General features: G+C 70.1%; 92 protein-coding genes and 18 pseudogenes (1 of these 110 only partly in view). 45 read left to right on the forward strand and 65 right to left on the reverse strand.

The features are described from left to right. Nucleotides 1-119: pseudogene (locus ACZ6KF_RS26540) on the forward strand (IS5/IS1182 family transposase); the annotation flags it as partial. Between the two features lie 627 nt (nt 120-746). Here the strand turns inward: ACZ6KF_RS26540 and ACZ6KF_RS26545 are convergent. Genes ACZ6KF_RS26545 through ACZ6KF_RS26575 form a run of 7 tightly spaced genes read right to left on the reverse strand, consistent with a single transcriptional unit; the run spans nt 747 to nt 6,464 of the window. After that, complete coding sequence (locus ACZ6KF_RS26545) at nt 747-1,775, reverse strand: NAD(P)/FAD-dependent oxidoreductase (protein WP_469240636.1); 1,029 nt, start codon at nt 1,773-1,775, stop codon at nt 747-749. A gap of 10 nt (nt 1,776-1,785) precedes the next feature. Next, nucleotides 1,786-2,304, reverse strand: coding sequence for an isoprenylcysteine carboxyl methyltransferase family protein (locus ACZ6KF_RS26550; protein ID WP_469240638.1), 519 nt, complete (start codon nt 2,302-2,304; stop codon nt 1,786-1,788). A 3-nt stretch (nt 2,305-2,307) separates the two neighbouring features. Continuing rightward, nucleotides 2,308-3,390 carry a type III polyketide synthase gene (locus ACZ6KF_RS26555; protein ID WP_469240639.1) on the reverse strand — a complete coding sequence of 361 codons (1,083 nt, stop codon included), beginning with the start codon at nt 3,388-3,390 and terminating at the stop codon, nt 2,308-2,310. Then, on the reverse strand, nt 3,387-4,568 hold the full coding sequence (locus tag ACZ6KF_RS26560; RefSeq protein ID WP_469240641.1) for an NAD(P)/FAD-dependent oxidoreductase: 1,182 nt from the start codon (nt 4,566-4,568) through the stop codon (nt 3,387-3,389). The genes ACZ6KF_RS26555 and ACZ6KF_RS26560 overlap by 4 nt, the downstream gene beginning before the upstream one ends. Continuing rightward, nucleotides 4,568-5,404 carry a UbiA family prenyltransferase gene (locus ACZ6KF_RS26565; RefSeq protein ID WP_469240642.1) on the reverse strand — a complete coding sequence of 279 codons (837 nt, stop codon included), beginning with the start codon at nt 5,402-5,404 and terminating at the stop codon, nt 4,568-4,570. The genes ACZ6KF_RS26560 and ACZ6KF_RS26565 overlap by 1 nt, the downstream gene beginning before the upstream one ends. Continuing rightward, the gene (locus ACZ6KF_RS26570; protein WP_469240644.1) at nt 5,401-5,835 is read right to left on the reverse strand and encodes a hypothetical protein; all 435 of its coding nucleotides are present in this window, start codon (nt 5,833-5,835) and stop codon (nt 5,401-5,403) included. Before ACZ6KF_RS26570 ends, ACZ6KF_RS26565 begins: the two co-directional genes overlap by 4 nt. A gap of 8 nt (nt 5,836-5,843) precedes the next feature. Further along, nucleotides 5,844-6,464 carry an NAD-dependent epimerase/dehydratase family protein gene (locus tag ACZ6KF_RS26575; RefSeq protein WP_469240647.1) on the reverse strand — a complete coding sequence of 207 codons (621 nt, stop codon included), beginning with the start codon at nt 6,462-6,464 and terminating at the stop codon, nt 5,844-5,846. A 696-nt stretch (nt 6,465-7,160) separates the two neighbouring features. On the opposite strand from ACZ6KF_RS26575, the gene ACZ6KF_RS26580 reads away from it, so the two are divergent. From ACZ6KF_RS26580 to ACZ6KF_RS26590, 3 genes are all read left to right on the forward strand, one after another. Beyond that, entirely contained in the window at nt 7,161-7,538 is a 378-nt protein-coding gene (locus tag ACZ6KF_RS26580; protein ID WP_469240649.1) for a nuclear transport factor 2 family protein, read from the forward strand. Nucleotides 7,539-7,894: 356 nt separating this feature from the next. Next, nucleotides 7,895-8,251 carry a PRC-barrel domain-containing protein gene (locus tag ACZ6KF_RS26585; RefSeq protein WP_356634778.1) on the forward strand — a complete coding sequence of 119 codons (357 nt, stop codon included), beginning with the start codon at nt 7,895-7,897 and terminating at the stop codon, nt 8,249-8,251. A gap of 26 nt (nt 8,252-8,277) precedes the next feature. Then, nucleotides 8,278-8,451 carry a hypothetical protein gene (locus ACZ6KF_RS26590; protein ID WP_469160716.1) on the forward strand — a complete coding sequence of 58 codons (174 nt, stop codon included), beginning with the start codon at nt 8,278-8,280 and terminating at the stop codon, nt 8,449-8,451. Between the two features lie 387 nt (nt 8,452-8,838). Here ACZ6KF_RS26590 and ACZ6KF_RS26595 read toward each other — a convergent pair whose 3' ends face one another. From ACZ6KF_RS26595 to ACZ6KF_RS26610, 4 genes are all read right to left on the reverse strand, one after another. Continuing rightward, nucleotides 8,839-9,870, reverse strand: a complete 1,032-nt coding sequence (locus tag ACZ6KF_RS26595; RefSeq protein WP_469178565.1) for a cytochrome P450 — start codon at nt 9,868-9,870, stop codon at nt 8,839-8,841. Between the two features lie 1,037 nt (nt 9,871-10,907). Then, on the reverse strand, nt 10,908-11,219 hold the full coding sequence (locus ACZ6KF_RS26600; RefSeq protein WP_469160718.1) for an SCO4225 family membrane protein: 312 nt from the start codon (nt 11,217-11,219) through the stop codon (nt 10,908-10,910). A 44-nt stretch (nt 11,220-11,263) separates the two neighbouring features. Further along, nucleotides 11,264-11,947: a response regulator transcription factor gene (locus ACZ6KF_RS26605; protein WP_356634748.1), complete on the reverse strand. Its 684-nt coding sequence runs from the start codon at nt 11,945-11,947 to the stop codon at nt 11,264-11,266. Continuing rightward, the gene (locus ACZ6KF_RS26610) at nt 11,944-14,289 is read right to left on the reverse strand and encodes a sensor histidine kinase (protein WP_469240651.1); all 2,346 of its coding nucleotides are present in this window, start codon (nt 14,287-14,289) and stop codon (nt 11,944-11,946) included. The genes ACZ6KF_RS26605 and ACZ6KF_RS26610 overlap by 4 nt, the downstream gene beginning before the upstream one ends. A gap of 242 nt (nt 14,290-14,531) precedes the next feature. Between ACZ6KF_RS26610 and ACZ6KF_RS26615 the strand changes: the two genes are divergently transcribed. The 4 genes from ACZ6KF_RS26615 to ACZ6KF_RS26630 all read left to right on the forward strand — a co-directional run bounded on the left by ACZ6KF_RS26615 (nt 14,532) and on the right by ACZ6KF_RS26630 (nt 18,147). Continuing rightward, nucleotides 14,532-14,981, forward strand: coding sequence for a DUF5707 domain-containing protein (locus ACZ6KF_RS26615; RefSeq protein ID WP_469178561.1), 450 nt, complete (start codon nt 14,532-14,534; stop codon nt 14,979-14,981). An 801-nt stretch (nt 14,982-15,782) separates the two neighbouring features. Further along, the gene (locus ACZ6KF_RS26620; RefSeq protein WP_469240653.1) at nt 15,783-16,622 is read left to right on the forward strand and encodes an alpha/beta fold hydrolase; all 840 of its coding nucleotides are present in this window, start codon (nt 15,783-15,785) and stop codon (nt 16,620-16,622) included. Between the two features lie 71 nt (nt 16,623-16,693). Continuing rightward, nucleotides 16,694-17,527, forward strand: coding sequence for an alpha/beta fold hydrolase (locus tag ACZ6KF_RS26625; RefSeq protein WP_469240655.1), 834 nt, complete (start codon nt 16,694-16,696; stop codon nt 17,525-17,527). Between the two features lie 206 nt (nt 17,528-17,733). Continuing rightward, entirely contained in the window at nt 17,734-18,147 is a 414-nt protein-coding gene (locus ACZ6KF_RS26630; protein WP_469240803.1) for a hypothetical protein, read from the forward strand. A gap of 42 nt (nt 18,148-18,189) precedes the next feature. Here the strand turns inward: ACZ6KF_RS26630 and ACZ6KF_RS26635 are convergent. Next, nucleotides 18,190-18,527: pseudogene (locus ACZ6KF_RS26635) on the reverse strand (DEAD/DEAH box helicase); the annotation flags it as partial. A 629-nt stretch (nt 18,528-19,156) separates the two neighbouring features. Here ACZ6KF_RS26635 and ACZ6KF_RS26640 point away from each other — a divergent pair. Further along, on the forward strand, nt 19,157-19,495 hold the full coding sequence (locus ACZ6KF_RS26640) for a helix-turn-helix domain-containing protein (protein WP_356634737.1): 339 nt from the start codon (nt 19,157-19,159) through the stop codon (nt 19,493-19,495). Nucleotides 19,496-19,956: 461 nt separating this feature from the next. Here the strand turns inward: ACZ6KF_RS26640 and ACZ6KF_RS26645 are convergent, their stop codons facing one another. After that, nucleotides 19,957-20,661: a DUF4386 domain-containing protein gene (locus ACZ6KF_RS26645; RefSeq protein WP_469240657.1), complete on the reverse strand. Its 705-nt coding sequence runs from the start codon at nt 20,659-20,661 to the stop codon at nt 19,957-19,959. A 119-nt stretch (nt 20,662-20,780) separates the two neighbouring features. On the opposite strand from ACZ6KF_RS26645, the gene ACZ6KF_RS26650 reads away from it, so the two are divergent. Next, a complete protein-coding gene (locus tag ACZ6KF_RS26650; RefSeq protein ID WP_469160724.1) occupies nt 20,781-21,464 on the forward strand; it encodes a TetR/AcrR family transcriptional regulator C-terminal domain-containing protein in 684 nt (227 codons plus the stop codon). Between the two features lie 46 nt (nt 21,465-21,510). On the opposite strand, the pseudogene ACZ6KF_RS26655 reads toward ACZ6KF_RS26650, so the two are convergent. Beyond that, a pseudogene (locus ACZ6KF_RS26655) lies at nt 21,511-21,716 on the reverse strand (IS5/IS1182 family transposase); the annotation flags it as partial. A 193-nt stretch (nt 21,717-21,909) separates the two neighbouring features. After that, entirely contained in the window at nt 21,910-22,815 is a 906-nt protein-coding gene (locus tag ACZ6KF_RS26660) for a helix-turn-helix transcriptional regulator (protein WP_469178553.1), read from the reverse strand. Nucleotides 22,816-22,974: 159 nt separating this feature from the next. Between ACZ6KF_RS26660 and ACZ6KF_RS26665 the strand changes: the two genes are divergently transcribed. From ACZ6KF_RS26665 to ACZ6KF_RS26675, 3 genes and pseudogenes are all read left to right on the forward strand, one after another. Next, nucleotides 22,975-23,757 (forward strand): SDR family oxidoreductase, encoded by a 783-nt coding sequence (locus ACZ6KF_RS26665; RefSeq protein WP_469240659.1) that lies wholly within the window; start codon nt 22,975-22,977, stop codon nt 23,755-23,757. A 43-nt stretch (nt 23,758-23,800) separates the two neighbouring features. Then, nucleotides 23,801-24,711 (forward strand): annotated as a pseudogene (locus tag ACZ6KF_RS26670) (SDR family NAD(P)-dependent oxidoreductase). Between the two features lie 29 nt (nt 24,712-24,740). Continuing rightward, nucleotides 24,741-24,971, forward strand: a complete 231-nt coding sequence (locus tag ACZ6KF_RS26675) for a 4-oxalocrotonate tautomerase family protein (RefSeq protein WP_356634727.1) — start codon at nt 24,741-24,743, stop codon at nt 24,969-24,971. A 2,773-nt stretch (nt 24,972-27,744) separates the two neighbouring features. On the opposite strand, the gene ACZ6KF_RS26680 is transcribed toward ACZ6KF_RS26675, so the two are convergent. From ACZ6KF_RS26680 to ACZ6KF_RS26695, 4 genes are all read right to left on the reverse strand, one after another. Next, complete coding sequence (locus tag ACZ6KF_RS26680) at nt 27,745-27,999, reverse strand: PIN domain-containing protein (protein ID WP_469240661.1); 255 nt, start codon at nt 27,997-27,999, stop codon at nt 27,745-27,747. 121 nt (nt 28,000-28,120) lie between these two features. Beyond that, the gene (locus ACZ6KF_RS26685; protein WP_469240663.1) at nt 28,121-29,341 is read right to left on the reverse strand and encodes a glycosyltransferase; all 1,221 of its coding nucleotides are present in this window, start codon (nt 29,339-29,341) and stop codon (nt 28,121-28,123) included. Nucleotides 29,342-30,030: 689 nt separating this feature from the next. Further along, entirely contained in the window at nt 30,031-30,513 is a 483-nt protein-coding gene (locus ACZ6KF_RS26690) for a hypothetical protein (protein ID WP_469240665.1), read from the reverse strand. An 842-nt stretch (nt 30,514-31,355) separates the two neighbouring features. Continuing rightward, on the reverse strand, nt 31,356-32,759 hold the full coding sequence (locus ACZ6KF_RS26695; protein WP_469240667.1) for an FG-GAP and VCBS repeat-containing protein: 1,404 nt from the start codon (nt 32,757-32,759) through the stop codon (nt 31,356-31,358). A 614-nt stretch (nt 32,760-33,373) separates the two neighbouring features. Here ACZ6KF_RS26695 and ACZ6KF_RS26700 point away from each other — a divergent pair. Then, a pseudogene (locus ACZ6KF_RS26700) lies at nt 33,374-33,620 on the forward strand (helix-turn-helix domain-containing protein); the annotation flags it as partial. Here the strand turns inward: ACZ6KF_RS26700 and ACZ6KF_RS26705 are convergent. The 5 genes from ACZ6KF_RS26705 to ACZ6KF_RS26725 all read right to left on the reverse strand — a co-directional run bounded on the left by ACZ6KF_RS26705 (nt 33,562) and on the right by ACZ6KF_RS26725 (nt 37,505). Further along, entirely contained in the window at nt 33,562-33,939 is a 378-nt protein-coding gene (locus ACZ6KF_RS26705; protein WP_469240807.1) for a hypothetical protein, read from the reverse strand. The pseudogene ACZ6KF_RS26700 and the gene ACZ6KF_RS26705 sit on opposite strands and share 59 nt — an antisense overlap. Nucleotides 33,940-34,227: 288 nt before the next feature. Continuing rightward, a complete protein-coding gene (locus ACZ6KF_RS26710; protein ID WP_469240669.1) occupies nt 34,228-35,655 on the reverse strand; it encodes a hypothetical protein in 1,428 nt (475 codons plus the stop codon). Further along, entirely contained in the window at nt 35,652-36,200 is a 549-nt protein-coding gene (locus tag ACZ6KF_RS26715) for an IS3 family transposase (protein WP_469240671.1), read from the reverse strand. The genes ACZ6KF_RS26710 and ACZ6KF_RS26715 overlap by 4 nt, the downstream gene beginning before the upstream one ends. A gap of 9 nt (nt 36,201-36,209) precedes the next feature. Beyond that, nucleotides 36,210-36,518 (reverse strand): transposase, encoded by a 309-nt coding sequence (locus ACZ6KF_RS26720; RefSeq protein ID WP_469240795.1) that lies wholly within the window; start codon nt 36,516-36,518, stop codon nt 36,210-36,212. A gap of 393 nt (nt 36,519-36,911) precedes the next feature. Next, nucleotides 36,912-37,505 carry an RHS repeat-associated core domain-containing protein gene (locus tag ACZ6KF_RS26725; protein ID WP_469240673.1) on the reverse strand — a complete coding sequence of 198 codons (594 nt, stop codon included), beginning with the start codon at nt 37,503-37,505 and terminating at the stop codon, nt 36,912-36,914. Nucleotides 37,506-37,663: 158 nt separating this feature from the next. Between ACZ6KF_RS26725 and ACZ6KF_RS26730 the strand changes: the two genes are divergently transcribed. Both ACZ6KF_RS26730 and ACZ6KF_RS26735 read left to right on the forward strand, forming a co-directional pair. Then, nucleotides 37,664-37,876 (forward strand): hypothetical protein, encoded by a 213-nt coding sequence (locus ACZ6KF_RS26730; RefSeq protein WP_469240675.1) that lies wholly within the window; start codon nt 37,664-37,666, stop codon nt 37,874-37,876. Between the two features lie 17 nt (nt 37,877-37,893). Next, complete coding sequence (locus tag ACZ6KF_RS26735; RefSeq protein WP_469240677.1) at nt 37,894-38,244, forward strand: hypothetical protein; 351 nt, start codon at nt 37,894-37,896, stop codon at nt 38,242-38,244. A gap of 200 nt (nt 38,245-38,444) precedes the next feature. Here the strand turns inward: ACZ6KF_RS26735 and ACZ6KF_RS26740 are convergent, their stop codons facing one another. Continuing rightward, nucleotides 38,445-38,984, reverse strand: coding sequence for a GNAT family N-acetyltransferase (locus ACZ6KF_RS26740; protein WP_469240679.1), 540 nt, complete (start codon nt 38,982-38,984; stop codon nt 38,445-38,447). 236 nt (nt 38,985-39,220) lie between these two features. Between ACZ6KF_RS26740 and ACZ6KF_RS26745 the strand changes: the two are divergent. Further along, a pseudogene (locus ACZ6KF_RS26745) lies at nt 39,221-39,421 on the forward strand (IS982 family transposase); the annotation flags it as partial. Nucleotides 39,422-39,440: 19 nt separating this feature from the next. On the opposite strand, the gene ACZ6KF_RS26750 reads toward ACZ6KF_RS26745, so the two are convergent. Next, entirely contained in the window at nt 39,441-39,944 is a 504-nt protein-coding gene (locus ACZ6KF_RS26750) for a MarR family winged helix-turn-helix transcriptional regulator (protein ID WP_356634704.1), read from the reverse strand. 140 nt (nt 39,945-40,084) lie between these two features. On the opposite strand from ACZ6KF_RS26750, the gene ACZ6KF_RS26755 reads away from it, so the two are divergent. Together ACZ6KF_RS26755 and ACZ6KF_RS26760 are read left to right on the forward strand one after the other, a co-directional pair. Continuing rightward, entirely contained in the window at nt 40,085-40,672 is a 588-nt protein-coding gene (locus ACZ6KF_RS26755) for an NADPH-dependent F420 reductase (RefSeq protein ID WP_469240681.1), read from the forward strand. Nucleotides 40,673-40,897: 225 nt separating this feature from the next. Beyond that, nucleotides 40,898-41,123: pseudogene (locus tag ACZ6KF_RS26760) on the forward strand (transposase); the annotation flags it as partial. 127 nt (nt 41,124-41,250) lie between these two features. On the opposite strand, the gene ACZ6KF_RS26765 reads toward ACZ6KF_RS26760, so the two are convergent. Beyond that, entirely contained in the window at nt 41,251-43,893 is a 2,643-nt protein-coding gene (locus ACZ6KF_RS26765) for a cellulosome protein (protein ID WP_469240683.1), read from the reverse strand. Nucleotides 43,894-44,371: 478 nt separating this feature from the next. Here ACZ6KF_RS26765 and ACZ6KF_RS26770 point away from each other — a divergent pair, with 478 nt between their 5' ends. The 5 genes from ACZ6KF_RS26770 (at nt 44,372) to ACZ6KF_RS26790 (ending at nt 50,450) form a co-directional block, all read left to right on the forward strand. Next, the gene (locus ACZ6KF_RS26770; RefSeq protein ID WP_356634698.1) at nt 44,372-45,406 is read left to right on the forward strand and encodes a LacI family DNA-binding transcriptional regulator; all 1,035 of its coding nucleotides are present in this window, start codon (nt 44,372-44,374) and stop codon (nt 45,404-45,406) included. A 142-nt stretch (nt 45,407-45,548) separates the two neighbouring features. After that, nucleotides 45,549-46,790 carry a sugar ABC transporter substrate-binding protein gene (locus ACZ6KF_RS26775; protein WP_469240685.1) on the forward strand — a complete coding sequence of 414 codons (1,242 nt, stop codon included), beginning with the start codon at nt 45,549-45,551 and terminating at the stop codon, nt 46,788-46,790. A gap of 21 nt (nt 46,791-46,811) precedes the next feature. Beyond that, nucleotides 46,812-47,795, forward strand: a complete 984-nt coding sequence (locus tag ACZ6KF_RS26780) for a carbohydrate ABC transporter permease (protein WP_469160818.1) — start codon at nt 46,812-46,814, stop codon at nt 47,793-47,795. Then, the gene (locus ACZ6KF_RS26785; protein WP_469160819.1) at nt 47,792-48,631 is read left to right on the forward strand and encodes a carbohydrate ABC transporter permease; all 840 of its coding nucleotides are present in this window, start codon (nt 47,792-47,794) and stop codon (nt 48,629-48,631) included. The genes ACZ6KF_RS26780 and ACZ6KF_RS26785 overlap by 4 nt, the downstream gene beginning before the upstream one ends. Nucleotides 48,632-48,692: 61 nt before the next feature. Then, nucleotides 48,693-50,450: an amylo-alpha-1,6-glucosidase gene (locus tag ACZ6KF_RS26790; RefSeq protein ID WP_469160820.1), complete on the forward strand. Its 1,758-nt coding sequence runs from the start codon at nt 48,693-48,695 to the stop codon at nt 50,448-50,450. 203 nt (nt 50,451-50,653) lie between these two features. Here the strand turns inward: ACZ6KF_RS26790 and ACZ6KF_RS26795 are convergent, their stop codons facing one another. From ACZ6KF_RS26795 to ACZ6KF_RS26810, 4 genes are all read right to left on the reverse strand, one after another. Next, entirely contained in the window at nt 50,654-51,163 is a 510-nt protein-coding gene (locus tag ACZ6KF_RS26795) for a hypothetical protein (RefSeq protein WP_469240687.1), read from the reverse strand. A 1,252-nt stretch (nt 51,164-52,415) separates the two neighbouring features. Beyond that, complete coding sequence (locus ACZ6KF_RS26800) at nt 52,416-53,453, reverse strand: SPFH domain-containing protein (protein WP_469240689.1); 1,038 nt, start codon at nt 53,451-53,453, stop codon at nt 52,416-52,418. A gap of 4 nt (nt 53,454-53,457) precedes the next feature. Beyond that, nucleotides 53,458-53,889, reverse strand: a complete 432-nt coding sequence (locus ACZ6KF_RS26805) for an NfeD family protein (protein WP_469240691.1) — start codon at nt 53,887-53,889, stop codon at nt 53,458-53,460. Nucleotides 53,890-54,135: 246 nt separating this feature from the next. Beyond that, nucleotides 54,136-54,636, reverse strand: a complete 501-nt coding sequence (locus tag ACZ6KF_RS26810; RefSeq protein WP_469240692.1) for an ISL3 family transposase — start codon at nt 54,634-54,636, stop codon at nt 54,136-54,138. Between the two features lie 331 nt (nt 54,637-54,967). Here ACZ6KF_RS26810 and ACZ6KF_RS26815 point away from each other — a divergent pair. Continuing rightward, a pseudogene (locus ACZ6KF_RS26815) lies at nt 54,968-55,309 on the forward strand (SNF2-related protein); the annotation flags it as partial. A 163-nt stretch (nt 55,310-55,472) separates the two neighbouring features. Here the strand turns inward: ACZ6KF_RS26815 and ACZ6KF_RS26820 are convergent. After that, entirely contained in the window at nt 55,473-56,054 is a 582-nt protein-coding gene (locus ACZ6KF_RS26820) for a DUF488 domain-containing protein (protein ID WP_469240694.1), read from the reverse strand. Nucleotides 56,055-57,841: 1,787 nt separating this feature from the next. Here ACZ6KF_RS26820 and yddG point away from each other — a divergent pair. Continuing rightward, entirely contained in the window at nt 57,842-58,792 is a 951-nt protein-coding gene (yddG, locus tag ACZ6KF_RS26825; RefSeq protein WP_469160824.1) for an aromatic amino acid exporter YddG, read from the forward strand. 89 nt (nt 58,793-58,881) lie between these two features. On the opposite strand, the gene ACZ6KF_RS26830 is transcribed toward yddG, so the two are convergent. Then, entirely contained in the window at nt 58,882-60,660 is a 1,779-nt protein-coding gene (locus tag ACZ6KF_RS26830; RefSeq protein WP_469240696.1) for a B12-binding domain-containing radical SAM protein, read from the reverse strand. Nucleotides 60,661-61,679: 1,019 nt separating this feature from the next. Next, nucleotides 61,680-62,429 (reverse strand): SDR family NAD(P)-dependent oxidoreductase, encoded by a 750-nt coding sequence (locus ACZ6KF_RS26835; protein ID WP_469240698.1) that lies wholly within the window; start codon nt 62,427-62,429, stop codon nt 61,680-61,682. A 124-nt stretch (nt 62,430-62,553) separates the two neighbouring features. Between ACZ6KF_RS26835 and ACZ6KF_RS26840 the strand changes: the two genes are divergently transcribed. Next, nucleotides 62,554-62,988, forward strand: a complete 435-nt coding sequence (locus tag ACZ6KF_RS26840; protein WP_356634671.1) for an Rrf2 family transcriptional regulator — start codon at nt 62,554-62,556, stop codon at nt 62,986-62,988. A 115-nt stretch (nt 62,989-63,103) separates the two neighbouring features. Then, nucleotides 63,104-63,923 (forward strand): annotated as a pseudogene (locus ACZ6KF_RS26845) (IS5 family transposase); the annotation flags it as partial. A 70-nt stretch (nt 63,924-63,993) separates the two neighbouring features. On the opposite strand, the gene ACZ6KF_RS26850 reads toward ACZ6KF_RS26845, so the two are convergent. The 3 genes and pseudogenes from ACZ6KF_RS26850 to ACZ6KF_RS26860 form a co-directional block, all read right to left on the reverse strand. Further along, the gene (locus ACZ6KF_RS26850; RefSeq protein WP_469240700.1) at nt 63,994-64,485 is read right to left on the reverse strand and encodes a GNAT family N-acetyltransferase; all 492 of its coding nucleotides are present in this window, start codon (nt 64,483-64,485) and stop codon (nt 63,994-63,996) included. Between the two features lie 221 nt (nt 64,486-64,706). Continuing rightward, nucleotides 64,707-65,072 carry an NUDIX hydrolase gene (locus ACZ6KF_RS26855; protein ID WP_356634667.1) on the reverse strand — a complete coding sequence of 122 codons (366 nt, stop codon included), beginning with the start codon at nt 65,070-65,072 and terminating at the stop codon, nt 64,707-64,709. 281 nt (nt 65,073-65,353) lie between these two features. Beyond that, a pseudogene (locus ACZ6KF_RS26860) lies at nt 65,354-66,200 on the reverse strand (IS5 family transposase); the annotation flags it as partial. 28 nt (nt 66,201-66,228) lie between these two features. Between ACZ6KF_RS26860 and ACZ6KF_RS26865 the strand changes: the two are divergent. Beyond that, on the forward strand, nt 66,229-66,672 hold the full coding sequence (locus ACZ6KF_RS26865) for a DUF6193 family natural product biosynthesis protein (RefSeq protein WP_469240702.1): 444 nt from the start codon (nt 66,229-66,231) through the stop codon (nt 66,670-66,672). 5 nt (nt 66,673-66,677) lie between these two features. Continuing rightward, the gene (locus tag ACZ6KF_RS26870; RefSeq protein WP_469240704.1) at nt 66,678-66,869 is read left to right on the forward strand and encodes a transposase; all 192 of its coding nucleotides are present in this window, start codon (nt 66,678-66,680) and stop codon (nt 66,867-66,869) included. A gap of 9 nt (nt 66,870-66,878) precedes the next feature. Here ACZ6KF_RS26870 and ACZ6KF_RS26875 read toward each other — a convergent pair whose 3' ends face one another. Continuing rightward, entirely contained in the window at nt 66,879-67,727 is an 849-nt protein-coding gene (locus tag ACZ6KF_RS26875; RefSeq protein ID WP_469160948.1) for a helix-turn-helix transcriptional regulator, read from the reverse strand. A 100-nt stretch (nt 67,728-67,827) separates the two neighbouring features. On the opposite strand from ACZ6KF_RS26875, the gene ACZ6KF_RS26880 reads away from it, so the two are divergent. Next, nucleotides 67,828-68,607: an SDR family oxidoreductase gene (locus ACZ6KF_RS26880; protein WP_469240706.1), complete on the forward strand. Its 780-nt coding sequence runs from the start codon at nt 67,828-67,830 to the stop codon at nt 68,605-68,607. Nucleotides 68,608-68,868: 261 nt separating this feature from the next. On the opposite strand, the gene ACZ6KF_RS26885 is transcribed toward ACZ6KF_RS26880, so the two are convergent. Together ACZ6KF_RS26885 and ACZ6KF_RS26890 are read right to left on the reverse strand one after the other, a co-directional pair. Next, nucleotides 68,869-69,426: a hypothetical protein gene (locus ACZ6KF_RS26885; protein WP_469240708.1), complete on the reverse strand. Its 558-nt coding sequence runs from the start codon at nt 69,424-69,426 to the stop codon at nt 68,869-68,871. A gap of 110 nt (nt 69,427-69,536) precedes the next feature. Beyond that, nucleotides 69,537-69,653: pseudogene (locus ACZ6KF_RS26890) on the reverse strand (IS5/IS1182 family transposase); the annotation flags it as partial. On the opposite strand from ACZ6KF_RS26890, the pseudogene ACZ6KF_RS26895 reads away from it, so the two are divergent. Together ACZ6KF_RS26895 and ACZ6KF_RS26900 are read left to right on the forward strand one after the other, a co-directional pair. Then, nucleotides 69,654-69,941, forward strand: a pseudogene (locus tag ACZ6KF_RS26895) (MmyB family transcriptional regulator); the annotation flags it as partial. Nucleotides 69,942-70,011: 70 nt separating this feature from the next. Next, nucleotides 70,012-70,107 (forward strand): annotated as a pseudogene (locus ACZ6KF_RS26900) (IS21-like element helper ATPase IstB); the annotation flags it as partial. Nucleotides 70,108-70,210: 103 nt separating this feature from the next. On the opposite strand, the gene ACZ6KF_RS26905 reads toward ACZ6KF_RS26900, so the two are convergent. The 6 genes from ACZ6KF_RS26905 to ACZ6KF_RS26930 form a co-directional block, all read right to left on the reverse strand. After that, complete coding sequence (locus tag ACZ6KF_RS26905) at nt 70,211-71,431, reverse strand: FAD-dependent monooxygenase (protein ID WP_469240710.1); 1,221 nt, start codon at nt 71,429-71,431, stop codon at nt 70,211-70,213. Beyond that, nucleotides 71,428-72,825 (reverse strand): MFS transporter, encoded by a 1,398-nt coding sequence (locus tag ACZ6KF_RS26910; RefSeq protein ID WP_469240712.1) that lies wholly within the window; start codon nt 72,823-72,825, stop codon nt 71,428-71,430. Before ACZ6KF_RS26910 ends, ACZ6KF_RS26905 begins: the two co-directional genes overlap by 4 nt. A 79-nt stretch (nt 72,826-72,904) precedes the next feature. Next, the gene (locus ACZ6KF_RS26915) at nt 72,905-75,436 is read right to left on the reverse strand and encodes an ABC transporter permease (protein ID WP_469240714.1); all 2,532 of its coding nucleotides are present in this window, start codon (nt 75,434-75,436) and stop codon (nt 72,905-72,907) included. Further along, nucleotides 75,433-76,260 (reverse strand): ABC transporter ATP-binding protein, encoded by an 828-nt coding sequence (locus ACZ6KF_RS26920; protein ID WP_469240716.1) that lies wholly within the window; start codon nt 76,258-76,260, stop codon nt 75,433-75,435. The genes ACZ6KF_RS26915 and ACZ6KF_RS26920 overlap by 4 nt, the downstream gene beginning before the upstream one ends. Before the next feature lie 131 nt (nt 76,261-76,391). Further along, on the reverse strand, nt 76,392-77,066 hold the full coding sequence (locus ACZ6KF_RS26925) for a response regulator transcription factor (RefSeq protein WP_356634907.1): 675 nt from the start codon (nt 77,064-77,066) through the stop codon (nt 76,392-76,394). Nucleotides 77,067-77,078: 12 nt separating this feature from the next. Next, nucleotides 77,079-78,311 (reverse strand): sensor histidine kinase, encoded by a 1,233-nt coding sequence (locus ACZ6KF_RS26930; protein ID WP_469240718.1) that lies wholly within the window; start codon nt 78,309-78,311, stop codon nt 77,079-77,081. Between the two features lie 245 nt (nt 78,312-78,556). On the opposite strand from ACZ6KF_RS26930, the gene ACZ6KF_RS26935 reads away from it, so the two are divergent. Continuing rightward, a complete protein-coding gene (locus ACZ6KF_RS26935) occupies nt 78,557-79,462 on the forward strand; it encodes a Rieske (2Fe-2S) protein (protein ID WP_469160356.1) in 906 nt (301 codons plus the stop codon). Between the two features lie 362 nt (nt 79,463-79,824). Further along, nucleotides 79,825-80,000 (forward strand): annotated as a pseudogene (locus ACZ6KF_RS26940) (IS5/IS1182 family transposase); the annotation flags it as partial. 54 nt (nt 80,001-80,054) lie between these two features. On the opposite strand, the pseudogene ACZ6KF_RS26945 reads toward ACZ6KF_RS26940, so the two are convergent. Then, a pseudogene (locus ACZ6KF_RS26945) lies at nt 80,055-80,348 on the reverse strand (site-specific integrase); the annotation flags it as partial. A 354-nt stretch (nt 80,349-80,702) separates the two neighbouring features. On the opposite strand from ACZ6KF_RS26945, the gene tgmA reads away from it, so the two are divergent. The 6 genes and pseudogenes from tgmA to ACZ6KF_RS26975 all read left to right on the forward strand — a co-directional run bounded on the left by tgmA (nt 80,703) and on the right by ACZ6KF_RS26975 (nt 85,367). Then, complete coding sequence (gene tgmA / locus ACZ6KF_RS26950; protein ID WP_469160357.1) at nt 80,703-80,996, forward strand: putative ATP-grasp-modified RiPP; 294 nt, start codon at nt 80,703-80,705, stop codon at nt 80,994-80,996. Further along, entirely contained in the window at nt 80,993-81,940 is a 948-nt protein-coding gene (gene tgmB / locus ACZ6KF_RS26955) for an ATP-grasp ribosomal peptide maturase (protein WP_469240720.1), read from the forward strand. Before tgmA ends, tgmB begins: the two co-directional genes overlap by 4 nt. Beyond that, on the forward strand, nt 81,937-83,058 hold the full coding sequence (gene tgmC, locus ACZ6KF_RS26960) for an ATP-grasp peptide maturase system methyltransferase (protein ID WP_469240722.1): 1,122 nt from the start codon (nt 81,937-81,939) through the stop codon (nt 83,056-83,058). The genes tgmB and tgmC overlap by 4 nt, the downstream gene beginning before the upstream one ends. An 871-nt stretch (nt 83,059-83,929) precedes the next feature. Beyond that, nucleotides 83,930-84,333: pseudogene (locus ACZ6KF_RS26965) on the forward strand (eCIS core domain-containing protein). Nucleotides 84,334-84,361: 28 nt separating this feature from the next. Next, complete coding sequence (locus ACZ6KF_RS26970; RefSeq protein WP_469240724.1) at nt 84,362-84,925, forward strand: hypothetical protein; 564 nt, start codon at nt 84,362-84,364, stop codon at nt 84,923-84,925. A 70-nt stretch (nt 84,926-84,995) separates the two neighbouring features. Beyond that, complete coding sequence (locus ACZ6KF_RS26975; RefSeq protein WP_469240725.1) at nt 84,996-85,367, forward strand: hypothetical protein; 372 nt, start codon at nt 84,996-84,998, stop codon at nt 85,365-85,367. 42 nt (nt 85,368-85,409) lie between these two features. Here the strand turns inward: ACZ6KF_RS26975 and ACZ6KF_RS26980 are convergent, their stop codons facing one another. Then, complete coding sequence (locus ACZ6KF_RS26980; RefSeq protein WP_469240727.1) at nt 85,410-85,880, reverse strand: DUF6415 family natural product biosynthesis protein; 471 nt, start codon at nt 85,878-85,880, stop codon at nt 85,410-85,412. 694 nt (nt 85,881-86,574) lie between these two features. Between ACZ6KF_RS26980 and ACZ6KF_RS26985 the strand changes: the two genes are divergently transcribed. Beyond that, on the forward strand, nt 86,575-89,058 hold the full coding sequence (locus ACZ6KF_RS26985; RefSeq protein ID WP_469240729.1) for a SpoIIE family protein phosphatase: 2,484 nt from the start codon (nt 86,575-86,577) through the stop codon (nt 89,056-89,058). A 282-nt stretch (nt 89,059-89,340) separates the two neighbouring features. Here ACZ6KF_RS26985 and ACZ6KF_RS26990 read toward each other — a convergent pair whose 3' ends face one another. The 3 genes and pseudogenes from ACZ6KF_RS26990 to ACZ6KF_RS27000 all read right to left on the reverse strand — a co-directional run. Continuing rightward, nucleotides 89,341-90,732: a serine hydrolase domain-containing protein gene (locus tag ACZ6KF_RS26990; RefSeq protein ID WP_469240732.1), complete on the reverse strand. Its 1,392-nt coding sequence runs from the start codon at nt 90,730-90,732 to the stop codon at nt 89,341-89,343. A 174-nt stretch (nt 90,733-90,906) separates the two neighbouring features. Further along, complete coding sequence (locus tag ACZ6KF_RS26995) at nt 90,907-91,134, reverse strand: helix-turn-helix domain-containing protein (RefSeq protein WP_469160324.1); 228 nt, start codon at nt 91,132-91,134, stop codon at nt 90,907-90,909. A 100-nt stretch (nt 91,135-91,234) separates the two neighbouring features. Then, nucleotides 91,235-91,345, reverse strand: a pseudogene (locus ACZ6KF_RS27000) (IS5/IS1182 family transposase); the annotation flags it as partial. Nucleotides 91,346-91,434: 89 nt separating this feature from the next. Between ACZ6KF_RS27000 and fabG the strand changes: the two are divergent. Beyond that, nucleotides 91,435-92,229, forward strand: a complete 795-nt coding sequence (gene fabG / locus ACZ6KF_RS27005) for a 3-oxoacyl-ACP reductase FabG (RefSeq protein ID WP_469160325.1) — start codon at nt 91,435-91,437, stop codon at nt 92,227-92,229. A 623-nt stretch (nt 92,230-92,852) separates the two neighbouring features. Here the strand turns inward: fabG and ACZ6KF_RS27010 are convergent. Both ACZ6KF_RS27010 and ACZ6KF_RS27015 read right to left on the reverse strand, forming a co-directional pair. Beyond that, entirely contained in the window at nt 92,853-93,116 is a 264-nt protein-coding gene (locus ACZ6KF_RS27010; RefSeq protein WP_469240733.1) for a WGxxGxxG family protein, read from the reverse strand. Between the two features lie 66 nt (nt 93,117-93,182). Next, nucleotides 93,183-93,626 (reverse strand): STAS domain-containing protein, encoded by a 444-nt coding sequence (locus tag ACZ6KF_RS27015; RefSeq protein WP_469240735.1) that lies wholly within the window; start codon nt 93,624-93,626, stop codon nt 93,183-93,185. A 91-nt stretch (nt 93,627-93,717) separates the two neighbouring features. On the opposite strand from ACZ6KF_RS27015, the gene ACZ6KF_RS27020 reads away from it, so the two are divergent. Together ACZ6KF_RS27020 and ACZ6KF_RS27025 are read left to right on the forward strand one after the other, a co-directional pair. Continuing rightward, nucleotides 93,718-94,185, forward strand: a complete 468-nt coding sequence (locus tag ACZ6KF_RS27020; protein WP_469240737.1) for an ATP-binding protein — start codon at nt 93,718-93,720, stop codon at nt 94,183-94,185. 727 nt (nt 94,186-94,912) lie between these two features. Then, nucleotides 94,913-95,128 (forward strand): annotated as a pseudogene (locus ACZ6KF_RS27025) (hypothetical protein); the annotation flags it as partial. 67 nt (nt 95,129-95,195) lie between these two features. Here the strand turns inward: ACZ6KF_RS27025 and ACZ6KF_RS27030 are convergent. The 12 genes from ACZ6KF_RS27030 to ACZ6KF_RS27085 all read right to left on the reverse strand — a co-directional run. Continuing rightward, a complete protein-coding gene (locus ACZ6KF_RS27030) occupies nt 95,196-96,410 on the reverse strand; it encodes a class-II aminoacyl-tRNA synthetase family protein (RefSeq protein ID WP_469240739.1) in 1,215 nt (404 codons plus the stop codon). Further along, nucleotides 96,403-96,660, reverse strand: coding sequence for an acyl carrier protein (locus tag ACZ6KF_RS27035; RefSeq protein WP_356634877.1), 258 nt, complete (start codon nt 96,658-96,660; stop codon nt 96,403-96,405). The genes ACZ6KF_RS27030 and ACZ6KF_RS27035 overlap by 8 nt, the downstream gene beginning before the upstream one ends. 31 nt (nt 96,661-96,691) lie before the next feature. Beyond that, nucleotides 96,692-97,573, reverse strand: a complete 882-nt coding sequence (locus tag ACZ6KF_RS27040) for a 3-hydroxyacyl-CoA dehydrogenase family protein (RefSeq protein WP_469240741.1) — start codon at nt 97,571-97,573, stop codon at nt 96,692-96,694. Between the two features lie 28 nt (nt 97,574-97,601). Then, nucleotides 97,602-98,738 carry an acyl-CoA dehydrogenase family protein gene (locus tag ACZ6KF_RS27045; protein ID WP_356634873.1) on the reverse strand — a complete coding sequence of 379 codons (1,137 nt, stop codon included), beginning with the start codon at nt 98,736-98,738 and terminating at the stop codon, nt 97,602-97,604. Between the two features lie 73 nt (nt 98,739-98,811). After that, nucleotides 98,812-103,287 carry an amino acid adenylation domain-containing protein gene (locus ACZ6KF_RS27050; protein WP_469240743.1) on the reverse strand — a complete coding sequence of 1,492 codons (4,476 nt, stop codon included), beginning with the start codon at nt 103,285-103,287 and terminating at the stop codon, nt 98,812-98,814. A gap of 36 nt (nt 103,288-103,323) precedes the next feature. Continuing rightward, nucleotides 103,324-104,670, reverse strand: coding sequence for a cytochrome P450 (locus ACZ6KF_RS27055; protein WP_469240745.1), 1,347 nt, complete (start codon nt 104,668-104,670; stop codon nt 103,324-103,326). Continuing rightward, nucleotides 104,667-104,900 (reverse strand): MbtH family protein, encoded by a 234-nt coding sequence (locus ACZ6KF_RS27060; RefSeq protein ID WP_356634867.1) that lies wholly within the window; start codon nt 104,898-104,900, stop codon nt 104,667-104,669. The genes ACZ6KF_RS27055 and ACZ6KF_RS27060 overlap by 4 nt, the downstream gene beginning before the upstream one ends. Continuing rightward, nucleotides 104,893-105,693, reverse strand: a complete 801-nt coding sequence (locus ACZ6KF_RS27065; RefSeq protein ID WP_469240747.1) for a thioesterase II family protein — start codon at nt 105,691-105,693, stop codon at nt 104,893-104,895. The genes ACZ6KF_RS27060 and ACZ6KF_RS27065 overlap by 8 nt, the downstream gene beginning before the upstream one ends. 4 nt (nt 105,694-105,697) lie before the next feature. After that, a complete protein-coding gene (locus ACZ6KF_RS27070; RefSeq protein ID WP_469240749.1) occupies nt 105,698-107,005 on the reverse strand; it encodes an MFS transporter in 1,308 nt (435 codons plus the stop codon). 52 nt (nt 107,006-107,057) lie between these two features. Continuing rightward, nucleotides 107,058-108,023 carry a beta-ketoacyl-[acyl-carrier-protein] synthase family protein gene (locus ACZ6KF_RS27075; RefSeq protein ID WP_356634861.1) on the reverse strand — a complete coding sequence of 322 codons (966 nt, stop codon included), beginning with the start codon at nt 108,021-108,023 and terminating at the stop codon, nt 107,058-107,060. Next, entirely contained in the window at nt 108,023-111,580 is a 3,558-nt protein-coding gene (locus tag ACZ6KF_RS27080) for a beta-ketoacyl synthase N-terminal-like domain-containing protein (RefSeq protein ID WP_469240751.1), read from the reverse strand. The genes ACZ6KF_RS27075 and ACZ6KF_RS27080 overlap by 1 nt, the downstream gene beginning before the upstream one ends. Further along, nucleotides 111,577-112,155 carry the final stretch of an amino acid adenylation domain-containing protein gene (locus tag ACZ6KF_RS27085; RefSeq protein WP_469240753.1) on the reverse strand. The gene runs 4,524 nt beyond the window's last position, so the window shows 579 of its 5,103 coding nt (coding positions 4,525-5,103); its start codon lies off the right edge, out of view; the stop codon is at nt 111,577-111,579. Before ACZ6KF_RS27085 ends, ACZ6KF_RS27080 begins: the two co-directional genes overlap by 4 nt.

The following is a 112,155-nucleotide window of genomic DNA, read 5'->3' on the forward strand; positions in this document are numbered from 1 at the left end:
TGGCCTGGCTCGCCGGCTGCCGACGTCTCCACCGCCGCTACGAACGCAAAGCCAGCCACTTCCTGGCCTTTACCAGCATCGCCTGCACCCTCATCTGCTACCGACGACTGACCAATTGAGATGACTTGTAAGGCGGAGACGCTGAGTGCCGCAGCGCCTAGGAGCGCGGTGGTGCGCATGTCCTTCTCCTCTGGATTTCGGTGACAAGTGTTGAAACTGTCTTCGCGTCCGGCTTCGTGTGCAAGGCGTGTGCGCTGGCTCATGCGAGTGCGCGCCCACGCACGGGTGTGAATGGCGGTGGTCATATCCGGCCAGGCCGCAACGACTTCGTCCCCGACGGGCTCGTCACCGCTCCCATCGCCAACGCCGCCGCCCCTTCTCCGCCCCAGCGCTCGACACCCCGGGCCTGGCGTCCGAGTGCCCGGCCGCGCTCTGAGGTCCCACGTGACAACAGCACCCCACGGGAAGGCCACGGCGGTGCCCTTGACGGGATCGTGGAAGTGGTTGATCTGGACGCTGCGGCTTCCGTCCTGCACCGCGGCGGGGCCGTGGAACCGGTTCGGGACCATCGGTCTCGTCCGGCCGGCGTTGCTGCCGTCCGCACCGAGACGCACTGCCTCGACGAGGCGCCACCCGCCCACGGACGTCTGCACGTCGGAGGGGTCAACGGCCGGGCCGTCATCGTCCCCACGAATGGCACCGGAGCCTTCCGCCCGCACACGGAGAGGGGGACCAAATCCGCGGGATCACGTCCCCGCCGGACGCGCCAGCGCATCGACGGCTGCGGAGAACAACCCCGGCAGCCGCTGTGCCGCGGGCACCAGCGCCGAGCGGACCGGGGGGATCCTCGTCGCGCCGAGCAGCGCCTGGGTCAGCCAGCGGTGGCGCCGGGTGAGCCGTCGCCACTCCCGCTCGTATGCTGCCGGGTCGTTGTCGACGACTGCTCGCACCGCCGCCGAGGCCTGCGCGAGCGCCAGCGCGATGCCCTCACCGGTCAGCGCGTCGACATAACCGGCCGCATCGCCCACGAGCAGCACCCGGCCGGCGGTGCGTGCGTGCGTGTCCTGGCGGAGCGGTCCCGCCCCGCGCACCGGTCCGCTGGACCCGGCGTCGGCCAGCCGTTCTCGCAACTCGGGGAATACGGCGAGGTGGTCGTCGTACGGTCCGTGGCCGGCGGTGAGCAGCGCGACGCCGACGAGGTCGTCGCTCACCGGGGTCACGTAGGCCTCCGCGTCACGGGCCCAGTGCACCTCGACGCGATCGCTCCAGGGGGCCGACACGTAGTGGCGGCGCAGCCCGTGTCGCCGGTGTGCCCGACGCGGCCGGTGCAGACCCAGGGACCGGCGGATCGGCGAGTGCAGGCCGTCTGCAGCGGCGAGGTGCCCGGCACGGGTGCCGTCGACCACCACACCGCCCTCGTCCTGCTCGACACGGCGCACCGTGCGCTGCTCGACCCGTACGCCGGCGGCCAGCACCGCCTCCCGCAGCGCCGCGTGCAGGACGGTGCGACGCACCCCGCGGCCCGGCCCTGCCCGGAAGTCGGCGCCGATGCGACGCGGCCCGGAGACGTACGCGATACCCCGCAGGTCGTGTCCCGGCGGGTGCACACCGAGCGCTGCCAGGGCGGCGACGGCACCCGGCATGAGACCTTCGCCGCACGCCTTGTCGACGGTACCGGCGCGCTGCTCCCAGACGGCGACCTCAAGGCCTGCCCGAGCCGCGTGCAGTGCCGTGGCGAGACCCGCCGGTCCGCCACCGGCGACGAGAAGATCCATGCGCCCCTCCTCAGACCAGCCGTGCCAGGGCGGCGTTCTCGACGCGGACGCGGGTGGCGAGCAGGAATCCGTTCAGCACGGTGAAGACGATGGCCGTGACCCAGGCCGAGTGCACCAGCGGGAGCGCGAGCCCTTCGACGACGACGGCAAGGTAGTTCGGGTGGGGCAGCCGGCGGTAGGGGCCGCAGGTCACGCGGGCAGCGCCGGGTACGACGATCACCCTGGTGTTCCATCGCCGGCCCAAGGTGGCGATGCACCACCAGCGCAGCGCCTGCGAGGCCGCGACGAGGGCGAGCATGGCCCAGGCGAGACCCGGTACGAGGTCCGGCCGCCGCACCCATACCTCCACGAGCGCGCCGACCAGCAGGCCCGTGTGCAGCACCACCATGAACGGGTAGTGACCCCGCCCGGCCTCCACGCCGCCCTGTGCGAGGCTGCGGACGGCGTTGCGATGGGACACGAACAGTTCGGCGACCCGTTCCAGGCCGACGGCCAGGACCAGGACGGTGAACAAGGCTTCGCCGCTCACCTCTCATCCTCCCGGGACGCGCAGCAGCACGAGTTCGGAGCAGAAGCCCGGACCCAGGGCGAGCATGAGCCCGTGGGAGCCGGGCCGTGGAGGGCGGTCGGCGAGCGTGTCCGCCAGGACGTGCAGCACCGAGGAGGAGGACAGGTTGCCGATCCGGCGCAGTGAGTCCCACGTCACCCCCAGGGCGTCACGCTCGATCCGGAGCACTTCCTGCAGTGCTTCCAACACCTTGGGGCCACCGGGGTGCGCGACGTACCAGCCGATGTCGTCGTCGGTGAGGGCGTGGTCGGCGAGGAAGCCGCGAACGTCGTCGCCGACGTACCGGCGCACCAGGTCGGGGACCGAGGAGTCGAGCACGATCTTGAGTCCGCCGGACCCGACGTCCCAGCCCATCATGCGTTCCGAGTCGGGGTAGAGGCGACTGCGCGAGGCGAGGACCTCGGGGCGGGCGGGGTCGTCGGACCGGGCGAGCGGATGCTGGGAACCGACGGCGACCACCGCCGCGGCGCCGTCCCCGAACAGGCCGCTCGCCACGAGATTGGCGAGCGAGGTGTCCTCGCGCTGGAACGTGAGCGAGCACAACTCGACCGACACCAGCACCGCGACCCCGTCGGGGCGGCCGCGCAGCAGGTCGTTCAGGCGTGCGATGCCGGCCGCGCCGGCGACACAGCCGAGGCCGACCAGGGGCATGCGCACCACGTCGGGGCGCAGCCCGATCTCCGCCGCGATGCGGGCTTCGAGCGGGGGGACGGCCAGGCCGGTCACCGTGCACGACACGATGAAGTCGACGTCGGTCGGCGTGAGGCCGGCCTCCTTGAGCGCGTTGACGACCGCGCGGCCGCCCAGTTCGACGCCTGTCCGGATGAAGGCATCGTTCGACTGGCCGAAGTCCCCGAGGCGGGTGTACTCCTCCAGCGCCAGCACGGTGTGCCGGGTTTCGACGCACGTGTTGCGGTGGAACCGTTCGACGACGCCGCGGTCGACCGTGTCCTCAGCCAGTATGTGGGCGAAGAACTCGGTGATCTCTTCCTGTCGGTAGCGGTGCTCGGGCAGGACACCGCAGACACCGAGGACGCGCATGGTCATGCTGGCTCCTGAGGACGGCCGGTCGGACGGACGGGTGTGAGGAGCGCCCGGCCGAGACCGAACGCGACGGTGGGGGTGAGCCGGCCCCCGGCGAGCCCGAGTTCGACGAGGTCGTCGAAGACGCGCTGGTCGGCGGCTGAGGCCCGCAGCCCGGCCTCGAGGACATCGGCGGTGCGGGCGAGCCGGGCGGCCAGCGCGGTGTGGCGCAGATGGGGCAGCAGGATCGGGCGGGTGACGCGGGCATACCGCTCTCCCGCCCGCTCGGGCCGTCCGTCGCGCAGGGCTGCGGCGGCGGCGCGACCGGCCGCGATACCGGTGGCCACGGCGTAGTGAATGCCCTCGCCGGTCAAGGGGTTCACCAGGCAGGCGGCGTCGCCCGCGAGCAGTACGCGGCCGGCCGGAGGACGCCAGCGTGCCGTCGAGAGCGGAAGGAGGTGCCCGGCCCAGTTCCGTCCCTCCTCGGTTGCACCGGGCAGGAGCGCTTCCAGCCGCTCGAACAGCTGGGCGCGGGTCGGCGCCGGCCGGCCTTCATGGAGGACCTCGCCGTACCCGACGTTCGCATGTCCGTCACCGCGGTCGAAGGACCAGGCGTACGACGGCTGATGGCGGGTGCCAAACTCGATGACCTGTACGCCTCGCCGCCCGGGTGAGACCGGGGCGTAGCCGCGCAGCGCCAGGGCCACCGGACCGCGGGAGCGGCCGAGCGCGCGTCGGACGACGGAGTGGTCGCCGTCGGCGCCGACCACGACCGCGGCGCGGACCTTCCCGTCAAGGACCACCGCATCGGTGTCCTGCCGCAGATCGCGGACCCGGTGCCGCAGGAGGTGGGCGCCCGCGGCGACGGCCGCGTCGACCAGCCGGGCATCGAAGATGCGGCGCGGCACCACCCACGCCGGGCGGGCCGTCCGCCGCTCGACGACCAGGCCGCCCCGGCCGAGGCGGAGGCGCTCGACCGGGACCCGGTCGTCGACGAGACCGGTGACGCGGACCTCGGCGAGGTGGTCGAGGACGTGCGGGGCCACCCCGTCGCCGCAAACTTTGTCCCGCGGGAAGCCCGCCCGGTCCAGCAGGGCGACGCGCAGACTCGCGTCGGCGTGCAGCGCGCCAAGGGCGGCGGCGGCACCGGCCGGCCCGGCGCCGACCACCACGAGGTCCCAGCGACTGGAGGTGGGCGCCATCAGCCGGCCGCCACGAGCAGCACGGCATCGAGCAGGGCGACGGCCACCGCGGCCCGGAAGGGAGCACGGCCGTGAGCGACCGCCGTGAGGACCATGAGGAACGCCATCGGGGCGAGGACCGCCGACGCCCATGCCGGAGGGGACCCGGCGGGACCGAGCACGGCCAGCAGCGAGGCGGCGGCCAGCAGCACGGCGGCCACGGTGCGCGAAGGGCGCTCGCCGATCCGGTGCGGCAGTCCGCGGACATCGGTGCGTTCGTCGTCGGCGAGGTCGGGCAGCGTGTTGAGCAGATGTGCCGCGACACCGAGCGCGGCTCCGGCACCGGTCATCCACAGCGGCGCCCAGGCCGGGGCCGGACCGGCGAGGGTGACGACCGAGGGCAGCGTCCCGAACGCGCTGGCGTACGGCAACCACGACCACCAGGTCGATTTGAGCCCCAGGTTGTAGGCGTGGCCCGCGCCGGCGCCGAGGACGACGTTGACCAGCCCGCTGCGCCAGCCGGCGAGCGCGGACAGCACGATGCAGGCGAGTGCGGCCACGGCCAGGGCGCGCACCACCGCGCCGACGGGGAGGGCTCCGGCGACCAACGGTTTCCCGGTCCGGCAGACGGCACGGTCGCGAGGCAGGTCCCGCAGGTCGTTGCCCCAACCGATCGTGAACTGCCCGGCGAGTACCGCAGCGGTGACGACGGCGGTATCAAGCGGGCCCAGGTCGTTGCGGAGCGCGAGCAGGCCTGCTACGGCGGCGACCGCCAGGGCCGGTCCGCCGTGGGCGGCGGCGAGCAGCGCGACCACGCGCGGCGGTTTGGGAGGCGCCGGTGCTGTGCCGGTGGTCACGGGCGTCGCCGCACAGCGACCGGCCCACGACGGACCGCGTCACCGAGCGCCCCGAGGACGGTGCGTGGGCGCAGCACGGGGGTCCGGCCGGACGCGGCCCCCCTCATGCCCTCGATCACCTCGGCGAGCACCTGCGGGCCGTCCTTGGCCGGGGCCCAGCCGAGCTCCGTGCGCGCACGGGTCGTATCCAGCACCGGCAGCGCGAAGCCCATGTCGAGCCACCCTGTGTCGACCGGTTGCAGGCGCGCGTGCCAGGCGGCCGACATGGCGGCGCGGACCACGGGGGAGGGCACGTGCACCAGCCGGGCGCCGAGCGCGTTGGCGATGACCGCCGCGGTCACGGGCGTGTCGGCGGCGAGGTTGAACGGACCTGCCGCGCGCCGGTGCAGCACCGTGACGATCGCCTCGGCGACGTCGTCGGTGTGAACCATCGGGATGGTCAGCCTCCGGTCCATCGGCAGGACCGGCAGCAGCCCCAGCACCTTGGAGGGGACGAGGGCCGGAACGCCGTACCGCGAAAGAGCGCTGCCGGCGGCGCGCTGCCCACGATTCCCGGCCGAAGGCGGGTGACGAGCGTGCCGGCGTCGGAGGCCTCATACCGGTCGAGGAGACGTTCGGCCGCCGCCTTGTGCCGGCTGTACCGCGAACTGCGCACGCCCCCGGTGGGCCAGGACTCGTTCACCGGACGATCGTCCTTCTTCGGTGAATAGGCGCCGACCGAGGACATGTGGAGCAGGTGCGGGACACCGGTGTCGGCGACGGCCCGGAGCACGCGGCGGGTGCCGCCGACGCCGAGTTCCCTGAGATAGTCGAGATCGTGGGACGGCTGGAAGCCCCACGCCAGGTGGACGACCGCGTCCGCGCCGGTGAACGCCTCGACGAGTGTGCCGTGACAGGCATCGGTGCTGAGGTCCGCCGGGCGCCAGTCGACCCCCCGGCTGTCAGGGCCCTCGGGCAGCCGCCGGGCCAGACCCACGAGGTCGTGCCCGCCCTCGGCACGCAAGCGCCGCACGACGACGGAACCGATGTTCCCGGTCGCCCCGGTGACCACGATGCGCATGCAGGATGCGTTGCCAGTCGTCCCTTCTCTCACACGGGGCACTCCGGCATACGGCGGACATGGGCGTCACCCGGCCGCTGCACTGCGCGTGAGCCTCCTTCGGAGGTGAAGCGACATCGGAGACGACAGCGGCCTCGCCACCGTCGGCCCTTCGCCGCCTACGCCGGTCTGGCACTCGTGACGGGGGTCTCCGGCTCCTCCTTCCGCGGCGAGCACCCCTCGGGGCGCGGCGACAAGCAGCTCGCACGGCCTTCTACCCGCCGCGTTCACCGACCCGTCCGGCAGCGCTCACGTCAGCCCGCTCCTTTCCCGCCCTGGAGCCATGGTTCTGCGGGTTGCCGCGCGGTCTCATCCGTGGGCGATCCCTGACATCCCTCCCTGCACTCTCCTCGCGACCGGACCAGGGAGGGAAGCCGGATGATCGGGCCAGGCGGGTAGGGGTGTCGTCGGGGGACCGGGGCGGGCAGGTGTGGTGCTCGCGCGTCGGCGCTGTGTCGGTCTTGGCGACACCGCACCGGAGGGAGCGGGGAGCGGACGTCGGCCGTCGATGCCGCGGCGGCCGCTGCGCTCAGTCGTCGGTTGCCGGTTGTGAGGTCCCTGGTGAAGGGGTATTCGACCGGGAAGAACCGTCTCCGCCGGTGAGCGGAAGGCGGCTCGCGGGACGAACGCACGCGAAACGGCTGGTATTACTGGGGCATGCAGGAAGAGACCGCACGCTCCGCGATCGACACGTTCATCTCCGCGTTCAACGCCTCCGACGACGGCTATGTGACTGCTCTGCTTGCCCAGGCCCTGACCTCGGACGTGGTTCTCTGGGGGCCGCTGGGCCGCAGCGAAGGGATCGCGGCGGTCGAGCGGTTCGTGCTGGACATCCGGCACCACCCAGCGGGGACCGGCACGATGGTGCGCTGCTCAGCGGTGGACATGCCTGATGAGTGGGCCCGATACCAGTGGGTCTTCACCACGCCCAATGGAGGCCCCCGCCTGGCGGGAACGGACGTCGTCCATCTGCGGCGGAGCCTCATCGACCAGATTATCGTCTTTGCTGGGGAGATCAAGGCGTCCGCATCCTGAGTCACCCTTCTGTTGCTGTCCTCCCGCACTCGCCCCGCTCCGGCGCTCGGACGCCACCGCACATCCAACCGTCGCGACCACCAACACGGTCGCACGCCCAGTCGAGTTCACCGACGTGCACATCCAGCTCGACCTGCAGAGCATGGGCTCAGCAGTGCAGCAGCGTGGGGCTCTGTGACCGGGAGTCGAACTAGCCAGCGGCGCCCGAGTCGACCGGTTGAACGTTCCACGGCACCAGTCTGAGCCGTCCTGGGGCTATCTGAGCCGTCCTGCGGCTAAAGGTGTCACCAGGGCTGGTGCGGGCACTCCGCAAATGCCCTCTTCGGGTACACCGCCGCGCGAAGGGAAACCCAAGGATGATCCAGAGTGCGGATATCCGTGAGTGGCGCACTCACGACGTCCTCGACGCGGCCGGCCACAAGATCGGCACGCTGGAGGCCGTCTACGTGGACACCAGCACTGACGAGCCCGCTATGGCCACCGTCCAGATCGGGCTGCCCACCCGCCGCCGCCTGGTCTTCGTCCCGTTGAACGGCGCGATCGTGGGGCCGGCCTACGTCAGAGTCGACTACGACCGCTCCCTGGTGAAGAAGTGCCCGGCGATCGGCACCGACGATGTGCTGCCCGCCGAGGACGAGGGGGCGGTGTTCACGCACTACGGCCTGCCCTACCAACCCGGCGCGAACGGTGAGCGGCAGCTCGCCCGCCGCTGACCCCTGATGAGGAGGTGCCTTACGGCATGACGTTTTTCCTGACCCTCGTCATCGCGGCAATCGTGCTGGGCATCATCGGCGTCGTCGCCGAAGGACTGTTCTACCTGCTCATCATCGGAATCGTGGTGCTCGTCGCGGCCGTGGTGCACTTGGGCATGCACATTCGGCGCTCCGGCCGGCATCAGCGTAGGGTTCGCTGAGGCTGGACGACGCCCAACCTGTGACCGGGCGGTGCCGACAGCCCGGGCGGCCGGACAGGCTGCCGGCAGGATGGCGTGGCGCGTGTCCCGGGGAAGGCAGTGCCCCCACGCCGGTATATCGAGTGGGCGGCTTGCCGGCATCGTCCACTCCGGTCCGCCCGTGGCCGGGCAGGACACACCCGGCCGCCTTCCAGTGGACTTCCAGCGTGGAGTGGATCAGCGCGTCCAAGTAAAAGCCGGACGGCCTCACGGCGCTGTCGGCCGGGTCGATCCCGGGCACCGGGCACCGGCGATACGGGCATCGCGGGCATGGCCATACCAACGCGCTGGCCCCCGCTTCGGTCACCTTGCGGTATCGCGCCGCTGGGCGCGGTATGACGGAGTGCTTCAGTCGGCCAACAGGCGGGTCCAGCCGGCCGGTGGGGCCAGGAGCGTACGGACGTGAGGCTTGCGGGCGTGCAGCCGCACGTGCCCCCGGTGGCCGTGAAGAATGAGGTGGCCGAGGTGTTCGAGTGCCTTGGCGGCGAAGCCGTTCGCCGGGCACATGCCGTCGCCTTTGCCGAAGGGGAGGTAGGAGCGCCGCTGGTCGTCGGTCGGCTGCTCCCAGCGCGAGGGACGGAAGTCCAGTGGACTGTCCCATACGGCCGCCGACCGGTGGATCGCGTGCGTGCCGATCAGGAGGTGCTCGCCCTCGCGGACCTGGACGCCGGCAACCTCATGGTCGGTGGCGGCCACCCGGACCAGGCGCCACGCGGTCGGGTACAGGCGCAGCGCCTCCCTGACCAGCCGATGGACCTGTTCCTGCCGCACCGCCGGAGTGTCGTAGCCGTGCTGGATGCCGAGCATCACCACCCATTCGAGAGTCACACCGGTGAAGCCGACCGTGGACAGGACGAGACGTTGCAGCAGTTGTGCGCGATCCAGGGGTGACAGTTCGCCGGGCAGGCCGAGTACCAGATCGACCAGGTCCTGCACGCCGCCTTCCGGCGCCGGCAGCCGGCCAAGTTGTTCGGCGAGCCCGGCCCGGACGGCGGGCACCGTGCGGTGCGAGCGTCTCAGCACGTGGCCGACGATGTCGTCGGCGACGACGCTCGACGTCACGTAGGTGTCGACGAGCGCGTTGATCTCGGTATGACGCTGGTGCGCGATGACGGGGGCGAAGTACCGCCGGACCAGCTCGACACCCCAGCGCTGGTGCCGCAGACGGCCGCGGCCCTCACTCACCTCACCGAGGGCGGTGCCGAGGTCGAAGGACGACGCGAGATCGTGCCGGGCCAAAACCCTGAGCAACTCGCGGGAGGCTTCGCTCCGGACCGCCTGGGGGAGGGGTTTTGGTCCCAAGCGGTAGAAGCCGGACTGGGACAGGTAATTGCCGGCCGAGTCGACCAGGACGTCGCGGGCCGCGTCAGCATCGGCCACAAGGAGGGTTCCGAAGCGGAGCCTGAACGGACCGTCGTGGTCCGCGGCCTGTTCCTCCCACCGTCGCAGGTGCGGCCACAGACTCTTCCTGTCCAGGAACATGGGTCAAACACCCATCTGACGAGGGACAGGACGCGCGATGGCTCGGCCGCTCGTCCCATCCCTTGACGGAGGGCACATCAGGCGTTGCGCCCGTACCTGTCGCCGTACTGGTTGCGACGCGTACGCGCCTCACCGCTGAGCCACCGAAGGCTTCTGGTGATCCATGACATCGTGGCTGCCCTCCCTTGCCGGTCGGAGTCTCCGGCTGCCGAGCGTCAGTCCTGCTGCCCGTAGCCGACGAAGTACCCGTGCCACCGTGCACGCATCTCACCGCTGAGCGCCCGAAGGCTGCTGGTCACCCACGACATCGTCATCCTCCTTACCCGTCGACGCTTCAGGGTCCTACGACCCGGTACGGCATTTCGCCGTCTGCTGCCACTCTCGCCGTGCGCGGCCGATTCACGGTGAACCGGCCGATCTCGAGGGCTCGATCAGTCCGTGACGCTACTCCCATGCAGAACCGGATGAACCGCCGGAACCGGCCAAAGACGGTGGTGCGGCCGAGCGGCACAGTGCGCTACGACAGGCCCTCTGCCAGGTCAGCCCCGACCACACGCACAGCGCGAACACTCGCGCCACCGCATGCGTGCCGTCCCTGCAGCGAGTGCCAGAGCCCGGACGTCTGCGCCGGCCCCGCCGCGCCTGAGCCGTATGCACCGTAGTACTCGGGCCCTCGCACTCCTCACTGTGACCTTTTCCGGGCAGGAGGCGCTCATCTGCGCCACCGCGCTCCGGGAGCGACGAGCAACAGCTCGCGAACGACTGAACTCGGCGCCCGCCGCCGCGGAGGCTGCCGCGCAGCCGACGCCGAGTCCTGCGCAACGCCAGCGCATCCGCTTCGCACCACCAGCCACGGCTGCACACTGTGCAGCCGTGGCTGCGACGCTGGCGGGGCCGCTGCCCGGTTCCGGGGCCGCCCCGTGCGGTGTCTGCCGTCAGGTGGCGGAGTCCGGGGTCTTCCCGCGGCGCAGGGCGCGGGCACACCAGCCGATGACCATGGCGTTGATCAGCGCTCCGGCAACGATGGAGAGCAGGAACATCGCGTCGCCCTCGGGCAGGAGCAACAGCAGTACGAGGCTGGACGGGATGGTGGCGAACATCGGGATGACGACTGCCATGGACCCGTCGGAGGCGGCCACCAGCGCCCATCCGAGCAGCAGGGCACAGCCCGTCAGGTAGATGCGGGCGGCGGCAGTACCGAGGACTCGGCGCACATCGCGTAGGACGGGCAGACCTGGGCCGGTCATGGTGAGGGACTCCTGGAGGGTGGTGGCCCTTGGCCGGTGGGCTGTCAGGCGGGGGAGTGGGGCGGGTTGGGGTGGGCCAGGCCGAGGTCGTAGGCGAGGATCGTCGCCTGGACCCGGTCGCGCAGTTCGAGTTTGCGGAGCAATGCGTTGACGTGGGACTTCACTGTGCCGACGGTGATGCCGAGGTGCTGGGCGATTTCGGTGTTGGTGAGCCCCGCGGCGATCAGTCCGAGGACGCCGCGCTCACGGCCGGTCAGGCTGTTCAGTTCGCGTGGGGTGCTGCTGTCCGGCATCCCGGTAGGGGTTCTGGACGCGTAGTGGCCGATGAGTCGGCGGGTGGCGGACGGGGCGAGGACGCTCTCGCCCGCGGCCACCACCCGGATGCCGTGCAGCAGTTCGCCGGGGTGCACGTCCTTGAGGAGGAATCCGGAGGCGCCTGCGCGTAGCGCGTCGAACACGTACGCGTCGAGGTCGAAGGTGGTCAGCACCAGGACACGGGGTGCGTCGGGACGGCCGGTGATGATCCGGGTGGCGGCGATGCCGTCGAGTTCGGGCATGCGGACGTCCATGAGGACCACGTCGGGGGCCAGTTCCCCGGCGAGCCGTACCGCTTCGGCGCCGTCGGCGGCCTCACCGACGACCGTCATGTCCTCCTCGGCGTCGATCACGGCGGCGAACCCCGCTCGTACGATGCCCTGGTCGTCGACGACCAGCACCCTGAGGCTCATCGTTGCCCCTCCTCGTCATCCTGCTGCACAGTCGGCGCCGCGGTCAGCGGCAGCAGGACGCGGACCGGACCCGTCGGGTCGGCGGTGACCGTCCCGCCCGCCACCGCCGCCCGCGTCGACAGCCGTCGGCACAGGACGGAACGCACGGTGTCCGGGACTCCGATCGCCGTGATCGTCAATGCGGTGTCGTCCGCGTCCAGTTCCACGGTCATCGGCTCCTCGCCGCCGGCCGCGAGTACCGTTTCGCAGGCATGGTAGGCAGCCAGGTCCACGACGGTGGGCAGCCGTCTCGGTATCCGGTCGGCCAGGCGTATCTCGACGTCGCGGCCGGTGGCCCGGATCTGACGGCCCAGGAGGTCGAGGGCCTGCAGGGTGGGCCGCGGCCGCAGCGCCGACGTGGTCTCGGCGTCCCGGACCGTGTCGAGCAGGGTGCGCATCGCGGCGAGGGCCTCGCGGGCACGTTCGACGGTTTGGTCGAGCCTGCCCGACTCGGCCTGCGCGACCATGTCGGCGGTCCGCGCCAGCACGGTGGTCTCCAGCCCGGTGGCGATCCGGCGGCGCTCGGCCCAGGCGTCCCGCACCGCCTCCTCGGTCCAGGCCGCGAGCTCTCCGGCCTGCGCACTGCGCGCGGCCCGGCGGTGACGCCCGCGCAGGGTCCCGCCCCACCAGGCCGCGCCGACCAGCAGGGCCGCCAGCCCCGTCGACCCCGCGACGAGCGCCCAGAGAGGGAAGGAGGTGCCCCGGTGCACCAGTGCGGCGGTCGTGGCCGCCGCGTGCACCAGCACGGCCACGACCGGGCCGGCCCCCACGGGCGACAGGAGCGGGCGGCCTTCGGCGACGGGCGGTCCGGTGGCGGCCGTGCGCGCCGCGGCAGAGGCGATCACCGCGCAGGTGGCGGCCGTGCTCAGCAGGGACGGCAGGAGCACCCACCCGGTGTACGCACCCACGGCCGTCGCCATCGGCCAGAGCAGGGCCAGACCCAGGACGACGCCCTGGGCGGCGCGTGGCGCCCGGCGTCGCCACAGCAGTGCGAGCGCCTGTCCTGCGGCCAGCAGCGCGAAGAGCGCGCCTGCCGACGCCCCCGGACCGCTCGACGCGGATGCCGCCCGGACGATCAGTGAGGGCAGCAGCGGTTGCACGGCGAGGCCGACGGCGGCCGTCACCTGTGCCAGGCGGTACTGCCACGGCACCGACCGCTTCACCGAGGCGGCGGCGAGCCGGCCGGGCAGGACCGCGTTCACCTCCCAGCCGCCCTCCGCCGTCGGGCCGCTGGTCAGGGTGCCGCCGGCCTCCCGGGCTCGCGACCGCAGAAAGCTCTGGCCGCGCCCCGAGCCGAGGCCGGCGCCGTGCGCCGGCGAACCGGCCGGCGGTGCGGCGCTGATGACGACGACCTCCGTGCGGGCGTCGCCGTAGCGGCAGGTCACGGTGGTGCGTGCACCGGGTGCGTGCCGTGCCACGTTGGTCAGCGCCTCGCGCACGATGCCGTACGCCGCGTCCCCGAGGGCACCGTCCGGCAGTGCGTCGATCTCGCACTCCACGTGCTGGCCGAGCTGGGAGAAGCCGGCGACCAGAGCCAGCATCCGCTCCCTGGGTGCTGGCTGCTGCTGGTCCGGTGAGGGTGCCGGCGCCCGCACGGCGCCGAGCGCACGGGTGACCTCACGGCCGGTCTCGGCGGCGAACCGGAGAGCCTCGTCGGCCAGTTCGGGGCGGCGGTCGCGCAGCCCGAGTGCCGCACCCGCCGTGACGACCACGGCCGTCAGATGGTGTGCGCTGACGTCGTGCAACTCCCGTTCCATCCGCCTGCGTTCGACCGCCGGGAGCCGGTGACGCTCGATCTCGGCCCGCTTCAACCGCTGTTCGGCGGCCTGCCGCGCGAGCCGGCTGCGCCGTGCCAGCATTCCGGCGGCGGACGCGGCGGTGTACAGCACGGCCGTCAGGACGAGGTCGAGCCCGTCGCGGTCGCTGAGCCCGTGCAGGCTGATGCCGTACAGGGACTGCCAGGAGACGAGCGTCATCACGCACAACAGGGCGGTGAAGGTGTCACGTTCGTCGGCCGCGGTGAACAGGGCCAGAGCCACACCCGCCGTCCCCAGCACCGCCATGGCGCCGACGGGCAGGGGACCGGCGCCCAGCGCACAGGCGGCGACGACCAGGACGAGGGTGGTCACCGGTCTCGAACGGCGCAGCGAGAGCGTGGCCGTCACCAGCCCGGCGACGAGGGCCGCCACGAAAAGGGCGGACCCCGCCGGGACGGTCCCGCGGATCACATCCGTTCCCGGCCACACCACGGCCTGGACGCCGAGCAGCACAGGGGGCAGAAGCCGGTCGTCGGTGTTCTTCATAAGGGATCAAGATTAGGACCGCAGGTGAGCGGCTGTCCTCGGGCTCGGGGCGGACGGTTCTCTCTACCCTGGGGTGCAGACCCTGCACCTGCGGTTCGACGCGGTGATCATCCCGCAGCGTGAGGATCCGGCCGGGCACCCGGCCATAGTCTCGATCACGTCGGGAAAGCAGCCGACCGAACACCGGTCCTTCCACGCTCTCCCGCCCGTCGACACTCCACTCACCAACAGAAGGATCCATCGTGTTCAAGCGCGTTCTGGTCCCGTCCGTCATCGGCGTCGTCGCCCTCGGCGCCATCGCCGCCGGCGGCTACGCCATGGCCTCCACCACCACGCAGCCGACCGTGAAGAACGGCTCCGCCAGCTACACCGCTCCGTCCCAGCAGGGCGAGGGCAAGCTCACGTACACCGCGGACGTGAGCGACGACTCGGGTGTCCGCGAGCTCAGGGTCATCGCGTGGCCGGCCAGTTCCGAACTCGCGCCGACGAAGGCGGAGCTGCGGTACGTGGACAAGGCCACGTGCCACAGCACCTCGGACGAGACCTCCCGCTGCACCTACACGCTGAAGGTGACGCAGCAGGACGCGGCCGATCTCGCGGAAGGCGCATGGCATGTGTCGGTTCTGGCGACGGCGAAGGACGGCGACACCAAGTTCGTGTCCCGCGCGGCCACGCTCGACGTCACCCGCTGACCCGTCACCGGAGCCGGACACCCCGGGGGACCGGCCCTGGTGACGCCCGTCCCCGCTGCCGCGTCGGCTCCGCATCCGAGGGTCGCTGCCACGAGCAGCCCGCCACCCCTTTCCTTCCCGCCGGGCGCCGTCCCCGTCCGTGTGCCGGCACCCCCGCCGCAGTGTCGGGCATCGGGCGGCCTGTCCGTCGGCACCTCGGTACGGGTGCCGCGCGTGGTCCGGTGAGAGGTCCGCGCCCGGCCGGCGGCGCTGTCGCCCGACGCCCGGCGCGTCGCGGAGACAGCGGCCCTGTTCGGCCCGGTCGAGGCGTGGTTCCTGGCTCGCCTGCGAGTTGCCCCTCACCACCGTACCGGTGGGGCTGGAGGACGCCGGCGACAGCGGCTGATGGTGACCCGGCTGCGGGCCGACGGCCCGTCGCCGCCTGCCGCGTACGCCTTTTCCTGCAAACTCGTCCGCGGCACGCTGCTCGCCGACATACCACCCTCCCGTCCTTACGCCGCCCGGACGGCGGTGGCTCGGGTGAAGAGCGGTCGGCGGAGCGGAGGGCCGACCGGGCCCCTTGCCGGTTGCCGCCGCATCACCCAGCAGGGCTGACGTCCGGTAAGGGCTTTCACGTACTCGAGCATCACTTTCTTGCGAGGAGTCCCGCGCGCCGGTTCAGGGGTGGTGGCATCCCAAAAAAGGGTAAAGGCAAGTGATTGCCCACAATTCAGTCGAACTATGTTTTTCCCTCGGAGTCGGGCCCGCCTTGCCGGCCCGACCCGATCAGGGCGACAGCCCGCACACAGAAGGACGTTGAAGATGCGAACCACCCGATCGGCCCAGTCCGCTCGGCTGTTCACCCTGCTCGGTGTCGCGGCCGTGGGCCTGTCCGTCACGGCCGTGACCCTGCCCGGCGATGCCGACGCGGCACCCCGCCACCACCAGAGCCGGCCGACGATCGTGCTGGAGCACGGCGCGTTCGCCGACGCCTCCAGCTGGGACGGTGTCGTCCAGCGCCTGGAGCGCGCCGGTTACCCGGTGGTGGCCGCCGCCAATCCGCTGCGCGGCCCGGCGAACGACGCCGCCTACCTTCGCAGCGTCGTCCAGCACATCGACGGGCCCGTGGTCCTGGTCGGCCACTCCTACGGCGGCACCGTCATCAGCCAGGCCGCCGCAGGACTGGAGGACAAGGTCAAGGCCCTCGTCTACATCGCCGCGTTCCTGCCCGACACCGGCGAGAGCTCGCTCGGACTGACGAACAAGTTTCCCGGCAGCACCCTCGGCAACGTGATCGACCCGGTGAACTACACACTGCCGGACGGCAGCCAGGGCGCCGACGTCTACATCGAGCCGGACAAGTTCCACCGGCAGTTCGCCGCGGACGTGTCGGCCGGCCAGGCCCGGCTCATGGCCGCCGGCCAGCGTCCGATCGCCGCCGCCGCACTCGAGGAGAAGTCCACGAAGGCCGCCTGGAAGACCATCCCCTCCTGGTCCCTGGTCACCACCGAGGACCTCAACATCCCCGTGGCCGCCCAGCGCTTCATGTCGCACCGCGCCCACTCCCGCACCACCGAGATCGACGCATCACACGCGGTGTCCGTCTCCCATCCCGACGCCGTGACCCGCATCGTCGAGACGGCCGCCCGCACGGTCCGCTGACCCCGGACCGCACCCGGCCTCACCTCCCACACCACAACCCGCACAACCCGCACCGAAAGGCAGCCACCACCATGGCGTTCATCACCGTCGGCCAGGAGAACACCACCCCCATCGACCTCTACTACGAGGACCACGGCAGCGGGCAGCCGGTCGTGCTGATCCACGGCTATCCGCTCGACGGCCAGTCCTGGGAGAAGCAGGCCGCAGCCCTGCTGAAGGCCGGCTACCGCGTCATCACCTACGACCGGCGCGGCTTCGGCCGCTCCAGCCGGCCCACCACCGGCTACGACTACGACACCTTCGCAGCCGACTTGAACACCGTCCTGGAGACCCTCGACCTGAACGACGCCGTCCTCGTCGGCTTCTCCATGGGCACCGGCGAAGTCGGCCGCTACCTGGGCACCTACGGCGCGGCCCGGATCGCCAAGGCCGCCTTCCTCGCCTCCCTGGAGCCCTTCCTGCTCAAGACCGACGACAACCCCACGGGCGTCGACGCCGACGTCTTCGAGGGCATCGAGCAGGCCGTCACCACCGACCGCTATGCCTACTTCACCGCCTTCTACCAGGACTTCTACAACCTCGACGAGAACCTCGGCACCCGCATCAGCGAGGAGGCCCTGCGCAACAGCTGGAACGTCGCCGCCGGCGCCTCCTGGTACGCCTCGCTGGCCTGCGTGGCCACCTGGACCACCGACTTCCGCGCCGACATCGCCAAGATCGACGTGCCGGCGCTGATCCTGCACGGCACCGCCGACCGGATCCTGCCGATCGGAGCCACCGGGGAGCTGTTCCACCGGGCGCTCCCGCAGGCCGAGTACGTAGTCGTCGAGGGCGCCCCGCACGGCCTGCTGTGGACCCACGCCCAGGAGGTCACCGACGCCCTGCTCGCCTTCCTGGCCAAGTGACCGGCGCCCGGCGGGCTTTGCTGCCGGGGGGTGAACCACCCTGATCCTCGGAGCCGCCAGGCAGAGCAGCTCTTCGAGACGTGTCAACGACGTCGACAATCACGGAGAGTAGGCACACCACAGTAGTCGGCCAGTACCCCGGTGCTGACAGCGCTGGGGTACTGGCCAGGACAGCATCGGGGTGTTCCTGGTGAAAGGTCCTGGTCATGCCGCAGATGTCCAAGGTCGAGTCGTACGCGGCGATCCGGCGTGGTCACCGTGCCGACATGAAGATGCGCGAGCTTGAGCGCAAGTACAACGGCGTGTCGTGGCGGACGGTGAAGAAGGTTGTGGACTCGGTCTGGCCGATGCCGCAGAAGAAGCTTCCGCCGCGGCCGACTGCGCTGGATCCTGCCAAACCGGTGATCGACGAGATGCTGCGGACGGACCTCGACGCGCCACGCAAGCAGCGCCATACGAGCACGCGGATCTTCCATCGGCTCATCCAGGAGCACGACGCCGTGTGTCCTACCAGATGGTCCGGTGCTACGTCTTCGACCGGGAAGCCGGAGATCCTCGCGACCTCGGGCAAGGCCCCGGTCGAAAGCCTTCGTGCCGCAGACCCGCCTGCCCGGCCATGAGGCGGAGGTCGACTTCAGCGACGTGCCCGTGCGCCTGGCCGGCGAGCCGTCCCGGTTCGGGTGGAGCGCGCGGCCGATGTTCTGCACGATCTCGACCTGCGAGCCGCGGGTGTCGGCGAAGCGGACGGCCTCCTCACCCCGCTCGCCGCAGATGTCGACCCCTTCCCCAGAACGCGGCAGCTGGCCAGGAACGCCCGGTGCACCCGCCGGCCGTCGGCGGCGCCTGCGAACTGCCGCAGCACCTCACGCCGCTTGGCGACGAGGTGGTCGCCGCACAGCCACGCCGACCACACCCGCTCCGGCGGCACCTGCCGCCCGGCCTCCAGCTCGTAGAACCGGGCGCCGATCGACGACGCCGACAACCGGTCCGCGGCCGCCAGAGGGCAAGCCGGGCGATGCGAACGGCCCGTACCGGCGAGCTGCGGACGTCTCAATCGCACGGCACCCCTGAGGGGGGACGCTCTTCTCTGCACCGCTCGAAATCTACTCTCGCCACGATAGACATTCGCTGCTCGGATGGTTATGGTTTCTCTCATCGCCGAGATCGAAGAAAGGCCCGGCAGACACGAACTGCCGGGCCGCAGTACCCGCATGACGGTGCGGTGGTGGAATCCCGAAGCCGGAGTCGCACGGTGGCGACGGGATTGGCTACCGGACCGGGCGGCCCGAAGTGATGAGGGGCCGCCGCGAAGAGGACCGCAGTGACGTGGCCGCAGGACAGATCGGGCGGTCACGTCCCGGCAAGTGATCGGTTCAGGAAGAACGGAGGAGTCGAGCGCCATCAGGATCGCCCGGGCGGCGGAAGCGAGCCCGGGTACCGCAGGACATCGATAGGCAGGTGGTCTCCGGTCACGCATCCGCGATCCCCGCACCCCCGTCGGAGTACCGGGCGGTCGTGCGGAAACAGAAGGCCGGCGCAGCACTAGGGCCGGCAGATGGTTGCAGTTCCTTCGGGGCCTTGGTGCCGTACGGCGCCAAGGCCCCTCCATACGTTCTCCAGAGAGGTGAGATGACAGCAGACGAGGCGCTGAGCCGTCTCGACGACGACGACTACCCCGCCTACACGATGGGCCGGGCCGCAGAACTGCTCGGCACCACTCCCGGCTTCCTGCGCGCCATCGGCGAAGCGCGACTGATCACGCCCTTGCGCTCCAAGGGCGGACACCGCCGCTACTCCCGCTACCAGCTGCGCATCGCGGCCCGCGCACGTGAGCTCGTCGACCAGGGCATGCCGATCGAAGCCGCATGCCGCATCGTCATCCTCGAAGACCAGCTCGAAGAAGCCAAGCGTCTCAACGCCGCATACCGCCGCACCGGCTCCCCGCTCCACCCGCCAACCGCGGCCTGAGACTGCGTCGTGAGCACGAGGCGGCCTGCCGCGGCACGGTGCGCGGCCGGGCGGGACAACGTTCTCGTCCAGATGTTCACGTGGGAGCCAGACGTTCATGTGGGAGTCCCACCGCAGCGCGCACAGCACCTGAACCGTAACCGCGGTTTTCCGGGCCGGGGAGGAGCGACCGTCCCCGGCCCGGTCCACGACGGTGGCCGCCTCAGCGGTACGTAGGGACCCAGCCAACGGAGCCCGGCTCACGGGTTTCCACAGGCGCCGCCGACCGGTCGACCGGCAACTGCCGGACTGGACCACCAGCTGACCCCGTGCGGGGCTCCTCGTACTCCAGCAAGAACGGGGCACGGGAGAGCGGCCGCTGATGCCGTTCGAGCGCGCGCGTCGTTGCTTCTCGCAGATGACGGTTCGCGCCGGACTGGCGCGTTCCCCCGGACGGCTCTGTCGTCAAGCTCGGGCCGACCTCACCGACGGACACCTGCCGGCTCAGCCACCTCTCTGTCCGCCCGCGGCGCGGCGCCTGAGCCGGGCCCGAACCCCTTGACGATCAGCCACCCGGCCAGCCCCAGCTCCCACGCGAACACCGGGAGTGCGGCGGCCGCTCCCGCCACGGAGAGCTGCGCGTAGGTCCCGAACATCACGGCGACGGCCGAGGCGCAGATCAGCGGCCCGCCGACCAGGCCGAGCAGGGCGATGAAGCGCGGCACGAGCCGTGTGCGGTACGCAAGGTAGGCAAGCAGGACGCTGTTCAGGCCGAGGGCGATGTTGGGCCCGAGCAGGAACGTCCAGTCGTGTACGGCCACCAGCGCGATGTCGGCGCCTGCCGCCGCCTCCGTGTCCCGCCGCAGGGTGACGAGCGCCAGGACGGCGACGATCCCGAGAGCGATGACGGCGGCTTCCAGCAGCCGCCCGAAGGCGTAGCCGAGCGCGAGCCCTTCGCCGTGGCGCCGCAGGACGGGGAACAGTGCCGCCCCGGTACCGGCCACCGCCACCACCAGCACCACCTCGCAGAGCACCCCGAGCAGCGCCCGCGTGTCGGCGCCCTGCGCGAGCCGGCCGTCCGCCGCTTCGAGCAGGGGGCGGTACAAAACGGCCCCGACTATCGCGGCGGCTTCGGTCAACAGGAACAGCGACCCGGTGGCCACCGCGGTTCTCCGGTCCGGACTCATCTTCTCGGTACCTCTCGCTCGGTGGCGGTGTACGCCGTACACCTGGCGGTGAGCATAGGTGTACGGCGTACACTCGTCAAGGAGAGGGCGCCGTCAAGGAGGGAAGGGGCCTAACCGGAATGACCCGGCAGAAAGCCACGCACACGCATCGGACCCCCCTGAACAGGGACCGCGTCCTGCGCGCCGCCGTCGCGCTCGCCGACGCCACCGGCATCGACGCGCTCAGCATGCGCAGGCTCGCGCAGGAGCTGGACGTCGTACCGATGGCCCTCTACAAGCACGTGGCCAACAAGGAGGAGCTGCTCGACGGCATGGTCGACACAGTGGTCGGCGAGATCGACCCGCCGGCTGCAGGCCCCGACTGGCAGAGCGCGGTCCGCGGGCGGATCCTCTCGGCCCGGCGGGTCCTGCTGCGCCACCCCTGGGCGGCCCGGGTCATCGAGTCGCGGACCGGCCCCACCCCGGCCGTGCTGGCGTATCTGGACTCCATGGCCGGGAGCTTCCGGGACGGCGGCCTCTCCGCCGATCTCACGCACCACGTCATGCACGCGATGGGCAGCCGCCTGCTCGGCTTCAGCCAGGAACTGTTCGACACCTCGGGCCCCTCCGGCCCGCCGAACCCCGAACTGGCGGCACGCTACCCGCACATCGCGGAGCTGGCCGCGACGGCCGCACACGACGAGGGCTCCTCGGTCGGGGGCGGCTGTGACGACCAGTTCGAGTTCGAATTCGCCCTCGACCTCCTCCTGGACGGCTTCGAAAGCCTCCGCCGCCAAGGCTGGACGTCCGCACGGAAGGCGTAGCGGTGCAGAGGGCTCATCCGGCGTCGAAGGGGACAGGGACGCCCAGGCGGCGGTACTTGTCGAAGTCGTGCCCCGGTCGGCGTACAGACGCCGGGGCTTGCGGCGGGGGCGTCCACGCAGGTCCCGGATCGGCGGGACGGCGTCCAGCAGTAGCAGGAGCCGGGTGACGTTGTAGCGGTTGCCGCCGGTGAGTGTGACGGCGAACGGGGTTCCGTGGCGGTCGACGATCAGGTGGTGCCCGCCCCGGCTCCGTTGAGGGCATCCCGTGCGTTCGTGCCGTCGGCGCAGGAGGGCGAGCGGCTGCGTCAGCCCCTGGGGCTGATGAGGAGGACGTGGCTGCCCACGGAAGGTGCGCCGGACAACGGAGTCGGGCTGGGAGTCGGTGAAGAAGACGGTCGAGCCGCCACGCCTTGCTGGGAAGGCGGTCCTCCCTCTGCGGTGCGGGTCAGCGCTGCGATTCGGATTCCGCTGCGGACAACCTCTCCGGTGCCACGCCCTCCGCGACGTTCAGCTCCTGGGTCCCTACGACGGACAGCAGTTCCAGCTGCTCGGCTCCCGGGCTTCCGGGCGGGGCGGTGAACCACAGCAGGCGTTGCCGTCCGTCCTCGCTTAGGAGGTTGTAGCAGTCGAGTTCGATGACGCCGAGCATGGGGTGGATGATCTTCTTGTGGTCCATGCGGCGCACCGCGACGTCGTGGGTGTCCCAGAGGGCTGCGAACTCATGGCTGCGGCGGCGTAGCACGGCGACCATCTTCGTGACCTCCTCGTCCCGGCCGCGTCGGGCGGCCGCTGCTTGGAGGTCGGCCACGAATACCCGGGAGTGCTGGGGGTGGTCCTCGGGCGGGTAGATCTCGCGCGCCTGCGGGTCGGTGAACCAGCGGTACACGAAGCTCGCCGCCGGGCCGCGGCGTGCCGGGGACTTGCCGAGCAGGGTCAGGGCCAGGTCGTTTTCCACCAAGGTTTCGTGCAGGTCGGTGATGACGCGTGCGGGAGTGTTGGACAGCCGGTCCAGGAGTCCGAGGAGGGCGGGCTGCACGTGCGCCGATGGTCCGCGGACGGACGGAGGGATCGGCCGTTCGGCCAGGTGAAACAGGTGGTCGCGCTCGTCGCCGTTCAGGCGCAGGGCTCGGGCGAGGGCGGACAGGGTCTGGGCCGACGGCTGCACCCTGTTCTTCGTGCTGCCGCGTTCCAGCTCGGTGTAGTAGTCGGCTGACAACCCCGCCAGCTGCGCGACTTCCTCGCGGCGCAGCCCGGGGACGCGCCGGCGCGGGCCGTGGGGGAGACCGACCTCGGCGGGACGGATGCGGTCGCGGCGTGTCCTGAGGAAGGCACCGAGTTCTGAAAGGTTCACCCCTCCATGGTTGCTCGTACACCAGTGCACAGCCAGGGGGTGGCATCCCCTGGGTGGACGCAGCCCTGGCTGGGGAGGGGGAGGGCGGCCGATCGTGGAGGACGCAGCAGGGCGACGGCAAGGCCGCGGCCCGACCCCCATCCACCACAGGAGTCAGCCATGCCCATCCCTACTCCCCTCGACGGGACCGTTGCCTCGGCCCAGCCCTCCGCCTCACCCCGTGTCGCGATCGTCACCGGCGGCTCGCGCGGCATCGGCCGCCGGACCGTCGGTCGACTGGCCGCCGACGGGTACGCCGTCGTGGTCGGCTACGCCGGCAACCGGGACGAGGCCGAAGCCGCCGTGAAGGAGGCCGTCACCAGCGGTGGCCGGGCGATCGCAGTGCGCGCAGACGTCGCCGACGAACACGCAGTCGCAGCCCTGTTCGACGCGGCCGAAGCTGAGTTCGGCGGTGTCGACGTCGTTGTGCACGCGGCCGGGCGGATGCACCTGGCACCGATCGCCGAGCTGGACCTGGCCGTCCTGGACGACCTGCACCGCACCAACATCCGCGGCACGTTCGTCGTCGTCCAGCAGGCCGCCCGTCGGGTGCGCCCCGGCGGCGCGATCGTGACGTTCTCCACGTCCGTGGTGGAGCTGGCTTTTCCGGGCTACGGCGCGTACGCCGCAAGCAAGGGCGCGGTCGAGGCGCTGACGCTGATCCTGGCTCGGGAGCTGCGGGGCCGGGACGTCACCGCCAACACCGTCGCGCCCGGCCCCACGGCCACCGACCTGTTCCTGGACGGCAAGGACGAGGAGACCATCGCCCGCCTGGCCGCCCAACCCCCGCTGGAGCGCCTCGGTACCCCGGACGACATCGCCGAGGTCGTCGCGTTCCTAGCCGCACCGGCCGGCCACTGGGTCAACGGACAGGTCATCCACGCCAACGGCGGAATCATCTGAGCCGCCCGCAGCCTTCCCCAATCGATCAACGAACGGCCTTGTCATGACGAACGACGAAACAGGGAAGGTCATTCTCGTCACTGGGGCCTCCAGCGACATCGGGGCGCTGTCCGTGCGTGCTCTGGCCCTCGCCGGTCACACCGTGTACGCGGGCATCCGCCAGACCACGACCCGCAACGCGACCACGGTGGCCGACCTGACGCGCTACGGCACCGACCACCGGGTCGACGTGCACGCCGTCAAGCTGGACATCACCTCCCAGGACTCCGCCGACGTTGCAGTCGACCGGATCCTCGCCGAGCGCGGCCGGCTGGACGTGGTCGTGCACAACGCCGGGCACATGGCCCTGGGCGCCGCCGAGGCGTTCACCTCCGAGCAGTTCGCGGACCTGTACGACGTGAACGTCCTGGGCACCCAGCGCGTCAAACGCGCCGCCCTCCCGAAGCTGCGGGAGCAGGGCTCGGGGCTGCTGATCTGGATCGGCAGCTCCAGTACCCGCGGCGGCTGCCCCCCATTCCTGGCCCCCTACTTCGCGGCAAAAGCCGCAATGGACGCTCTGGCCGTCAGCTACGCCGCCGAGGTACTCCCGTTCGGCATCGACACCGCGATCGTAGTGCCCGGCGCGTTCACCACCGGCACCCACCACTTCGCCAACGCAGGCGCCCCCGCCGACACCGACCGTGCGGAACTCTACGATCAGCGTCACCGACCCCTGACGGACGATCCGGGCAAGCGCCTGGCCGCGCTCGCCCCTTCGGACGCCGATGTGGCCGAGGTCGCTGAAGCCGTCGCGCGCCTGGTCGCGATGGAGCAAGGAACCCGGCCCTGCGCACCCACATAGACCCCAGCCGGGACGGCAGCGAAGTCGTCTCCGCGGTCGCCGACCGCGTCCGTGCCGACTTCTTCCGCCGCATCGGACTGGACAGCCTGCTCACCGCAGGCAGTTCCCTGTAACGCCCCACTGAGAAAAGGAACGACCCGCCATGCCTTTCGCGAACTTCAAGGTCCCCGAGAAGACCCTCACCCCGAAGCAGAAGGAGGAGATCGTCACCCGCACCACCGAGTTGTACGTCGAGCTCTACGGTGAGCGCGCCCGCAGCAACACCATGGTGCTGATCGAGGAGGTCGCCGACGGCGGCTGGGGCATCTCCGGCAACGTGCTGACCCTCGCCATGCTCGGCGAGGCGACACCGACGGACACCAGCGACGCCTGACCGCACCCACCGGCCGTCATTCGGCCGAGACAGCACCTTGAACCGAGGGCCGCCGGGTCGAGCGTCCGCCAACACGGCTCGTTGATCCGGGGGCCTGTGAGATCAGCGAAGCCCTTCATTGCGTCCCCGTACTCGATCGGTCCGCGGTGTCCGCCGGGTGCGGGGACGGGGCACGGCAGCTGTCAGCCCCAAGTCGAGCCGCTCAGAGGGCTGCCCTCTTCCACTGAACCCGTGACGTGTATCACCTGAACATGGACAACGCGGCGGTGCCGGTGCTGCCTGTCCGGCGGCGGGGTCGCGGTAGGCGTTGAGGGTTCGGTGAAGGGGGTGCCGCGATGGTCGATGTCGCTGCCGGGGCTCGGCCGGTCAGGTAGGCGTCGCCGGCGGCGTCAGCCAGGTGGCCAAGGCATGCGGCGTAGCCGGGAACGTGGATCCCGCGGCAGCCGACGGGGTCGGCAGCAGGGTTGGCGCCCGTGCGCGTAGTGCGGCCAGGCTAGCAATGCGGCGGTCGTGCTCATGGCGCGGCGGCTTTAGGGTGCCAGGCGCTTGTATGGGCGGCTGGACCGGCTCCGCGTACGCGGCGTCCGGTGACGTGGCGTGGTGCGGCCTCGGCGGCCGGGAGCGGGCAGGCGTTCGGCGGCGAGTTGGGGGCGTGGCACCGGGCTGGTGCCGCGCGCGGGAGATGTCGGCGTGGCCGGGTGGTGCCCAGCGGGCGGCGTTCGGTCAACGCCCGATTCTCCCGGCCCGCACCGCTCCCGCGCCCCGGGACAACCATGGAGAGCACGCGCGACGCGGGCACCGAGTGGTCCTCAACTCTCGTGTGCCGGACTTGTACCGGCAGTACTCGAGGGCCAGAGTCGGTGTCGTCGCAGCACCGCGCCGCTCGCCCGGCCTGCGATGGGGATCGTGGTGACTGGTCCCTGCTGGTCCCTGCTGGTCCTCTGGGGATTGCGGGGCTAACTCGCGCGCCCTGCATTCTCACGCCGTCCTGCCCCATAGACCTCTCATGCCCGGTGGTTCGCCGGTAGGACCGCAGGGGCGGCCAGCTTGGCTCCCAGGCTTCCTCTGCCGGCCCTCAGAGCACCCGGCGCCCGGCGCGTCCAGCAGCAGCTTGCGCCGCTCCATCAGCTCCCCGGCCCGCATCGCCGTCCACTGTTCACATGTGCCGCAGCGCGGCGGCATGACCGTCTCTGCCACCGCCCGCGTCGCGGCCGTCCGCTGGGCGATGGGCGACGGCGCCATGGTGACGTGCACCGGCCCCGGCACCCCTACCGGGCGAGTGCCGGCGCGGCCGCGTCCCCGGACTGCGGGCACCGCTGCACCCGCACCTCCGCAGACCGGCCCGGCGCCCGCTGCGCCGTGCCCGCCACCTCCGCCTGGACCGTCACCTGGCGCGTCGAGGGTGCCGAGACGAACGCCGGCGGGTGGACGGAAACCCGCACCAGCACGCGACCTGTCGTCGTCGGCGAGGCCCAGCAGGTCCTCAACTGGAATCGCGCGGAGTCGTCCGAGTGCGCGGTGCCGGCTGGTCACGGCGGCGGCTGGTGGAGAGGGCTTTGTGCCGGTGGTGGAAATGGCTTTTGAGTGCGTCGTGAGCCGTCGGTGAAGCTGTGGTGGAGACTCGCCTGCTGAGGCCGCTGGGTTGGTTGCTGCGGGTGTGGGCGGGCTGGTGTGGGTGACTGGGCGGGGGAGGGTGGGGAAACAGCCCTCGGGGTTCTTCGCCGTCGAGTGGTCGGCGGAGAACCCTTTGACGTGTCCGGTGCGGGGACTTGGTCCGGTGCGGGCAGGTGCTGGGTGCCTGGCCGGGGACAGCTGTAGTCGAAGGGCAGGACAACCGGCCGGGCCGGCGCCGACCCGGCGCTCATCCAGCGCGACCAACTGCCGATGGGGGGTGCGGGGCGTGGCCCATGTGAGAGATGTCCGGCCGGGCCAGCCGGGCGGGGTGCGAGACGGCTGTCTCCGCCAGCAACAACGCCGCGTCGACGGCCTCGGTCGTACTCGGGCACAGCACGGCGCGGGTGGCGACGTCGATGGAGGTGGTGAGTTTCGGGCCGAGTCAAGCGCCTGTCGTTGAAGGTCGCGAGAACGTCCAAGCAGGCGGCGTCGACCTGGACTTGTTCGCCGGGCCACAAGGCCGTGGCGGGGGTGAAGTCACGCCCGTCGACGCTCGCTGGCACCTGCCTTACGGGCCCGGCAGCGAACGACCAGTGCGGCCGCAGTACGACCTGGGGTGCGGCACACGCAGGCCGAGCGAGAACAGGATCGGGGCCGGCAGCCTGCGGCGCATCGACGCCGATGACGGTTTAGCCGGGGCCGGAGGACAGGCGCCCGGCGAGCCGGCCCGGACAGCGGGGGCCCGCCGCTGTCCGGGCCGACGAGCCGGATCTCCTGGCCCGAGAGGGCGACCACCTGCCATGTCACGCCGCTGAACCGGACGCGCGCACCGACCTTCACGGCCGGTCGGGCACCGCGTGCAGTCACCGGGCGCCCTCTCGGGACCCGGCTGCCGTTCCGGACCCGCAGCCCGACGAGGGCCCGTTCGTGCAGCGGCGTCGTGAGGTCGGCCGTCAGTTGTCCGTGCCAGCGGAGCACACCTCGGCCTGCAGCCCGGCACATCAGAACAGGCACATAGCCACCGGCGCCCCGGACGCTTGCGCCCGCCCCGCCCGAGTGGCGCCGTTCAAACCGAAAGATGCTGCGCTTTTGCGCGCGCCAGGGAACCAGGTCCGCGCCGGCGCGGGCGGGCTCGATGGAGCGTTCGGGGCTCCGGTGGTTACTGGCCGGGGTGAACGGCCTGGACGCCGGTGCCCTCGTACGCCTTCGGTGTCAGGGTGAGCAGGAACCGTCCGCGGTGGTGGGCAGGGGAGGGCCGTGCGGCGTGGATGGCGTGGACGGCGGCCCAGGAGTGCCCGAAGCGCAGCAGCTCGGTGGCGGTGACCGCGGCATCGGTGTCGAACGCCTCGATCCGGATGAACCGCAGCGCTGGGACATGGGCGACGGCGCCACGGTGACGTGCACTGAAGATCAACAGTTTAGGAGCGTTGATGCACCGCAGAAGTTGAGCGAATCCGTTGTTTCGGCAGCACCGGATACGGCGGAGTGCCTGGGACGGCCTCGCACCGCAACACGGTGGTGGGGATTCCTCGGATTCACCTGGCGTCCCCTGAGCCGATATGGGTGAGCACCGCGGCGGCACCGTCTTCTGCTGCGATGCGGTGGCCGAGTTCGGTCGCGCGGCGTCGGTGGGCCGGCTCGGACAGGCAAACCGTGATCGCGTCCCCGAGGGCTTCGGCGGTCAGGTCCTGGAACGGCACGGGTCGGGGGGCGACCCCCAACTCGTACAACCGGGACGCCCAGAACGGCTGGTCGGCCATGACGGGAACGGCCACAGCGGGCACTCCTGCCCGTAGTCCGGCTCCGGTCGTACCCGCCCCGGCGTGATGGACGACGGCGGCGGTACGAGGGAAGAGCCAGTCGTGCGGGACGTCGCCGATGGCCAGAACGTCGTCGCCCCAGCCACTCAGTTCGGCCCACCCCGCCTGCACCACCGCACGTACCCCCGCCTGCCGTACAGCCGCCGTCACCAGCTCACTGAGCCGTTCCCCCTGTCCTGGCGCCATGCTGCCGAACCCGATGAACACCGGCGGCGGACCGGCCTCGAGGAAGTCGATCAGCTCGGCCGGGGGTTGCCACCCGTCCGGCCGCGCGGGCCACCAGTAGCCCGATACTTCCGCCCGCGACGGCCAGTCCCCGGGGCGCGGCACCACCAGCGGGCTGAAGCCGTGGAAGACGGGCCGGATGTCCTCCGATGAGGACGACGCGCCGGCGCGGGGCAGCTCGAGGAGGGCGCGCAGCCGGGTCACGGCGCCCGCGAAGGCTTCTTCCGCGCGTCTCACTACGTCCCGACCTGCGGCGAGGTTGCCCTCCGGCCCCGGGCCGCCGACGGTGCTGCGTGCGTTGGGCAGCGCGAATGCTCTGGTGGCGAAGGCCGGTATGAGGTACGTGCCGATGACAGGGATGCCAAGCGCTTCGCCGACCGCCTGGCCGAGCGGCGCCGGGCCGGAGGCCGTGAGCAGCAGGTCGGCCCCACCCGCAACGGCTTCCGCCACCCCGTCGGCGAGCCCGTCCGCGTACGCCCTCGTCAGCGCTTGGGCCTCCTCCCGCGACGCCGCCTGGGACCAGTCCCGAATCAGCCCCTGCGGGTCTCCCGGCACAGGCCGGTAACCGAGACCACACCCCTCGATGAGTGCGGCGAAGGATGTGTGAGCGGCCACGGCGACCTGATGGCCGGCGTCCAGCAAGCGCCGCCCCAGGCCAGTAAAGGGCGCGACGTCCCCACGTGAACCGGCAGTGATGATCAGAATCCGCATGCAGCGATTCTCCTCGGCGGATGGTGCCCAGCTACCTCGCCGGCCAAAAGGACTCTCTGCGCGCCTCCAACCCCGGCCGTGCTGTCGGTACTCGTGTGCGCAGCCACAACGGGGCGGCCCGGCTGCGCACTGGCTGGCTGCGCACCGAAGGCCGCCCCGCCGTGTCTGCGCACCCACCCCGGCCGTGCGTTGCGCAGCGGGGGCGCGCGTAGTGCGCAGCCGGGCGTCCGCGGCGTCTGGGGCTGCTGTCCGGGTTCCGGGTGCCGGCGTGTGCGGCTGCGCGACGGGTCTGCGCATTGTGGTGCTGGCCTGCATGGCCAGGGTTCATGGTTGGGGTTGGGCAGGGTCATGGTCGGGCGTCGCCATGGGACTGCTGACGCCGCTGCTCTTCCTACTGGTGCTGGGCACCGGCCCGGACTCGGCGACAGCAGGAACGCAGGGCTACCGCACCCACCTTTTCCCCGGGGTGATGCCGATGGCCGTGCAGACGCCGGCGACGGCCGTAGGCGCCTCCATCATTGGCTTCGGAGCGATGGGGGGTGGGCTTCGTAGTCGCGAGCGAGGCGGCGATGGTGCATGAGCCAGCCGAAGGTCCGCTCGACCACCCAGCGTCGCGGGATCACCTTGCAGCCTTTGAAAAACGCTCCTTGAGGGGTCTCGTACGACCCACGCCACGCTGCCAACAAGGGTCACCTGTCCTCGCCACCGCAGTCATAGTTCTCCACGGCCTCGAAGGCGGGACGGTTGCGCTCGCCGTACACCGGATCCAGGACATCATGCGCGTTGGCGCCCGATTCTAAACTGCTCACCGAGGTATCGATCGCCTTGAGTACCGTACGGAACTCTTCGGCGATGTCCGGCGGCGCGCTCGCCTGCATCGGCTCACCGGTATCGGCGATCAAGGCGGCCTTCCTCCGCAGCTCTTCGAAGTCCAGCGGCTCCCCATCAATCGCCGCACCCACTTCGGCGCTGTAGGCAATGACACCCATCTGAAAGAGCGACAGATCAAGGCAGAAGGGCGAGGCCGGCGTGGCGCTCGCGCGTGCGGTCGATGCGCTGGGCGATGGGCTGACCGGGGCCGATGTCGGTGGCGCAGCGTCCGGGGAACTGGAGCAGCCCGCCGTCATCAGCGCGGCGGCCATCGCGAGGATCCATCTGCGTGCGGCGGTCATGGGCGGAGAGTAGGCGACGGAGTCCGGGAGGGGTCCCAGCAGACAAACGTCATGCTTCATGAGTGGCTGGCGACGACTCTCTCGTCTGACATCGCAGGTATTCCTCCGACCTCATCACCGGGTCCTCTCGTACCTCTCGCTGTCGCCCGTAGCGATGAGCGGCATTGCTGCGCCTTCGTCGCCGTAGCGTTTGTTGCGTTCCTCATAGCGCTGTTCGAGGTCGACACGGTGGAGTTCACCCGGCAGCAGGTGTTTCTGATCAGCAGGATCCGTACTCGCACAAGGGAGGTAGCCGACCTGGTGTCGGTAAAGGTGGTGCACTCGGGCTCCGCAGGGAGGGTCTACACCCGACGGGATCCCCGACCCCGACCTCCACCACCTCACCGTCGACGGGCCAGGCCGTCGTCCCGGACGCGCTGCTCCGCTACCGGACCGGTCAGGACGGGCAAGGAGCGGCGTTGGAGGTGTTCGTCGACGTCGATCACGCCATCACAGACCCCGCGCGCCGGGCGCGCGGCTGGGTGCCTATGCGCGTCTGCACGGCCGCGCCGCCGCATTCCCGCCCGGGCCTCGGCAGCCGGCGCCCCCAAGGAGGTCGCGGCTGGAACGGCGGGGGCGTCAGGGGTGCGGGGGCCGTTCGTGGTGCCGCGCGGGACGGTGACCGTGCCGGGGCCGTGCTCGCCGCCCGCGGTGACGACGTACGACCGGGTCCGTCCTGTTCGGGCAAGGTCGAGGCAGGGGGCGATCGGGTGGGCGGGGCATCGCTCCCGGCGGCCCCTGTGCCCCCGGCGGTACGCCGACGCCGGGGGCACAGGCGCCGGGCCGCAGGTCCCGCCGAAGGCTCAGCCCGCCAGTTCCCGGCCGAACGCGCCACCCTGCGCCGAGGACAGGCCCAACTTCGTCGGGGCGAAGGTGAAGGAGCCCGTCGCCGCGGCCGCCGGCAGGTACCAGGCCGCGCCCGCCGGGCTGTTCTCCCCGACCCCGACGGCGGTGAGGTCGGCGCGGCCGTCGCGGTCGATGTCGGAGGCCAGGAGGGCGGAGCCGAAGCCGTCGCCCCACTCGTCCATGTCCGGGATGCCGGCGCTGTCCTGCGTCAGGCGGATGGCCCCCTTGGTGGTGATGCCGGACGAGGAGCCCTTGAGCAGGGTGATCGAGCCGGGGTCGGCGTCGCCCGGCGCGCCGACCGCGAGGTCGTTGTGGCCGTTGCCGTTGAAATCACCGATCGTCAGGGCGCCGCCGAACTCGTCGCCGTACGCGGCGGAGCCGGGGATGCCGGAGGTGTTCTGGGTGTACGTGACCCGGCGGGTCGAGCTCGGGCCGGAACCGGTCCCGTAGATTACGTGGATCTTGCCGCCGGTGGACGCGGACGGCTCGCTGTCGGGTTCAGCGGGGTTGCCGAGGACGATGTCGCCGTGCCCGTCCTTGTCGAGGTCGCCGATCGCCGCCGTCGAAGCGGCCCGCAGGCTCGCGGCCTTGGCCAGACCGTCCGAGGTGCCCCGGTAGTACACGGCGGTGGCTCGGTGAGCGTCGTGGGAGGGCTTGCTGCCGGTCACGACGAGGTCGGCCTTGGTGTCGCCGCTGACTCGTCCCGCAGTCAGGTCGGGCCAGTCGATGCCGGGCGCGTAGGCGGAGACCTTGCCCGTGGTGCCGGACCTGGTGAACGGGCCGCGGATCAGCCGGATTTTGAACGGCGAGGTACCCGAGTCGCCTTGGGCGGCCACCGCGAGGTCGGGCCGGCCGTCGCCGGTGAAGTCGGCGGCGGCGATGCCCAAGCCGAAGTAACTGCCGGTAAGGGGGTAGGGGTTCCTCACCGTGGTGCCGCCGGACAGGCCGGTGCGCGAACCCCAGATCACGACGACCGTACCTGCGGCCTCCAGCTCGCCGGTCTTCTCGTACCGCGCGCCGACGATCAGGTCGCAGTAGCCGTCGCGGTCGAGGTCGGCGGCGGCGATCCGGTCGCCGAACATGTCGTCCGTCTCGGCGCTGCCGGGGACGCCGGGCGAGTTCTGGCTGATGAGCGTGCGCCTGGCGGTGTTCAGTCCATTCGCGTCGCCGTACACCACGGCCACCTGGCCCGCCCAGGACTTGCCGGCCACGGTGGCGGCCGGCGCCGCGACGGCCACATCCCGGTAGCCGTCACCGTCGAAGTCGCCCTGCAGGCCCGAGGGGCCGGCGGACGCCGGGGCGGTGGTGAGGGGGGTCAGTGCCGCGGCGGCCAGGGCGGCGGCCATGAGGCTTGTACGCATGCGCAAGAGGGGGCTCCTGAGGGCGGTGTCGTCCGATGACACGAAGACTCCTCGGGCATGCCGCGGGTTGTACGGATGCCGGGGATTCCCAGGTTTCGGGCCGGCTGGGGCCGGTTCCCATCGGCCCCGCCGGGCGGCGACGCCCGGCTCACTGTCCTGCGAGGGCAAGGCACCCGTGTCCTTTCCGCAGGCCGGCTCTCTGCGCTTTCTCCGGACCTCGCTGGATATGCCAGCCTCACGACCATGAGCGGCGGTGGATGGAACGGCAACGCCGAGAGCCCTCCGGACGACTGACGCAATCGCGGCTGGAGAAGCTCATCGCAGACGATCTGGCACCCCCTCACCAGCCCTTGTTCCGAGCCTCCTCAGGGTTGGCACCACAGCCGCCAGCCGTTCTGGGCGTCCCGGTTGTACGAGTTGGGGGTCACTCCCGGACCTGTTCCGTTCCAGGACCTGACCGCCGAAGCCCTCGGGGACGCGATCACAGTTCGCCTGTCCGAGCCGGCCCACCGACGCCGCGCGACCGAACTCGGCCACCGCATCGCAGCAGAAGACGGTGCCGCCGCGGTGCTCACCCATATCGGCTCAGCGGTCTCCACCCGTCGGGCGTCGACGTGTCCAGCTCTGGCCTCCGCTTCCTCACGCAGCAGTTGCGGCGCCACCGGCGCGCGATCTGCTCCCGGTGGCGGCGTCTGACCGCCGGCCGCCAGGCCCTGCACCCTCGCCCATCTGCGGATGGGACACCCCTATGTCCAGCTCGCCGCCGGATTCGGCGTCGGCACCACGACGGCCTACCGCTACATCACCGAATCGGTCGAGCTGCTGGCCACTCTCGCACCCAGCCTGGCCGATGCGGTGCGTCGGCGTAGAGGGACAGGGCGCGGGCCGCTCGCGCGTCGGCTACCAGGGCAGCGAGCTCCCGGAACTGGGTCTCATCGACGGTCACGTCTCTGATCGTTCCGTCCTTCGTCTCCCAGACGAACTCGATGCGCCATTCGGACAGCAGCGCGGTCAGGACCGCGCTGACGTCGGGTTGCAGGTCGGGCCAGACGGTCAGCAGGGCACGCGGGCCCAGACCGGCGCGCACTGCGTTGAGGTTTTCCTTGGTGAGACGGTGCCAGCGTGTGGCGTTTACGATATGGGTTTCCTCCAGGAGCAGGCCTTGTCGCGCCACCAGCACGGAGCACACCGACGCCCAGGAGCCTTCGTCGGCGGCTTTGAGCTTCGGCTAATGCGCATGCATCTCCTGGTCCTCGTGCGCATGCCGTCCGCCGGTACGCCTGGCCGCGCCGGGGGTGTTCGGGATCGCTCGGTGGTGTTGGCCGAGCACCACCGGACATCGCTGAATACCGCCGAAGCGCCCCCGTCCCACGCCCGTTGCGGCCCGGTCGCCCTGCGGCCTGCGCTCGGAGCGCGGCCGGAACGCGGAACGGGCCCGCCCCGAGGGGCGGGCCCGCACTGCCGTCGATCAGAGCCGGCCCCTCGGGTTCAGCACGATGGCGCCGGAGTCGTTCGCCGGATTGCCCTCGTTGGGCATCGTGTACGCGAAGAACGCCCGGCCCGTGGCGTTCCTGATCACCTCGCCGACGCGGAGGCCGAAGGTGAAGGTGCGGGAGGCGTCCTCCAGGATCGGGGTGTCGACGAAGCAGAGGTAGTCACCCTCGGCGCCCTCCCAGTCGGCGGCCTGGCAGCCCTCGGGGACCGTGGTGGCCGTGGTCCCCGGGGGAAGGTCGACCCAGAAGAAGATCGGCTCGCCGCCGGAGCGCAGCAGGGCGAGCCAGGCGGGGCCGTGGTTGGCGAAGCCGACGTCGACCGACACCGTCTCGCCCTTGCGGGCCCACAGCCGCTCACCGGTCAGATCGAGATCGAAGGTGTTCGTCGTCGGGAAGTCCGTCTCCGCGTACCGGGTGTAGCCCGCGGGGTCGGCGTCCGGCAGCCGCACCAGTTCCAGGTCGGGCCCGGCATCGGCCTGGTAGTCGCCCTCGGCCAGCAGGTCGGCCACCTGGTCGGCGGGCACCGCGCTGAAGGTGTAGGACATCGAGTCGTAGAGCGCGAAGCCGGCCGTCCCGATCGGGAACGGGGCGTTCAGCCCGTAGGCCGCGCCGCCGGCGAACTCGGTGTCGAAGACGCAGAGGGCCGTGGAGCGATCGAGCAGCTTGTCGGGGTCACGCGGGTCGTACCAGCAGTTGCCGTAGGTGCTGGGGAAGGAGAGGCCCCGGGTGCCGGAGATCTGCAGCACGACGCCCTTGCCACCGAGGCCGCCCAGGTTGCGGAAGCCCAGCGGCGCCTGGAAGGTGTCACCGGCCCGGAAGCCCTCGGGCTCGGTCAGCTGCTTCATCCGCAGCTCGGGGCCGCCGACCAGCACGTCCACCGTGTGCCCGGTGAAGGCCAGGCCCTCGCCCGCGGCCGTGACCTCGATGGTGCCGAAGTCGCCCGCGGCGCTCTCGTCGGTCACGTCGAGTCTGATGCCGCCCAGGTCGTTGTAGTCCTGGCCGGCATAGATCTCGTAGTCGCTGCAGGTCGCGACCAGCCCGTCGACGGAGCAGCCCTGCCCCCCGCCCAGGCGGGAGAAGTCGACGGCGGCGACACCGGCCAGGGAGCTCGCGTCCACCGTCACCGTGTAGTCGCCCTGGTGGATCGGATAGATTACTCCGTTCTCGTCCGGCACCGGCTCGCCGGGTGCCCGGAGTCCGAGCTCGATCTGCGGCTCACCCGGCTCGCCAGGCTCACCGGACTCCGGTTGCAGCGAAAGGTTCACGCTGTCGGGGCCGGTCACGGAGACCGGCAGCGGTTCCTCCTGGGCACTGGCACTGGCCGGAACAGCGAGCGCCGTACCGGCCAGGGCGGCCAGCGCGAACGCTGAGATGGTGTGCCGCACCGCGGCAAGAGACGTCATGGGACCCCCGTGAGTCGGACATGCGGCGCACCGGATCGGTGACGCCGTATGCATGACCTATGAGCCCGCTGTGAGGTTGCCCTGCTTTTCCGCCGACAACGCGAACGCCGGCAACACCGCCGCGCGACAGCGCCGACACCGACGCCCAACCCCCACGCCCGACAACGCGAACGGGCCCGCCCCCGAGGGGCGGGCCCGTCACGACGCGGAAGCGTCAGGCGTCCCTGGCGGCAGATCCCTGGCAGCACTGCTACGACGTCGTGCCGCGGCCGTCGGCGGCGGTTGCCAGGTAGTCCCTTGAGGCCAGCGCGCTGCATGAGCAGCATGACGGTGCCGTGGCTGATGGAGATGCCGTGTCCGAGCTTGAGCTTTGCATGGACGCGGTGGATCCCGTACGACCCGTGCGAGGCGGTGTGGACGGTGGTGATGGCCTCGGTCAGCCACGAGTGCCGCAGGGAACGGGGCGAGGGCGGGCGTGAGCGCCATGCGTAGTAGCCGGATTCGGAGATGTTGAGCACTCTCGTCGCTGTCTGCACGGGAGGCATCGTCGGCCATTACCGCGACGGCCTCGAAGCGTCTTTTGGGGGCACCACCTTGCCTATGAGCTCGGCTGCCCGGCGGTGGATGGCCAGTTCCGCCTCCAGTTCGACGATCCCTCGTCGTGCTGCCACCAGCTCGGCCTGGTCCCCGCTCGTCGGCCCAGGCAGTTGCCCAGTGTCAATGAGGTACTGACGGCGCCAGACGTAGATCGTCTGTTCACTGATGCCGAGGTCGTGAGCAATCTGCCGGATTGGCCGGCCGGCTTCGACGGGATCGAGGACCTTGCGTCGGAACTCAGCCGGATAACTACGGGGCAGGCACAGAAGCCTCCTTGAGTGTCTGGAGCATCATCTGTCCAGCAAGGTGACTCCACCAGACCCGGGACACATCACACGAAACGCAGCGCAGGTACGGCTGTGGACTGTTCGGCGAACCAATGAAACCAAGCAGCAGTGTGGCAGGAGGTCACCTGCCTCACTGCCCTTGCTCAGTTCCTGTGCCGGCTCCTTGAACATGAACATTCAGTCAGGCTGCACGACGCCGGAGACCTTAGTGGCGGGCGGGTGACGAGGGCCCCGGTCACTTCCGCCTTTTCGACGCCGCGATGGCGGCCCATGCCAGCCCCATGACAAGAAGCCCGATCACGACCCACATCGGGGCTCCACCCAGGCCCTTGTATGCCAGTACAGTCCAGTCGTTGCTCTGGCGCATCGGAGTCACTCCACTCCTTCGGTTGGGATCGGCTGCGCTTCTGACTCCTTCGTGGCTCTGTCGTACACGGCCCCAGTCACCTCGCCCGCTGCCATTCCCGCCAGTGCGCAACCACCTGAACCCACTCCCACGGTCAGGTAGAGACACCCAGCGGTCACTCCCTTGTCGACGGCGAAACTCAGCGCCGTTCCGAAGGCCTCCTCGTACGGGTCGCCTTCGGCGTACAGGTAGGGGTTCTTCTCCTGGCCGGAGGGGTCGGGCTGGGTGAAGCGGCCGATGTTGGCGTCGTAGCAGCGGGCCTCGAAGTGGTAGAGGCCGGTAGAGGCCGGTGGGGTCCTGGTAGCCGCAGGCGAAGCGGTAGGGCTGGGCGACCGGTTCGTACGACTGGGCCACCAGGCGCACGCCGCGGGGGCTGTACGCGTAGCTGTTGACCTTGTTGCCGTCCGCGTCCGCCAGGGCGACCACGCTGCCGATGGCGTCCGTGAGGTAGAAGTACGTCCTGCCCCCCGGTCGTCATGGAGTTCAGCGTGCCCCCACGGCGGGATGTCGGTCGTGGAAGGCCGGTCGTCGCTGCCGGTGATCGCCGGGCACCTGCCCATGCTCCGTTCTGTCCGAGCTGTCCGGGGCCACGGCGGCGTGTCCTTGCGGCTTCGGTCCGTCGGGAAGGGTGAATCGATACGGCATTCGGCCGAAGGAACGCCACCACCTGGGACTGAAGGGTCTACAACGTCTGAAGACCGCGAGGAAAGGCGAGTGGGTGCAGGTCGACGACCTCTGGGGCTACGGCCGCTCCCTGGAGTGGACCACCTCCTGCCCTGCGCCCCGGCACGACCTTCATGTGCCGCCGCGCATCCGCTCCGCGTCACCCGCCTTCCTGCACCACCCGAACCTCGCTCAACCGGAGCAGCAGCCGAACGCCGGGCAACGGGACGTCGTCGGCGCCGACGATCACAAGGGGGAACCGGGATGAGGGGCGATGGAGAGCACGTGCCGCACGATGATGCGGCGGCACTGGTCAACTCGGTCGAGGGATACCTTCTCGCCCGCGCCCACGAGGAGGACGCACGCCGAGAGGCGGCGGAAATCTGCGCGCGGATGTCCTGGCTGACCAGCGCCCAGGCCGAGGACGTCACCCGTCAATACGTCCGTCAGCGCATGGTCGTCACCCGTCGCATGCTGCAGACGACGGCAGACCGGGCCATTGAACTGCGCGGCGAGTACGAGGCCCGCTATGCCGCCCTGCGCCGTGAGTTGCTCAAACGCCACGTCGCCTGCGCATGCGTCGTCCTCGCCGGTACGAGCGCGGTGGGCTGCCTGGCGGGTGTGCTCGGCCGTTGACCCTCCCTGTAGGAGGTGGAGGCGATGCGCGGCAGGTCCGACAGCAGCCCTCGCGCCAAGTCCCGCACCGATGCCGGGGTTCGACCGCGCGAACCGGCTCGCTGTCCGGGACATCACGGCCTCGACTGCCTCCTGCCAACGAGCAGGGCTACGCCGCCCAGCGGCCACCGCGTGATCGTTGGGTCTTCGCGCACCGATGATCAGCGGTGGCTGCGGCCTTCCCGCAGCCGGTTCCCCGGCAAGATGGTGTGCACCAGGTCGCGCTGATACCAGGTGCCTGGCGCACCGCCGAGGTGAGCCGGGTCGGCGGGGCCGACGGGGACGAACCCCGCTTTGGTCAGAACCCTTTGGGACGCGGCATTCTGGCGGACAGCGGCCGCCCGCAGTGTGCGCAACCGGTACTGGGACGCCGCCAGTTGGCACAGTTCCCGGACGGTTGCGGTCGCCACGCCTCGGCCGGCGACATGCTGCGCGACCCGGTAGCCGACTTCCGCAGTGTGGTCCTCGATGTCGACCAGGTTGAACCTGCCGAGTACCGAGCCTTCCTCGGCGACGAGCACATGGAAGGCGCAGACGCCGGCCTCCTGCTCAGCGAGCAAAGCGTTGTACCGGTCGGTGAACTGGTCGAAGAAGTCATCGCCGCGGTCGGGGACCGAGGCAGCGAAGTAGGCGCGGTTCGCCAATTCGAAGGCCAAGACCGCCGGGGCATGGCCAGCATGCAGCCGCTGCAACTCGGGCATTGCCCGACCTTACCCGGGCGGTCCGGCCAAGGTCACCTGGTTTCCTCCAGCGACGGACAGTCCCAAGCAAGGCACATGGCCGGCGGCTGCCTGTCTCAGAACGTTGAGTACGAGCCGGCCTCGTAGGCAGCTGCACCGTCGAGGCCACGCGAGGTGGCAGCAGCCGGCTTCGGGCCTCACAGCTGTGATCGGAGTTCCTGGTGGACATCGAGGTAGCAACGCAGCCGGCAAGGGCAAAGTCAGTGCGGCGGTTGATCAAGTCGGTCAACGACACCCTCAAGGGCGCCAGCTCGACTCGCGGAACACGCCACGGTGGCCGGACCGTCGATGTCGCCGTCCGCGTCGCCCAGCGCATCCTTGCGATGGCCGCCGCCATCCGGCACAACCGCGAGACCGGCGCGCCGGCCCTGCGGTCACTGACCGCTTTCGAGCACTGATCACATCGGAAGGGCTCGATTAGGACGTGCTCGCGCTCCTGCGGGGCGGGGTGACGGGGACGGTGGCGCGCAGGTGGGCGCTGGTGATGTCCATGATGTCGGCGAGCTGGGAGATCTGCTCGGGACTGAGGATGTCGAGGAAGCCCTGGCGGACGGTGGCGAGGTGGCCCGGGGCGGCGGCTTCGAGGACCCGCTGCCCTTCGTCGGTGAGGATCGCGAGCACTCCGCGCTCGTCCTCGGGGTCGGTCTCGCGGCGCAGGAGGCCGGCCTTTTCGAGTTGGGCGACCTGGTAGGTCATTCCGCTGCGCGAGAAGACCATGCTCTCGGCGAGCTCGGTCATCCGGTGCCGCTGCCCCGGGCTGGCGTGGATGCGGGTGAGGATCTCGTACTGGACGCGGCTGACTCCGCCTGCCTCGCTGAGCTGGGCGTCGACCACCCGGGCGATCAGGCTCGCGGTCACGAGGAAGCCGTTCCAGGCGCGCATCTCGGTTTCGTCCAGCCAGCGGGGCTCGGATTGGGTCATGGCGTCACCCTACCCTTTTATTTCGAACTCGAAGCACTTGCTTCGAGTTCGAAGCAGGGCTATGGTCGTCGACATCGCCTCGGAGCTTCGAGTTCGAAGCATTCGCATGTCGGGCGTGCTCATTCATACCGGGAGTAGCAGTGAAGATCAGCATCATCGGAGCGGGCAACGTCGGTTCCGTTCTGGCCCGGCGCTTCGCCGGGAACGGACACGAAGTCACCACGGCCGACTCCGCCACCGGCCCGTCCCGGCTCGCCGCCGACATCGAGGCCGCCGACGTCACGGTGCTGGCCGTGCCCTTCGACGCGGTCGCGCGACTGGACCCGCAGGTGAAGACCGCCCTGTCCGGCAAGATCGTCATCGACGCCACCAACCCCCTGGCAGCCGACTTCATGTCGCTGACCATGGGCCACACCACCTCGGGCGGCGAGCAGAACGCCGCGACACTGCCCGGCGCTCGCGTGGTCAAGGCATTCAACACAGCCATGGCCACCACCATGGAGACCGGCCGGATCGGCGGCTCCCCGCTTTTGCTGCCCGTCGCCGCAGACGACGACGAAGCCAGAAAGACCGTCCTCCAGCTCGCCGCCGAGCTGGGCTTCGATGCCGTCGATGCGGGCCCGCTGAGCAACGCCCGTTACACCGAACCCGCCGTCGAGCTGCTGATCCAGCTCGCTTTCGGTCAGGGCCTCGGTCCGGGCATCGGATACGTGCTGGCCCGCGCCTGACCCGGTACGCACCGAGACGGGCAGCGGACCTTCAACCACCCGCGCGCCGATGCCTGATACGGGCAGCTTCTTGAACACGCCTTACAGCCGACAGTTGTCCAGGACGGCCACTCCATGACCGGCTCAGGCGGGCGTCATGAGCGTGATGGTACCGATCGCCCCGCTGATTGATGCGCTTCAATCAGGTCGGCGGACGGCACTCGCCTACTCCCTGCGGGCCGTCACGTCGACTGGGCCGTCTCGGTCGACTCCACGATCGTGCGGGCCCACCAACACGCGGCCGGAGCCCGCAAGAAGGGCCCCGGCCGGCGAACCCGGTGACCACGCCCTCGGCCGCTCCCGCGGCGGACTGACCACACAGATCCACCTCGCCGCCGACGACCGCTGCCGGCCACTGGCCTTCCACCTCACCGCCGGACAGGCCGGTGACGCACCCGCCTTCACCGACCTGTCACGCGAGCCCGGCGGGCGAGTGCAACTTGCTGCCCCGTTCTTCGTCGGTGTCAGGTTCCGGTGCAGCTGAGGCGGGGCACCGTGGGACGTCGGTGCCCCGCCTCAGCGGTCAGGGGAGGGGGGTGTCACCCCACGGCCAGCGGCGTGACAGCGACTTGGTCGATCACTGGTGCGTAGGGGGAGCGCTGGTTGTACTGGTTGTAGGTGTCGCCGTTGAAGTCCGGCAGTTCCTCGGCTGTGAAGGTGAGACGGTTCGTGCCCTCCTTGAGTGTGACCGGCACGGTCAGCTGCCAGAAGTTGTTGAAGTGGAAGGTGGTCGGGAACAGGATGCGGCGGGCCGCTTCTCCGTTGACGGACAGGTCTGCGTGGCGGGCGACGGGGTCGGGGTTGTAGTGGGTGGCGGGTGCTTGTTCGGCGTTGGAGTAGCGGATGGTGAGTGCGTGCCGACCGGTCTTGGTGGCCGTCACGTCGAGTGTGAGGGCGTTGCTCTTCCCGTCGCCGATGCTCGTGACGGCCTTGCCGCCGTTGGCGAAGGTGTAGTCGTCGGTGGTCTTGGCGGCGCCGGAGAGCGATCCGTTCTCGGCCTGGTAGGTGTTGGGCGTGAGTGCACCTCGTGACGGGGCGACGCGCAGCCGGTCGAGGATCAGCCCCTCGGAGGTGCCGGTCAAGGTGATCTTGTTGATGCCGCCGGAGAGGAACAGCTTGACTTCGTGCGTGCCCTTCTGAGCACCCCCGATCGTGGGCAGGTCGAGCTTCTCGCCGTTGAGGGCGAGAGTTGCCCCGCCGCCGCCCAGGTGATCGACGGAAATGGTGGATTCTCCGTCGGTGGCGGAGTGGATCCAGAAGGTCGTGGAGGCGCCGTTGGCCAGCGTCACCGTGCCGGGGCCGGACACGCCGGAGCGGGTGTAGGAGGGCTGGGTCCTAGTGAGCGCGGCGTACTCGGCTTCGTAGATCGCAGGCTGCGTGACGAGACTGTCGCGCAGACTGAGGTCGATCTTGTCGATGATCGCGTCGCCCTTGGTGACACCCAGGTCGGAGTCCTGCGCGGCGAGCGTGATCCGGTGCTTGCCGGCGGTGAGCCGGACCGTCGTGTCAGTGTGGCCCCACACCACCCACTTGTAGCCCAGCGGCAGCCGCAGCTCCTGCGGGTTCTTACCGTCGACGCGCAGGAAGACGTTGGTCGGCCCCTGCTCTTTCACCAGGTCGTACAGGTTGTAGGAGTTGGCGAAGACGCTCAGGTCGTAGGTGCCGTCCTTGGGAACGTCGACGTCGAAGGCGAGGACCCCGTCGGAGCCGGTGCGCAGACCGCCCACGTTGTAGGTGCCGGAGGTGGCGAACTTGCCGACGTCCGAGGGCGTGCCCTCCGGTCCGTTCTTGGAATAGCCCGAGCCGGTGTACGCGGCGTTTTCCGCCTCGTACGACTTGCGCCAGCTCACCGAGGGCGAAGCCGGCACGCCACCGCCGCCGCCGGGGGAGAGGATGACCTGGTAGGCGGACATGTCGTTCATGCCCCGCATCGGCAGGGTCACGGTGCCGTCCGCGCCGACGTCGACCTTCTGGTCGGCCAGCCGCAGTGGCTGTGCCGAGCCGCCGACCTGGCCGGTCCAGGGAATCTCCTGCACCGTGACGTGCACGGTCTTCCCGAACAGTCCAGTGTCGACGTTGCGGAAGACGACGTCCGCGTCGCCGCTCTTGCCGCCGAAGAGGGCCCGGGACTGCTTCTTGTCCTTGTCGAGGGTGGCCACGCCTTGGAGGGTGTACTGCACGTTCGGATGCGGTGCGGTCACCTGCACTGTGTGTCCGGACATGTGGCCGTAGGCGTTGAACAGCCACCATTGGCCGTTGCCCTTGTTGGCCTCCACGGCGGAGTCGTTGAGGTTGCCGTCGATGTTCCAGTACGCCAGGTCGGCGTCGATCTTCGACTCCTCGATGGCGGAGACCCACTGGATGACCTGGCCGGGCACCGACAGGTGGTAGTTGTGTCCGTACTCGTTGACGTTGATCGGCAGCGGGCCGATCCCGATCTCCTTCTCCCATCCCCGGTACTTGGCCACACTCGTGCGGACGGCGGCGGGCGAGGACAGCTCGTGCCAGGTCATCACGTCAGGGACGACGTTGTTGTCCTTGGCGTACTGGAGGAAGCCCTTGTTCTGGTCGAACAGGAGGGACGTATTGGGGCCTGCGATCCGGGCGCCCGGGTCGAGGCTCTTGATCAGGTGGTAGACCTCCTTCCAGGCCGCGAAGAAGTACTGGGGGTCGTCCAGCCAGGACACCTTGTTGTAGGACCATGTGCCCGTACCGAACATGTTCCCTTCGGGTTCATTGAAGGGGACGTAGACGACGTGGCCCTTGTAGTCGCCGATCGTCTTGACCTGGGCGACCTGCTTCTTGATCTTCTCCTTGAAGTCCGCGAGCCGGGCGGGACCGTTGTCGCCCGGCCACTGGTAGGGGAAGCCGCGATAGATGTCCGTCATGTAGATGTAGACATCCTTGCCGCCTGAGTCCACGAAGGGCGGCAGCATCTCCAGGGCGTCCGCGCCCGGGTGCTGCGGTCCGTCCTGCGCTTTCGTGGACACCGTGCGCAGCTTCATGCCTTCGATGAGGTTGCGGCTCGGCACGCCGTCCCCGTAGACGCCGTAAAGGGAGCCGGAGGCGCCGCCGTGGAAGGCGCCGGTGTTGGTGGCGAGGTCGATGACGAGTCGTTCCGGTTCCGCGGCACTGGCCGTTCCGGTCGAGGGGCCGGCGAGCAAGGCGGCCAGGACCGACACGGCCGCAGCACCGGCAGCCGTCGTTCTTGATCTTCGCACTGAGCTCTCCAGAGGTATGCGCTGACTGGGATGATTCCGAACCGGTTCGACGCACCGTCGCTGAAGGTGGCGCGGCCTCCGCGGGAAGGCGCGTGAAGTTCCTGCGAGTGTTGCGAGTGTTGCGGGGACTGCGGCAAGGACGCGGACTCCTGGGCAGCCAGGGCTCAGCCAGCTGCGGTCGAATCGGTTCGACGGAAGCTAGCACCGCCGAAACTGGTCAGCAATACTCGCGACACGACAAGTCGCCTCAGGAACGGCGGGAGTCGAGGCCGTTACGGGACGCTCTGGCAAAGGTGTTGACAGCCGCGCAGGCCCTTCCTACCGTCCTCCTAGCGAACCGGTTCGACAGCCGATCGCCGTTCCCATTCATCTCCGTTCTCATGTGACTCGGTGCGACTGCTCTCCATGGCAGCGAACCAGTTCGGCTAGGAGTGTCGCCGTGAACATCGGTGAGATCGCCAAGCGTGCCGGTGTTTCACGGAGCACCGTTTCCTACGCCCTCAGTGGCAAGCGCACCGTCTCGGAGGAGACCCGCCGGAAGATCCAGAGGGTCATCGATGAGATGGGGTACCGGCCCAACGCGAGCGCGCGAGCTCTCGCCAACGGCCGGACCAGCACGATCGGCCTGGTGTTCCCGCCAGCCGGCAACCACTACACCGGGATGCAGTTGGACTTCATCGGCAGCGTGGTGGAGGCTGCCACGGCGCACGACTACGACGTCCTGATGTCACCGAGCGGCGTGGACAGCGACCGCTCGTTCCAGCGGCTGCTGGGCGAGCGGCGGGTGGACGGAGCCATCCTGATGGAGATCAGGCTGGAGGACGACCGCGTTGATCACATGACCGCGCTGGACTTTCCGTGCGTCGCCATCGGCCGTACTGCGCGACCGGAGGACGGCTGGTGGGTCGGTCTGGATCACACCGGTCTGGTGAAGTCCTGCGTGCATCATCTCGCCGACCTGGGTCACCGCACGATCGCCTTCGTCAACCGGCCGGATCACATGCTGCGGGCGGGATACGAGTCCGCACACCGAGGGCTGGAGGGGTTCACCAAGGCGGCTGCCGAGCGCGGGCTGACCGTGCGGACGTACTGCTGCGGGGACGACGCGGCGTCGGGCGAGGCGTGCATTGAGCAGATCCTCCGGGACGACCCGACCACCACGGCCGTGGTGACGCTGAACGAGGCTGCCCTGGGCGGCATCTACCGGGGACTCGCGCAGGCGGGCCGTCATGTGCCGCACGATTTCTCCGTCACCGGAGTGGTGGCCAGCCGATGGGCGGAAACGGTGACTCCTCAGCTCACCGCAGCGGATGTGCCGGCGGAGGAGATGGGCCGACGCGCTGTCGAACTACTCGTGGAACGCCTCGATCACCCCGGCGCGGCCCCCCGGCACCACCTCCTCGCCCCACCCATCTCCCTGCGGTCCAGCACGGGACCCGCGACCCCGACTTCCTTTGCCGGTTTCGCCCCGTAGTCCTGCATGCCGACATCGGTCCTCGGCCCGCATCACCCCCCCCCGCAGCGCCACGAGCCTGTTGCCATTGGCGCGCCGACGTTCCCTCGCACGTCCACACGATCTCTCACGCACATTTGCTCCAAGAACTAAGGAATCCGCAATGCGCAACATGTCGAGGAGCCGTCTCATCGCGACGGCCGCTCTGCTGACCGTCGTCTCCGTGACCGGTACCGCCTGTTCCTCGGACTCGGGCAGCACGAGTGCCGGGGATGACAGCGGTACCTACACCGTCTGGGACCCCTACCCGCAGTTCGACAAGTCGTCCGACTGGGCCAAGCTCCTCGACGACTGCGGCACTGAGGCCGGCGTGAAGATCAAGAGAACGGCCTACGACACGAGCGACCTGTCCAACAAGGCGCTGCTGGCGGCGCAGCAGGACAACTCCGCGGACGTACTCATAGTCGACAACCCGGTGGTGTCGACTCTGGCCGAAGCTGGTGTTCTCACCACGACCGACGAGAACAAGCTGGACACCTCCGCGGTGGACGCCAACCTGCTTGCGGCCGGCCAGTCGGACGGGAAGACCTACGGCACGCCGATCGGCGCCAACACCCTGGCCCTCTACTACAACAAGGGCGTGCTCGAGCAGGCTGGGGTGGACACCTCATCGGTCAAGGACTGGAAGTCGCTGACCGCGGCCCTGGAGAAGGTCACGAAGGCCGGCAAGAAGGGCATCACGTTCTCCGCCATCGGCACGGAAGAAGGCAGCTTCCAGTTCCTGCCGTGGTTCTGGGGCTCGGGCGCCGAGTTGACCGACCTCGGCTCCGACCGGGCAGTGTCCGCGCTCTCCCTGTGGCGGGACTGGCTGGAGAAGGGCTTCGCCCCGAACTCGGTCATCAACAACACCCAGACGACCAGCTGGCAGGAGTTCGCTAGCGGCGACTACGCCTTCGCGGAGAACGGCACATGGCAGCTTGCCAACGCCGAGAAGGTGGGATTCGACTACGGTGTGCTGCCCATTCCCGGTGTCAACGGTGGTAGCGCCGCGGCCCCGACCGGGGGTGAGTTCGTCACCGTCCCGGTACAGGGTGACACCGGCCGCTACGCCACTTCGCGGAAACTGGTCTCCTGCCTGACCAGTACGAAGAACCTCTACTCCACCGCCACCACCCTGTCGTACGTGGCGCCGACCGGCGACGTACAGGGCCGGCAGGTGGCGCAGGACCCCGGGTTGAAGCCCTGGGTCGACGCGGTGAAGGCTGCCAAGGGACGCACCAGTGACGATCTGGGCACTCGTTACCCCACGATATCCGAGCAGCTGTGGAAGGCCGTTCAGTCCGCTCTCAGCGGTGCCCAGTCGCCCAAGGACGCACTGGCCAAGGCTCAGTCCGCCGTCAAGTAGCCGGGAAGCGCGGGCCGTAAGATGAATCAAACGACGCAGCTGCCGGACCGCCGGCCTGCGCGTGCCGGGAGCGGGGCGACCGTGATCACCCCGCCCCCCGTGCGCACGCGAGCACGGCGTGGCCCGTCCTCTCAGCAATGGGCCGCCTGGGGCTTTCTCACCCCGGTGACGCTCTATCTCGTCCTCTTCTACGCCTACCCGCTGTGGCGCAACATCGACCTGAGCCTGCGGAACTACACCGTCCGGTCCTTTGTCCATGGCGATGCGCCGTTCACCGGCCTGGAGAACTACCTCACCGTCCTCGACGATCCGGTTTTCGCCCAAGCTCTGCTGCACACCGCGGTGTTCACCGTCGCGTGCCTCGTCTTCCAGTACGCCTTCGGCCTGGCTCTGGCGGTCTTCTTCAAGCAGCACTTCCCTCTGTCGGCGACCCTGCGCGCCCTGTTCCTCGTGCCATGGCTGCTGCCGCTCATCGTGTCGGCCTCCACCTGGTCGTGGATGCTCAACAGCGACTCCGGCATCGTCAACGCGGCCCTGCACGCGGTCGGCATCGATCCGGTGAACTGGCTGACCTCGCCGTCGTGGTCGCTCATCTCGGTGATCATCGCCAACATCTGGATCGGCGTGCCGTTCAACCTGGTCGTCCTCTACAGCGGCCTGCAGTCCATCCCGACCGCCCTGTACGAGGCAGCGGCCCTGGACGGAGCGAACGCCTGGCAGCGGTTCTGGCGCATCACCTTCCCCCTGCTGCGTCCGGTGTCCGCGATCACGCTGCTTCTGGGCCTGGTCTACACGCTCAAGGTCTTCGACATCATCTGGATCATGACCAAGGGCGGGCCGGCCGATTCGTCCACCACCTTCGCCACATGGTCCTACCAGCTCGGCTTCGGCAACGCCCTGCCCGCCTTCGGACCGGGGGCGGCCGTCGGAAACCTCCTCGTCGTCGCCGCCCTGGTCTTCGGTCTGATCTACCTGAAGGTCCAGCGAAAGCAGAACGCCTCATGACCGTCGTGTCCACGTCCCGACCGCGCCCGAGCCGCTGGTGGAAGACGGCCACAGGCACCGCGCTCACGGCGGTGATGCTCTTCCCGGTCTACTGGATGCTCAACGTGTCCTTCACCCGCGACCAGGACATGCGCAAGAACCCGCCGGACCTCTTCCCCACGCGGGGCACGCTGAGCGGCTACCGCATGGTCCTCGACGAGCAGTTGCCCTACCTCGGCACCAGCCTCCTCGTCGGCCTGGGTACCGTCGCCCTGACGATAACCCTCGCCGCGCCCGCCGGATACGCCCTGGCCAAACTCCACCCCCGAGGCGGCGGCGTCCTCAGCTTCGCACTGCTGGCCGCGCAGATGATCCCCGGCATCATCATGGCGATGGGTTTCTACGCCATCTATCTCCAACTCGGCCTGCTCCAGTCCGTGCCCGGCCTGATCGTCGCCGACTCCACCCTGGCCGTGCCCTTCGCGGTACTCATCTTCACGGCCTTCATGTCCGGCATACCGAAGGAACTGATCCAGGCCGCCACCATGGACGGAGCCGGAACCCTGCGCACCTTCTGGTCCGTCATCCTGCCGATCAGCCGCAACTCCGTCGTCACGGTGTCCCTGTTCGCGTTCCTGTGGTCCTGGTCGGACTTCATCTTCGCCAGCACCCTCGTCAACGGCGGCACTCACGAACCGATCACCCTCGGCATCTATCACTACATCGGCAACAACAACCAGGAATGGAACGCCATCATGGCCACCGCCGTCGTGGCCTCCCTGCCGGCCGCCGTCATCCTCGTGCTCGCCCAGCGCTACGTCGCCGCGGGCGTCACCGCCGGCGCCGTCAAGGACTGACCTCCCCGGCACAACTCTCCCTTCGCCACATGACGACATCGAGGAAACGAGTTCCCACCCCATGACCGCCCCCCGTTCCGGCCCGTCCTTCTCCGTCCACGACATTCCGTTCAGCACCTACGGATCCTGGTTCGACATCTCACCCGTGGTGGCGGAGAACACCTATGCCGAGGACCTTCACCTCGTTTCGCACCAGACCGGCATGCACGCGGTCCTGCGCCTGATTCCGCTGAACCCGGCGACCGGCGAGCGCGTCGACACGCGAATCGAGGCGAAACCGGACCTGCTCAGCTGGATCAGCACGGCCGGACGGATCGACCTCGCTTACGAGACGCCGGACACCGTACGACTGCGGGGACACGGCCTGGGCCTCGGCATTGCCGCAGCCGAGCAGGCCCTGACCCCGTTCAGCGGCACCTACTTCTACCGGGAGCCGCAAACCGAAGCACATGTTTTCACCTCCTACGAAACCGGGCGGCGCTACCGGATCACGCTCCTTTCCGGGGTCCTGGCAGAAGCAACTGGCGCCCAGGCTCTGGGGGCCGCTGATCGCGGTGTGGTCATCGGCACCGACGGCGACGGACACTGGGAGATCGCGGTCGAGGAGTACGAGACCGCTCGCCGCCCTTACGCGCCCTCCACGTCATTCGACGGGATCGTCGAAGCGGCACAGACCGCCTTCACCGCCTTCACCGACGACGTAGCGCCGTGGCGCTCCACCGGGACTTCCGCCGCGGAACTCGCCGCCTACGTGGTGTGGTCTGCGACCGTGCGCCCGGCGGGCTTCCTGACCCGACCGGCGGTGCTGATGTCGAAGCACTGGATGGACAAGGTGTGGAGCTGGGACCACTGCTTCAATGCCCTTGCCCTGGCCCCAGGACACCCCGGACTGGCCTGGGACCAATTCTTCCTGCCCTTCGACCACCAGGACGAAAGCGGGGCCCTGCCGGACTCGATCACCCACTCCGAGATCCTGCACAACTTCGTGAAGCCCCCCATCCACGGCTGGGCCTTCGGACACCTGCGCCGACGGCTCCCCACCCCGCTCACCCGGTCGCAACTGACCGACGCCTACGCCCGGCTCTCCCACTGGACCGACTTCTGGCTCACGGCACGCCGTGCACCCGGTGCTGTCCTGCCCCACTATCAGCACGGCAATGACAGCGGCTGGGACAACGCCACCACATTCGACCCCGAACGTGTCGTCGTCACCGCCGACCTGGCGGCCTTCCTCATCCTGCAGCTGCGCGAACTGGCCGAACTCGCCGCCGAACTGGGGCTTGAAGCCGACGCGCACCGATGGGCACGGACGGCCGGTACCCTCCAAGCGGCCACCTTCGCCGAGCTGTGGACGGGGGAGAGGTTCGCCACCCGTGCCGCCGACGGCACCGACACCTGGACCAGTGCCAGCCTTCTCGACCTGATGCCGATCGTGCTGGGCGAGTACCTGCCCGACGACATCAGTGCCCTACTGGCCGGAAGGATTCAGTCCCATCTGACCCCCCACGGTCTGGCCACCGAACAGCCCGCTTCACCGCACTACCTCTCGGACGGCTACTGGCGTGGTCCCATATGGGCCCCGTCCACCGTGCTGATCGAGGACGGCTTGCGCCGTGCCGGGCATCACCGCCTCGCGGACGACATCAGCGCCCGGTTCCGTGCTCTGTGCGAGGTGTCCGGTTTCGCGGAGAACTTCGACGCCCTCACGGGCACGGGCCTGCGTGACCGCGCATACACTTGGACCGCGAGCAGCTACCTCCTGCTGGCCGAAGCACACGAACGGCGCCGCGCCGAGTCGGCACGGAGGGCGGGGGTGTGACCAGCCATCATGGCTGAACGTGTTCAGGCTGTAGCGGTTGTGCGCTCCAGGTCGGACGGCGCGGCTGTCCTACTCCATGTCTCGTGTGGGCGGCCGTCTTGGGGGTAATGATGCGTCGTGGCGGGTGCCGGCCGTGAAAATGGGCATCGTGCACGCCCACGCGCACCACTGTGAACTCAAGCCACGCTGCAGTCTGCGAGGTCTCATCGCTCACCGTGCACGAACTCGTCGGACGGGGCGGTCGGCGGCGATGGAAAGGTTTCTGAGGCGTAGGTGGTGCCGTCGAAGTTCGGCAGTTCCTCTGAGCGGAGGGTGAGCTTGTTCTCTCCCTTCTTGAGCTGCACCGGGACGGTCAGCCCCCAGAAGTCGTTGTGGTGGAAGGTGTGCGGGAAGCCGACGTGCCGCGGCTCGCCGCCGTTGACGGTGAGGTCGGCATGGCGGGCCAGCGGGTCCGGGTTGTAGTGGGTGGCCGGGGACTGTTCGGGGTTGGAGTAGCGAAAACGCAGCGCGTACAGGCCTGCCTTGCCCGCGGCGACGGTGAACGTGGCCGTGTTGCCGTTGCCCGGGTCACCGCCGATGCCGGTGATCGCGTTGCCGTCCGTGGCCAGCGACAACGGGCTGAGCTTGGCCGAACCGGCGAGGATGGAGTCCTGCGCCTCGTACGTACTCGTCGTGAGGGTTCCCTCGGTCGGGGCAACCGTCAGGCGGTCCACGAGGGTGGTCGAGCAACCCCCCGTCACCGTCACCTTGTTGACGCCGCCGGACAGGGATGCGCGACGCTGTTCCCGCCCCTGTGCAGGCGCAGGACGCTCTGGTCGTTGACGGAGACGAGGGCTCCCGTGCCGCCGAGGGTGCCGATCTTGAGAGTGGCTTCGCGATCGGCCGGGGAGTAGACCCAGAAGGTAGCGGTCCCCTTCTTCGGGAGTCGGACAGCGTCCGAGCAACAACGTGAGGTTGGCCGCTCCAGTCCGTGACTCCGCAGTGACAGCGCACCGCAGGATACGGGACCGGCTGCGGCGACGGCGTTAGGGCGGGAACGGGATCGCCGCCACAGCCGGTCTGCGTCATCAGGTGCCCCACCCTCGTGCGTGCAGTCGCCGGATGGATGCTCTCTTTGCCGCAGCCACCTCGGTGACGTCGGCTATCTTGCCGCAGCAAAGTGCCCTCGCCGGCGGCCTCGGAAAACCGCCACCGCCCGCCCGCACCCGCAGTCTCCCCGTCTTGACGCCACGGTCATACCGGTCGCCGCCCGGCCCGACGGTGCTCTGTACCTGCCGAAGGGCGCCCGCACAGGTGGACGTGGCGCTGGGCATCTCCCGACGGATGCGGAGGCCGACACGGTGCGGTCTCCCTGCTCTGCGCCCGTGCGGCGCCGGTCCCCGATGGTGGCAACCGTGCCGGCAGAGCCGGTGCTCCCGGCGCGGCCACTTCTCGGGGTGGGTCTTGGGTAGGGCCTGAGTACCGCATGGCGCGCCGGCACGCACCCTGCGGCGGCCCTCCTGGTCGGCGGCGCCCCTGTAGCCAGGCGCCGACCGTGTCACGGGACAGCGGTGGTTCGGTGACCTTGGACAGGTCGGGGAAGTCCTGCTGCGGTGAGGAGGTCGAGCAGGACGGGCAGGGCGAGGCCGGTGGACAGCGCACAGGCCGCTAGACCGCTGAGGATGCCGATTGTGCCCTCGGCCGGGCCGCAGGCGGCCTTGTGCTGTCCTGGCTGAGTGGCGGACACATCGGCGCGTCCTGGGCGATCTCCCGTACCAGGAAGAACGTCACCGCGGTCCGAGGCACGGGCGCGGCGGTCCCGGCCGGTGCGCAACCGGCTGAGCCGGCCTCGATCCCCGGCCATCGCCCCTGCCGTCCGTTCCCCCTTTTTCCCGCTCAGGCGGAGGAGATGGGCGATAGCGGCTCTCACAGGAAGGCCGGCGGCCGACCACGCCGAAATCGGATGCCGGGCGTTTGTCGCCGGAGTCAGCGTGGGGGAGTGGGCGGGACGGCGTCGGGAACGGCGCGGTCGGCCTTGGCTGCGTCGGCGAGGGCGGCGGCAGCGGCTTCCGCGGCCTGAGCCGTGTCGCTGGCGGCCTGCGCCGCCATGTCGTCCGAGGATTTTTCGCGGGTGGCCGGCGACTGCGGCAGCACCTCACTGAAGGCACGCGACACACCCTGGAGCGCAGAGGTCATCTCGCTCGGGATCACCCAGAACGTGCTGCCCGGGCCTTGCGCGAGCTGGGGCAGCATCTGGAGGTACTGGTAGGCGAGCAGTTTGGGATCGGGGTCGTTGCGGTGCACGGCCTGGAAGACGTCGTCGATGGCCCGGGACTGGCCCTCGGCCTGGAGGATCGCAGCGGTGCGGTTGCCCTCCGCTCGCAGGACGGCGGCCTGCTTGTCGCCCTCGGCGGTGAGGATCTGCGACTGGCGCTGCCCCTCGGCGTTGAGGATCGCGGCTCGTTTGTCCCGCTCGGCCCGCATCTGCTTCTGCATCGCGTCCTTGATGGACTGCGGAGGGTCGATGGCCTTGATCTCCACCCGGTTGACCCTCAGCCCCCATTTGCCGGTCGCTTCGTCCAGCACGCCGCGGAGCTGGCTGTTGATGGTGTCCCGGGATGTGAGGGTCTTTTCCAGGTCCATGGATCCCACGACGTTGCGAAGGGTGGTGACGGTGAGCTGCTCGACCGCCTGGAGGAAATTCGCGATCTCGTAGAACGCCGCTCGCGGATCGGTGACCTGAAAGTACAGGACGGTGTCGATCTCGACGACCAGGTTGTCCTCGGTGATGACCGGCTGCGGTTTGAAGGAGACGACTTGTTCCCGCAGGTCGATCAGCGGGTGCACGCGGTCGATGTAAGGAATGACGAGATTGAGGCCTGGATTCAAGGTCCGGTGATACCGGCCCAAACGCTCGACATTACGGGCGCGCGCCTGGGGCACGATACGGACCGCCCGCACCACGGTGAAAACGGCGATCAGTGCGACGATCACGCCGGCGATGAGGAGAGCCGAAGTTTCCATGATCTCAGTCCCTGGGGTAGACGATCGCGGTGGCGCCCTTGATCTCTATGACATCGACGGTCTTTCCGGAAGGAATCACCAGCGTCTCGTCGTAGGCGCGTGCCGTCCACTCCTCGCCGTCTATGCGGACCCTGCCGTCCAGGCCCGTCACGTCGGAGACCACGTAGGCAGCCCTGCCGACCAGCGCATCCACACCGAATCGCTCCACTTGCGGCTGGAGCACGTGGCGCAGCGCAATGGGGCGCACGAAAAGCACGGTGACCGTGGCGACAAGAGCGAACACCAGGAACTGGAAAGACGGCGGCAGACCGATCGCGGCGGCTCCCGCCGTGACCAGCGCCGCCGCGCTCAGCATTCCCAGGAAAACGGTAAGGGCGAACACTTCCGCCAGCGCCAGCATGGCTGCGACGATCAACCAAATCAGCCATGGATCCATTGCATGCCTACTCTCACCAGTGCGGGTGTGAAAGAGCCCCTCTGTAACCATTGCACATTGCTGGGGGACAGTCGCGGCACTTCAGCTGAGGTTCCCCGAGATGCGGAAGGTGGTGACAGACAGTCGCACATCACTCGCAGAGAGGAGCCCGGCCGATGCCTGCCCCGAGGGAAATACCCGCTGGAGTTGCGTGAGCGTGTGGCGCGGATGTGTCGACGGCGCTTGAATCGTGGTTCTGGATCAATTTCAGTGCCAGGCCCACGGAGGGTCACCGAAACCGCGATCGTGAACGGTCTCGCGCGGTGAGAGGACGCGTTTGCGGAGCAGGTCGAAGTCGGCGCGGCCGAACATCTGCCTCTTCAGCATCTCGATCTTGTTGTTGTGGCCGTCAACGGCGCCGGAGCTGTAGCGGAGGCTGAGGCCGGCGACGACGGCGTCGATGTCCTGGCCGAGGCCGGTGACGAAGGCCTGCAGGGAGGGCAGGTCATCGACCTGGACGCTGGCGATCCACCGGCCAAGGCGTTTGCCCTGGCGGTTGTCCGTGAACTCGGCGAATGCGCGGACGTGGTGGGAGGTTCGGTCGAGCGCGGGGCAGCGGGTCGGGATCGTTTCGAGCTGCTGGGCCTGATCGTCGGTGAGGCGGTCGGGGTTGCGGGTGAGCCAGCTGGTCACGTCCCGCACCGACGGTGCTCTGCGAGGCGGGTCATGCGGGAAGCTTTCGCGGAGCTTGGCCACGTACTTCTTCACGACGCTCTCGCCGCCGGTGTAGCCGTGCTCGCGGACTTCCTTGAACAGGCGGCGGGCGACGGTGCAGCCCTGTGCTCACCGCTGGTGCAGAAGGCTTGTAGGGGTCGAGGATGCTGGTGCGGCCGGCCCACCGGCCGACCAGGAGCTCGTCCGCGTCCGCGGCGCCTGCGAAGCGGCGGACCGTGATGCGGGCCAGCCCGAGCCGGCGGGCAATCGCACGCAGTCCGACGCCTTGGTCGAGGGGAGCATGGACGGCCGTGTGCTGTTCACGGACGCGGTCGGAAAGCCGGCCGGTTGTCCGCGGCCCGGTGGGAGGGGGTGGTTCGAGGTGGCCATCTTGCGCGGGTACCAGCTGCGTGGCCTGGCCTGGCTGGACCGGCTCACCCGTCTCGGCCTGGGTGCTTGTCTCGCGGACGACATGGGGCTCGGCAAGACCATCACCGCCATCGCCCTCCACCTGCGCCGACAGGAGGATCCGAGAACGGCCTGCGGCCCCACCCTGGTGGTATGTCCCGCCTCGCTGCTGGGCAATTGGGGGCGGGAGATCGACAGGTTCGCACCCGGTACGCCCTGGCGCCGCCATCACGGACCCGCACGCGACCTCGGTGACCTCCGGCCCGGGGAGATCGTCCTCACCACCTACGGCACACTCCGCCGTGACCTGTCCGACCTCTGCATGGCCCGCGAACGACTCCTGACCCGGCCGCTTCCTGGCCTCTCCGGCTCACCCCTGCTGCGCCGCACCGGCGGCCGCCACCGTCCGGCCCGTACCGCAATTCGACGTCCCGACCCACCAGTTGGAGCCGTCCGGGCATCGGGCTGACCGAGGCGAGCCGTCATGAGAGCGCCTGGTCCGCGTCGTCGTACACAAGGAGGTGGTCGTCGCGAAGGCGCACCCCTGGTGTCGGATGGTGCGCTGTGAGGCGTCCGTCGTGCATCAGGTGGTGGACGGGGATTCCGCGGGCCAGGACGGCGAAGTCGCCGATCAGGCGCCGGTGGCATCGCCACCACACCGCTTCGCTACACATCACCGCGGTGCGCTCCCGACCCGCTTGGTGCATGAGGGCGTCCATGGCGGCGACGAACTCCGGGCTGCGGGTATGAGCGGCGTAGCCGCGGAAGGACGCGTTGCGCCATACCGTGTCGGGCGAGCCCGGCACCGGTTTGCGAAAGCCGCCCAGTCGCGGTTCCCACCGGTAGGCGATGCCCTCTTCGGGCATCCACTGGGCGAGCCGCTGCCGTGACAGGTCCGGGTCACGTCGGCTGCCGGGCGCGGTCCTGACATCCACGACGGCGGCAACGCCGGCTTCCCTCAGGAGTCCTGCCAGCGTTCCCCGGTCCGCCGTGCTGTGGCCGAAAGTGATCAGTTCGAGCGGGGGCGACGGGAACCCCCCGTCAACGGTGCCATCGTCGGTCATGCATTGAGTGCAGCAGCTCCCGGCCAGCGTCGCACTGTCCGATCCAGCCATCGCCGCCGGTCCGTGATGGAGGAGTGACGGGTTCCGCCGGCCTGCTCATCACGTCGGTGCGCCTGCTGGACAGGTGCTGCAGCGTGCTGAATGCTCAGCGACTCCTCCAGCGAAGGCGGCGACCGGCGATGTCGGCAGGTACACGCCAGCGCGAGAGTGCCGGCCGGAAGCCAGGCGAAGTTCCACAGCCCTGCGCGGTATGGGCATCCCGTCGCGTGTCCGGCATCGCGGTGACAGGGGCCGTCCTCCCCGCACAGCCATCGGGCGTCGGGATAGCGGGACGAATCGTGCAGCCGGCAGCCGAATCGGGCGGAGAACTGGGTCGTGGAAGGCCGGTCGTCGCTGCCGGTGATCGCCGGGCACCTGCCCGTGCTCCGTCTGTCCGGGCTGTCCGGGCTGACCGGCGTCCCGGGCCAGGTGGCGTGTCCTTGCGGCTGGTCGTCACCTGTCGCATGCTGCAGACGACGGCTGACAGGGTCATTGAACTGCGCGGCGAGTACGAGGCCCGTTATGCCGCCCTGCGCCGTGAGTTTTCAAACGCCATGTCGCCTGCGCATGTGTCGTCCTCGCCGGTACGAGTGCGGTGGGCTGCCTGGCTGGTGTGCTCGGCCGTTGACCCTCTCTGTAGGAGGCGGAGGCGAATACCGACGCAGGAAGCTGAACGGCTGTACCGCGCCGCGGCCGGCACCGCGGCTGCGCGCCGTTCTGCGGCTGATCGGAAGTCGGCCGGGTGTCCTGCGGCAGCGTGCCGCTGGGCATCGGCTTGCGCAGGCAGTCGCGATGGGCGGCGACGCAGGTCAGCAGCGGGCGTTCCTTGCACTCACTCATGCCGCAGCCTCTCGCTCACGCTCGGCAAGGACACCGCGTTCGTGGGGCGTCGTGTGACCCACCGAATCCTCTGACCAGACCATCACCAGTGTCTCGACACGGACCGCACTCCGTGTCGGGGCGCTGCGCCATGCCCGGCCTTGCGGCCTTACCCCGCAACCGGCCACCGTTCGCGGCGTCCGCCTGCGGCCGCGGCGCCGACGTCGCCCACTGCCGCTCGGCAGGCCTGGAGGCCGAGGGCTTCGACCACACGACGACCTCGGCTGGCCCCGCCCCGAGCGGAGAGGGTTCGACCTGGTCACCTCGATGTTCGTCGTGCAGGGTGTCGCGTACAGGCTGGGCAGCGGCGCCGTGACGCTGCTGATCCTGTGGTGGGAGACCCGCCGCTGATCTCGCTGTGGGCCCGCACTCGGCTGCGGGCCCACAGCTCAGCACTGCCGTAGCCACCCGGTGCCAGGGAAAATGGGTTCGTTCGTTTCGCCCACTGTGGACCGTTACGGCCTCTATGCTGTGCCCCGTGACGAGGAGGGGGACCCACCAGCAACCACAGTCCTGGTGGTCTCAATATGACTCTTCTCCGGCTGCGTACACGTCATTTCTAATTGACGGGCAGCGCAGGCTCTTGAGTCTGGCTGATCTTGCGGGCTACGACATTGCGGGCGCCACCGGGGTCGGCTTTGGAAAGACCGTCGAGTAGGGCATGCTACCGAACCCGCCGTCGAGCTGCTGATCCGACACCCACAGACTGCCGAAAGACCTGCTCATCGGCCTGCGCCAGGAGGGATGAGGCGGCGGCGTGCCCACCCCGTGTCCGGAAAACGCGGGGGCGGGCGGGCCTTCCCCTACGATGCCCCGGTAGTCGTCGCGACTGACCGAGCCATCACCGAACGGGGCCGACTGGGGGACACATGGACGCACAGGACGGGCACGCGCCGGGAACACACGCACCGGATGGCGCTCGTCCCGGCGGCCCCCTCCCGGACCGGAGCCTCCGCGCGACGGGCATCGGGGCGGTGGCGATCGCGCTGTGGGCGTCGCTCGCGCTCTTCACGACCCTCACCGGACGGATCCCGCCCTTCCAGCTCACCGCGATGGCTTTCGCGGTCGGCGGCGTCATCGGACTGCCCCGCGCCCTCCGGGGCGGCGCGGCGCTCGCGCGCGGACTTCCGGCGGGCGCCTGGGCCCTCGGCGTCGGTGGCCTCTTCGGCTACCACTTCTTCTACTTCCTGGCCCTGCGCAATGCGCCTCCCGTCGACGCCGGGCTCATCGCCTACCTGTGGCCGCTGCTGATCGTCGTGTTCTCCGCGCTCCTCCCCGGCGAGCGGCTGCGCTGGTGGCACACGGCCGGCGCGGTCCTCGGGCTCGGCGGCACCTTCCTCCTGGTCACCGGCGGGCAGGGCGTGCACTTCCGGGGCGAGTACGCGCTGGGGTACGCGGCGGCCGGGGTCTGCGCCCTGGTGTGGTCCGCGTACTCGGTGGCCAACCGCCGCTACCCGCAGGTCCCCACGGACGTCGTCGCGTTCTTCTGCCTGGCCACGGCCTTGCTCGCGGCCATGTGCCACCTGCTGTTCGAGACCACGGTCCGCCCCGACGGCTGGCAGTGGGCCGCCGTGCTCGTCCTGGGCCTCGGCCCGGTCGGCGGCGCCTTCTACGTCTGGGACCACGGCACCAAGCGCGGTGACATCCGCCTCCTGGGCACCCTTTCCTACTTCGCCCCCCTGCTCTCCACCGCCCTGCTGGTCGCGACCGGACGCGCCGCCGCCACCTGGGCCGTCGGCGCCGCCTGCGTCCTCATCACCGGCGGAGCGATGCTGGCCTCCTCGGACGCGCTGCGCCGCTCGGCGCGCCGCGGGAGCTGAGCCGTACGCCCGGCCCGTGCCACCGTACGAGCCCTATCGGCGCGCGAGCCGCGCACCCGGCCACGGGGGGCGAAGGCCGGGACCCGGCGTCAGGCGTCCACCGGCCAGGTGCCCCGGCGGACCATCTCGGTGACCCGCTCGGCACCGTTGGCCCGCACCAGCAGTTCGAGCCGCATCCGCTCGATGTCCTCGGCCGTCCACTCGTCCGTGGCCATGGTCGCCTTCTCGTGCGACCAGCCGTTGTCGTAGTGGCGCACGACGTAGTCCTTCTGGAAGTCCCACATCTTGGTGCCCGGCAGCGGGGTCACGATGAACGGGTTGGCGTACGCCATGCCGTGGCCCATGAGCGTGACCGCGTAGTCGATGGTCTTCTCAATCTGCTCCAAGGACTCGATGTATGGGGCCCGGCCGGGCGCCTCCGGCGGGTTGACGAAGCCGAGCATGAAACCGCCGGTCACCTGGATCCCGTACTCGGTGAACATCTCCACTATCTCGCCCGTGGCCTGCTGGATCGCGTTGAGGCGGGACTTGCCGGACTGTTTCAGGCTGTCCTCGTTGGCGCTCTCCACGGCAAGGTAGACGCTGTAGCAGCCGCCGTCCGCCATCGCCTTGATCAGGTCGCGGCAGGTCAGCCCGGACCGCATTGCCGCGAGGACGTTGCGGAAGTTGGGGTCGCGCCGCTCGCTCTCGTCCATCGTGTCCGCGAACGCGGCCCCCAGGTGCAGCAGCACGAGGTTGAACAGGCTCAGGCCGCCCTCCTCCACCCACGGCAGGTCGTGCTTGCGCAGCAGCTTGAAGACCCGCATCGCGTACAAAGGATCGTGCAGCAGGTGGTCGTCCTCGATGAGGACCTCGGTCACGCCCTGCTTGGTGATCTCGGCGAGGTGGAGGTCGAACCAGTCGGTCCCGAGCGCCCGCCACGGCCCGTTCACCATCGGTATGTAGCAGAAGTCGCAGCCGACGTTGCAGCCGATCGTCGAGAAGATCTGCGCCCAGGAGCCGTGTGCGCGTACCCGCTTGCCCGAGGAGTGGTACGGCTGCTCGTACTGGCTCATGTCCAGGAGCCCGAAGTCCGGCAGGGGAATCATGCCGAGCCGTTGGTCGAGCCCCTGCCGCTTGGGCAGGATCCGCATGTACGGGGACCCGGCGGTCGTGCGGACCACGGCCCCGTCCGGGCGCCGGTAGGCGATGCCGGGCACGGCGTCGATGTCGCCGCCCTCTTCGGTCAGCGCCCGCAGGAGCGCAGTGAAGGTCTGGTCGGCCTCGTTGATGACCACGTGGTCGAAGGGGGAGTCCGGCACGGCGTTGCGCCAGTCGCCGCTGGGGTGGGAGCCGCCGGTGACGGTCACGATCGAGGGGTCGATCTCCTTGACCAGGTCGGCGAGGGCGCGGGCGTTGCCCCACTGGACGGTGTAGATGCACTGCACGCCGACGACGTCCGGCTCGAACTCCTCGATGACGGCCCGGAGCTGGGCGTCGTCGAGGCCGTAGCGGACCAGGGCGCTGCCCTGCCCGAGATCGATGAGCCGGCGCTCCTGCTCCCAGCCGGCGAACGGCGAGTCCACGATGCGCACGTCGAATCCGGCGAGGCGGGCGTTGGTCGCGATGCGCAGCAGCCCGATCGGCGTGCCGGCCCGCTTCATGACCTCGAAGGTGTCGAGACCGAGCGCCTGGAAGCTGCTGCCCTCCGGAGAGGGCTCCACGACCCGGGTGTACGAGGGCACGAGGAGCAGCACCCGGGGGGCCTCCCCGCGCGCCCGGCGCCGCGCGCCCGACGGTGAGGTGCGCAAGGAGGGCCGGTCGAGGTGGCGCAGCGGGGCTCGCTGCGGGGCACTGGAGAAGGTGATGGTGGGATTCTCGATGAGCACGGGCGCATGGGACCCGGTACGCGTCATGAGCACTCCAAATGCCGGGACTGCAGGGAGAGTTCACTCAGATCGTGGCCTCTGCACCTCTCGACGGCCGCTGCTTCGGCGGAAATGGCGGGAATGCGTATGCTCCGGCTCGCCCGCAGGACGTCCGCACGTCACCTGTTGGGAGCCTGTGCCGTGATGGTCGGGGGCTGGCCGCCGGACGGCGGTGCCCGTAATCGTTCAGAAGACGACGTGTGCGGGGGGCCAGAGATGGCGACGACGACCCACCGGTACGGCCACGTCCTGTGCGAGGGCACGGCGGAGGGAGCGGCACATCCGGACCGGGCCGTCGAGGCCCTGCTCTTCTTCAGACCGAGGTGAACCCGGCCGTCGCTGACCTCGTCGCGCCCGTCGCACAGGCCCTCGCCGCCTACCCGGGGACACTGGGCACCGAACCGGCCGGCGCCGCCGCGGCCCGGCGCCGCTTCACCGCCTTCGCCGCCAGCCTGGACCGCACGCCCCTGCCGCCTCGCGAGCGCCTGCAGACGGCCGCCGCCGGGGCCCTCCTCGCGGGCGACCTTCGAGAGGCGAGCGCACTTCTGGAGGAGCTCACCCTCATCCACCCGCGCGGCGCGCTTGCCCTCTTCGTGGGGCACCAGCTTGCGCGGAGTCGTCCGAGTGCGCGGTGCCGGCCTGGTCACGGCGGCTGCTGGAGAGGGCTTTGTGCCGGTGGTGAAAATGGCTTTTGAGTGCGTCGTGAGCCGTCGGTGAAGCCGTGGTGGAGACTCGCCTGCTGAGATTACCGGGTCGGTTGCTGCGGGTGTGGGCGGGCCTGTGCGGGTGACTTGGCGGGGGAGGGTTGGGAAACAGCCCTCGGGGTTCTTCGCCGTCGAGTGGTCGGCGGAGAACCCCTTAGAGCTCGTAACACGATCACGATCCGGGCTTCTTGAGGCGTGTCCACGCGCACACGGGCCGTTGGCAGTGCGCGCCCCGTAGACGCGATGTCCTTCGGGGCGCGCGGCAGGGGTTCGGGTTCAGGCGTTGTAGCCGCCGTGGGCATCCAGCACCGCGCCCGTGACGTACGATGCGGCGGGGCTCGCCAGGAAGGCGATCGCCGCGGCGATTTCGTCGGGGTGCCCTATGCGTTGCAAGGACAGCGAGCTGAGCAGGGCCTTGAGGGTGTCGGGGTCCGGCGGTTGCATGCCGCTGTCCATCAGCCCGGCTTCCACGACGTTGGCCGTGATGTCGCGAGGCCCGAGGTCCCGTGCGACCCCCATGGTGTACCTCTCGATGCCTGACTTGGTCGCCGCGTAGTCGGCGACGCCCGGGACGCCGACCCGGGAGCCCAGTCCGGAACTCACCGTGATGATGCGGCCGCCCGTGCGCAGCACTCGGGAGGCGGCCCGGATGACGGCGATCACGCCGAGGTAGTTGGTGGCGTGCATCCGGTCCAGTGCGGCGGTGTCGGCGTCCGGGTCGTCCACTGTGCCGGCGACGGAGATCGCCGCGTTGTTCACGAGGATGTCCAGGCCGCCGAAGTGAGCGACCACGTCGTCGATCAGCGCCGGCGCCCGGCTCGTGTCCGCCTGGTCGGACTTGAAGGCGACGGCCTTGGCTCCCTTGCCGTGCACCTCGTCGACGACGGCCTGCGCCTGCTCTTGGGAGCTGACGTAGGTGAAGGCGACGTCGGCGCCTTGCTCGGCCAGCAGCCGTACGGTCGCGGCTCCCAGTCCGCGCGATCCCCCCGTGACCAGGGCGACTTTGCCCGTGAGTGGCTTGCTCATTCTTCTCACCTCGTTGATTGATCTCTTCCGGCAGTCGCAACATTAATTGTTACGACAGACTGTCGCAACATTTACCGTTACGACTGCCGTAACATGAAGCGCTGTGGCTGAGAGGAGGAGCCCCATGAGCGCCAACAGCAGGCTGACCATCGCCGCCCACGCGCTGGCCTGGATCGGCCTCTACCAGCGCCAAGGCCATGAGGTCGCCACCTCCGAGCAGATCGCGACCAGCGCGAACACCAACCCCGTGGTGATCAGACGGCTGCTCGGCGAGCTGCGCAGGGCCGGGCTAGTGGAGTCCCGGCGGGGCGTGGGCGCGGGCTGGTCGCTGGCACGCGAGCTGGAGTCGATGACCCTGCTCGACGTGTACGAGGCAGTGGAATACGGCCCGCTGTTCGCAATGCACCGCACCACCCCGGACCAGGGATGCGTGGTGGGTCATGGCATCCAGCCGGCAATGCAGAGCATCTACGAGGGTATCGAGGAGACCGTGAGACACGAGCTGGCCCGCGTCACGCTCGCGGACGTACTCCGGGACGTACTCGCGGCACCTCGCTAGCCTCTCCGTTACGCCCTGACATCACCAAGATCCCCATCTAAGCCCTCTCCAGCGAACAGCCTGGCAACCGTCACGCCGAAGACCGTTGCAGTATCAGACTGTGTCCTGCGAGCTCATGACTTGGTCTCGTCGCAGTGCTCTGGTCCGGCGTGACCGATGTGACGATGTCGCCGTTCGGGAGGATGTGAGGACCCGGCCATGGATCGTGGACGACTACTTGTGGGCGCTGATCGAGCCGCTGCTGCCGCCCTGGGAGAAGTCGCCGGGCCCACGGCCGGTGGCGGACCGGCTGTGTCTGCAGGGCATCCTGTACGTTCTGCACAACGACATAGCCAGGCAACTCCTGCCGCTGGAACTGGGATTCGGTTCCGGGCAGACCTGTTGGCGGCGCCTGGAGCGGTGGCAGCAGGCCGAGGTCTTCGACCAACTGCACCGCATCCTGCTCGCCGAACTGAACGCGGCCGGCGAACTCGACTGGTCCCGCGCGTGCGTGGACGGCTCCCACTTCCGCGCGAAATGAGACGGCGCCGACACTGGTCCGTCGCCGGTCGACCGACGGAAGACGGGTAGTAAGCACCACCTGATCTGCGACGGACGCGGCACCCCGCTCAAGGTCATCCCACCGCGGCCAACGTCAACGACGTCACCCAGACCCTCGCCTTGGTCGACGGCTTCCCGCCCGTGGCCGGACGACGCGGACGCCCGCGCCGCCGCCCTGACTCGCTCCCCGGTGACAAGGGCTACGACTCCGACCCCAACAGCCGAGAGCTGCGCAAGCGGCGGATCTTGCCGGTCATCTCCCGCGAGGGCGCCCTGAACATCAAGGGTTTGGGCGAGTTCCGCTACGTCGTCGAGCACACTTTCGCCCTGCTCCACCAGTTCAAACGCCTTGCCGGCGTTGGGAACGCCGAACCGAACTCCACGATGCCTTCGTTACCGTGCACGCCAAGCTCAGGAGTACGGCCCTTGTCCCGGCGGCAGGGTCGGACCGTGCGAGGACTTCAATCAGCCAGCGATGCTGGTGCGTGCCGTCGCGTTGTCGCGGTGCATGATGTGGCCGGTGGCGGTGAACGCCTCATTGCCGACCAGCGGGCCCGTCCGGGTCTCCGTGACGGTGAATCCCTCGCCAGCGTAGAGCGCCTCGGCGGCTGGGTTGCCGTCGAGCACGGTGACTTCAACCGTCGGTCCGGCAGCGGCAACGGCGTGGCGCAGCAGTGCCCTACCGATCCCCTGCCGGTAACACTGCGGGTCGACGTACAGCCAGGTGACCTCGTCGTCGTCGAGCGCGACGAAACCGGCCACTCTCCCCTCGGTCTCTGCCACCCACAACTGGCCGTCGAACAGCCCTTCCTGCTCAGCAGTCTGCGCGAGCGTCAGGAACGCTTGGACGCCGACGGAGTTGCGCAACTCGTCAAGGCGCGCGGTATCGTGAATTCGCGCGATCGCGTCCCAGTCATCGTCGGTATATGGCCGAATGTCAATCTTCACGGGCGGCATGCGCGCAATTCTCACGGTCCACCCACAGCCGGTGCAACGCGTTTATGCCGCCACCGTGGCGGGAGCGGGACGGGCGGAGGTCCACCGCGTCTGCATCACCGTTCCAGCAGCCCGCGTAGACCACGATGGACACCGCCCAGGCCGTCGACGCTGGTGGCCTTCTCCACGACGTACGGCGTCAGGCTGACCGCTTCGAGCCCAAGGACGGGCCTTGTCGTGGATCAGGGCGCTGGCGTTGATGGGCTCAGGCTGTCCGTCGAGGCCCTCCGCCTCGACGTCCAGGAGTTTGGCCCGCAGCGTAGGGGGGCGCACATCGGCGAACGGGAGCCACTGCGCGTCGGCGACGTCTTCATCCTGCAGTGCCGGCGTCGGCGGCTGTGCGGCCTTGAGGTAGAAGACGAAGCGGAAATCGAACTGCTGGTGGCGGGCTCGCCATTGGCCGGGTTGGCATTGATGTCGTGGAGGTCCACGTCGATCGGCGCGTCGAGGAACTGCGGGATCAGGCAGAGGTCGCCGGGGCGGATCCCGGCCTCTTCGCACACTTCTCGCACGGCCGCGGCGAGGAGCGTACGGTCGCCCGCCTCCACTTGACCGCTGGGGGTGAGGTGCAGCCCGGTCGCCCGGTGGCGGCACGCGACGATCGCGGTCGATGATCACCGCACTGCAGGTGACGTGCGCGGGCAGCATGTCGCGGCTGAACGGCTTGCCGGCACCGTCGAGGGCGGCCAGCAGCCCGCCAGTGCCTCGCGTTGGAACCACAAGCAGGCTCTCCTCGCCGTGGCACGCGAACGGCCGCCCGCCGACCCGCCCCGGCTACCCGGGCCGCGGCGAGTGCACGGCGGCACCGGGCTAGGGTCCGTCTTGAAACGGATCTTGCCCAGAGCAGGATCGATGCGAGGGTGACCGCCGCTTCGTAGGAAGTGGCGGTCTTTTCGTATCTCGCGGCGACCCCGCGGAAGCCTTTGAGCCGGTTGAAACAGCGCTCGATTGTGTTGCGTCGTCGGTAGGTCTCCCGGTCGAACCCTGGCGGTCGGCCGCCGTGGCTCCCGCGCCTCAGCCGGTGCCGTCGCTGGTCGGTCTTCTCGGGGATGGTGTGCGCAATGCCGCGTTTTCGCAGGTAGGCACGGAAGCCGCGGGAGCTGTGAGCCTTGTCCGCGATGACCTGGTCGGGCCTGCAGCGCGGCCGGCCCGGGCCGGTGCGGGAAACGGATCCGTTTCAGAAGAGGCCGTGCGCAGACACTGTCGTGGCGCTGGCCGGGCGTCACCAGGATTGCGAGCGGGCGGCCCTTGCCGTCACAGGGGAGGTGGATTTTGGTGGTCAGTCCGCCGCGGGATCGGCCGAGGGCGTGATCGACCGGTTCGTCCGGCCGGTGCCGCCCCCCTTTTCGGCCGGCGGCGTGCTGGTGGGCGCGGACGATGGTGGAGTCGATCTGGACGACCCAGTCGATGTCGCCGGCCGCATAAGTCTGGGCCTGGATCTGCTGGAGGGCCTGGGTGAGGACGCCGCTCAACGCGTAGCGACGGCAGCGGGTGTAGACCGCTTGCCATGGCCCGTAGCGGTCGGGCAGGTCACGCCACGGCATGCCGGTGCGGATCTTGTAGATCATCCCGTTGACGACCCGCCGGTCATCCGCCCTCGGTCGGCCAGTCACGGCCCGCGGTATGAGCGGAGCGAGTAAATCCCACTCCGGATCGCTGAGTTCATGTCGGTGCATCCGACCATGACCTGCCAGGAGGTGATCTTTGCTGACGTGGCAGCAGGACCTGCACAATTACGGCATGACCAATACCGCCGAAGCAGCCTGGCACAAGATCCTGACCACTGCGGGCGAGCCTCGCCGACAGGAAGAATTCCCGCTTGCCGCTCCGTTTGCCGAGCTGGTGCTGGTGGCGCATGCCGAGCCGCTGCTTCGTCAGCTCTACCCCTGGACCGGTATGTGGGAGCTGCACTTCAGCAGGTGCACGGAGAACCGCCACACCTGGGACATCCCCTACATCGGCACACTGGGAGACGGCCGGTACTACGTCGAAGGGCCGAGCCGGACCAGCCCGCGGATCGCCGAGACGGACAGTGCGCAAGCTGCAGTAGCGATGGTCATTGATCGCCTGCCACCGCACTGCGGCCCGGCCTTCATCGGCAATGCAGAGGAACTGGCCGCCTACGAGAGGGCGCGGGACAGCAGGTAGAACGTTTGAAGACGGGCCCTAGTGCTGCAAGTCAGAAAGTTCGACCGGGAGACTACCGCCGGCGCAACCTCGTCGAACGCTGCTTCAACCGGCTCAAGGGCTTCCGCGGCATCGCGACCAGGTACGACAAGACCGCCACCTCATACGAGGCAGCGGTCAGTCTCGCGTCGCTCTTGCTCTGGGCAAGATCCGTTTGAAGACGGACCCTAGTGTTCCGCCCCGGCGAAGCGGTCCAGTCCGAGCACGGCGAGCAACCGCAGCTTCTCGTGGCTCTCGGTCCGAGGCGGAGCGGTCAGCACGAGGAGGGTCTGGGACTGGTCCTCGGTGAACAGGGCCTGGCAGTCCAGTTCGAGCGCTCCGAGTTCGGAATGGATGAGCGTCTTGTGGTCCTCGAAGCGCTGTGCCACCTCGTGTCGTTCCCACAGCTCGGCGAACTCCCCGCTCGTTTTCTGCAGGGTGCGCACGAGCTTGCCGGCCGGGGACCGCGGCCCTCGCAGCCCGTAGGCGGCACGCAGGCTCGCGACCTGGGCACGGCTGTGGCGGTCCCGGTCGGCCTCGGGGTAGCGCGATCGCTCCAGGGGATCGGTGAACCAGCGGTAGACCGCGCTGCGGGCGAGGCCCGTGTATCCCGACGCGTCGCCGAGCAGGGCGGCGGCCATCCTGTTCTGCACGAGCGTCTCCCCGAGGTCGGACAGGACGCACGCCGGGGTGTCGTCGAGGCGGTCCAGCACACGGAGTAGCGCGGGGGCGACGTGCACCGAGGACGACAGCGGCACCGGAGCGTTGTGCCCGGCGACCCGGTACAGGTAGTTGCGCTCGTCGCCGGTCAGCCGCAGGGCCCGGGCGAGCGACGCCAGTATGTGCTCGCTCGGCTGCGGACCGCGTTGCTGCTCAAGCCGCGTGTAGTAGTCGGTCGACATCACGGCGAGGGACGCGACCTCCTCGCGTCGCAGACCGGGGGCCCTGCGGCGTACGCCGACGGGCAGCCCCACGTCCTCGGGCTGGAGCGCCTCGCGGCGGCGGCGCAGGAAGTCTGCCAGTGCTGCACGGTCCATAGCTCGATTGTCGCCCGGTCACGGTGGGCGAGCCAGGGATCGCCGATCCCCCGATAACCGGTCTCTGCACCTGCGGCGCCGAAGCGGTGACAGTCGAGGCATGAACATCACCGGAAACACCGTCTTCATCCCCGGCGCCACCAGCGGCATCGGTCTCGCCCTCGCCCTCGAGCTGCGGGCCAGGGGCAACACCGTCATCGTAGGTGGCCGGCGCTCCGAGCTGCTGGACCGGATCGCGGACGAGCACCCCGGCATCGGCACGGTGCGGATCGACACCACGGACGCCGCGAGCATCGCCTCCGCCGCGAAGGAGGTCCTGTCGAACCACCCTGGCCTCAACGTCCTCGTCACGATGGCCGGCGTGATGAACATCGAGGACTGGCGCGATCCCGCGTCGTTCCTCGCCTCCGCGGAGTCTACGGTGACCACGAACGTACTCGGCCCGATCCGGCTCATCGCCGCGTTCGTGGAACACCTGCAGGCGCAGCCGGACGCCACGATCATGACCGTCTCCTCGGGCCTCGCGTTCACGCCGCTGAAGGTCACCCCGAGCTACAACGCGTCGAAGGCGGCGATCCACATGCTCAGCGAGTCACTCCGGCTGCAGTTCGCCAGCACCTCGGTCAAGGTCGTGGAACTCGTGCCGCCGGCCGTGCGCACCGCTCTGCTGCCGGGACACGAGGACAACGAACTCGCCATGCCGCTGGACGAGTTCGTGGCCGAGACCGTCGCTCTGCTGGAAACGCAACCCGACGCGAAGGAGATCCAGGTCCAGCGGGTGAAGTTCCTGCGCTACGGCGAGGCCCGCGGCGACTACGACCGGGTCGTCGCGACGATCAACGCCTCCGACCCGCACGGCAAGCAGCCCGGTGGGGTCTGACCTCCGACATGCCCCGGCCTTCGGCCGAGTCACCCGCCAGGACCACGGGCTCACGGGCCCGGTCCACCCGGTGCGGTACGCGCAGTCCACCGAACGAAGCAACTCCGCTTCGCCGTGGCGGTCTTGACGGACCGCGAGGCGTCCGCCGTACGGACGGTGCCCACGCCCGTCCGTACAGCGGGCACACCTGCGTGCGGCAAGCCGCCACATCACAGGCCACGAGGGCTTTGGCAGCCGCTGCAGGAACCCGGTGGGCGGTCCTCAGACGACGGGAGTCTTGGTGATCCTCAGGTCGTAGGCGAGGGCGTTGTCGCACTGAAGGGGTGCCCTCTCGCCGAAGGCCTTGATGGTGAGGCGAGTACTGATGTCCTGATGAGTCCCTGTCGTGACGATGCGATACCCCGCGTCGTACATCTCGTCGCTGTACGGCCTCGGTTCGCCAACAGGGGCGTAGCGACCGTGGACGACGGCACTGCTGGCGGACTCGACACGCCCGTCGACAGGCGAGACGGGCACCACGGTCCGGATCGAGCCATGACTGAAAAGCTTCACGGGCTGGGCGGCGCCCGCGTACTCCGACTCGGCGCTGCTGATCACCACTTGGGTGTGGTTGCCGTGCACGGAGTTGCTGTACAGCGACACATATACGGTGTCGTACCGCTCCAGCTGCGCGGTGCACTCCACCACATGCCCCTTTTCGTAGGTGGTCACCGGCTCGGTGCCCGAAGCCTGCGGCGCTGCCTGTGCGGCCCCCGTGAGGCCGAGTGAGAGGAGCGTCGCGCACGCCCCAGCCACTGCACGCATCCGGTTTCTGGTCATGAGCAACTCCCCCATAGTGTTGAACGCTTCACCCAGGTAGACGATCGGCGGGCCGTGAAGTTGTAGAGCAATGAGTACTCAACTTTGTAACGCGGCAGATAGACCGTGTCCTACGTGGTGAGGCGGATGAGCCGCTTGTAGCAGCAGAGGGAGGCGGCGAGGCCGAGAACGGCCAGGTAGTTGCGGGGATCGCGTTCGTAGCGAGGGTTGAGGCGGCGGTAGCCGGCTCCGCTCTGCCGCGACGCGACCGCAACCTCGTGCGCCGTGTCTTTCTTGGCCCGCACACGCAGGGGCAGCGGTTGTGCGGAGTGTCGGACACGGACGTCTTCGCCCGCATTTCGACGCGGCGGCTGCGCGCCGCCGCCGCCCGCTACCCCGACGATCCGGAGGTCGCCGAGCTGGTAGCCGAACTCCTGGACGGAAGCGAAGAGTTCACCCGCCGGTGGCAATCCCAAGACGTGTCCGCCGAGCTCACCCTGTGCAAGACCTTCCAGCACCCGCTGGTCGGCCCCGTCCGATGATGCGTCAGGCCATGAGGGAGCCGGAGACTGTCGCTTTGTTCGTCCGCGGCCCCCGCCGCACGACCGTCTGTGTTGCACGCTCGCCACGAAGCTGGACAACGAGCTCGTCGAGGTTGCTGACGAGAGACAGCTGAACAAGACGATCGCCTGTTACGGCCGCGCGTCGACCCGCGGTGACGACACGACACGGGTCGGTGACGGAACGGCTCGACTCATTTCAGATGGAGTTCCATCAGCCAGCAGAGCCCGACCCGGCTCGCCGGTCATGCCGGGCGCAGGGGTTCGGGCAGAGTGAGCGCCGCATGAGCCAGTTTTCCCTCCGTCGGGGGCATGGCGCTGAGGCTGCGCAGTCGTTCGTTGCGCTGCTCCAGGGCCTGGGCGGTGGTGGGGAAGAGGGTGGCGCCGCCCTGGCCGACCAGCTCCTGGTTGGCGGTCACGAACTGCCGGGTGTCGCGTTCGTAGGCGGCAAAGCCCGCACCGTGACCCCGGTCCACGAGGGAGCCGGCGAGCATGTACGCGCCGACGAGCGCGAGGCTGGTGCCCTGGCCGGTGAGGAATGAGGGCGCGTACGCGGCGTCGCCGACCAGCGCGACCCTGCCGCTGGACCAGCGGGGCATGCGGATCTGGCTGACCCCGTCGAAGAACAGGTCCTCCGCCTCGCGCAGGGCGGCCAGCATGCCCGGGACCTCCCAGCCCGCGTTGGCGAAGGCCTCGGCGACCAGGTCGCGTTGGGCCTGCGGGTCCCGGAAAGCGTCCATGGGCGGCTCCGGCCGGGCGAAGTTCAGGAAGGCGTGTACCTCGTCGTCGTCCCCCACGGCGTAGAGTGCCGCGGCCCTGCCCGGGGCGTTCCACATGACGGTCTCGTGGGAGAGCCCGAAGGTGTTGCGCATGGTGAACACAGCGAAGCAGTAGCCGAGGTAGCGGTGGAACTGCTTTTCGGGGCCGAACAGCATCTCCCGGGTGCGCGAGTGCATGCCGTCCGCACCGAACACCATGTCGAACGTACGGCTGCCGCCCCCGCGGAAGGTGACGTCGACCCCGTGGTCGCTCTGGTCGAGGGTGTCGATGGAGTCGTTGAACAGGAACTCCACATCGTCACGGACCGCCGTGTACAGCGCTTCCGTCAGATCTCCGCGCCGTACCTCCAGGTCCCGTCCCGCGACGCCGCCGGTGACGGCATGCGGGTGCAGGGAAGTCACCTCGCTGCCCTCCGAGTCGAGAAAGGTCAGCCGCCGCAGGTCGATGTGCGCCTCCCGCAGCCGCGGCAGGATCCCCATTCTCCGGACGACTTCCCGTGCGGTGCCGCGCACGTCGATGGGATAGCCGCCCCCACGCAGGGTGGGCGCTTTCTCCACGACCGTGACCGCGTATCCGTAGCGGTTCAGCCAGAACGCGAGGGCGGGCCCCGCGATGCTGGCCCCGGATATCAGGACCTTGCGCTTCGGCGTGCTGCGGACATCCGTCCCCTGATCGGTGAGCGTCATGCCTTGACTCCTTTGGTCATGGTGCGAGTGACGAACAGGGCCAGCGACGTGATGACGCCGGCTATGACGAAGCCGGTGACGTAGGCCGATTCGGCCGCGACCTCAGACCCGGAAGGGGTTGCGGCAGTGAGGAGCGCACCACCGAGCTGCCCGCCCACGGCGTAGCCGAGTACGCGGCTCACCAGGATCAGGCTGGTGGCGATGCCGGTGTCCTTGGCATCGACGGCCGTGGCGGTGCTGGTCATCATCGCCGTGACGCACAGGCCGTTGGCCAGCGCGATCAGCGCCTTGCCGACGACGAGGTGCCAGACCTCGGTGTGCACGGACGCCAGGACGACCAGGGAGACGGCCATCATGACGACCCCGGTGTTGACCACGGCACGCGGGCCGAAACGCCGGTCCCCGATCCCGCCGAGCGGCCCGGCCAGCGTCGCGGCGACGGCGCCGGGCAGCAGGAAGAAGCCGATCTCGGTGGCGCTGGCGCTGAATCCGTACCCGTCGCCGCGCTCGTCGAGCAGCTGCGGAACGAGATAGACCGCCATCGAGGTGCCGAGGCAGATCACGAATGTCAGCGCACACGCCTTCCAGATCGCGGGTCGTGCCAGCATGTGCAGATCGATCATCGGAGAGGCCGCACGCCGTTCGACGGACACCCAACCGGTGACGAAGACGGCCAGAAACAGGACGAGGGCGCCGAACACGAGTGGTTGCGAGGCCGCTTCGGGCGCCAGCGCGAGTACGAGCATGAGCGTGACCAGCATCCCGCTCAGGAGCAGCAGGCCGGGCCAGTCGATGCCGGCGTCGTCCGACCCGCCCGGCTGATCGGACGGCATGAGCCTGTCCACAAGCAGGGTGGACCCGATGACCGCGATCGTGGGCAGCGCGAACATCCAGTGCCGGGAAAGCTCTTCCGCCACCGGCCCGGCCGACAGCATGCCGACCATCCCTCCCCCGACGAAGAGTCCGCTGACCACCCCGATGGCGACCTTCGACTCTCCCGGGGGCAGGTTTTTGCGCACGACGATGAACGACAGGGGAAGCGCGCCCACCATCGCCCCTTGCAGCACCTGCCCGAGCAGCAACACGGGCAGGTTCGGGGCCAGGGCGGACACCGTGCCGCCGACCGCGACGACTGCCATCAGCCGGATCAGGACCCGTTTCCCGCCGTAGCGGTCGCCGAACTTGCCTGCCAACGGTGTGATGAGTGCCCCGGTGATGAGGAGCACGATGCTGAGCAGCGCCCCTTCGGACTGGCTCATGTCCAGTTCGCGTTCCAAAAGCGGGATCGTCGGTGACACCACCGACTCCAGAGCGCCGGTGGACAGTGCCAGTAAACCGAGGGCTCCGACAGCGGCCTTCCCGATGGGGACCGGGGGAGCCAGGGTTGTGGTCATGAGGGTCCTTTCCGTCATTGCCGGGTGAGGAAGGGGGCAACGGGGCGCGCACGGCATGTGGCGCTGCCGCCCCGATGGGTTAGGACCAGCGGCGCAGCGTGGCCCGGGCCGGCAGCGTGACCGCCAGCTGGGCCAGGCCGCCGACGGCGACCGCGAAGCATCCGTACACCAGCGGGGGCACGTACGGCATGTCACCGGTCACGCCGCTCATCATCGGGATCAGCGTGGCCGCGGCGATCGCGGAGCCGAGGACCAGGCCCACCACGGCGACCAGCAGGCCCTCCCAGCGGAGCATCGTCATCACCTGACGCCGGGTGGAGCCGACCAGACGCAGCATGCCCAGCTCGCGGCGGCGGTCCAGGACCGTCATCACCAGGGTGTTGACCGCGGCGACGGCGGCGAACCCGCCGAGGACCGCGGCCATGGTGTTGTTCATCCAGGCGCCCAGCTTCGCGTCGCGGTCCTGCTCGGTGGCGTGGCCGGAGGCGTCGATGACCTCGCCCAGGGCGGTGAGCGACTTCTCCGAGCCGCCCCGTACCAGCAGCGTGCTGTCGAAGCCCGAGGTGACGTGCCCGGTCAGGGACGCCCGGTCCATGGTCACCGTGGCCAGGCCGAGGCCGCGGCCGTAGACGGCGACGATCTCGGGGCTGACCTCCGTCCCGTCGGGGAGGTGGAGCGGGAGCCGGTCGCCCACACCGGCGTCCGCCGAGGTCGCCAGGGTCTTGTCGATGGCGATACGCCCCTCGCCGAGCCGGTCGAGGCTGCCGTCGCGTACGTCCAGGTCCTGCACCTTCGCCAGCTCGGCGCCAGAGCCGGTGACGCCCTGGGTGGCCGCGCCCTGAAGCGACTTGAACTCGCCGGAGCCGGTCGGCACCAGCACCTGTGTGTTCAGCAGCCCGACGGCCGCCTCCACGCCCGGCGCGCGGGCGGCGCGTGCCGCCGCGTCTACCGGGAGCCCGGCCGGGTCCGTCACCACGTGGTCCGCGGTGATGCCCGCGCGCAGCTGCTTGTCGGCGGCGTGGGTCTCGCTCGTGTGCATGAACACGAGAGTCGAGGAGAAGGCCACGGCGAGCACGATCGGGGTGATCGCGGAGGCGAGGCGGCGGGCGTTGGCACGGGAGTTGGCGGCCGCGAGCTCGGCGGACGGGCCCGCGCCGCGCAGCGGGAGGCCGAACAGGCCGGCGCACAGCCGTGCCACCAGCGGGCCGAGCAGCCCGACGGCGAGCATGAAGAGCAGGACGACGCCGAGGGCGGCGCCGGCCGCGTCGTCTCCGGCGGAGCGGGCGGACACGCCGGTGAGGATCGTGCCTCCGACGAGGGCGCCGACGCCGAGGAGGATACGGACCAGACCGGGCCGCAGCCGCTCCACCGACGCGTCCGACAGCGCCTGTCCGGGCTTGATTTTCGCGGGCCGGTGCCCGGCCATCCAGCCTGCGCCGAGCGCGGTGAGCAGCCCCATGACGACGGCGGCGAGCAGCGCAAGCCCGGAGACGTGCAGGTTTACGGCGCGCGGGATGGCGCCCCGGTCCTGGAGCTGCCCGAACCACCAGTGGGCGAGCCCGATGCCGGGCAGGCAACCGATGATCCCGGCGAGCGGCGCGACGAGCAGTGCTTCGGAGGCGACCGCGCGGCGGACCTGCCGCGGGGTGGCGCCGACGGCGCGCAGCAGGGCGAACTCGCGGGCCCGCTGACTGACCGAGAGCGCGACGGTTCCGGCGGCCGTGAAGACCGCGACGATTGCGGCGATGGCGCCAAAGGAGCCGCCGATTCCGAAGAGCGTCACCTTGGCGTACCCGAGACCCGGGTCCTCGACGGCACCGCGGTCGTCGCCGGTGTGGACCTGGACGCCTGAGCCGGCCAGGGCTTGCTTCACGGCGCCGGCGAGGGCGTCGGCGTCGGTACCGTCCTCCGCCAGCACGACGACGGCGTCGGCCTTGCCGGGATGCCCGGCGAGCATGGGGGCCTGGGTGTCGGCGAACCAGGTCAGGGCACCCGCGTCGCCAAAGCCGCGGGCGGTCTCCGCAGGGCCGGCCTCGGCGACGCCGGCGACGCGGAAGTCCTGCCGGCCGGCGGCGGTCTCCAGTACGACGGTGTCGCCGACCGCGGCGTGCGCGGCGCGGGCCGTTCCCGCGTCGAGGACGACTTCCCCCTCGCGTGGTGCGGAGCCGGTGGTCAGCGAGGTGCCGGTGAAGGTGTGCGAGCCCCATCCGTGCCCGGTGAGCACACCCCCCGGAACAGGCAGTGCACGGGCGTCGGCGTCCGTCGCGCGCACCGGGAAGGTGAAGTCCGCGACGGCGGTGACCGCACCCGGTGCCCCGGCGGCCTTCGCAGCCAGCCCGGCGTCCATCCGTGCCGTGTCCGGCAGGGGCGTCGCCTCCTTTTCGCGGTCCTCGCCGCTGCCGGTGACGACGTACGTGTTCTGGTCCGCCGCCGCGACGACCGGCGCGTTCGCGTACCGTTCGGGCGGTACGGAGGCGCGCAGGCTGGTTTCGAGCAGGATTCCGCAGGCCGAGACGATCAGTGCGGACATCAGCAGCGCGAAGAAGGTCCCCGCGAAGGACGCGGGCTTGAAGCGAACGGCCTCACGGGCGAGTCCGTTGGGGCGCCTCATGCCGCCACCCCCGTCATCGCACCGGAGCGGGAGGCGCGCGAGGTGAGCACGGCCATCCGTGCCGCGATCTGCTCCGCCGAACCGCGCTCCAGGTGGTCGGCGAAGGCGCCGTCGGCGAGGAACAGCACACGGTCGGCCCAGGCGGCCGCGGCCGGGTCGTGGGTGACCATGACAACGGTGGCACCCAGAGCGTCCACCGCGTTGCGCAGCAGGCCGAGGACCTCGGCGGCGGTGCCGGTGTCGAGGGCGCCGGTGGGTTCGTCCGCGAAGATCACGTCGGGGCTGGTGACCAGGGCGCGGGCGACGGCCACGCGTTGCTGCTGACCGCCGGAGAGCTCTCCGGGCCGGCGCTTCGCCTTGTCGGCGAGTCCGACCTGGGCGAGCACCGCCTGCGCCTGGCGCCGGTCCTGGCGCTGCCCGGCCAGGCGCATGGGCAGCAGCACGTTCTGTTCCACGGTCAGCGACGGCAGCAGGTTGAACGCTTGGAAGACGAAGCCGAGGCTGCTGCGGCGCAGCTCGGTGAGCTCGTTTTCGCTCATGCCGGTGATCTCCGTGCCGCCGAGGCGCACGGATCCCGCCGTCGGCCGGTCGAGCCCGGCAGCGCACTGCAGGAAGGTGGACTTGCCGGACCCGGACGGGCCCATGACCGCGGTGAACGTGCCTCGCGGCAGGGCGAGGTCGATGCCCGCGAGGGCGTGCACCGTGCCCGGCCCGCGGCCGTACTGCCGCCACACGTCGCGGAGTTCGACGGCGAGACCGGGTGTGGCGGCCGCAACCTCGGGCCGGTTGTCCGCCTTCTGCCGCCTGCCCCTGCGTAGCCTCATGTCCTGTCTCCCTCTCCCGTGCACTTTGTGTGACGGGTGAAGAGTGCGGAGACGGCCGAGTGCCGGGCGTCATACCGGGGAGCCAATGTGGGGGTGCTACCGCGGTAGGGGGTGGAGGAGGGGCCGGGGGCCTAGTCGCCCGGAGCGACCAGCCCCGACTCGTAGGCGAAGACCACCGCCTGGGCGCGGTCGCGCAGGCCAAGCTTGGTCAGGACGCGGCTGACGTGCGTCTTCACCGTCTGCTCAGCCAGCACCAGCGTCTGCGCGATCTCCCTGTTCGACTGCCCGCGGGCCACCAGCGTGAGGACCTCGGTCTCGCGTTCCGTCAGGCCTTTGAGCCGCAGCGCGGGCTTGCCGCGGGCGGCGGGACGCTGCTTGGCGAAGTCCGCGATGAGGCGGCGCGTCACGGAAGGGGCGAGCAGCGCGTCACCCGAGGCCACGACGCGGACCGCCGCGATGAGGTCGGCCGGCGGCGCATCCTTGAGGAGGAACCCGCTCGCGCCCGCCCGGAGCGCCTCGTAGACGTAGTCGTCGACGTCGAAGGTGGTGAGCATCAGGACGCGCGGCCGGTGTGTCACACCGGGTGCCGGCTCCAGGAGGCGGCGTGCGGCCTCCAGCCCGTCCATCTCGGGCATCCGCACGTCCATCAGCACGACGTCCGGGTGGGTACGCCGGCTCAGCTCGACGCCCTGCGCGCCGTCGGGGGCCTCGCCCACCACGTCGATGTCGCTCTGGGCGGCCAGCAGGGCGGCGAAGCCGGCCCGCACCATGGCCTGGTCGTCGACGATGATGACGCGCGTCGTCACGTGAAGTCCTTTTCAGTCACGGAAGTTCAGGGGAAGTCGGGCGGCGACCCGGAAGCCGCCGTCCGGCAGCGGCCCGGTGTCGAGGCTGCCGCCGACGAGCCGCACCCGCTCGCGCATGCCGACGAGGCCGTGCCCGGTGCCGCCCACCTCGAGCGGCCCGTTGGGCGGCTGGGGCGGCGGTCCGTTGACGATCAGGACGGTGAGCCGCGCACCGTCCCGCGGATCGGACTCCGTCACCGACAGCGACACCTGTGTGCGGGCACCCGGCGCGTGCCGGACGACGTTCGAAAGAGCCTCCTGGACGATCCGGTACGCGGACAGGCCGACCGCCTCGGGCACCTCGACGTCGCAGGGGGTGAACTCCACCGGCCCGCGGGCCCTCGCCGTCACTTCCACCAGCTGCCCGATCTGCGCCAGGCCCGGCTGGGGCACGAGCTCGCCGTGCGCCTCCTCGTTGCGCAGCACGCCGAGGAGCCGTCGCATTTCGCCGAGCGACTCGCGCGCGGTCGCCGCGATGGACGTGAACTCCTTGCGCACGTCCGGCGGCAGCCTGTCGAGGCGGTACTCCGCGGTGTCCGCCTGCACCGTGATGACGGACATGTGGTGTGCCACCACGTCGTGCAGCTCGCGGGCGATCCGGGCGCGCTCCTCCAGCAGCGTCCGCCGGCCACGTTCGGCCTCGCTGATCGTCTCCTGCTCGACCAGCCTGCGCTGCACCTCGGACCGCTCGCGCAGCGCACCGCCCAGCAGGAGCGCGACGCCCCCGAGGATGGTGAACAGCAGGCCCATGGCGCCGAAGCCATGGGGCGCGACGAACCCCAGGGCCACGTTCGCGGCGGCCGTGGCCAGCCACACCAGCAGCAGTGTCCGGCGCCGCTCGAGCAGCCCCAGGGCGAAGCAGATGCCGACGTACCCGACGATCTCCATGGGCGGGAATGGCCACAGCAGCCGCTCCGGGAAGTCGACGGTGAGCAGGGCGAGCGCCCCGGCGACGTCCGCGACGAAGACCACGTACCAGGCCTGCAGCGGCCGTACGACGGCGAGCAGCAGCGGCGCGGCCTGCGCGATGGCCAACCCGCCGGCGACGCCTCCGGTCAGGCCGTAGTCGGCGGTGAGGACCACGATGGTCGTGGGCAGCAGGGCGACGCACAGCACGAATGCCGCGGCCCCCGGCAGCAGCCGCACCCATCGCTGCGAAGCCCTCGCGAGCAGTGCGCGCGTGCGTTCCTCCCCCACTGAGGTCATGGGCACCAGCCTATGTGCGCCGCGACGGCGTCCGCAGTGGCGCAAGGCGTCGGCTCCTCATATGTCGGCCAGGTCGTGCCGTGGGTGAGCAGCTGCGCGGTGGCAAACGAGTTTGTCTCGTTTTCGGGCAGCATCTGGCGGGTTACATGGGTTTCATGAATACATTGCGGGCGTTCGGGCGGGTGGCCTCAGTGGTGCAGGGCGTTTTGCCGTCTGGGACGGGGCCCGGCCGGATTCTGTCGGCCATGGACCGGCTCGAGCGCTACCCGGGAGCCGACGGGCTCATCGACGAAGTACGGCGGGCCGTGCGAGCAGTCCCCCTTGGACGTGGCCGGGACTTCTTGCACGGGCGCTGGCTGGGACACCCGATCCACCCGCTGATGGTCCAGGTTCCCATCGGTACCTGGCTTTCGGCGGCTGTACTGGACCTGCTACCCGGGTCACGGCGGCACGCGCGCGCCCTGGTGGGGGTGGGTCTGGCGGCTGCGCTTCCCGCTGCGGTGGCCGGCTGGAACGACTGGGCCGAGCTGCGCCGTCCACACATGCGCGTCGGCTTGGTCCACGCTGCGACCAACCTCAGTGCAGTCGCGCTCTATGCGGGCTCGTTCGCCGCCCGGTCTCAGGGGCGTGTTCGCCTGGGCAAGGCGCTGGGGTTCGCCGGGCTGTCAGCCATCGGCATCGGCGGCGCTGTGGGCGGTCACATGGCCTACCGGCAGGCATCCGGCGCGAACCATGCCGAGCAGGTCCCTTATCTCGTGAAGCCTGGCTGGCACAGGCTTGGCGCTGTGGCCGATATCCCGGTGGGCGAGCCCGTTCGCCGTCGTGTCAACGAGGTGCCGGTCGTCGTTGTCCGTGAGGTCGGCGGGAGTGTCCATGTGCTGGCCGACCAGTGCAGCCACATGGCCGGCCCGCTGTCGGAGGGCGAGGTCCACGACGGATGCATCCGCTGCCCCTGGCACGGCAGTGTTTTCCGGTTGTCGGACGGCTGGAACGTCGGCGGCCCGGCGACCGCGCCGCAGCCCGCCTTCGACACCCGCATCGTCGGCGGACACCTGGAAGCACGGCTGGCAGACGCGGAGAAAGCCGGTCCCGGCACAGGAGACCGCCCCGCAGACGAGCACCCCACGGGCAACGACGTCGCAGCGAGCTGAGTGCTGCGGGCAACAACGCAGCGCCGCAAGTGGTGGGCAACGCGATCGGAGCGACTGACGTCGTGGAAACCGCCATCAACATCCATCGGCCGCGGGTCGACAGGAGTAGGCCGGTCCCCAGTCGTCAGTGCCAACTCGGCGCCGACGTCGTACCGCACCAACGACCAGGCAAGCCGCCAGCACTGCCACCCCTGCTACCGCCACCGTCCGGCTGCGCGGCGCGCGGGAGCCGACGGCGAAAGGACACGGACCCGGTCGAGCGCGCTGAGCGGAACACCAGCCAATGCGTTGACGGGAGGTCGACGTGACACCGCTGAGTGCGGGTGGGATCGACGTTTCAACTCATCAGCGTAGGCGCCTCGTTGGTTCCCTATCCTGCCGCACCCGACCTCCCGCACGCCCTGGTCGAGTGGGTAACCATGCTCATCGTCACCGTGAGGGTGACCGCCGGTGCATGCTCCTGCCTCACCAGCGTGCTCTCGTCGGCCTGGTCTACCTTCGCCGGCACGACACGCTCGCGCAGATCGCCGCCGACTTCAGAACGCCAGGAGCGTACCCGTCCTCGCCGACCGCGCCTACATCGGGGCCAGCTGGCGTAGCTGAAAAGTTCTCTGATCACGACGAGTTCGACGCCCCGTTCCAGCAGCAGGGTGATGGTGGAGTGGCGGAGGTCGTGGCAGCGAATGCGGAGGAGCGTGGCGAAGACGCGGGTGAGATTGGTCGGGTCGATCGCTCTGCCCTGCGCGGTGGTGGACGCGGCGGGTGGGGAGGGTGATGCGGCGTTCGGAGGCCCGTGTTTTGGTGGCAGCGTGGTGAGTCCGCCAGGGTTGGTGCGTTGGGGGGTTCGGCGGATGGCGGCGGTGCCTGCGTCGAGAGCCAGGCACTCCACGGGTCGGCGGCGTTCTGGCACACGCATTCGGACGTCGGACTGGCTCACGAAGCGCCTGTGACCCGTCTGCCCCGGCTGTGCAGAGCGGGCCAAGGGCCTGCTGACCTGACGTCTCCTCGCCAACATGCAGCGATACAAGGTGTCCGGCTTAATAAGCTCTTGCCGGGTTGTCCGGATGCCGTACGGTCTGGAGCATCGGTCACGCGGAAAGCTCTGCCGGTTTCATGGGTGTTCCCTATCCGGTGGACAGGCGGAGCTGAGGCGGGGGTCACGCTGCAAATGGAGGTCACATCGTCCGTGGGGAGCGTGTGGCCCGTGACGGTGGTGAGTCCGGCGAAAAGGGGGAGACGTATGTTCGTTCACTCTGATCGTTTACCGCTTGCTCCTGCGGTCCCGCAGGGAAGGATCACTCCGAAGCCGTGGGGGATCAGCCGTATGGCGGCCTACCCGACGATGGCTCCCGGGTATGCCAGGGTCGAACTGGATCCGACCACGCAGGCCGCCGTCTATTTCGACTTCACCGGTCAGGTTATGGAGATGCCGGGACACGGCACCAGCACGGGCACGAGCCCTGCCACGGGGACCAGCCCCGACGGTAACGGCTCCACGCAGGACAGCGACACGGGCAGTGACGCCGACCAGTGAGTGACCCAGGTCCGGTGCTGGTCGTCACCAGCCTGCACGATCCCACCGCCGACGTGGTGATCCGCGAACTGCACGACCGGGACGTCCCGGTCGTGCGACTGGATCCAAGTGACTTCCCTGCGTCGCTGTCGGTGGAAGCCGAAATCAGCGGTCACGGTATGCGCGGCCACCTTCACACGCCGTCCCGTACCGCGGATCTGGCCAACGTACGTGCCCTGTACTACCGCCGCCCGACCGGCTTCGCCTTCCCGCACCTTGACGAGCAGGATGCCCGGTTCGCCCTCACTCAGGCCAGGTACGGGCTCGGCGGAGTTCTCGCGTCACTGCCCGGCTGCCTCTACGTCAACCACCCGCACCGCATCGGCGACGCCGAGTTCAAGCCCTCCGGACTGGCGGCAGCGGTGGACGCCGGCTTCCAGGTGCCTCCCACACTCGTCACCTCCCGTCCGGACGCCGCCAAAGCGTTCATCAAGCGGCACGGATCAGTCGTCTACAAGCCGCTGCACAACCCGGTGTACCTGGTCGACGGCGTCTCCCACGTCGTCAGGATCGCCGAGGTGACCGCCGAGGACATCGACGACGATGTGGCCGGCACCGTGCACCTGTTCCAAAAGCGCGTGGCCAAGACGGCGGACGTGCGCGTCACCGTCATTGGCTCTCACATCTTCTGTGTCCGCATCGACTCCGACCTCCTGGACTGGCGCACCGACTACAGCCGCCTGTCCTACAGCCCGGTGAAGCCGCCCCGAGGAATCGAACACAGACTCCGCCGGTACATGCACCATTTCGGGCTTGTGTTCGGCGCCTTCGACTTCTGCGTAGGCGAAGACGGCACGTGGTGGTTCCTGGAATGCAATCCCTCCGGCCAATGGTACTGGCTGGAACCTGAAACCGGTCTGCCGATGTGCGCGGCCCTGGCAGACCTACTGGAGAGGAAAACGTGAACGACCAGGACCACCTCAGCAAACAACTCATCGGCGTGCTGACAGCCAACGGCGTCCTGCGCACGCACGCATGGAGCCGCGCCGCCGAAGCGGTCCCCCGACACGAATTCCTCCGCGGCGGGTTCTTTCGCCGGGTGGACAACACGGTGCCGACGGCGTGGGCACCTGTTTTAGAAGGGGAAGCCGGCTGGCTCGAAGCCTGCTATACGGACGAGTCCTTGGTGACCCAGATTGCAGGCACCATCGTGCCAAGAGACATCCGCGGTCACATCATGCGCCAGCCAACCAGTTCCAGCACCCTCCCCTCCCTCGTCCTGCGCATGCTGGAAGACCTGCACGTCGAACCGGGAAACCGGGTCCTGGAAATCGGAACGGGCACCGGCTACTCAACGGCACTGCTCTGCGCACGACTGGGCGAGCAGAACGTCACCTCGATCGAGTACGACGAAGACGTGGCCGCGCAAGCACGAACGGCCCTCGGACGGCTGGGCTTTTACCCCATGCTTGTCAGCGGCGACGGCCTGCTCGGTTATGACGACGGGGCACCGTACGACAGAACCATCGCCACGTGCGGCGTGCACACAGTGCCCTCTGCCTGGATCGAACAGACCCGGCCCGGTGGACTGATCCTGACGCCTGTCGGCGGATGGCTCAACGCCTGCGAACTCGCACAACTGACGGTCCACGACGACGGCAGCGCTTCCGGCCCGCTCCTGAGCGGCCACGTGAGTTTCATGCTGGCCCGACCACACCTGCCGCGTCCGCTCGGACTGCTTCCCGACCTCAGCGCGGGCAAAGAACGCGAGACCACCACAGGGGCCGATGCCTTGAACGACTGGACAGCCCGCTTCATCCTCCAATGCGCCGTGCCGCGTGCACAGCAACTGACCGTGGAACGCGACGGCCACACCGAACACGTACTGATCGACGTCGAGTCCAGTTCATGGGCTGCCCTCCACGAGGACAACGGCCGCTGGGTTGTACGACAGGACGGCCCCGACGCCCTCTGGGATGCGGCCGAAGAACACCTCGGCCGCTGGCACGCCGTTGGCAAACCTGCGGTGGAGACGTTCACGCTTACCGTCACCCCCGATGGCAGGCAAACCGTCCACTGGTGAACGACTTGCCCGCTCGACCACCACGACATGGTCGTACTCCGGTCCCTTGGCGGTGGAGGCCGGCACTACGGTGAGGCGGGCTCGGGGAGTGGGGCCCAGGTGGTGGTGACCACAGCCACCTGGGCCCCCGGCGGCGGCGTGCTGGGCAAGCACGCCGCCGGCGAGGAGGGACTCGTCATCCGGGTGAGCGAAGACACGAGCAGACTGGGCAACACGCGGCATCCCCCAGGACGGTGCCCTGTCCGGCCGGACAGGGGCAGAGGATGGACGGGCGTCCTGCGACCGAGATGCTTACTCGGCGGACGAGCGCAGTAGTTGGCGGATCTTGCTTCCGTAATGCCGTGTTGTTGAGCCGTGACACGCTAGTTGGAACCTGGCCGGGAGAACTCCAACCAGTGCGGTCGGCGCCGCTCAGGCCCTGTCCGGTCGGTCTTGCCGGACAGGGCCTGAGCGACGGTGGCGTCGATCCGGGGCCGGTCGGCCGGTGTGACACCGGCGGGTTCCCCGGAGTTTGCCCCCGACACTGCCCCTGTGGTCCTTGCGCGGCCCACGGCATCCGCCGTAGACCGGCATGGACACACAGCGACCGCGGTGCGAACCGCCTGTCCAGGAGGTGGATGTGCACGCGCATGGCCCGAAACCGCGGAGCGAGTCCGAGCGCCGCGACCGCGGCCGATCGACCGCACGGCGGCAGTCCGCGCCGCCGGACCCCCGCTCGCTCGCCGCGCTGCAGCGCAGCATCGGCAACGCGGCCGTCGTCCGACTGGTCGGGCGGCACCTGGAGCCGGAGGAGGCACCGGTCCAGCGCTCGACGGTCCACCAGGTACTGCGGTCGCCGGGCCGTCCGCTGGCCGACGGCGTGCGGACGGAGATGGAGGCCCGCCTGGGCGCCGACTTCAGCAGCGTGCGGCTCCACGACGGCCCCGCTGCGGCCCGCTCGGCGGCCGAGATGAGCGCCCGCGCCTACACCTCCGGCGAGCACGTCGTGATCGGCCACGACGGCGGCGACAAGCACACCTGGCACACGAGTTGACCCATGTCATCCAGCAGCGGTCGGGCCCGGTGTCCGGCACCGACCACGGGGACGGACTGTCGGTCAGCGACCCCGGCGACCGGTTCGAGCGCGCCGCCGAGGCGAACGCCGTCCGGGCGCTGAGCGGGCCCGTGCCCGAAGCCGCCGTCCAACGGCCGCCGCCCACTCCCCGTCCGCAGCGCCGGAGCTGCCGGTGCAGCGGGCGTTCACCGGCGCTCCGTACGTCACATACGGCGGGGTGAACGGCAACGGCGTCGGGATCTGCCGGGCATGCGGGACCAGCTGCTGGCGATCATCGGCGGCCGGGAGGGGCGCGTGGTGACGTTCTCCGCGTTGGCGGACGCGACCAGCGTGCCTTCCGTTGGCCGGGCCAACATCGTCCGGCTGCTCTGGCACCGCGAACATGGCGTTGATCTGGGCAGCCCCTTGCGCGACAGCTCGCTGATCCGGGGGGGGGGCGTGATGGCGGCGCGGGCGTTTTTGCAGATCGCACCGGGCAGGCGGGTCGCGCTCAACGGCGTCGAGTGGACGGTTGGGGATGTCCACGGCCAGATCGGACGGCTCGTGCCCGTGGATGGCGGCGGTCACGCTGAGACCCGCTCCTTCCGCTGGCTCATCAACCACGCCGACCTGCGACTCCTTCCGGCTGCCGAAGTGCCTGGGCGGCCGGCGCCGGTCTCACGGCAGCCGAGGACGCTGGCCGACCTGACTGCTCGTCGAGACTCCCGAGCCTGCCGCACACCCCGAACTGCAGCAGACCGAGTACTCGCTGAGGACGTCCCAGCTCAGCGTTGTCGAGAACAACAGCGGTGGCTACAACGCTGTCGATGCTGACGGCAATTGGGTGTTCCGTGCGCCGAGGGCGCAGATGTGGAATTCGGCGGGCTCCAGCGTCACCCCACCGATGGTGGAGAAGTCATCCCTGAGCGCTGCCGCCTCGTCGGAGCCTGGTGAGGGGGCCGACGACGGCGACCCCGGCGTCGAACCGATGGCCGGTGACATGGTGAAGCCGATGGACGTCACGGTTGACGACTCTTTGCTCACGGTCACGCCCGACCCGGGTCTGCTGGCGGACACCGAGGCGCAGCACTTCCCGCTCCATATCGATCCCCTGGTGACCTGGGGGGAGGCGGAGCGGACCCTGCTGCGCTCGGACGGCCATGAGTCCTACGGGTGGGGCAACGGAGACGACAACCTGGGCAAAGTCTCGGCAAGTGCGGCACCTGGGGTGGCTACTACTGCGGACCGGGTTACACGCAGCGCCTGTTCGATGTGAGCTGTTCGTGGGGGGCGAGCGAGCAGCGGGAGCGTCGTGACGTTAGGTGTACTGAGAGGGCGTGCATCGCAAACGGTCCAGGTTGGCGTAGAGGGCGCGCACGAGGCGGGCACGATTTTGTACACAGCGCCTCGTGCCCTCCGGCTTCAGGGACAACCGACCGTCCGCCTCGCGCAGGACCACGTCGGCGAGCAACCGGGGCTCGCTGCCTCTCGGCCACTGGCCGACGCGGCGCTCGACGCCGGCCATGACCGCGCGAGCGTGACCGGTCAACTGGAGGGCGATCTGCTCATAGTCGCGCGGTGTCAGTGGGTCGGAACCCGCCCACGTGAGGACGGTTTCGACGAGCCTCTCGTATGGTTCACGGTCAAGCGGAAGGTGCGCTTCGATCAGACCGTCAGGGTCGTGCAGAACCGTGTGTGTGCTGGTGTGCGCACAGAGCCTGGCAGGGCAGGCTCGACCGGGCGGTTGGTCGGCGGTGGTCTGCGGGTATTCCGTGTCGTCGTCGGCCATGTCGTTCCAGCCGGTGGTCTGCTCGGCAAGGAACCAAGCGAAGGTGTGGGCCGCTCGGGCGAGCAGGGCCGGGGAAGGATTGCAGCGGGCGCAGGAGACGGGTCTGCAGCCTTGAGAGGCCGGGACGGCGGTATCCGTGGGTAAGCGCATGCGTCCTTCCCAATACATCGTTCCGTCACGGGGATGTTACAGAGCGTCAGGGATGATCGGTAGGGGGCGCCCCCGGCCCGGATCGCAGTGTCAGCGGTCCGACGGCTGCGCCGACTCCGCGGTCTGACGGGCAACTCCTTCGGTGGTCCCGGACAGGCGGACACCAGACGTATGTCCACTTTGGGTGATTACTCTGGATTCTGTGAACTCGCATCCGACTCATCCGGGCAGCGGCGACCGGACGCCGCCGTCTTTCGGGGTGCGACCGGAGATTCTGGCCTCCTGGCAACGCTCACAGTCGCTCGGCATTGACCGTGACCGGGCTGCCCTGCCGATCGACGACAACCTGGATTTCGACGCGCGACTGATGAGGGCGGCCGCTCCGGTGCTGGACCGCTTGTACGAGCAATTCTCCGGCGTGCCGGTGACCGTGGCGCTGGCCGACTCGCAGGCGCGCATCGTGCATCGGTGGGGTGGCCCGGCAGGGTTGAAGCTGATGGACGCGGCCTCTCTGGTGCCGGGTGCCAATGTCGATGAGCGGTTCATGGGGACCAGCAGTGTCAGCATGGCGCTCAGCACCAGGGCGCCGTTCGTGGTCGTCGGCCATGAACACTTCCTGCACGACCTCAAAGAGCTGACCTGCATGGCCGCGCCGGTGCGCGACCCGGTGGGCGGCACTGTGCGGGGCGCGGTCAACCTCTCCGTGCCCCGGGCGCTGGCCGACCCCACCATGGCACTGATCCTGCAGGACGCCACCGAACGCATCGGGGTGCGCCTGCTGGAGCTGAGCTCGGCCCGCGAGCGCGAGCTGGTGGACTCCTTCCAGCGGGCACGGGAGCGCGGCAGGCATGCCGAGCTGGACCTCAGCTCGGGGGCGCTGTCCGCACTCGTGGGACCGCCGCCCTCGCTGGCCTCGCAAGAGCGGCTGATACTGCTGGAGCGCTCCATCGAGCTGATCTCCTCGACCGAGGAGACCTTCCTTGAGGTACCTCTCGCGGGTAGCCGTGTCGCCATGCTGCGCCGCCGGGAGCTGCATCACGGCGACGCGGAGGGCGCAGCCGTCGAGGTCAGCTTCGAGGACATCCGCGACAAAGGAGCACCAAGTCCAGCCATCGCGAGAGCCTTCAATGGTCATCGTGCGCAGCTCATGAGCTCTCCCAGCGCGGCGGAGGCGACTGCACCCAAGGCAGCAGGGGATCCGCACACGGTGACACCGGCCGACGCCTGGCTGCTGATGGTGGGCGAACCGGGCGTCGGACGCCTCGCAGCCGAGGCGCGTGGGCGGCTGTCTCTGCTGAACGAGGCAGGCAACCGGCTCGGCACCACCCTGGACATGCGGCGCACCGCCGAGGAACTCGCGGAGATCGCCGTGCCCCGCTTCGCCGACCTGGTCGTCGTCGATCTGGTGGACAGTGTTTGGACGGGCGAAGGTGCACCGCCCGGACAGTCGAGTTCCGACGCGGCGCTGCGCCGGGCGGCCGCCCGGGCCGACGGCATGGTTCCCGACGCCTGGACCGGCGGTGTGAACGAGCCGGTGCACTACCCCGCCGGCACCCCGCAGGCCCGTTGTCTGGAGACTGGGCAGCCGGTCACGGACTCGGTGTGGGCCACCGTCCCGGCCGAGTCCTCGGCGGGCCGAGCACAGCCCGTCGACCTGCTCGGCGAGGGCATGCACTCCTACCTGGGTGCTCCGCTGTCCGCGCACGGCTCCATTCTGGGCCTGGCGGGGTTCTACCGCCGTGGCAGGACGAAGCCGTACGAGCAGGACGACCTGACCCTTGCGGAGGAACTGGCGGCCCGGGCCGCGATCAGCGTGGAGAACGCCCGTCACTACCGCAGGGAACATCACGCCTCCCTCACCCTGCAGCGCAGCCTGCTGCCGCAGGTCCTGCCCCAAGTCAGCGCCGTCGACCTCGCCTCCCGCTATCTGCCCGCCGACGCCGGGGCAGGGGTGGGCGGGGACTGGTTCGACGTCATCCCGCTGTCCGGGATGCGCGTGGCGCTGGTCGTCGGGGACGTGCCAGGAAACGGTCTGCAGGCCGCAGCGACCATGGGCCGGCTGCGCACGGCAGTGCGAACGCTGTCCGGGCTGGACCTGCTGCCCGAGGAAGTGCTGGCGCACTTGGACGACCTGGTCAGTCGCGCCACCGGCGAAACGGCCGACGAACCGGACCCTGCCACCGGGACGACCTGCCTCTACGCGGTGTACGACCCGGCCTCCCGCAGGTGCACCGCTGCGCGGGCCGGCCACCCGCCCCCCGCTGTGGTGACGCAGGGCGGCACGGCACGGCTGATCGACCTGCCGGCCGGACCACCGCTCGGGCTCGGCGGCATCCAGCCGTACGAGTCCTCCAGCGTCGACCTGCCGAGGGGCAGCCTGCTGCTGATGTACACCGACGGCCTGCTCAAAGAAGGCCGCGGCTACGGCGACACCGACGCCCGCACCGAGGAGCTTCTGGCCTCGCTGGTCGGTGCCGGTCCGCAGCTGCAAGACGTCTGCGACCGGGTGACGGACACCATGCTGCCCAACGGCGCCCACGACGACGTGGCCCTTCTGCTGGCTCGTGTGCATGCACTGCCGGAGGACCAGGTGGCGTGCTGGGAGCTGCCGGCCGAACCCTCGGCAGTGGCCCGCGCCAGAGCCCTGACCAGGGCCCAGCTCGCCGCTTGGAACCTGCCCGAGCTGGACTTCAACACCGGGCTGGTGGTCAGTGAACTGGTGACCAATGCCGTGCGGTACGGCGGCCCGGGGCCGGTGGGCCTGCGGCTGCTGCGCGACGACTCACTGATCTGCGAAGTCTCCGACCGCAGCAACTCCTCTCCCCGTATCCGGCGGGCGGCCACGACCGAAGAGGGCGGACGCGGCCTGTTCCTCGTGGCACAGTTCACCCGCAGCTGGGGAGCCCGCTACATGCCGCGGGGCAAAACGGTATGGGCCGAACTGAATCCGCACGCGCAGCAGCCTGCCCCGGAGGCGGACGAACAGGCGCTTTTCGCCCTCTTCGACGACCGCGGCGCCGACGGTTGAGACGTGCGCAGCCGCGTTGGTGCCCACCCGCCTGGCCCAGGCGACGCCCTGTGCCGGAACGTGCCGGAACCAGCGCACGACAAGCCCGATACCCGACGACAAGGGCGCGGCCACACAGTGGTTGCCGCGTGGCCGGAAGGCCGCTGCCCTGATCTGGCGGCTTCCAGGACAGCGGCAGCGATGGTGTGGACCCCGGCCGGACGGGGGAGTCTGGCCAGGGCCGCGGCCGCCACTGGGGCGGCGGGCTGCGGCCTGTGTGCCCTGCGCGTGCCTGATGCCGCGTCAATCAGTACCGGCGCACAAAGCACGGTCCACAAGCCCCCGTACGGCCCGCTCGGCGGCGAGCAGCCGCTCGTCGCTGGTGCCGTTGGCGACGACGATGACCGCGCGGTGCCCGTCTGCGGTGAAGCCGGTGCGCACCGTAAATCCCTCCAGGTCCCCTCCATGGCCCCAGGTGTCGCCGTCGCACGTCAGCGGCTGCCGCATCAGTCCCAAGCCGTACTGCAGGCCTGGGAACCCCAGTTGGAAGTTCTCGCTGACCGGCACGGTCCTGCGCATCTCCGCGAGCTGGGCAGGACGCAGCAGGTGCCCGCCGAGCAGGGCGGTGAAGAAGCGGTCCACGTCGCGTTCGGTGCCGATGAGGGCAGCTGCTGCGTCCATCCTGGAGATGTTCCTGACCGTGGTGTCCGTCCAGGTGTCCGCGCCGGGAAACAAGTGGTAAGTGTGGGCGTGCGGTGGCTTCAGGTACGGGTCGTCGCCAGGGGCATAGGTGCCGGTGAGGCCGAGCGGGCGGATGATGCGGTCGCGCACCTCCTCGGCCCAGGGCCGCCCGGTGGCCTTTTCGATGATCATGCCGGCGAGCACGTATCCGGTGTTCGAGTAGTTCCATTCGGGCTCGGGCCCATGGTCTGGTGCGGGCAGGAAGTCAGGCTGGTGACGCAACGCGCCGGCGACCAGTTGTTCGGCATCCCAGTGCTCGAATCTCGTCCGCTCGAAATCGGCTGCCGTGTTCCCGGAGTCCTCCTCGGGGCCGTAGTTGTGAATGCCGCTGGTGTGCTGCAGCAGATGCCTGACGGTGATGAGACTGCCGTCGTTGCCGTTGCCGCGAACCAGGCCCGGCAGCCACCGCTCGACGGTGTCGTCCAAAGACACACGTCCCTCGGCGACGAGTTGCAACACCACAGTGGCCACGAACGTCTTGGTGACACTGCCCATTCTGAACTCCGCCCCGCGCGGCACAGGGCGGCCGGTGTGCAGCTCGGCCTCGCCCGCCCGGGCCCGTACCGTGCGAGTGCCGTCGCGCACCATCACCGTAACGCCGACGAACCCGCCCTCGGCGAGGACGCGGGCCGCCTCGCGTTGGAGCTGCCGGGAGGTGAGCCGGCCGTCCGCGGAAGCCGAGAACGCCGGGTGGGAGCCGGCCGCAGTACCAGGCGCGAGTGCCGTGGACGCGACCGCGGCAGCGAGCAGAGCGACGCTGACAAGGCGGGCTCGAAAAGCCTTCTTCGTTGACTTCATGCCCCCACACTCTGCCCAAGCGGATCGGCTGCGCCCATGGCGGCAGCCTCCGGAACAGAGGTGGGGATACCTCCAAGACCCGAGCGGCTCTGCCGATGGTGACCGAACTGCAGAATGCGGATGAGGCGAGCCATCAGCCGGACTCGGCAAGCGCATCCCCGCGTTTGGCACGGACGCGTGCCGGGTTTTGGACGGACCGCCCCGGCGCTGCGCTCACCCGGAAGATCCGGGCACCGGCCGCGCGACGCATCCGGGATGCGGCCGGCGGGCGGTTGTACACGGCTGGTCGGCCGAGGCTTCGCGAAACGACCGCGCCCGCAGTCCAGTCGGTCACCGTCCCTGCGGACGGCCCGCGTCTTCGAGACGCCGGCGCGGACGGTCCCCTCCGCGGCTGCGCAGGCTGACGTCCGCCTCGCTGAGCACCCGGTGGACGAACCCGTAGGACCGTCCGTGCGCCTCGGCGATGGCCCGTATGGAAAGGCCCTCCTCGTACTGCTTCTTCATCTCCCGCGCGATCTTCTCGCGGGCCGTGCCGGTGATCTGCTTGCCCTTGTCCATTGCTCGTCTCCTCCAGTGATCCGAACCGTCCGAGCACCGTCTACCCGCGTTGGGGGACGAGCCACGTCCAATCGGTGGCAGCGGTGGCAGCGGTGGCGGGAGAAGTCGGTCCCCGGCTGTCACCGACCCGGTCACACCGGGTGAGCGTGCCGTCGAGTAGGACGTCCTCGGGACCGGTAGCCCGCAGGACCCGCGTGTCGGCTGGTCTTCGCCGCCCCGTCCGCATCTGTCGCTAGCGTGACCGGGACAGCGGCCGGGCTTCCCCGGCGTGAAGGAATAGCGGCGAGGGGTGCGAACGACATGACGTTCACGCGCTGGGAGGACCGGTCCGTCATCGTGACCGGGGGCACGCGGGGGATCGGACTCGGTATCGCCGAACTCTTCGCACGGCAGGGTGCCGCCGTGCTGCTCACAGGCCGCAACGAGGAGAGGGCCCGCGAAGTGGCGAGCGACATGGCTGAGGTCACCGGCGGGCAGGTCGTGGGCATGGGCGTGGACGTACGGCAGCCCGGACAGATCGAGAGGATGGCAGCCGAGGCCGAGCGGCAGTTCGGCGGAATCGATGTGCTGTGCGCCAACGCGGGGATTTTCCCGCAACGTTCGCTGCGCGAGCTGACCGCCGACGACGTGGACGAGGTCTTGGAGGTCAATCTCCGGGGCTCCATCCTGTCAGTGCGGGCCTGTCTGCCCGCGATGCAGCGGGCCGGCCGCGGCCGGATCGTGTTGACCTCCTCGATCACCGGCCCGACGACTGGCTACGCCGGGTGGTCCCACTACGGGGCCAGCAAGGCAGGACAGCTAGGTTTCCTGCGTGGCGCGGCTTTGGAGCTGGCACCGTACGGCATCACGGTCAATGCCGTCCTGCCCGGGAACGTGCGCACCGAAGGGCTGACCGGCCTCGGGCCGGAGTACCTGCGCCGGATGACCGACTCCATCCCGCTGGGACGGCTCGGTGAGACGCTCGACATCGCGCACGCCGTGCTCTTTCTCGCCTCCGACGAGGCTTCCTTCGTCACTGGCCAGTCCCTCACCGTCGACGGTGGCCAGACCCTCCCTGAATCCCTGGATGCCTTCACCGTCCCCGCCAACCCCTGACCTGGACCGCCCGGCCTTCGGGCCCTCCATCGCCAGCGGGAACGCATGCCCCCGGATGCGCCCCAAAGGTCCGCAAACGTGCCCGCACAGCATGGACCCAGCCTGCTGCCTCAGCCGGTGTCGAAAGCGTTCGGTGGCCGGGGGAGGGGCAGGCGGTGATCCCCTTGGCCGCTTGTCGGTCGGCACAGCGTGGATCGCTGGTCTTGGCGGAACCAGTCGGATGGGTGCCCCCGCACGAGGTACGGCGGACGCGTGCCCGACGAGCGTCAGGGCACGGCGAGGGCCTGGCGAGCGAGGGCGACCACTGGTGGACCTGACTGGTGGACGGTCGCTTGCAGTCGGCGTCTCGCAGCGACCCGAGGCGCTGCACGGGCCTCCTCGGCGTGTGACAGGCCCTGAAGGGGCACTGAGGCTGCCGCCCGGGGGCTTGTTGCACCGCGGGTGCCGCGATGATGACGCACTGAGCGATAAGCCGCTCCGCCCCGGGGCAGCGCGCGGGAGCCGATGGTGAGGGTGCCGCGGGTCGTGCGAGGGTCTGGCCAAAGGGGGAGGGCAGTCCTACCGGCGTGCTCGCGGCGGATGGCCCGTCTCGAGCGTCTGTGCCGTCACGCTGCCCCGCAGCCTCACATGCCGGTGGAACGGGTCGGTCCCTGATGGCGGTCGCGATCGCGGTTCTTGCGCCACGGGATGAGGCCGAGCAGGCCGAGCAGGCCGAGCAGGCCCCACAAGCCCATGTCGTCGTCGTCCTCGTTCTGATTCTCCTGGGCTTGGACAGTTGCCGTGGTAAGTGGCGGCGTTTGCACAGAAGCGTTCTGGCTCATAGCCGTTCCTGCCGGTGCGAGGGCGAGCACAAGGGCGATGAGTGCTGTGCCGACGAGTTTGCGCATGGTTTCTCCTTGTGTGGGAGCTGTTTGTTCCAGCAGTCGCTGTGTCGCCTTGATCCTGTAAGGAAATTAATGCACATTTCGCCCGTATATGCATGAAAGGTCTCCGACGGTGGGGTGGCAGGGGACGACTGCGTCCAGGCCGACGGGTCGCAGGACGGATTCCTGGGCGGCGGTGATGCGCGGCCATCCGCCCGCGTTGCCCGTCCGCCGGTGGGGGGCGACGAGGATGCCGATGCCGCTGGAGTCCATGAAGGTGACGTATCGGAGGGTCGCCACGATCCGGGTGCCGGGGTCGCGTCCGGCCCGCGGGGCCTGGCTGAACCGCCCGGTGCCATCGTGGTCGATCTCGCCCCGTACGGTCACGACGCGGACGCCGCTGGGGGGCTCGACGGGGGGCCGGCCGTCTCCCCTCTCGGCATGTCGCTCGCGGTCTCCTCGACTGCGCCGGGACGTGCTCAGGCGGGGCAGGCGCACGGAGTTCTGCCCGCGGGTCCAGGCGGATGCGCTCACCCGTACGGCCGCGCACGAGACCCCGGCGCATGACGGAGGGCAAAGCGGGATACCCGGCCTCGCATGAAAGCGGACGAAGGCGGCGATACCAGTGGAAAGCCAGGCTGTCGGTGACGGCTGCAACGGGCCGGACGAGTACCTGATACGGGCCGACTACGCCCTGGACGGGCGCGAAGGCTGCATCGCCCAGGCCCGCCGCCACGCCGCCGCCCTCCTCGACAGGGCCGGCGACGAGCATCGCCTGCCTATGTGCGCCCGGGTGAAGGACCTGACGCTGCTGGTGGTGAGCGAACTGGTCACCAACGCGTGCAAGTACGCTCCCGGCCCGGTCCTGATGGAACTGCGCGTCAACGCCCGTGTCGTGGACGTTGCGGTGTGGGACGCCGATCCCGTGCTTCCCACCGCCCAGCTGGCCGACCCCGGCCGGATCGGCCAGCACGGCCTGGAGATCGTCGCAGCGGCCACCGAGACCCTGCTTATGGAGCAAAAGCCCGACGGCAAACGCATCACGGCCCGCCTCGCCCTGTCCGCCGCACCCGCCGGCAGCCCCCTGACGTGACTCCCGCCAATCCGCGCCACGCGCAGCCGGGACTGCGCAGCACGAACGGTCGACCGCTGCCCAGCAGCCGCGCAACGCCGGCCACGCACCCGGGACCACCCCTCGTCTTTGCCCACCGGCCCGCTGGGCAGTGCCCAGCGGGCCGGTGGGTGCACTGCACGGCCAGGAGGACCGTGGCGTCCGGCTCACACCGTGGTCCCCATCTCCAGGTGCCGGTGTGTCCCCGACTGCGCAACGGTCTGCCCATGGTCAAGGCTGACCCGCACGGTCGGGGCATAGTGACCGCGGCCGCGCTTTCGCGTGCCCGGGGCTCTGTTCCTATGCGGGCAGCGCCAGGATGTCAGTAGCGGCTGTTCATCGCGGCACGCACCTCGGAGAGGGTGCTGTCGGATCGTGTGAGCGCCGGGTGTCCCGTCCGCGTATGCAGCCGCATTCACCTCCTACCAGTGGCCCAGCGCTCGCACGACGGCGTCGGGCAGCGGGCGTCCGGCCATCTCGCGGTCCACCGCGTCCGCACGTTCCTGACGGTGCGGCCCGTCCTGCCCGTCCTGTTCGGTCACGAACCGCTCCCTGCCCGATGTGCCGCCGAGTCGGGGGAGGCAGCGGCGGAATCCTTCGGTTCGGGCTGCTCTGGTACGCCCCGCCCGGCACGAGTTCGGCGGCTGCCTGCTCCAGTTCCTGCCGGCGAAGCTCGCCGCCTTCGTTACAAGGGACAAGTACCGAGGCCATGAGGCCACGTTCGAGATCCACCGCCTGTCTGCCCCTTCCTGAACGCGTACGCGCACTCGCCGACCTGGCCGGCACCGCGGTGAAGGAGAGCGATCAGGGGCTCGCATCGGCCGTCTACAACCAGGCCGCGCTCATCGCCTCCTGCCTCGGTCTCCCCGACCTCGCCCGCGAGCTGCGCCACCAGCATGCCGCCGCCTGCCTTCAGGCCTGCCCCTGATGCTGATGGCTTTCAGCCTCTCGCGGGAATGGGCCCGTGCCCCGTAATCCACGGCGCTCCCCGGTCACCGGCCCCGCGGCGAAAGCTTCGCCCCACGCAACTGCTCGCGCACCCGGTCAGGCCAGGCTGTCGGATCAGCGCCATGTTGGCACAGGAAGGCGAACATCAGCCGTTCGAGGCCGAAGCCGACGCAGCCGCTGTGGGCGGTGGCGCCGTCGGCTTCGCGGATGTCGAAGCGCTCGGTGAAGAACGTGTCGTGGAAGTTGAAGGAGGCGGCCGCGATGGTTCGGTCGGGACCGGTTTTGAGCCTCAGTTCGTACTTGAGCTCCAGGAGGCGCTGGGACACGGTTTTCGCGATCCCGTCCTCGGCGGAGAAGAACGGGTCGTTGGCCACCTCGGCGTGGCCTTCGAGGCCAAGGTCGGTGATGAGCTCGAAGGCCAGGTCCATGAAGCGGCGGCGGGATGCGGTCACGAAGTCGCGGGATCCCATGAAGACGATCTCGCGGATCGTGAAGTCCCACAGGCGTTCCAGCGTCGTCGCGTAGCGCGATTCGAAGCGGAAGGACTTCCCTTTGGCGGTCACGACCCGGTGTCGCGAGCCGGGGAGCCGTGTCCCCTCGTGCTGGCTGAAGGTGTGGAAGCACATGGTGGGCGGGAGGCAGTAGTCGACGTTGTCGCAGTCGGCCAGGATGTCGGCCGACACCTGACGGCGTGCGGCGTAGGACTCACGGAACGCTCCGTAGGTGCGTGAGTCGCTGTGCAGCCTCGTGACGAACATCAGGAACTGTGGGAAGGACGCGAAGTAGTCGCACTTCTCGAGGACGCGGGTGGGCATCAGGGTCGGATACCGGAATTCCACGGCGCCGAACTCCTCGACGACGAGGTCCCGGATCAGGTCGTCCAGGCAGTCCATGAGGGCGAGCAGGTTGCCGCCGATGCCGACTTGGCCCTCACCGAGCGAGCACGCCTCTCCGGCGACGACGAGGTCGTCGAAGACCTCGGGCCGCGCCGGGCGCCGAACGCCCGACTCCCAGATGACCTTCCTCCGGAGCACCCCGTGCGGCAGGACCTCGGATTCGAAGACCGCGGCCGCACGCGCCGCGAGCTCTTCCACGTCGACCGCGGTGTCGGTCCTCACTTCGATCGACGTGATCAGCCCGTCCCGCTCCACCAGCGAGAAGTCGGAGATCCGCGAGTCCACGAAGTAGACCCGGCGCGCGATCTCCGGTGCGAGCGCCGCCGGTAATGGCGTCGGCAGGATCAGGTTCGCCTCAGGCATGGCGTACGGCACCGGTTTTCGCCAGCACCAGATCCGCGATCGCCGAGATCGACCGGAAGCGGTCGATGTCCAGGTCTTCGGGCGTCACCGTCACCTGGAACTCCCCCTCGATGAACACGACGAGCTGCATGGCGAAGAGCGAATTGACGATGCCGGCCGCGAAGATGTCCTCCTCGTCGGCCAGGACGTGCTCGCCCATGTGGGGGGCGAGGAAGGCGCGGATGCGGTCGACGACGTCGTTGCGCGACATATGAGCCTCCTTGCGGGACGGATCGGGCGTCTCAGTGTGCGTACTCATAGAACCCTCGGCCGCTTTTCACGCCGAGCAGCCCGGCATGGACCATCTTCTGAAGCAGCGGAGCCGGTCGGTACTTGGGATCCCGGTAACTCTCGTAGAGCACCGTCAGGGAATTGAGAATGGTGTCCAGGCCAATCAGATCGCCGGTCTCCAACGGCCCCATCTTGTGGCCGAAGCAGCCCTTGAAGATCCGGTCCACGTCCTTCGCCGAGGCGACCTGATCCTGGACGCAGAACACGGCCTCGTTCACGGTCAGCATCAGGACCCGGTTGGTGACGAAGCCCGGCAGGTCGGCCACCACCACGCCCTCCTTGCCGATCCGGCCGAGCAGTTCCAGGCCCGCGGCCATGGTCTGTTCGGAGGTGTGGAATCCCTTGACCACCTCCACCATGGGCATCAGCGGGACCGGATTCATGAAGTGCATCCCCAGCACCCGGTCCGGACGCCCGGTCACGCCGGCGACCCTGGTGATCGAGACCGCCGAGGTGTTGACCGCGAACAGGACGTCCGGCTTGCAGATCTGGTCGAGGCGGAGGTAGACGTCGTGCTTGACGTTCCAGTCCTCGGTGACGTTCTCAACTACGAAGTCCGCGCGCTCCAGCAGCTCCAGGCGGGTGTCGAACGTGATGCGGTCGAGCACGGCGGCCGGGTCGGCGACCACCTCGCGCTTGGTGTACAACCGCTGGAGGCGCTGGAGTTCGGCGATCGTCTTGCGAGCGTCGGCCAGCTGCGCTTCCGAGATGTCCGTCAGCACGACATCGAAGCCGTGCTCGGCGAAGGTGTGCGCGACGCCGCGCCCGATGGTCCCGGCGCCGACGACGCCGATCGTCCGGATGTTCATGTGGTTCTGCTCGCCCCCTGTCATGGTGTCGGACTCCTTTCTTCACGCGGCATCACAGGCCCGCCCCGGTCGCGGCGGCGCCCAGGATGGACTGGAGGAGCTGGCTGGTGCCCTCGATGATCTCCATGACCTTCGCGTCCCGCAGATAGCGCTGGACCGGCACCTCGCTCCCGATGCCGACGGCGCCGTGGATCTGCACGGCGTCCGCGGCCGCCCTCATCGCCGCCGTGGACGCGAAGTACTTCGCCACCAGGGTCTGGTTGATGGCTTCGGGATCGCGGGCCGCGCGCGCCAGGCCGGCGCGGTGGCAGAGCAGCCGGGCCGCTGTGCTGTTGACGTGCATGTCCGTGAGCATCGCCTGGATGAGCTGGTGGTCCCGGATCGGCCCGCCGCCCTGCGAGCGTCGGGTGGCGTAGGCCGCGGAATCCTCGGCGCAGGCGCGCGCCAGACCGACCGAGCCCCAGGCGGTGCTGTACCGCCCCACGTCCAAGGCGGACGACGCGACGAAGGTCAGGCCGGTCCCCGGCCGGCCGACCAGGTTCGCGGCCGGGATCCGGCAGTCGGTGAACGTCAGCTCCGCCAGCAGTGAGCCGCGCAGTCCCAGCAGGTCGACGATCGGGCTGATGTCCAGGCCCGGGGCGTCACGCTCCACCAGGAACGCGGTGTGCTTCCCGTCGTACTGCGCGAACACCAGGAACACGTCGGCGATCGCGCCGAAGCTGATCCATTTCTTGCGGCCGCGCAGCACGATCTCGTTCCCGGCCTGCTCCGCCGTGGTCGCGATGCTCTTGGCATCGCTGCCGATCCCGGGCTCGGTGAGCGCGAACGCCGCTGTCTTCTCGCCGGCGGCTATCGGTCCGAGCCAGCGGTCACGCTGGGCGTCGGTGCCCCACCGCCACACGGAGTGCGCCACCATGTCCGACACGGCGACGAAGTTGCGGACGTTCTGGCAGGCCCAGCCGATCTCTTCGGTGAGCAGTCCGTACTCCAGCGGATCCAGGGCCGGGTCGCCTCCAGGTCCCGGGACCATCGCGGACAGCAGTCCCTCGGCCGCCAACGCCTTGACGACGTCGCGGGACACCGCCTGCCGGGCGTCCGCCTCCGCCGCCCGCGGTCGGATCGCGTCGGCGGCGAACGCGTGAAACCTCTTGCGCTCCGCCGATTGTTCGGCGGTGAGCAGATTCCTCATCGAATCGGACTCCTGCCATCCCGGGTTATTTCGTTCTCTGATGTGGTGACATGACGACACGATTCGCGACTGTTCATGCGTGCCCCCGGCACAGGTCGGCGAGATGATCGAGGAAGGAGTCGACGAGGTCGTGCGCGACGCCGGCGGACAGGACCGACGTGTGGTACTGGAACATGCCCCGGATCCCGGCCTGGCCGTAGTGCACGATGAGCGCCGCGTCGAACTTGGGCTGCGGCAGCCGGATCACGTACTCCGCGCAGTGCAGGCCCGGCAGGTCCAGCGGGGTCTGTGAGTCCATGCTCAGATACAGCTGCGGGAACTGGCGCGGCCTCGGCCGCACATCCTGGAGCAGTCGGTTGGCCACCGCCGAGAACGGGATGTCCTGGTCCGTGACCGCGCCCACGAGGCGTTTGGCGGTCGCCATGAGCGCGGCGGCGTCGGCGCCTTCGGTGTCGGCCGCTCCCTCACCGCGCATCAGGACGGTGTTCAGCAGACAGGACACCACGCGCTCCTCGTCCTCGGCGGTGTGCCCGGCGACCACGCACCCCATCAGGAACTCGCGCAGGCCCAGCACTTCCCCGACGGCGCGCTGATAGGCGGTGGCCAGCACCGCCGGTTCGGTCACCCGGGCCGCGCGCGCCGCCGCGCGCAGGCCGGGCAGCCGGCCGCGCCGGTCGGAGATGACGACGACCTCGGCCCGCCCGGCGCCGTCGACCCGGGCGCCCAGCGGCACCGGGTCGAGACCGGCGTAGCGCTCGGCCAGGGTGGCGGCCCGGCCGTCGACCTCGGGGTCGGCGGCGTGCGCGAGATGGCGGCGGTGCACCTCGGCCAGGCTCACGCCCGGCTCCCGGGGTCCGCGGGCCGGATCGGCGAAGTGCGCGGCGACGTCGCCGAGCAGGACGCGCAAGGAAAACCCGTCCATCACCAGGTGGTGCCAGACGAAGAGCAGCAGGCGCCGCTCGGGGCTCACGGTGATCAGCACGCAGCGCAACAGCGGTCCGTCGGGCACCTGGACCCCGGTCTCGATCTGCTGCTCGACGAGGGCGGCGAGAGCGACCGGGTCCGGCGGACTGTCGCTGAGGACGTGCTCGACCCTGATGGTGTGCCGGCCCGGCAACAGCGCCGGGACGCCGCCGGCGACGGCCAGCGCCGCGCCGGTGCCCGGATGGTCGGCCAGCGCGCGCTCCACGGCCCGGCCGAGGTCGGCGCTGTGCACCGGTCCCCGGATCTCGTAGCCGATGTGCTCCCGGTACAGCGTGGCGTCGCCGGTGATCTGCTGCTGGGTCCAGATCGCCTGCTGTATCGGCGTCAGCGGCACACCGTCCTCGGGCCCGCCGGGCCGCACCGCGCCGGACGGATCGGCGACCAGCGCGACCAGGGCGTCGTGGTGGTGCCCCCACAAGCGGGTCAGCGCGGCCTGGTCCCAGACGCCGGCGTCGCCGGTCAGGTCCAACCGCAGCTCGCGGGAGGCCGCGTCGGCGATCACGTCGACCAGCAGCGGTTGGCTGGACTTGTCCCACATGCGGGAATCGCCAACCCGCAGGCCGGTGTCGGCGAGCCGGTTGCGGACATGGAAATGAACGTAGTTGAGGACGGTGTCGAACAGCGGCCGCCCGGCCATCTGACGCAATGCGGGATACGGATAGCGCCGGTGCGGGAGCATCGCCGTCTCGGCCTCGAAGAGCCTGCGGGCCAGCACAGCCCAGCTCGGCGCGTCCAGGTCCGCGTCCATCGGCATGACGTTGAGGAACAGGCCCATCAGCCGATCGCTGTCGGCGGTCTCCGGACGGCCGTTGAGCACGATCCCGGTCACCGGCCGCGCAGTGTCCCGATGCCGACCGAGCGCCGCCAGGTGGGCGGCCAGCACCAGGGACTTCACCGGAAGACGGAGCTTCGCCGCAGCCTCTTCGAGCCGGGCGCGCAGGCCGGCGGGCAGATCCGCGCCGACCCGGACCCGCTCGACGCTGCGCGAGTGCGGCTGTGCCGGCGACGGGGAGTCCGACCCTATCCGCGCCAAGCGCCCGCGCCAGAACTCGCGGCTGTCCTTTGACTCCAGGACTGCGGCCTGAAGCCGGGCGAACTCGGCATGCCGTCCGCCGTCCGCCCACGCGGGTCGCTGTGGCTGCGGTGCGCCGTCGCGGGCGCGGGCATAGGCGGTGAGCAGGTCGACCAGGAAGACGGACTCGCTCCAGCCGTCGATGATCGCGTGGTGGAAGCCGTAGACGAGCCAGAAGGACACGTCGTCGACCGCGGCCGCGTACACCCGCATCATCGGTCCGTCCTCGACGTCGAAGGGCCGGCCCGCCTCGGCGGCCAGCTCCTCCAACGCCACGCTGAGCGTCGCACCGTCGCGCTCTCGCCAGTCCAGCACGGTCAGCGGCAGCCGCGGTTCGCGTTCGACGAGCTGGCGCGGACCGGCCGGGTCGGCCAGATCCAGGCGGGTGCGCAGCGTCGGATGCGCGGCGGCCACGTGGTGGAGCGCGGTCCGCAGGGCCTCCGGGTCCAGAGCGGTCTCGACGCGGTACCCGGCCACGTCGTGGTAGAGCGACTGGTCCGGGCTGCCGGCGGCCTCATAGACCAGGCCGAGCTGCAGGAGTGTCGCGGGATAGCCGCGCTCGACGTCGGCGGGCAGGTCGACGGACGACTCGACGGCCGACGCGGCATCGGGCGGGGCGGCGGCGAGGCCGTCGGAGGCCATGTCCTCGTGCCCGCGGTCGATGATCCTTTCATCGGAGGCGCTGCCGGTCGCCGGGCCCGTGCCGGCACCGCCCGAGCCCGGACACAGATCCCTGACAGTCGGCGTGGCGAACATGTCGGTCAGCGAGATCTCCAGACCGCGGACCTCGGCGTCCGCGATCGCCCGGATCGCCAGGATGGAATCGCCGCCCAGGCCGAAGAAGTCGTCGTCCAGCCCGACCTCGGGCACGTCCAGGACCTCGGCCCAGATCTCGGCGAGCAGCCGCTGATCCGTCGTCGGTCCGGAGGCGGGCGCGACGGAAGCGGCGGCCGGCCCCGGCTTGGCGCCTGGGGCCAGGGCGGTACGGTCGATCTTCCCTGAAGGGCTCAGCGGCAACGCGTCCGTCAGCGCGACCTTGGCTGGGATCTGGTGCGCGGGCAGGAGGTCTGCCAGCAGCGTCCTGATCCGCTCCACCGTCAGCCCGCTTCCGGCTCGCGGCACGGCGAACGCCGACAGGCGCTTGGCGCCGTCCGCGTCGGAGACCACCACGACCGCGGCGTCGGTGACGTCGGCCAGAGACAGCAGCGCGTGCTCGGTCTCCCGCGGCTCGACCCGGAAGCCGCGGATCTTGACCTGATCGTCCTGGCGGCCGAGGAACTCGACGGTCCCGTCGGGCGACAGGCGGCCCAGGTCACCAGAGCGGTACATGCGGGCGCCCGGCGGGGCCGGCTCGGGCTCGGGCAGGAAGTTGCGCGCGGTCTGGCCGGGCCGGCCCAGGTAGCCGCGGGACACCCCGTCGCCGGCGATCCAGATGGCGCCGATCTCGCCGGGCTCGACCGGGTGCAGCCTGTCGTCCAGCAGGTGGATCCGGACGTTCCGCAGCGGGGTGCCGATCGGGACCGAGCCGCCCTCGGCGGGCGCGGTACGGACCTGGTGGGTCAGTGCGAACGTGGTCGTCTCGGTGGGGCCGTACCCGTTGACCAGCCTCGGTCCCCCGGTCCGGGCCGCGTACGCCAGGAACCGGGCCCCGCACGCCGGAGACAGCACGTCGCCGCCGACGACCAGCTCCGCCAGGCCGTCGAAGACGTCCGTCCGGCCGCGGACCAGCTCGTGGAACAGTGCCGGAGTCAGGAACAGGGTGCTGACGCCGAACTCCTTGACCGTCGCGGCGAGCTCGTCGACGGCCTGATAGCCCGGAGCGGCGACCACGAGCCGGGCGCCGTGCAGCAGCGCACCCCAGATCTCGAACGTCGAGGCGTCGAAGGCCGCCGGCGACATCTGCAGCACGGTCTTGTCCGGGCCGAAAGCGACGTAGTCCTGGTCCAGCACCAGGTTCAGCACGCCCCGTTGGGTGACGACGACGCCCTTGGGCCGTCCCGTCGAACCCGAGGTGTACATGACGTATGCGGCCGACAGCGGGCCGGCAGTGCCGGTCGCGAAGGCCGGTGTCGCCGACGCCGCGACCCGCGGCGGATCGTCGACCGCGGCCGTGGCCGGCCCGGCCGGCGCCGGGTCGCGCCGGAACCCGTCGGAGGTGAGGACGAGTGACGCACCGCTGTCCGCGAGCAGAAGGCGGACACGTTCGGGCGGGTACTCCGGCGAGACCGGCACGTACGTCCCGCCGGCCTTCAGCACCGCCAGCATCGCGACGATCAGGTCGATCGAGCGCGGAAGGTGCAGCGCGACCCGGGTCTCCGGCGCCAGGCCGCGGTCGAAGGACGCCGCCAGCGCCTCGGCCCGCCGCTGCAGCTCGATGTACGTGACGGCCTCGGCGCGGTCCTGGAGCGCGACGCGGTCGCCGTGCGCGGTGACGACCGCGTCGAAGCGGGCGGTGATAGTCGTCGGGCGGACCGGGATGTCTGGGATGTCCATGGGCAACCTCCGCAAGGCTCGATGGCGACAGCGCGCTCAGCCGGCCCGGCCGGCGGCGGATCGCAGGGCGTCGACGCTGGGCGTCAGGCGGACCGGCAGTGCGGAATACCCGGCAACGAAGGCGGAGTACACCGGCTGCGGCGGACCATCGGGCGTGATCCGAGCGACGGCATGGCGCATGCCCTCCAGCACCGCCGTCACCTCGATCCGGGCCAGGTGCGCGCCCAGACAGAAGTGCGGCCCGAACCCGAACGTCAGGTGCCGGTTGGGGCGGCGCGCCGGATCGAAGCGCCCGGGGTCGGCGAACTCGCGCTCGTCCCGGTTCGCCGACCGTGGCCATAGGGTGACGATGTCTCCGGGCCGGATTCGCCGGCCGTGCAGGTCGATCTCGGCGACCGCGGTGCGCGCCAGGTGGACCACCGGCGTGGCCCAGCGCAGCACCTCCTCGACCGTGGACCCGATCTCGACCTCGCCGTCCCGCAGCCCTTCCCACAGCGCCGGGTCGGCCGCCAGCGCGGCGACCCCGCCGACGATCGACAGCCGGGTCGTCACGTCGCCGCCGAGGATGAGGCTGTAGCAGTTGAGGACGAGTTCGTCGCGGGTCAGCGGGACGCCGTCCAGCGATCCCTCGGCCAGCACCCGCAGCATGGCGCGCGGCCGGTTGCGGGCCAGCCGCGAGAAGTACAGGAGGATCTCGGCCTGCGCCAGCCGCGACGCGTCCTGCACCGGTGTGGCCAGGTCCGAGCCGAGTGCCGCGGTGGTCCTTTCGCCCACGTACTCACGGTCCGTCTCCGGGACCCCGAGCAGGTCGCAGATCGCCGCCAGCGGGATCTTCGCGGCGATGTCCGCCGCCACGTCACAGTGTCCGTCCAAGGCGGCCCGGATCCACAGGTCACGGGCGACCCGACGGATCCGCTGGGCGAGCGACTCCAGCGCGGCCGGCATGAACCCGGACTTCATCAGACCGCGCAGCGCGGTGTGGCGCGGCGGATCGCTGACCACGAGCATGCGGTCGCCGCCGGGATCGCCGCCGTCCAGCAGGGTCTCCAACATGTTGCCGCGCGCCGAGGACAGCCGGGTCGTGTCCCGGGCCAGGGCCGCGACGTCGGCGTGCCGGCCGGCCACCCAGAAGCCCCGCCCGCCGGCGGCGGGCGGCTCGTGCCAGGCCAGCGGACAGTCCCGGCGCAGCTCGGCGAAGTAGGGGTCGAGCTCGCCGGTGACGAAGGCCCTCGGCCGGGTGAGGTCGAGCCCGACGCCGGTTCCGGGTTCCGCGGCGGATGCGACAGCCTCTGGCGAACCGGGCCCGCCGGTCGCGACGACCCGGTCTGCGTCGGCCGTCTCTCCCGCCGCGGCGGACCCGCCCGCCCCGTGTGCGATGGTCATACCGTCCCCGTGGTTCCTGTCTGCGCAGCCGCGATCGCCTCCCGGACGGACCGCGGCCGGATGTCCGGCCAGTGCTCCTCGACCCAGCGCTCGCAGGCGTCGACGCTGCCGGCGAACCCCGCCTCCCGCCAGCCGGCCGGTGCGGGGAATTCCTCGGGGACGATCGCGTGCTGCTCCTCATCGTTGATCAGGACCCGCATCCGCTGATCTTCGGTCGGTGTGTCAGTCATCGTTCAGCTCCGATCGTCGAGCCGGCAGGCCGGCGAGGATCCCGCGCAGGCCCACCGGGCCCCGCTGTTGGAGGAAGTGGCCGCCGGGCAGGGAGACGGCCTGGAAGGCGCCTGTGGTCCAGGTGGCCCACGCCGCCGATTGGGCCGCGCTGACCTGCCGGTCGCCGATGCCGTGCACCGCCAGCACCGGACAGCGGACGCGGTGCGGCCTGGCGTGCGCGATGTGGTCGTCACCGATCGCGAGATCCGCTCGCACGATCGGCAGCAGAGCCTCGCGCAGCGCCGGATGCTCGAACACCTCCAGGTCGGCGCCGCCGAGCTCATGGAGACGGGCAAGCAGGTCATCGTCCGACTGCTGGTGCCACCGGGTGCGGCCGAGCCGGCCGGCGGCCGCATCCGGCGGACCGCCGGCGTCGCCCAGCGCCCGTACCGACACCACGACCAGCGCCCGAGGTGTGATTCCGGCTGTCTCCAGGGCCGCGGTGAACGCCTGGGCCACGTAGCCCCCCAGGCTCTGTCCCAACACCAGCGGCGGTCGTCCGTCGTCCATGGCGAGGAAGTCGGCGAACGCGGCGGCGGCCAGGTCGGCCACCGAGGCGGCGAACGGCTCCCGCGAGCGAGATCCCCGGCCCGGGTACTGCATGACCAGCGGCCGCCACTCGGGTTCGAGTTCTACGATCCACTCCCGCATCGAGTGCGCCGCGCCGCCGGCGAAGGGGAACAGCAGCACGCGAGGCTGGTCCGGCGCGGTCACGTCGTCAGGACTCCACCAGTTCGCGGTGATCATCGCCATCGGGTCAGCCCTCCGCCTCGGCGCCGCGCGGCCCGCCCAGCCGCCGCAGCGGCCGCCAGGTGACCGCCGCGAGCAGCAGCAGCGCGGCCCCGCTGACCACGAACGGCGTCCAGATCTCGGTCTGCCCGGCGACCAGGCCGGCACAGACCGCGCCCAGCGGCGCGCCCCCCGTGCCGATCAGCCGGTAGACACCGTTGATGCGGCCGATCACCTCGCGCGGGACCGTCGTCTGGCGGAACGCGACGGTGAGCGCCTGGTACACCACCGCGGCCAGGTTGAGGGCGAAGAAGCCTGCCACTCCGGCCACCGGGTCGTGCACCAGGCCCATGAGCAGACAGGCTGCGCCGAGCGCTATCAGCGCCGTGGACACGACCGGGAACGTCCCGAACCGCTCCCGCAGCCGGGAGGCGGCCAGCCCGCCGACGAGCCCGCCGAGCGCGGCGACAGCGAGGAAGAACCCGTACGCCGTCTTGCCCAGGTCCAGGACCTCCAGGACGTAGAGCACGAGGATCGCGCTGACCCCCGCGAAGAAGAAGTTGAGCCACCCGAGCATCACGGCCAGCAGCATCAGCAGCCGGTCGCCGCGCAGGTAGCGGAATCCGTCCCGGACCATCTCGCCCCAGCCCGGCGACTTGGGGGCCGAGCCGGTTCCGGTGCCGGCGACTGATGTCGCCGCGGACGTCGCGGCGGAGGTGGACAGCGAATGCACGGTCAGCAGGATTACGACACCGATCGCGAACGACGCGGCGTCCAAGAGGAACGGCAGCGCCGCGGATACCGCGAACAGCAGGCCGCCAAGCGGCTGCCCGACGGTGTCCAGGAAGATCAGTTGGACGGCCTGGAGCCGGCCGTTGGCCGACGTCAGCCGTGCCTTGGACACCACCTCCGGCAAGTAGGCCTGCGCGGTGATGCCGAACATTGTTTCGCCGATACCCAGCAGGAAGGCAGCCGCGTAGAGCACGGCCAGACCGGCGGACTCGGTCCAGATCAGCAGGGCGACCAATCCGACGATCACCGCGCGCCCCAGGTCCAGCCACACCATCAGGCTCCGGCGCGGCCAGCGGTCGGCGGCCACCCCGGCCAGCGGCGACAGCAGCATCGGCACGGTGCCGGCCACAGTGACCAGCGCGAGCAGCGTGGGATCGGTGGTGTAGGTGACCGCCAGCAGCGGTAGCGCGGTGGCCCGCAGGCCGTCGCCCAGCGCCGACACGCCCGCCGCCGCGATCAGCCGGTTTGCGCCGCCCCATCCGCGCGTCCGTTCCAGCACGGCAGTGTCCGCAGGCGAGCCCGCCGCGTCGTCCACCTCGCTCACCGCGTCCTCCTCCGCAGTCTCCGGACCGTCACTGGGACCGCATCTGGCCGCATCAGACCTCCCACAGGGTCACGGCCCAGGCCGCCACCTGACTGTTGTTGAGGACCAGCACGAGGTCGCCCCGCGCCAGGTCGCCGCCCGCGAGCAGATCGCGCAGGTTGAGCACCACATCCATGGCCCCGAGGTGGCCGTAGCGACGCAGGTTCTCGCGGCAGACGTCGTGGATGTTCAGGGACAGCAGACTCTCGTAGAAGTCGAAGGCGCCCACCGTGACGTTCTGCATCAGGGTCGCCGCGACCCGGCCGGCGTCGACTCCGGCGTCGACGAGGACCTGGTCGACCAGCCGCTTGAGTCTGTCCCGGCTGTGCAGCGCGAGCTTGAACTGGTACTCGTCGACGTTGTCGCAGACCTCGCGCCACTCGTATGCCGGGCCCGCCTTGTAGTCCACCCGGAACAGGTCGTGGAACTGCCCGTCCATCTCGGCGCGGTGCGCCCGCAACACCGGGCGCTCACCGGGCACGAGCGTCATCGCGCACGCTCCGTCGCCGACGACGGTGACCGGGAACCGGACCCGGTCCGGTCCGGTCGGCCGGCTGGCGTGCGCGATCACCACCGACGATCGGGAGGGGTCGGCGCGCAGCAGGTCGGCGCCCAGTGCCCAGGCCGCACTGGACCCGACACAGCCCAGGCCGTCGACCGTGAAGCCGAAGGCGCGGCGCAGTCCCGCGGCGGCCTGGACGGCGGCGACGTCGGATCCCAGCAGCACGTCCGGCGACCGCGGTGCGGCCAGCACCAGCACGTCCGGGTCGGCACCGGTGTCCGCGACCAGCGTCCGGACCGCCCGGGCGGCCAGGGCCCGGGCCTCCTCATCCAGTACGCCAACGGTCTGGACACCCGTGCGCTCCACGAACTCCCGCTGATGGCTGTCCAGTTGCTCGGCCTCGGCCAGCTCGGCCGGGGTGACGAAGCGGTCAGGCAGCAGAATGCCGATATCGCCGATGCCGATGGGAGTGTTCATCACACGACCTTCCTGCCGAGCGCTACGCCGTCGGCGCGGCGTGGGGAATCTCCGTGCCCGAGGACGTCCGCCAGCACTTCCCGGTACATCCCGCCCTCGGTGCCGGCCAGCCATCGGATGCTGCGGACCAGCGCCGGGCCGTCCACGGCGGAACTCAGTCCGCTTCGGGTCAGCCAGCCCCGCCACGCCTCCGCCTCGACACGGATCAGGTCGCCCGGTTCCTCACTGAAGCCGAACAGCGCGACCGGGGCGAGTACGTCGTCGCCTGCGTCCAGTGCCCGCTCGCGGACCAGCTGCTGCCACCGCGCGGGCGGAAGCGGCACGGTCGGCAGCCCGGCTGCGGACAACGCCGCGAAGAGGCCGCGTATGGACAGCGGCTCGTGGTGGACCAGGTGCTGGGCCCGGCCCACGGCGCCGGGCTCGGTCAGCCCGGCCACGATCGCCTTGGCCACCACGTCCACCGGGGCCGAGTACAGCAGCCGGTCGTCGGCCGGATGCGCGCCCACGGCCAGGCCGGCGACGATCAGCCGCCATGTCATGTCCTTGGGGTTGCAGGCACCGCTGCGCGAGTCGCCGAGGATCAGCCCCGGTCGCCAGATCCGGACCCGCATCCCGTCCCGTTCGGCGCGCTCGGCCAGCCGTTCGCTGACCCATTTGCCGGTGCCGTACCCGCCGGCCCGGTCGGCCAGCGGCTGCGCGCGGGTCTCGGCGATCGGCATGTCGGGGCCGGTGGGCGAGCACGCCGCCAGCGAGGAGACGTAGCCGAAGTCCTGGACTCCGTTCTCCCGGGCCCACCGCAGCAGTTCGGCGGTGGCCACCGCGTTGTCGGCGCGCAATGTCCGGTAGGTCTCGGTGAAGACGACGCTCGCCGCGCAGTGCAGGACCTGGCCGACGGCCCGCCCGAGTTCGCCGTCGGGCCCACTGCCCGCTCTGGTCAGCGCCCGCCGGACGTCGGTCAGGTCGCCGGGCACCATCCGGACCTGCTCCGGGTCCGGTGCGGGCAGGCCGTAGGCGGCGGCTGCGGCTCGGACCCGCTCCCAGGCGTGTGCCTCGTCGCGGGCGCGCACCAGGCAGCGGATGTCGTCGTGGCCTGCGATCTGCGCTTCGTGCAGAAGAAATGCGCCGACGTAACCGGTCGCGCCGGTCAGCAGCACCGCGCGGCGCGGATCCGACCGGGTCGGGCGCGCCGTGCCCAGCGGCAGGTCGAGGTCGGCATCGATCAGTGCACCCTCGGCGTCGGCGGAGCCGTAGGCGGCGGAGCCGAGCCCGCGTGCGCGAAGTACGGAGGCGATGCGGCGCACCGTCGTCCGGGTTCCGCCGACGCGGTGCAGGTTCACCTGGAAGCCGTCGTGGCGCTGCGCGATCTCCAGCGCCATCCGCGTCGCGGTGAGGGAGGTCCCGCCGAGAGCGGAGAACTCGTCCGTCACGCCGACCGGGGCGAAGCCGAACATCTCCTGCCACAGCCCGACCAGAGCGGCTTCGACATCGTCGGCCGCGGGCACGGCGGACGGCAGGTACTCGGGCCGGGTTCCGTCCGCCGCGGCCGGGCCGTCGCCCTCGACGGAACCGCCGGGCACAGTCCCCCCGCCGGCGGCGAAGACGTGTCGGATGCGGTCGAGAGCCCAGAACCGCCGCCTCTGGAACGGATAGGTCGGCAGCGGCACACGCCGGGCACCGGCCACAGTCGGTGTCGACGTCGCCCAGTCGACGTCGACGCCGTCGAGCCACGCGGCGGTCAGGGCCGCGTCGACGAGGCCGGCGATCTCGTCGTCGTCCGCGTCGGTCGCCGACTGGATGACGTGGCAGTGCGCGGCGGCCGCGCCGGGGCCGGCGACGATCACGAACGCGCGCTCGGAAGGCAGCTGCTCGGCGGCCTCGTCCGCGACGGTCACCGGACACCCCAGCGCCCGGGCCACGGCGTCGGCGATCAGCGTCGGCCGGGCGCCGTCGGCGGTCCGGACGACCAGCGCCGAGCGCGGCTCGACCAACGCGGTGCGCGCCGCGGGCGGCCGGGGGACGCGGAGCGCGGCGATCAGTGCCGACCGGTCGCCGCTCACCACCCGGCGATGCTCGAAGTGCCGCCGCCCTACGCGCAGGGTGTGTGCGACGTCCCGGAGCCGGTGCCGACCAGCCGCCAACTCGTCCGCCAGTTCGCGGGACGCCACGTCCAGCGCGGCCCGGGTGCGCGCCGAAAGGATCAGCCGAACCGGAGGCTCGACCGTATCGGCCACGCCTGATGGGTCGGTCCGGACCGCCTCTGGCGCCGGCTCCAGCACCACGGCGACGTTGGTCCCGCCCTGTCCCATCGAATGGACCAGTACGGCCCTGTCGCCGGCGGCGTTCCGCCGGGCCACGGTGTCCAGGACGAACGGGCTTTCGGCCAGCAGGCCCGGATCGCGGGGGGTGCGCAGGTGCGGAAGTGGCGGGATCTCGCCGGTCTGCACGATGTGCAAGGCCTTGATCATGCCGACGATTCCGGCCGCCGAGCCGCAGTGGCCGATGTTCGCCTTGACCGAGCCCAGGCCGCAGAACCCGGTGCGCGCGGTGGTCTGGCGCAGCCCGCGGGTCAGGCCGAGGAGTTCCACCTGGTCGCCCAGCGGCGTGCCGGAGCCGTGCGCCTCGACATAGATCAGGCGGTCGGCCGGGACGTCGGCGGTGTGCAGCGCGGTCGACACCACGTCGGCCACCCCGGCCGGACTGGGCGCCGTGAACCCCGGCCGGTCGGGGCCGTCGTTGTTGACCGCGCTGCCCTTGACGACCGCGAGAACGGGGTCTCCGTCGGCGAGCGCGTCCGCCAGTCGCCGGAGCACCACGACGCCCACCGCCGCGCCGGCTGTGGTGCCGGTCGAGGCTGCGTCGAAGCTGCGGCACTGGCCGTCGTCCGACATGATCCCGGCCGGGTCGCGCCGGTGGCCGTCGGGCGGATGCACCGTCGAGGTGCCGCCGGCCAACGCCAGGTCGCAGTCCCCGGCCAGCAGCGCGTTCACGGCCTGGTGCACCGCGGTCAGCGACGACGAGCACGCCGTCTGGACCGAGATCGCCGGCCCGCGCAGACCGAGGCGGTAGGCGACGATCGCAGGGAGGAAGTCGGGGAGGCTCCCGCGCCGGATGTCCCCGTCGGAGAAGGCCGAGAACCCGGCCTCCCGCGCCCGTGCGAGGTACTGGGCCATCGCGTAGGTGCTGAAACTCGCCCCGGCGTAGACGCCGGTGACCAGCCGTTCGCGGCTGCGACCGGCGTGCCCGGCCGCCTCCAGCGCCTCCCAACAGGCTTCGAGGAACAGTCGCTGCTGAGGATCGGTGACCTCGGCCTCGGCCGGGGTGATGCCGAAGAAGTCGGCCGCGAACAGGTCGTAGCCGGGCAGCGGCGTACCGAACCGGACGTAGTCCGGCGCGGCGATCATGTCCTCGCTCACCCCGGCCGTACGGAGTTCCTCGTCATCGAGTTCCCGGACGGAGACCCGCCCGTCCTGAACGTTCTGCCAGAACGTCGTCGGCAACCAGGCGTCCGGGAACCGGCCCGCGACGCCGGTCACGGCGATGTCGGTTTGTGAAGTCATCGCTCTCGCACCCCGTTGTCTTGACTCGTCCCCGCTTTCGCCCGGCTCCGACGGGCCGCCAGGCCGTCGCGCCGCCCCGTCGGGGCGGGTCGCCCATCATCGAGCCGAAGGTCGCCCCCGGCCAGCAGGGTGGCCTGCGCCCGCACGGTGACGTGCGAGAACAAGTCACCTACGGCCACCTCTCGGGCGCCCAGTGCGCGAAGCCGCTCCAGGAGCGCGATCAGCAGCAGCGAGTTGCCACCGGCCTCGAAGAACGGCTGGTCGAGCCCGACATCCGGCCGGTCGAGCAGTGCACACCAGATGGCACGGATCTTTTGGTCCAGACCGGATTCGCCGGCGGCCGGGCCGGATGCCCCGGGCGGAACAGAGGCCTGATGCCCCACCCCTGGCGCCGCGCCCGGTTCGCCGTTCAGCAGGGCCCGCAGAGCCGCCCGGTCCGCTTTGCCGGTGCGGGCCAGTGGGATCGCCGGGACGGGAACCAGGAGTTCGGGAACCAGGTGGGCGGGCTGTGCCGAGCGCAGCCGGTCGAGCACGTGCCGGCCGGCTGCGGCGTCGAACCCGCCGCCCGCCCCGCC

It is taken from the genome of Streptomyces sp. NPDC046379, from assembly GCF_055587785.1.

What these genes read in the sequence shown, in the direction of transcription:
- ACZ6KF_RS26625 (WP_469240655.1), top strand. Translation starts at nt 16,694, where the DNA reads ATGGCGTTCATCACCGTCGGCCAGGAGAACACCACCCCCATCGACCTC.
- ACZ6KF_RS26805 (WP_469240691.1), bottom strand. Translation starts at nt 53,889, where the DNA reads ATGGATCCATGGCTGATTTGGTTGATCGTCGCAGCCATGCTGGCGCTG.
- ACZ6KF_RS26675 (WP_356634727.1), top strand. Translation starts at nt 24,741, where the DNA reads ATGCCTTTCGCGAACTTCAAGGTCCCCGAGAAGACCCTCACCCCGAAG.
- ACZ6KF_RS26780 (WP_469160818.1), top strand. Translation starts at nt 46,812, where the DNA reads ATGAATCAAACGACGCAGCTGCCGGACCGCCGGCCTGCGCGTGCCGGG.
- ACZ6KF_RS26620 (WP_469240653.1), top strand. Translation starts at nt 15,783, where the DNA reads ATGCGAACCACCCGATCGGCCCAGTCCGCTCGGCTGTTCACCCTGCTC.
- ACZ6KF_RS27080 (WP_469240751.1), bottom strand. Translation starts at nt 111,580, where the DNA reads ATGACTTCACAAACCGACATCGCCGTGACCGGCGTCGCGGGCCGGTTC.
- ACZ6KF_RS26690 (WP_469240665.1), bottom strand. Translation starts at nt 30,513, where the DNA reads ATGACCGCCGCACGCAGATGGATCCTCGCGATGGCCGCCGCGCTGATG.
- ACZ6KF_RS26725 (WP_469240673.1), bottom strand. Translation starts at nt 37,505, where the DNA reads ATGGGCAGGTGCCCGGCGATCACCGGCAGCGACGACCGGCCTTCCACG.
- ACZ6KF_RS26600 (WP_469160718.1), bottom strand. Translation starts at nt 11,219, where the DNA reads ATGACCGGCCCAGGTCTGCCCGTCCTACGCGATGTGCGCCGAGTCCTC.
- ACZ6KF_RS26905 (WP_469240710.1), bottom strand. Translation starts at nt 71,431, where the DNA reads ATGACGCTCACCGATCAGGGGACGGATGTCCGCAGCACGCCGAAGCGC.
- ACZ6KF_RS26555 (WP_469240639.1), bottom strand. Translation starts at nt 3,390, where the DNA reads ATGACCATGCGCGTCCTCGGTGTCTGCGGTGTCCTGCCCGAGCACCGC.
- ACZ6KF_RS27040 (WP_469240741.1), bottom strand. Translation starts at nt 97,573, where the DNA reads ATGACAGGGGGCGAGCAGAACCACATGAACATCCGGACGATCGGCGTC.
- ACZ6KF_RS26920 (WP_469240716.1), bottom strand. Translation starts at nt 76,260, where the DNA reads ATGAGGCTACGCAGGGGCAGGCGGCAGAAGGCGGACAACCGGCCCGAG.
- ACZ6KF_RS27055 (WP_469240745.1), bottom strand. Translation starts at nt 104,670, where the DNA reads ATGACCATCGCACACGGGGCGGGCGGGTCCGCCGCGGCGGGAGAGACG.
- ACZ6KF_RS26930 (WP_469240718.1), bottom strand. Translation starts at nt 78,311, where the DNA reads ATGACCTCAGTGGGGGAGGAACGCACGCGCGCACTGCTCGCGAGGGCT.
- ACZ6KF_RS26650 (WP_469160724.1), top strand. Translation starts at nt 20,781, where the DNA reads ATGACCCGGCAGAAAGCCACGCACACGCATCGGACCCCCCTGAACAGG.
- ACZ6KF_RS26740 (WP_469240679.1), bottom strand. Translation starts at nt 38,984, where the DNA reads ATGCCCGAGTTGCAGCGGCTGCATGCTGGCCATGCCCCGGCGGTCTTG.
- ACZ6KF_RS26880 (WP_469240706.1), top strand. Translation starts at nt 67,828, where the DNA reads ATGAACATCACCGGAAACACCGTCTTCATCCCCGGCGCCACCAGCGGC.
- ACZ6KF_RS26995 (WP_469160324.1), bottom strand. Translation starts at nt 91,134, where the DNA reads ATGGACAAGGGCAAGCAGATCACCGGCACGGCCCGCGAGAAGATCGCG.
- ACZ6KF_RS26640 (WP_356634737.1), top strand. Translation starts at nt 19,157, where the DNA reads ATGACAGCAGACGAGGCGCTGAGCCGTCTCGACGACGACGACTACCCC.
- ACZ6KF_RS27035 (WP_356634877.1), bottom strand. Translation starts at nt 96,660, where the DNA reads ATGTCGCGCAACGACGTCGTCGACCGCATCCGCGCCTTCCTCGCCCCC.
- ACZ6KF_RS26605 (WP_356634748.1), bottom strand. Translation starts at nt 11,947, where the DNA reads ATGAGCCTCAGGGTGCTGGTCGTCGACGACCAGGGCATCGTACGAGCG.
- ACZ6KF_RS26835 (WP_469240698.1), bottom strand. Translation starts at nt 62,429, where the DNA reads ATGAGCAAGCCACTCACGGGCAAAGTCGCCCTGGTCACGGGGGGATCG.
- ACZ6KF_RS27065 (WP_469240747.1), bottom strand. Translation starts at nt 105,693, where the DNA reads ATGGCGATGATCACCGCGAACTGGTGGAGTCCTGACGACGTGACCGCG.
- ACZ6KF_RS26970 (WP_469240724.1), top strand. Translation starts at nt 84,362, where the DNA reads ATGCGGGACCAGCTGCTGGCGATCATCGGCGGCCGGGAGGGGCGCGTG.
- ACZ6KF_RS26885 (WP_469240708.1), bottom strand. Translation starts at nt 69,426, where the DNA reads ATGACCAGAAACCGGATGCGTGCAGTGGCTGGGGCGTGCGCGACGCTC.
- ACZ6KF_RS26580 (WP_469240649.1), top strand. Translation starts at nt 7,161, where the DNA reads ATGCAGGAAGAGACCGCACGCTCCGCGATCGACACGTTCATCTCCGCG.
- ACZ6KF_RS26750 (WP_356634704.1), bottom strand. Translation starts at nt 39,944, where the DNA reads ATGACCCAATCCGAGCCCCGCTGGCTGGACGAAACCGAGATGCGCGCC.
- ACZ6KF_RS26545 (WP_469240636.1), bottom strand. Translation starts at nt 1,775, where the DNA reads ATGGATCTTCTCGTCGCCGGTGGCGGACCGGCGGGTCTCGCCACGGCA.
- ACZ6KF_RS26775 (WP_469240685.1), top strand. Translation starts at nt 45,549, where the DNA reads ATGCGCAACATGTCGAGGAGCCGTCTCATCGCGACGGCCGCTCTGCTG.
- ACZ6KF_RS27045 (WP_356634873.1), bottom strand. Translation starts at nt 98,738, where the DNA reads ATGAGGAATCTGCTCACCGCCGAACAATCGGCGGAGCGCAAGAGGTTT.
- ACZ6KF_RS26935 (WP_469160356.1), top strand. Translation starts at nt 78,557, where the DNA reads ATGGACCGGCTCGAGCGCTACCCGGGAGCCGACGGGCTCATCGACGAA.
- ACZ6KF_RS26785 (WP_469160819.1), top strand. Translation starts at nt 47,792, where the DNA reads ATGACCGTCGTGTCCACGTCCCGACCGCGCCCGAGCCGCTGGTGGAAG.
- ACZ6KF_RS27030 (WP_469240739.1), bottom strand. Translation starts at nt 96,410, where the DNA reads ATGCCTGAGGCGAACCTGATCCTGCCGACGCCATTACCGGCGGCGCTC.
- ACZ6KF_RS26980 (WP_469240727.1), bottom strand. Translation starts at nt 85,880, where the DNA reads ATGGCCGACGACGACACGGAATACCCGCAGACCACCGCCGACCAACCG.
- ACZ6KF_RS26840 (WP_356634671.1), top strand. Translation starts at nt 62,554, where the DNA reads ATGAGCGCCAACAGCAGGCTGACCATCGCCGCCCACGCGCTGGCCTGG.
- ACZ6KF_RS27050 (WP_469240743.1), bottom strand. Translation starts at nt 103,287, where the DNA reads ATGGACATCCCAGACATCCCGGTCCGCCCGACGACTATCACCGCCCGC.
- ACZ6KF_RS26820 (WP_469240694.1), bottom strand. Translation starts at nt 56,054, where the DNA reads ATGACCGACGATGGCACCGTTGACGGGGGGTTCCCGTCGCCCCCGCTC.
- ACZ6KF_RS26610 (WP_469240651.1), bottom strand. Translation starts at nt 14,289, where the DNA reads ATGAAGAACACCGACGACCGGCTTCTGCCCCCTGTGCTGCTCGGCGTC.
- ACZ6KF_RS26910 (WP_469240712.1), bottom strand. Translation starts at nt 72,825, where the DNA reads ATGACCACAACCCTGGCTCCCCCGGTCCCCATCGGGAAGGCCGCTGTC.
- ACZ6KF_RS26800 (WP_469240689.1), bottom strand. Translation starts at nt 53,453, where the DNA reads ATGGAAACTTCGGCTCTCCTCATCGCCGGCGTGATCGTCGCACTGATC.
- fabG (WP_469160325.1), top strand. Translation starts at nt 91,435, where the DNA reads ATGACGTTCACGCGCTGGGAGGACCGGTCCGTCATCGTGACCGGGGGC.
- ACZ6KF_RS26710 (WP_469240669.1), bottom strand. Translation starts at nt 35,655, where the DNA reads ATGACGTCTCTTGCCGCGGTGCGGCACACCATCTCAGCGTTCGCGCTG.
- ACZ6KF_RS26685 (WP_469240663.1), bottom strand. Translation starts at nt 29,341, where the DNA reads ATGCGGATTCTGATCATCACTGCCGGTTCACGTGGGGACGTCGCGCCC.
- ACZ6KF_RS26975 (WP_469240725.1), top strand. Translation starts at nt 84,996, where the DNA reads ATGGTGGAGAAGTCATCCCTGAGCGCTGCCGCCTCGTCGGAGCCTGGT.
- ACZ6KF_RS26715 (WP_469240671.1), bottom strand. Translation starts at nt 36,200, where the DNA reads ATGCCTCCCGTGCAGACAGCGACGAGAGTGCTCAACATCTCCGAATCC.
- ACZ6KF_RS27060 (WP_356634867.1), bottom strand. Translation starts at nt 104,900, where the DNA reads ATGACTGACACACCGACCGAAGATCAGCGGATGCGGGTCCTGATCAAC.
- ACZ6KF_RS26585 (WP_356634778.1), top strand. Translation starts at nt 7,895, where the DNA reads ATGATCCAGAGTGCGGATATCCGTGAGTGGCGCACTCACGACGTCCTC.
- ACZ6KF_RS26695 (WP_469240667.1), bottom strand. Translation starts at nt 32,759, where the DNA reads ATGCGTACAAGCCTCATGGCCGCCGCCCTGGCCGCCGCGGCACTGACC.
- ACZ6KF_RS26665 (WP_469240659.1), top strand. Translation starts at nt 22,975, where the DNA reads ATGCCCATCCCTACTCCCCTCGACGGGACCGTTGCCTCGGCCCAGCCC.
- ACZ6KF_RS26985 (WP_469240729.1), top strand. Translation starts at nt 86,575, where the DNA reads ATGGGGACCAGCAGTGTCAGCATGGCGCTCAGCACCAGGGCGCCGTTC.
- ACZ6KF_RS26645 (WP_469240657.1), bottom strand. Translation starts at nt 20,661, where the DNA reads ATGAGTCCGGACCGGAGAACCGCGGTGGCCACCGGGTCGCTGTTCCTG.
- ACZ6KF_RS27075 (WP_356634861.1), bottom strand. Translation starts at nt 108,023, where the DNA reads ATGAACACTCCCATCGGCATCGGCGATATCGGCATTCTGCTGCCTGAC.
- yddG (WP_469160824.1), top strand. Translation starts at nt 57,842, where the DNA reads ATGGACGCACAGGACGGGCACGCGCCGGGAACACACGCACCGGATGGC.
- ACZ6KF_RS26875 (WP_469160948.1), bottom strand. Translation starts at nt 67,727, where the DNA reads ATGGACCGTGCAGCACTGGCAGACTTCCTGCGCCGCCGCCGCGAGGCG.
- ACZ6KF_RS26790 (WP_469160820.1), top strand. Translation starts at nt 48,693, where the DNA reads ATGACCGCCCCCCGTTCCGGCCCGTCCTTCTCCGTCCACGACATTCCG.
- ACZ6KF_RS26850 (WP_469240700.1), bottom strand. Translation starts at nt 64,485, where the DNA reads ATGCCGCCCGTGAAGATTGACATTCGGCCATATACCGACGATGACTGG.
- ACZ6KF_RS26560 (WP_469240641.1), bottom strand. Translation starts at nt 4,568, where the DNA reads ATGGCGCCCACCTCCAGTCGCTGGGACCTCGTGGTGGTCGGCGCCGGG.
- tgmA (WP_469160357.1), top strand. Translation starts at nt 80,703, where the DNA reads ATGTTCGTTCACTCTGATCGTTTACCGCTTGCTCCTGCGGTCCCGCAG.
- ACZ6KF_RS26630 (WP_469240803.1), top strand. Translation starts at nt 17,734, where the DNA reads ATGCCGCAGATGTCCAAGGTCGAGTCGTACGCGGCGATCCGGCGTGGT.
- ACZ6KF_RS26575 (WP_469240647.1), bottom strand. Translation starts at nt 6,464, where the DNA reads ATGCGCATCGTGGTCACCGGGGCGACCGGGAACATCGGTTCCGTCGTC.
- ACZ6KF_RS26570 (WP_469240644.1), bottom strand. Translation starts at nt 5,835, where the DNA reads ATGGTTCACACCGACGACGTCGCCGAGGCGATCGTCACGGTGCTGCAC.
- ACZ6KF_RS26990 (WP_469240732.1), bottom strand. Translation starts at nt 90,732, where the DNA reads ATGCGCTTGCCGAGTCCGGCTGATGGCTCGCCTCATCCGCATTCTGCA.
- ACZ6KF_RS26590 (WP_469160716.1), top strand. Translation starts at nt 8,278, where the DNA reads ATGACGTTTTTCCTGACCCTCGTCATCGCGGCAATCGTGCTGGGCATC.
- ACZ6KF_RS26915 (WP_469240714.1), bottom strand. Translation starts at nt 75,436, where the DNA reads ATGAGGCGCCCCAACGGACTCGCCCGTGAGGCCGTTCGCTTCAAGCCC.
- ACZ6KF_RS27010 (WP_469240733.1), bottom strand. Translation starts at nt 93,116, where the DNA reads ATGCGCAAACTCGTCGGCACAGCACTCATCGCCCTTGTGCTCGCCCTC.